The organism is Streptomyces sp. NPDC017943, from assembly GCF_044328425.1.
Taxonomy (GTDB): domain Bacteria; phylum Actinomycetota; class Actinomycetes; order Streptomycetales; family Streptomycetaceae; genus Streptomyces; species Streptomyces djakartensis_A.
The window spans coordinates 1-115,343 of sequence record NZ_JBIRHH010000006.1; the positions used below are offsets into that span (position 1 = coordinate 1).

At 72.9% G+C, this 115,343-nt stretch carries 85 protein-coding genes, 1 tRNA gene, 1 rRNA gene and 1 other RNA gene (1 of these 88 running past the window's edge); 58 read left to right on the forward strand and 30 right to left on the reverse strand.

The window, feature by feature from the left end; translation table 11 throughout:
* Positions 1-91, forward strand: a 5S ribosomal RNA gene (gene rrf / locus ACH4C6_RS20070); the annotation flags it as partial.
* 103 nt (positions 92-194) lie between these two features.
* Here rrf and ACH4C6_RS20075 read toward each other — a convergent pair.
* A complete protein-coding gene (locus ACH4C6_RS20075) occupies positions 195-1,151 on the reverse strand; it encodes a proline dehydrogenase family protein (protein ID WP_398109947.1) in 957 nt (318 codons plus the stop codon).
* A gap of 133 nt (positions 1,152-1,284) precedes the next feature.
* Between ACH4C6_RS20075 and ACH4C6_RS20080 the strand changes: the two genes are divergently transcribed.
* Positions 1,285-2,289 carry a GlxA family transcriptional regulator gene (locus tag ACH4C6_RS20080; protein WP_398109948.1) on the forward strand — a complete coding sequence of 335 codons (1,005 nt, stop codon included), beginning with the start codon at positions 1,285-1,287 and terminating at the stop codon, positions 2,287-2,289.
* Positions 2,290-2,320: 31 nt separating this feature from the next.
* Here the strand turns inward: ACH4C6_RS20080 and ACH4C6_RS20085 are convergent, their stop codons facing one another.
* Genes ACH4C6_RS20085 through ACH4C6_RS20105 form a run of 5 tightly spaced genes read right to left on the reverse strand, consistent with a single transcriptional unit; the run spans position 2,321 to position 7,985 of the window.
* Positions 2,321-3,631 carry a DUF58 domain-containing protein gene (locus ACH4C6_RS20085; protein WP_398109949.1) on the reverse strand — a complete coding sequence of 437 codons (1,311 nt, stop codon included), beginning with the start codon at positions 3,629-3,631 and terminating at the stop codon, positions 2,321-2,323.
* A complete protein-coding gene (locus ACH4C6_RS20090) occupies positions 3,631-4,620 on the reverse strand; it encodes an AAA family ATPase (protein WP_398109950.1) in 990 nt (329 codons plus the stop codon). The genes ACH4C6_RS20085 and ACH4C6_RS20090 overlap by 1 nt, the downstream gene beginning before the upstream one ends.
* Positions 4,620-5,816 carry a DUF4350 domain-containing protein gene (locus tag ACH4C6_RS20095; RefSeq protein WP_398109951.1) on the reverse strand — a complete coding sequence of 399 codons (1,197 nt, stop codon included), beginning with the start codon at positions 5,814-5,816 and terminating at the stop codon, positions 4,620-4,622. The genes ACH4C6_RS20090 and ACH4C6_RS20095 overlap by 1 nt, the downstream gene beginning before the upstream one ends.
* Positions 5,813-6,580, reverse strand: a complete 768-nt coding sequence (locus tag ACH4C6_RS20100; protein ID WP_398109952.1) for a DUF4129 domain-containing protein — start codon at positions 6,578-6,580, stop codon at positions 5,813-5,815. The genes ACH4C6_RS20095 and ACH4C6_RS20100 overlap by 4 nt, the downstream gene beginning before the upstream one ends.
* A gap of 4 nt (positions 6,581-6,584) precedes the next feature.
* Positions 6,585-7,985 carry a glycerophosphoryl diester phosphodiesterase membrane domain-containing protein gene (locus ACH4C6_RS20105; protein ID WP_398109953.1) on the reverse strand — a complete coding sequence of 467 codons (1,401 nt, stop codon included), beginning with the start codon at positions 7,983-7,985 and terminating at the stop codon, positions 6,585-6,587.
* A 140-nt stretch (positions 7,986-8,125) separates the two neighbouring features.
* Between ACH4C6_RS20105 and mtnA the strand changes: the two genes are divergently transcribed.
* The 7 genes from mtnA (at position 8,126) to ACH4C6_RS20140 (ending at position 17,653) form a co-directional block, all read left to right on the forward strand.
* Positions 8,126-9,274 (forward strand): S-methyl-5-thioribose-1-phosphate isomerase, encoded by a 1,149-nt coding sequence (gene mtnA, locus ACH4C6_RS20110; RefSeq protein WP_398109954.1) that lies wholly within the window; start codon positions 8,126-8,128, stop codon positions 9,272-9,274.
* 438 nt (positions 9,275-9,712) lie between these two features.
* Complete coding sequence (gene mtrA / locus ACH4C6_RS20115; protein ID WP_189561841.1) at positions 9,713-10,402, forward strand: two-component system response regulator MtrA; 690 nt, start codon at positions 9,713-9,715, stop codon at positions 10,400-10,402.
* A gap of 1 nt (position 10,403) precedes the next feature.
* Positions 10,404-12,578 (forward strand): MtrAB system histidine kinase MtrB, encoded by a 2,175-nt coding sequence (gene mtrB, locus ACH4C6_RS20120; protein ID WP_398109955.1) that lies wholly within the window; start codon positions 10,404-10,406, stop codon positions 12,576-12,578.
* On the forward strand, positions 12,568-14,394 hold the full coding sequence (locus ACH4C6_RS20125) for an LpqB family beta-propeller domain-containing protein (RefSeq protein ID WP_398109956.1): 1,827 nt from the start codon (positions 12,568-12,570) through the stop codon (positions 14,392-14,394). The genes mtrB and ACH4C6_RS20125 overlap by 11 nt, the downstream gene beginning before the upstream one ends.
* 375 nt (positions 14,395-14,769) lie before the next feature.
* Complete coding sequence (locus tag ACH4C6_RS20130) at positions 14,770-15,690, forward strand: ComF family protein (protein ID WP_398110423.1); 921 nt, start codon at positions 14,770-14,772, stop codon at positions 15,688-15,690.
* 313 nt (positions 15,691-16,003) lie between these two features.
* The gene (gene hpf / locus ACH4C6_RS20135) at positions 16,004-16,705 is read left to right on the forward strand and encodes a ribosome hibernation-promoting factor, HPF/YfiA family (protein WP_398109957.1); all 702 of its coding nucleotides are present in this window, start codon (positions 16,004-16,006) and stop codon (positions 16,703-16,705) included.
* Positions 16,706-16,909: 204 nt separating this feature from the next.
* The gene (locus ACH4C6_RS20140; protein ID WP_398109958.1) at positions 16,910-17,653 is read left to right on the forward strand and encodes a response regulator; all 744 of its coding nucleotides are present in this window, start codon (positions 16,910-16,912) and stop codon (positions 17,651-17,653) included.
* 69 nt (positions 17,654-17,722) lie between these two features.
* Here ACH4C6_RS20140 and ACH4C6_RS20145 read toward each other — a convergent pair whose 3' ends face one another.
* Together ACH4C6_RS20145 and ACH4C6_RS20150 are read right to left on the reverse strand one after the other, a co-directional pair.
* The gene (locus ACH4C6_RS20145) at positions 17,723-18,895 is read right to left on the reverse strand and encodes a winged helix-turn-helix domain-containing protein (RefSeq protein WP_398109959.1); all 1,173 of its coding nucleotides are present in this window, start codon (positions 18,893-18,895) and stop codon (positions 17,723-17,725) included.
* A 61-nt stretch (positions 18,896-18,956) separates the two neighbouring features.
* Positions 18,957-19,535 (reverse strand): GNAT family N-acetyltransferase, encoded by a 579-nt coding sequence (locus ACH4C6_RS20150; RefSeq protein ID WP_398109960.1) that lies wholly within the window; start codon positions 19,533-19,535, stop codon positions 18,957-18,959.
* A gap of 281 nt (positions 19,536-19,816) precedes the next feature.
* On the opposite strand from ACH4C6_RS20150, the gene secA reads away from it, so the two are divergent.
* Positions 19,817-22,663: a preprotein translocase subunit SecA gene (gene secA, locus ACH4C6_RS20155; RefSeq protein WP_398109961.1), complete on the forward strand. Its 2,847-nt coding sequence runs from the start codon at positions 19,817-19,819 to the stop codon at positions 22,661-22,663.
* A 94-nt stretch (positions 22,664-22,757) separates the two neighbouring features.
* On the opposite strand, the gene ACH4C6_RS20160 is transcribed toward secA, so the two are convergent.
* Entirely contained in the window at positions 22,758-23,606 is an 849-nt protein-coding gene (locus tag ACH4C6_RS20160; RefSeq protein ID WP_398109962.1) for an Rv3235 family protein, read from the reverse strand.
* A gap of 397 nt (positions 23,607-24,003) precedes the next feature.
* On the opposite strand from ACH4C6_RS20160, the gene ACH4C6_RS20165 reads away from it, so the two are divergent.
* The 4 genes from ACH4C6_RS20165 to ACH4C6_RS20180 all read left to right on the forward strand — a co-directional run bounded on the left by ACH4C6_RS20165 (position 24,004) and on the right by ACH4C6_RS20180 (position 32,329).
* Positions 24,004-24,519, forward strand: a complete 516-nt coding sequence (locus ACH4C6_RS20165; RefSeq protein ID WP_398109963.1) for a DUF6912 family protein — start codon at positions 24,004-24,006, stop codon at positions 24,517-24,519.
* 79 nt (positions 24,520-24,598) lie between these two features.
* The gene (locus ACH4C6_RS20170) at positions 24,599-25,264 is read left to right on the forward strand and encodes an HAD family hydrolase (RefSeq protein ID WP_398109964.1); all 666 of its coding nucleotides are present in this window, start codon (positions 24,599-24,601) and stop codon (positions 25,262-25,264) included.
* 472 nt (positions 25,265-25,736) lie between these two features.
* Positions 25,737-30,698 (forward strand): NAD-glutamate dehydrogenase, encoded by a 4,962-nt coding sequence (locus tag ACH4C6_RS20175; RefSeq protein ID WP_398109965.1) that lies wholly within the window; start codon positions 25,737-25,739, stop codon positions 30,696-30,698.
* Positions 30,699-30,817: 119 nt separating this feature from the next.
* Positions 30,818-32,329: a hypothetical protein gene (locus ACH4C6_RS20180; protein WP_398110424.1), complete on the forward strand. Its 1,512-nt coding sequence runs from the start codon at positions 30,818-30,820 to the stop codon at positions 32,327-32,329.
* 33 nt (positions 32,330-32,362) lie between these two features.
* On the opposite strand, the gene ACH4C6_RS20185 is transcribed toward ACH4C6_RS20180, so the two are convergent.
* The 4 genes from ACH4C6_RS20185 to ACH4C6_RS20200 form a co-directional block, all read right to left on the reverse strand.
* Positions 32,363-34,009, reverse strand: coding sequence for a glycosyltransferase family 2 protein (locus ACH4C6_RS20185; RefSeq protein WP_398109966.1), 1,647 nt, complete (start codon positions 34,007-34,009; stop codon positions 32,363-32,365).
* Positions 34,006-36,201, reverse strand: coding sequence for a CDP-glycerol glycerophosphotransferase family protein (locus ACH4C6_RS20190; protein WP_398109967.1), 2,196 nt, complete (start codon positions 36,199-36,201; stop codon positions 34,006-34,008). The genes ACH4C6_RS20185 and ACH4C6_RS20190 overlap by 4 nt, the downstream gene beginning before the upstream one ends.
* 80 nt (positions 36,202-36,281) lie before the next feature.
* Complete coding sequence (locus ACH4C6_RS20195; RefSeq protein ID WP_398109968.1) at positions 36,282-37,154, reverse strand: ABC transporter ATP-binding protein; 873 nt, start codon at positions 37,152-37,154, stop codon at positions 36,282-36,284.
* Positions 37,147-38,067 carry an ABC transporter permease gene (locus ACH4C6_RS20200; protein WP_398109969.1) on the reverse strand — a complete coding sequence of 307 codons (921 nt, stop codon included), beginning with the start codon at positions 38,065-38,067 and terminating at the stop codon, positions 37,147-37,149. The genes ACH4C6_RS20195 and ACH4C6_RS20200 overlap by 8 nt, the downstream gene beginning before the upstream one ends.
* A 153-nt stretch (positions 38,068-38,220) precedes the next feature.
* On the opposite strand from ACH4C6_RS20200, the gene ACH4C6_RS20205 reads away from it, so the two are divergent.
* Positions 38,221-38,847, forward strand: a complete 627-nt coding sequence (locus tag ACH4C6_RS20205; RefSeq protein ID WP_369196391.1) for a TetR/AcrR family transcriptional regulator — start codon at positions 38,221-38,223, stop codon at positions 38,845-38,847.
* A gap of 80 nt (positions 38,848-38,927) precedes the next feature.
* On the opposite strand, the gene galE is transcribed toward ACH4C6_RS20205, so the two are convergent.
* Positions 38,928-39,908 (reverse strand): UDP-glucose 4-epimerase GalE, encoded by a 981-nt coding sequence (gene galE / locus ACH4C6_RS20210; RefSeq protein ID WP_398109970.1) that lies wholly within the window; start codon positions 39,906-39,908, stop codon positions 38,928-38,930.
* 62 nt (positions 39,909-39,970) lie between these two features.
* Entirely contained in the window at positions 39,971-41,626 is a 1,656-nt protein-coding gene (locus ACH4C6_RS20215; protein ID WP_398109971.1) for a glycosyltransferase, read from the reverse strand.
* A 157-nt stretch (positions 41,627-41,783) separates the two neighbouring features.
* Here ACH4C6_RS20215 and ACH4C6_RS20220 point away from each other — a divergent pair, with 157 nt between their 5' ends.
* The gene (locus tag ACH4C6_RS20220; protein ID WP_398110425.1) at positions 41,784-43,331 is read left to right on the forward strand and encodes a hypothetical protein; all 1,548 of its coding nucleotides are present in this window, start codon (positions 41,784-41,786) and stop codon (positions 43,329-43,331) included.
* Here the strand turns inward: ACH4C6_RS20220 and ACH4C6_RS20225 are convergent.
* Positions 43,261-43,776 carry a MarR family winged helix-turn-helix transcriptional regulator gene (locus ACH4C6_RS20225; RefSeq protein ID WP_398109972.1) on the reverse strand — a complete coding sequence of 172 codons (516 nt, stop codon included), beginning with the start codon at positions 43,774-43,776 and terminating at the stop codon, positions 43,261-43,263. The genes ACH4C6_RS20220 and ACH4C6_RS20225 overlap by 71 nt on opposite strands.
* A 93-nt stretch (positions 43,777-43,869) precedes the next feature.
* Here ACH4C6_RS20225 and ACH4C6_RS20230 point away from each other — a divergent pair, with 93 nt between their 5' ends.
* Complete coding sequence (locus ACH4C6_RS20230) at positions 43,870-44,283, forward strand: organic hydroperoxide resistance protein (RefSeq protein WP_398109973.1); 414 nt, start codon at positions 43,870-43,872, stop codon at positions 44,281-44,283.
* A gap of 11 nt (positions 44,284-44,294) precedes the next feature.
* Here the strand turns inward: ACH4C6_RS20230 and ACH4C6_RS20235 are convergent, their stop codons facing one another.
* The 9 genes from ACH4C6_RS20235 to ACH4C6_RS20275 form a co-directional block, all read right to left on the reverse strand.
* Positions 44,295-45,857, reverse strand: coding sequence for a hypothetical protein (locus ACH4C6_RS20235; protein WP_398109974.1), 1,563 nt, complete (start codon positions 45,855-45,857; stop codon positions 44,295-44,297).
* 81 nt (positions 45,858-45,938) lie between these two features.
* A complete protein-coding gene (locus ACH4C6_RS20240; RefSeq protein WP_398109975.1) occupies positions 45,939-47,780 on the reverse strand; it encodes a hypothetical protein in 1,842 nt (613 codons plus the stop codon).
* Complete coding sequence (locus ACH4C6_RS20245; protein ID WP_398109976.1) at positions 47,777-50,017, reverse strand: CDP-glycerol glycerophosphotransferase family protein; 2,241 nt, start codon at positions 50,015-50,017, stop codon at positions 47,777-47,779. The genes ACH4C6_RS20240 and ACH4C6_RS20245 overlap by 4 nt, the downstream gene beginning before the upstream one ends.
* Before the next feature lie 8 nt (positions 50,018-50,025).
* Positions 50,026-52,230 carry a CDP-glycerol glycerophosphotransferase family protein gene (locus ACH4C6_RS20250; protein WP_398109977.1) on the reverse strand — a complete coding sequence of 735 codons (2,205 nt, stop codon included), beginning with the start codon at positions 52,228-52,230 and terminating at the stop codon, positions 50,026-50,028.
* A 108-nt stretch (positions 52,231-52,338) separates the two neighbouring features.
* Positions 52,339-54,600: a CDP-glycerol glycerophosphotransferase family protein gene (locus ACH4C6_RS20255; protein WP_398109978.1), complete on the reverse strand. Its 2,262-nt coding sequence runs from the start codon at positions 54,598-54,600 to the stop codon at positions 52,339-52,341.
* A 141-nt stretch (positions 54,601-54,741) separates the two neighbouring features.
* Positions 54,742-55,605 (reverse strand): carbohydrate ABC transporter permease, encoded by an 864-nt coding sequence (locus ACH4C6_RS20260; RefSeq protein ID WP_398109979.1) that lies wholly within the window; start codon positions 55,603-55,605, stop codon positions 54,742-54,744.
* Positions 55,602-56,948, reverse strand: coding sequence for a carbohydrate ABC transporter permease (locus tag ACH4C6_RS20265; RefSeq protein WP_398109980.1), 1,347 nt, complete (start codon positions 56,946-56,948; stop codon positions 55,602-55,604). The genes ACH4C6_RS20260 and ACH4C6_RS20265 overlap by 4 nt, the downstream gene beginning before the upstream one ends.
* 4 nt (positions 56,949-56,952) lie before the next feature.
* Positions 56,953-58,368, reverse strand: coding sequence for an ABC transporter substrate-binding protein (locus ACH4C6_RS20270; protein WP_398109981.1), 1,416 nt, complete (start codon positions 58,366-58,368; stop codon positions 56,953-56,955).
* A 175-nt stretch (positions 58,369-58,543) separates the two neighbouring features.
* Complete coding sequence (locus ACH4C6_RS20275; protein WP_398110426.1) at positions 58,544-62,665, reverse strand: FHA domain-containing protein; 4,122 nt, start codon at positions 62,663-62,665, stop codon at positions 58,544-58,546.
* Positions 62,666-63,026: 361 nt separating this feature from the next.
* Between ACH4C6_RS20275 and ACH4C6_RS20280 the strand changes: the two genes are divergently transcribed.
* The 4 genes from ACH4C6_RS20280 (at position 63,027) to ACH4C6_RS20295 (ending at position 68,188) form a co-directional block, all read left to right on the forward strand.
* Positions 63,027-64,727 (forward strand): serine/threonine-protein kinase, encoded by a 1,701-nt coding sequence (locus tag ACH4C6_RS20280; protein WP_398109982.1) that lies wholly within the window; start codon positions 63,027-63,029, stop codon positions 64,725-64,727.
* Positions 64,728-64,849: 122 nt separating this feature from the next.
* Positions 64,850-66,097 (forward strand): serine/threonine-protein kinase, encoded by a 1,248-nt coding sequence (locus tag ACH4C6_RS20285; RefSeq protein WP_398109983.1) that lies wholly within the window; start codon positions 64,850-64,852, stop codon positions 66,095-66,097.
* A 58-nt stretch (positions 66,098-66,155) separates the two neighbouring features.
* Entirely contained in the window at positions 66,156-67,262 is a 1,107-nt protein-coding gene (gene prfB / locus ACH4C6_RS20290; protein ID WP_398109984.1) for a peptide chain release factor 2, read from the forward strand.
* A 290-nt stretch (positions 67,263-67,552) separates the two neighbouring features.
* Complete coding sequence (locus ACH4C6_RS20295) at positions 67,553-68,188, forward strand: hypothetical protein (protein WP_398109985.1); 636 nt, start codon at positions 67,553-67,555, stop codon at positions 68,186-68,188.
* Positions 68,189-68,306: 118 nt separating this feature from the next.
* On the opposite strand, the gene ACH4C6_RS20300 is transcribed toward ACH4C6_RS20295, so the two are convergent.
* Complete coding sequence (locus tag ACH4C6_RS20300; RefSeq protein ID WP_333933659.1) at positions 68,307-68,498, reverse strand: hypothetical protein; 192 nt, start codon at positions 68,496-68,498, stop codon at positions 68,307-68,309.
* A gap of 291 nt (positions 68,499-68,789) precedes the next feature.
* Between ACH4C6_RS20300 and ftsE the strand changes: the two genes are divergently transcribed.
* The 5 genes from ftsE to ssrA all read left to right on the forward strand — a co-directional run bounded on the left by ftsE (position 68,790) and on the right by ssrA (position 72,695).
* Positions 68,790-69,479 carry a cell division ATP-binding protein FtsE gene (gene ftsE, locus ACH4C6_RS20305; RefSeq protein WP_003990615.1) on the forward strand — a complete coding sequence of 230 codons (690 nt, stop codon included), beginning with the start codon at positions 68,790-68,792 and terminating at the stop codon, positions 69,477-69,479.
* A gap of 40 nt (positions 69,480-69,519) precedes the next feature.
* The gene (gene ftsX / locus ACH4C6_RS20310; protein ID WP_369196409.1) at positions 69,520-70,437 is read left to right on the forward strand and encodes a permease-like cell division protein FtsX; all 918 of its coding nucleotides are present in this window, start codon (positions 69,520-69,522) and stop codon (positions 70,435-70,437) included.
* A 68-nt stretch (positions 70,438-70,505) separates the two neighbouring features.
* Positions 70,506-71,678, forward strand: a complete 1,173-nt coding sequence (locus tag ACH4C6_RS20315) for a S41 family peptidase (RefSeq protein WP_398109986.1) — start codon at positions 70,506-70,508, stop codon at positions 71,676-71,678.
* Between the two features lie 46 nt (positions 71,679-71,724).
* Complete coding sequence (gene smpB / locus ACH4C6_RS20320) at positions 71,725-72,207, forward strand: SsrA-binding protein SmpB (RefSeq protein ID WP_369196411.1); 483 nt, start codon at positions 71,725-71,727, stop codon at positions 72,205-72,207.
* A gap of 99 nt (positions 72,208-72,306) precedes the next feature.
* Positions 72,307-72,695, forward strand: a transfer-messenger RNA (tmRNA) gene (gene ssrA / locus ACH4C6_RS20325).
* A gap of 103 nt (positions 72,696-72,798) precedes the next feature.
* Here ssrA and ACH4C6_RS20330 read toward each other — a convergent pair.
* Positions 72,799-74,013 (reverse strand): MFS transporter, encoded by a 1,215-nt coding sequence (locus tag ACH4C6_RS20330; protein WP_398109987.1) that lies wholly within the window; start codon positions 74,011-74,013, stop codon positions 72,799-72,801.
* Between the two features lie 239 nt (positions 74,014-74,252).
* Between ACH4C6_RS20330 and ACH4C6_RS20335 the strand changes: the two genes are divergently transcribed.
* The 15 genes from ACH4C6_RS20335 (at position 74,253) to ACH4C6_RS20405 (ending at position 92,855) form a co-directional block, all read left to right on the forward strand.
* Positions 74,253-74,498: a hypothetical protein gene (locus ACH4C6_RS20335; protein ID WP_398109988.1), complete on the forward strand. Its 246-nt coding sequence runs from the start codon at positions 74,253-74,255 to the stop codon at positions 74,496-74,498.
* Between the two features lie 12 nt (positions 74,499-74,510).
* The gene (locus ACH4C6_RS20340; protein ID WP_398109989.1) at positions 74,511-75,293 is read left to right on the forward strand and encodes a hypothetical protein; all 783 of its coding nucleotides are present in this window, start codon (positions 74,511-74,513) and stop codon (positions 75,291-75,293) included.
* 33 nt (positions 75,294-75,326) lie between these two features.
* The gene (locus ACH4C6_RS20345; RefSeq protein ID WP_398109990.1) at positions 75,327-76,298 is read left to right on the forward strand and encodes a LysR family transcriptional regulator; all 972 of its coding nucleotides are present in this window, start codon (positions 75,327-75,329) and stop codon (positions 76,296-76,298) included.
* Between the two features lie 161 nt (positions 76,299-76,459).
* Positions 76,460-77,467: a hypothetical protein gene (locus tag ACH4C6_RS20350; protein WP_398109991.1), complete on the forward strand. Its 1,008-nt coding sequence runs from the start codon at positions 76,460-76,462 to the stop codon at positions 77,465-77,467.
* A 933-nt stretch (positions 77,468-78,400) separates the two neighbouring features.
* Positions 78,401-80,593 carry a bifunctional polysaccharide deacetylase/glycosyltransferase family 2 protein gene (locus ACH4C6_RS20355; RefSeq protein WP_398109992.1) on the forward strand — a complete coding sequence of 731 codons (2,193 nt, stop codon included), beginning with the start codon at positions 78,401-78,403 and terminating at the stop codon, positions 80,591-80,593.
* On the forward strand, positions 80,590-81,813 hold the full coding sequence (locus ACH4C6_RS20360) for an acyltransferase family protein (RefSeq protein ID WP_398109993.1): 1,224 nt from the start codon (positions 80,590-80,592) through the stop codon (positions 81,811-81,813). The genes ACH4C6_RS20355 and ACH4C6_RS20360 overlap by 4 nt, the downstream gene beginning before the upstream one ends.
* 93 nt (positions 81,814-81,906) lie before the next feature.
* Positions 81,907-82,818: a hypothetical protein gene (locus ACH4C6_RS20365; RefSeq protein ID WP_398109994.1), complete on the forward strand. Its 912-nt coding sequence runs from the start codon at positions 81,907-81,909 to the stop codon at positions 82,816-82,818.
* Positions 82,819-82,973: 155 nt separating this feature from the next.
* On the forward strand, positions 82,974-84,359 hold the full coding sequence (locus ACH4C6_RS20370; protein WP_398109995.1) for a nitrate/nitrite transporter: 1,386 nt from the start codon (positions 82,974-82,976) through the stop codon (positions 84,357-84,359).
* A 144-nt stretch (positions 84,360-84,503) separates the two neighbouring features.
* On the forward strand, positions 84,504-85,655 hold the full coding sequence (locus ACH4C6_RS20375; protein WP_398109996.1) for a uroporphyrinogen-III synthase: 1,152 nt from the start codon (positions 84,504-84,506) through the stop codon (positions 85,653-85,655).
* Positions 85,656-85,814: 159 nt separating this feature from the next.
* Positions 85,815-86,408 carry a CGNR zinc finger domain-containing protein gene (locus ACH4C6_RS20380; protein WP_398109997.1) on the forward strand — a complete coding sequence of 198 codons (594 nt, stop codon included), beginning with the start codon at positions 85,815-85,817 and terminating at the stop codon, positions 86,406-86,408.
* A gap of 353 nt (positions 86,409-86,761) precedes the next feature.
* Positions 86,762-87,283 carry a sigma-70 family RNA polymerase sigma factor gene (locus tag ACH4C6_RS20385; RefSeq protein ID WP_010039908.1) on the forward strand — a complete coding sequence of 174 codons (522 nt, stop codon included), beginning with the start codon at positions 86,762-86,764 and terminating at the stop codon, positions 87,281-87,283.
* A complete protein-coding gene (locus ACH4C6_RS20390; RefSeq protein ID WP_398109998.1) occupies positions 87,283-88,113 on the forward strand; it encodes an anti-sigma factor family protein in 831 nt (276 codons plus the stop codon). Before ACH4C6_RS20385 ends, ACH4C6_RS20390 begins: the two co-directional genes overlap by 1 nt.
* A gap of 60 nt (positions 88,114-88,173) precedes the next feature.
* Positions 88,174-90,459, forward strand: coding sequence for a HelD family protein (locus ACH4C6_RS20395; protein WP_398109999.1), 2,286 nt, complete (start codon positions 88,174-88,176; stop codon positions 90,457-90,459).
* A gap of 331 nt (positions 90,460-90,790) precedes the next feature.
* Entirely contained in the window at positions 90,791-92,224 is a 1,434-nt protein-coding gene (locus ACH4C6_RS20400; RefSeq protein WP_398110000.1) for an NAD-dependent malic enzyme, read from the forward strand.
* A 349-nt stretch (positions 92,225-92,573) separates the two neighbouring features.
* Positions 92,574-92,855 (forward strand): HU family DNA-binding protein, encoded by a 282-nt coding sequence (locus ACH4C6_RS20405; protein WP_003990598.1) that lies wholly within the window; start codon positions 92,574-92,576, stop codon positions 92,853-92,855.
* 166 nt (positions 92,856-93,021) lie between these two features.
* On the opposite strand, the gene murA is transcribed toward ACH4C6_RS20405, so the two are convergent.
* Positions 93,022-94,362 carry a UDP-N-acetylglucosamine 1-carboxyvinyltransferase gene (gene murA / locus ACH4C6_RS20410; protein WP_398110001.1) on the reverse strand — a complete coding sequence of 447 codons (1,341 nt, stop codon included), beginning with the start codon at positions 94,360-94,362 and terminating at the stop codon, positions 93,022-93,024.
* Positions 94,363-94,614: 252 nt separating this feature from the next.
* Here murA and ACH4C6_RS20415 point away from each other — a divergent pair, with 252 nt between their 5' ends.
* From ACH4C6_RS20415 to ACH4C6_RS20475, 13 genes are all read left to right on the forward strand, one after another.
* On the forward strand, positions 94,615-95,187 hold the full coding sequence (locus ACH4C6_RS20415; protein WP_333933620.1) for a YqgE/AlgH family protein: 573 nt from the start codon (positions 94,615-94,617) through the stop codon (positions 95,185-95,187).
* Between the two features lie 29 nt (positions 95,188-95,216).
* Positions 95,217-95,501: a DUF3039 domain-containing protein gene (locus tag ACH4C6_RS20420; protein ID WP_369196426.1), complete on the forward strand. Its 285-nt coding sequence runs from the start codon at positions 95,217-95,219 to the stop codon at positions 95,499-95,501.
* Positions 95,502-95,712: 211 nt separating this feature from the next.
* Positions 95,713-97,011 (forward strand): extracellular solute-binding protein, encoded by a 1,299-nt coding sequence (locus tag ACH4C6_RS20425; RefSeq protein WP_398110002.1) that lies wholly within the window; start codon positions 95,713-95,715, stop codon positions 97,009-97,011.
* 5 nt (positions 97,012-97,016) lie between these two features.
* On the forward strand, positions 97,017-98,120 hold the full coding sequence (locus ACH4C6_RS20430) for a carbohydrate ABC transporter permease (RefSeq protein ID WP_398110003.1): 1,104 nt from the start codon (positions 97,017-97,019) through the stop codon (positions 98,118-98,120).
* On the forward strand, positions 98,117-98,962 hold the full coding sequence (locus ACH4C6_RS20435) for a carbohydrate ABC transporter permease (RefSeq protein ID WP_398110004.1): 846 nt from the start codon (positions 98,117-98,119) through the stop codon (positions 98,960-98,962). Before ACH4C6_RS20430 ends, ACH4C6_RS20435 begins: the two co-directional genes overlap by 4 nt.
* A gap of 1 nt (position 98,963) precedes the next feature.
* The gene (locus ACH4C6_RS20440) at positions 98,964-100,592 is read left to right on the forward strand and encodes a beta-N-acetylhexosaminidase (protein ID WP_398110005.1); all 1,629 of its coding nucleotides are present in this window, start codon (positions 98,964-98,966) and stop codon (positions 100,590-100,592) included.
* Between the two features lie 259 nt (positions 100,593-100,851).
* A complete protein-coding gene (locus ACH4C6_RS20445) occupies positions 100,852-101,745 on the forward strand; it encodes an FAD binding domain-containing protein (protein ID WP_398110006.1) in 894 nt (297 codons plus the stop codon).
* Positions 101,742-104,090 carry a 2Fe-2S iron-sulfur cluster-binding protein gene (locus ACH4C6_RS20450; RefSeq protein WP_398110007.1) on the forward strand — a complete coding sequence of 783 codons (2,349 nt, stop codon included), beginning with the start codon at positions 101,742-101,744 and terminating at the stop codon, positions 104,088-104,090. The genes ACH4C6_RS20445 and ACH4C6_RS20450 overlap by 4 nt, the downstream gene beginning before the upstream one ends.
* Complete coding sequence (locus ACH4C6_RS20455) at positions 104,087-106,396, forward strand: xanthine dehydrogenase family protein molybdopterin-binding subunit (RefSeq protein ID WP_398110008.1); 2,310 nt, start codon at positions 104,087-104,089, stop codon at positions 106,394-106,396. Before ACH4C6_RS20450 ends, ACH4C6_RS20455 begins: the two co-directional genes overlap by 4 nt.
* A 310-nt stretch (positions 106,397-106,706) precedes the next feature.
* Positions 106,707-107,753, forward strand: coding sequence for an SUKH-4 family immunity protein (locus ACH4C6_RS20460; protein ID WP_398110009.1), 1,047 nt, complete (start codon positions 106,707-106,709; stop codon positions 107,751-107,753).
* A 219-nt stretch (positions 107,754-107,972) separates the two neighbouring features.
* Positions 107,973-108,470, forward strand: coding sequence for a DUF6083 domain-containing protein (locus ACH4C6_RS20465; protein ID WP_398110010.1), 498 nt, complete (start codon positions 107,973-107,975; stop codon positions 108,468-108,470).
* 415 nt (positions 108,471-108,885) lie between these two features.
* Entirely contained in the window at positions 108,886-109,116 is a 231-nt protein-coding gene (locus tag ACH4C6_RS20470) for a DUF397 domain-containing protein (protein ID WP_398110011.1), read from the forward strand.
* 101 nt (positions 109,117-109,217) lie between these two features.
* Positions 109,218-109,799, forward strand: coding sequence for a DUF6082 family protein (locus ACH4C6_RS20475; RefSeq protein ID WP_398110012.1), 582 nt, complete (start codon positions 109,218-109,220; stop codon positions 109,797-109,799).
* Between the two features lie 578 nt (positions 109,800-110,377).
* Here ACH4C6_RS20475 and ACH4C6_RS20480 read toward each other — a convergent pair.
* Both ACH4C6_RS20480 and ACH4C6_RS20485 read right to left on the reverse strand, forming a co-directional pair.
* On the reverse strand, positions 110,378-110,848 hold the full coding sequence (locus tag ACH4C6_RS20480; RefSeq protein WP_398110013.1) for a hypothetical protein: 471 nt from the start codon (positions 110,846-110,848) through the stop codon (positions 110,378-110,380).
* A gap of 1,225 nt (positions 110,849-112,073) precedes the next feature.
* Positions 112,074-112,145, reverse strand: a tRNA-Cys gene (locus ACH4C6_RS20485).
* A 305-nt stretch (positions 112,146-112,450) separates the two neighbouring features.
* Between ACH4C6_RS20485 and ACH4C6_RS20490 the strand changes: the two genes are divergently transcribed.
* From ACH4C6_RS20490 to ACH4C6_RS20505, 4 genes are all read left to right on the forward strand, one after another.
* Positions 112,451-113,944: an MFS transporter gene (locus ACH4C6_RS20490; protein WP_398110014.1), complete on the forward strand. Its 1,494-nt coding sequence runs from the start codon at positions 112,451-112,453 to the stop codon at positions 113,942-113,944.
* Positions 113,945-114,063: 119 nt separating this feature from the next.
* On the forward strand, positions 114,064-114,264 hold the full coding sequence (locus ACH4C6_RS20495; RefSeq protein WP_398110015.1) for a hypothetical protein: 201 nt from the start codon (positions 114,064-114,066) through the stop codon (positions 114,262-114,264).
* Positions 114,261-114,644, forward strand: coding sequence for a type II toxin-antitoxin system death-on-curing family toxin (locus ACH4C6_RS20500; protein ID WP_398110016.1), 384 nt, complete (start codon positions 114,261-114,263; stop codon positions 114,642-114,644). Before ACH4C6_RS20495 ends, ACH4C6_RS20500 begins: the two co-directional genes overlap by 4 nt.
* A gap of 209 nt (positions 114,645-114,853) precedes the next feature.
* Positions 114,854-115,343: the start of a DEAD/DEAH box helicase gene (locus ACH4C6_RS20505; RefSeq protein WP_398110017.1), read on the forward strand. The gene runs 1,310 nt beyond the window's last position; the window shows 490 of its 1,800 coding nt (coding positions 1-490); its start codon is at positions 114,854-114,856; its stop codon lies beyond the right edge, outside the window.

Genomic DNA, 115,343 nt, shown 5'->3' on the forward strand with positions numbered 1-115,343 from the left:
GCCCGGTTACATTCCGAACCCGGAAGCTAAGCCTTACAGCGCCGATGGTACTGCAGGGGGGACCCTGTGGGAGAGTAGGACGCCGCCGAACAATTGTTGGGGAAACCCCCGCATCGAAAGATGCGGGGGTTTTCTGCGTTTAAGGCACTGCCCTCTCGTGCCTGTCGGGTCGAGTTGGCCGGATCAGGTGGTGGTCATGCGGCCGCGTCGACGAGGGCTTGGAGCAGGCGCTGGGGGTCTTCGGCGATGCGGTTGCAGACGTAGAGCCACCATTCCGTGCCGAAGACGATGTACTCCCGGGTGGGGTGGCCGCGCTCGGCCATCGCTTGGAGGCGGTCGGGCCCGAGGCCGAGGAGAGTCTCGAACTCCCAAGGAGTGGAATCGGCACCCTTCCTTTCGAGGTGCTGGTCAATGCGGTTGATCAGATCCCAGTCGTGGGTGGCGAAGGAGCACAGATGGCCCGAGTCGGCCAACTGTTGTGCGTACGCAAGGTAGGCGGCGGTCAGGGCCGGCGCCTCGCGCCGGTGGGCGATGGCCTCAGGTTCGAGGAAGGCGCCCTTGACCAGTCGGATGCGGCCGGGGCGGGAAAGCAGTTCCGGCAGGTCGTCTGCGGTGCGATACAGGCGTGTTTGGAGGGTGATGCCCACATGGTCGAACCGCTCGCACAGCTTTCGATGCAGGGCAAGAACCTCGTCGGTCCGGTCGGACCCTTCAGCCGAGATCACCATCTCCCGCCCGGTGTCGGCGGTGGCCTGGGCGATGCGGGAGGCGTTGGCAAGGGCGAGCTCCGCATCGACGGCGAGGCCGATGTGGGACAGGTCGAGGGAGATCGAGCACCCGGGTGGCAGCAGACGGGCCGCGGAGAGGAACGTGTCGGTCTCTTCCGTGGCTCGCTGCGGGTCGCGGCAGCTCTCGCCCATGTACTCCACGTTCACGCGGTGGCCGGCGGCCAGGACCTGCTGCGCCCGTTCCAGAGCGTCGGGCAGGGTTTCACCGGCGACGTACCGCCGGGCAACTTTGCGGGTCAGAGGGCCGAGGACCGGGTCGTCTGGGACGTGCCACTTCAGCTCCTCGTCGAGCGCAAGCCCGCGCAGGACTTGGGCAACCTGTGACGAGAGGGCGGCGTTGGTGGCGGGGGTCTGCGTGGTCATGCGCTGTGCCTAGCTGTCGGCGGGATGGATGAACGCCTGCGAGCCTTCCAGGCCGATACTCCGACCTGAGAGTGGCAGAAACGTCAGGTAGGCTGAAATTCCTGCCAGCGTCGTAAGAGGAGATCGGGAGCCTGTGCTTCACGATGTCGCCGTCCTGGCCCTCCCGGGTGCCCACGCGTTCGAGCTGGGCGTGTTCTGCGAGGTCTTCGGGATCGACCGCAGCGACGACGCGCTGCCCTCGTACGACTTCGCTCTTGTCTCGGCCACCGGCGACAGCGTGCCGACCCGCCACGGCTTCGAGGTGCGGGCCCGGCACGACTTGGAGCGGCTGGCCTCGGCGGACCTCATCTGCGTTCCGGCCTATGACCTCAACGTGCGCCAGCCGGACCACCTGACCGAGGAACTGCGGGCTGCTGTGAAGCGTGGCGCTCGGGTCCTGAGCATCTGCACCGGGGCCTTCCTCCTGGGCGAGGCCGGGCTGCTCGACGAACGACGCTGTACCACGCACTGGCGCTACTCCGACGAACTCGCCCGCCGCTACCCGCGTGCCCGGGTCGAGTCGGACGTGCTTTACGTCGACGAGGACCCGGTCATCACCGGCGCCGGCACCGCCGCCGGCGTCGACACCTGCCTCCACCTCATCCGCAAGGAGCACGGCAGCGCCGTCGCCAACGCAGTCGCCCGCCGCATGGTCACGCCCCCGCACCGGGACGGCGGCCAGCACCAGTACCGCCAACGCCCCCTCCCCCGGGAGGGGACCGGGTCCCTCGCCCCGGTCCTGGCCTGGGTGGAAGCCAACCTCGACCAGGATCTGACCGTCGACGCCATGGCCTACCGTGCCCACCTCTCCCCACGGACCTTCGCCCGACGCTTTCGGCAGGAGACCGGGACCACGCCGTTGCAGTGGCTGACCGGACAGAGGGTCCTGCTCGCGCAGCACCACCTGGAGACCACGGACGACCCGGTGACCGCTATCGCCCACCGCACGGGCTTCGGTACCGTCGACAACCTCCGCCACCACTTCGCCCGGCACCTCGGCACGACCCCCCAGGCGTACCGGCGGGCGTTCAGAGCCCTGCCCACCAGCCGACGATCCGCGCCCCTCGCAGTTTCACAAGGGCCGCGCAGTACTGACTGACCGCTGTTCGGTCCACCCCTATGACTCGGTGTCAGAGGCGGCCGGCGGATTTTAGGGACAAGTAGGCGTCTGCCAGGGCGGGGGGCAGGTCTTCGGGGGTGGCGTCCACGACGGTGACGCCGTGGCGGCGGAGTTGTTCTGCTGTGCGGAGGCGTTCCGTCTGGGCCTGGGCCGCTGCTGCCGCCTCGTACACGGCGTCGATGTCTCCGCGGGACTGGGACATCGTCGAGATGTGCGGGTCCGCCACGGAGGCCAGGAGGACCGTGTGCCGCTGGGTGAGCTGGCCCAGGACCGGCAGCAGGCCCTCCTCGATCGGGGTGGCGTCCAGGGTGGTGAGGAGGACGATCAGGGACCGGCGGGGGGAGGTGCGCAGGGCGGTGGCCGCCAGGCCTCGGGCGTCCGTCTCGACCAGTTCGGGCTCGAGTGTGGACATGGCGCTGACCAGCGCCGGGAGGAGGTCGCCTGCCGTGCGGCCCTGGACGAGGGCGCGGACCTTGCGGTCGTAGGCCAGGAGGTCGACGCGGTCCCCGGCGCGGGAGGCGAGCGCGGCGAGGAGCAGGGCCGCGTCCAGGGAGGCGTCGAGGCGCGGGGCGTCGCCGACGCGGCCGGCCGAGGTGCGGCCGGTGTCCAGGACCAGGAGGATGTGGCGGTCCCGTTCGGGGCGCCAGGTGCGGACGGCGACCGTGGTCTGGCGGGCTGTGGCGCGCCAGTCGATGGAGCGGGTGTCGTCGCCGGGCACGTACTCGCGCAGGCTGTCGAACTCCGTGCCCTCGCCGCGGGTGAGGACGCTGGTGCGGCCGTCGAGCTCGCGCAGTCGGGCGAGCTTCGAGGGCAGGTGCTTGCGGCTGGTGAACGGGGGCAGGACGCGGACCGTCCAGGGGGCCTTGTGGGTGCCCTGACGCGCGAAGAGGCCGAGCGGCCCGTAGGAGCGGATGGTGACGCGGTCGGCCCGGCGGTCGCCGCGGCGGGTGGGGCGTAGGCGGGTGGTGACCCGGCGGCGTTCGCCCGGGGGGATCGTGAGCCGGTGGCGGGAGGCGTCGGTCTCGGTGCCCTGGTGCCAGCTGCTCGGGGGCCAGGCGTCGCGGAGACGGGCCCGCAGCGGGCGGCGGGACGGGTTGGTGATCGTGAGGGTGACGTCCGCGGTGTCGCCCAGGCGCACGGAGGTGTCACCGGAGCGCGTGAGGCTCAGACGGCGTACGGGGGCGGCCAGGGCGTAGTCGCAGGCGTATGCGACGGCCAGGGGTGCGTTGACCGCGAGAACGCCCGTCCAGCTGGGCTCCCAGATCCCGACGGGGAGGGAGCCCAGGGCCGCGAGGAGGGCGGCGCGTCCGGTGAGCGCCATCAGCGGGGAACGGGGACGTGGGCGAGGATCGCGGTGACGACCGAGTCGGCCGTGACGCCTTCCATCTCGGCCTCGGGGCGCAGTTGTACGCGGTGGCGGAGGGTCGGCAGGGCGAGGGCCTTCACGTCGTCGGGGATGACGTAGTCGCGGCCGGTCAGCCAGGCCCAGGCGCGGGCGGTGGCCAGGAGGGCCGTGGCACCGCGGGGGGAGACGCCGAGGGTGAGGGACGGCGACTCGCGGGTGGCACGGCAGATGTCGACGACGTAGGCGGTGATCTCCGGGGAGACCGTCGTCTTGGCGACGGCTGCGCGGGCCGCTTCCAGGTCGGCCGGGCCGGCCACGGGGCGTACGCCGGCGGCTTGGAGGTCGCGGGGGTTGAAGCCCTCGGCGTGGCGGGTGAGGACGTCGATCTCGTCCTGGCGGGAGGGCAGCGGGATGGTGAGCTTGAGCAGGAAGCGGTCCAGCTGGGCCTCGGGCAGGGGGTAGGTGCCCTCGTACTCGACCGGGTTCTGCGTCGCCGCCACCAGGAACGGCTCGGGGAGGGGGCGGGGGGTTCCGTCGACGGTGACCTGGCGTTCCTCCATGGCTTCGAGGAGGGACGACTGGGTCTTGGGGGGCGTGCGGTTGATCTCGTCGGCGAGCAGGAGGTTGGTGAAGACCGGGCCGGGCTGGAAGGAGAACTCGGCGGTGCGGGCGTCGTAGACCAGGGAGCCGGTGATGTCGCTGGGCATGAGGTCGGGGGTGAACTGGACGCGCTTGGTGTCGAGTTCGAGGGCGGAGGCGAGGGCGCGGACCAGGAGGGTCTTGGCGACGCCGGGGACGCCTTCGAGGAGGACGTGGCCGCGGCAGAGCAGGGCGACGACGAGACCGGTCACGGCGGGGTCCTGGCCGACCACGGCCTTGGCGATCTCGGCGCGCAGGGCCTCCAGGGAGGCCCGGGCGTCGCCCGGCTTCCCGCTCTGCCCGGCGTTGTCAGTGGTCGGGTCCATCATGGACGGCGTACCTCTCTTTCGAGGGCGTCGAGTCGGTCGGCGAGTGCGATGAGTGCTGCGTCGTCGCTGGGCGGTGGTCCGAAGAGGAGGGTGTGCAGGTCCTGTCCGTCGCCGTGGAGGTGGGAGGACAGGGCGGGCAGCAGGGCCTCGGGCGTCTGCGCCTGGGTGACGGGGACGCCTACGAGGGGGGCGAGGCGGGTGCGGGTGGTGGAGCGGAGAGCGTCGGCGGCGCGGTCGCGGGCGTCGGCCTTGCGGTAGAGGCGGGCGCGGCCTTCGGCGGTCTCGGAGGCGCGGATCGCGACGGGCAGTTGTTCGGGTACGAGGGGGCCGAGTCGGCGTGCCCGCCACAGGGCGGCGAGGGCCGCGGCGATGAAGAGCTGAAGGGTGCCCCAGAGCCAGCCCGAGGGGAGCAGGTCGAAGAAGCCGCGTTCGTCGTCGTCGCCGGTGGCCGACGTGTCGGAGAGCGAGGGGAGGTACCAGACCAGATGGGGGCGCGAGCCGAGGAGTTGCAGGGCGAGCGAGGCGTTGCCCTGCTCGTCGAGGCGGTCGTTGAGCAGGATGTCGGGCGCGCCGAGGACGACGGTGTCGCCGTCGCCCTGGTCGGCGGGGAGGCGCAGCAGGGTGGCCAGGCGCTCGCTGGGGTAGCAGGCGTCGGCGCCGAGGTGGGTGGTGGTGTAGCGGATGCCGCCCGTTTCGGCGGTGCCGGCGCGGCGGGCGGCCGGCAGGGCGCAGTCGGGGGAGAGCGCCGAGTCGAGGCTGGTGGCGGGGTCGGCGGTGACACCGGGGGCGAGTCGTTCGACGGAGGCGCTGCCGGGGGCGACCAGGACGGTGCGGCCGCCGGAGTCCTCGAAGGAGCCGTGCAGCCGGGTCTGCTGACTGCGGGTCAGCAGGTCGGGGACGGCGACCAGGAGGGTGGTGTCCTCGCGGGTCGCGGCGGCCGCCTCGTCCAGGGTGGTGACGACGCGGGTGTCCACGCCCCGGTCGGCGAGGAGTTCGGCGACCGCGCGGCTGCCGCCGGGGTCGGCGGAGCGCGGGTCGAGTTCGCCGTGCCGGGCGTCGGAGCGGAGCAGGGCGATGACGACGGCCCCCGCGAGGAGCAGGACGAGGGCGAGCGCGATGCCGCGCGTGCGGGTCCAGACCTGGCGTGCGGTGGGCGAGGCCGAGGTGGCGGGGAGCGTGGCCTCGGTGGTCATTCGGCGGCTCCCCGGCGTGCGTCGGGCGCGGTGCCCGCGCCGCTCGTCGCGAGGTGGGGCTTGGTGTGCTCCAGGTCGCGGTCGAGTCCGGCGACGCGGCGGTACGCCTCTTCGGTCCCGGTGCGGCCGCCGTACGTGACGTCGTCGAAGTCGCGGGCGGCCGAGCGGAGTCGGTCGGTGTGGGCGGGCAGGGCCCGGCCGGCTTCGGCGGCTGCCTCGTCGGCGGTGCGGCCGGGGCGGACGTCGAGCAGGGCGCGTTCTTCGAGGGCGCGGACGAGGGCGCGGGTGCGTTCCTGGACGGCCTGGGTCCAGTGGCCCTGGGCGGCGTGTGCCTCGGCGGCGGCGCGGTGGTCGGCGGCGCTGCGGGGGCGGTCGTCGAACAGGGCGGCCGAGGCAGCGGGGTGGCGGCGCGGGGTGCCGAGCCGCCACCACAGGGCGGCCAGCACGGCGACGACGGCCAGGACGACGACGACCAGGCCGAGCGGGCCGCCTGGGGTGGCGGACGAGGCGGTGCGGAAGAGGTCGTCGACCCACTCCCAGAAGGCGTCGAGGGCGCGCTGGAAGAGGCTCGGGTCGTTCTCGTGGTACATCCGCTTGGACAGCTCGCGCCGGGCCGCCTCCCGCGCCGGGTCGCGCGGGATGGTGACCGGTGGATCGTCGGCGGAGCGGGCCGGCGACAGCGTGGAGATGTCGCCGGCCCGTTGCAGCGTCCGTATGGTGGCGCGGGGCAGCGCCGTGGTGAGAAGTTCCCCCGCCCGGCTCACCGCATCAGCTCCGCGGGGTGGCGCCGGGGGTGGAGCCGTAGCCCTGGACGCCGGCGGCGCGGGCCAGTTCGAGGTCGAGGGCCTCGCGGCGGATGCGCTGGTCGATGTAGAGGAGCACGGTGACACCGGCCGTGATCGGGAAGGTGATCATCGAGCCGATCACCGAGCCGATGCCGCTGACGATGAGGAACGTCCAGCCGAGGCCGCCCCCGCCGGATTCGAGCCAGCCCGTGATGCCGTCCCCGCTGAGTGCGCCGGCGAGGAAGGTGAACGGGATGACGATGATCGAGGCGACGACGTTCGCGATGATCGTGGCGAGCAGCTGGATGCCGAAGATGCGCCACCAGGTGCCCTGGACCAGCTTCGCGGAGCGGGCCATGGCCTTCTTGATGCCCTGCTTCTCCAGCATCAGGGCGGGCGAGGCCAGGGAGAAGCGGATCATCAGCCACAGGGCGACGATGGTGGCGCCGATGATGCCGAGGACGGCCAGGGCGATGCCCGCGCCGGTGCTGCCGGCGACCGAGACGAGGATGCCCGGCAGGGTGCCGACGAAGACGATGCCGGCGGTGATGAGCAGCAACAGGCAGATCAGGCCGAAGAGTTTGAGGACCTGGGGGCGCGCGTCGCGCCAGGCCTCGCCGATGCTCACGGACTTGCCGAGTACGGCGCGGCTGGTGACGGTGGTGAGCAGGGCGGTGGCGACGACGGTGCCGACCAGGGAGATCACGAAGATGACCGTCGAGTCGAGCATGGCGTCGCCCATGGCGCGGCTCAGCTCGTCGAGGGTGGCGCTCGGGTCGTTCAGGGCCTCGGTGCTGGAGTCGTCGAGGACCAGTCCCCGGAACAGCACGACGATGATCTCGGTCAGGACCGCGACGGTCAGCGAGATGCCCAGGACGGTCCGCCAGTAGGTGCGCATGGTGGAGACGGCACCGTCGAGGATCTCGCCCACGCCGAGCGGGCGGAGCGGGATGACACCGGGTTTGGCGGCGGGCGGCGGGCCGCCCCAGCCGCCTCCCCAGCCGCCGGGGTGTCCGTAGCCACCGTGGCCCGGGCCTGCGGGACCGTGGCCGCCGTAACCGCCGGGAGGCTGGGGGCCCCAGCCCGGGCCGGGCGGCGGGGGCGGAGGGGCCTGGCCGGGGCCGGAGGAGCCTCCGGGCGCGGACCACTGGGCCGGTGGCGGCTGTTCCTTCGACCACTGCTGGCCGGGGCCCTGCGGGGCCTGACCCTGCTGTCCAGGCTGGTCCGCGGGCTGCGCGGGCTGCGCGGGCTGCGCGGGCTGCGCGGGCTGTGCGGGCTGTGCGGGACCGGGGCGGTCGGCGGGATCGGCAGGGCCGGACGCATCCGGCTTCTGCCCCTCGGACGGGGCGGATCCGGGCGAGGCCCAGCCCGGAGTGTCGTTCATCGTCGCTCCTTCACGGTGCCCGTCCGCGGTCGCGGCGGCAGGTTGGCAGCCATCGTGCCATGGGGTGGTCTTGGAGTGACCGGCCGCGGTAGGGGCTGCGTACCTTCAATTGTCCGCGCGAAAGGGGGCAGACTGACGGCATGGCTGATCAGTACGCGCACAGCGGCGATGACAAGCGGCCGACCGAGATCCCGGCGATCCGCTGGGAAGAGCCACCGGAAGGGCCGGTTCTGGTCCTGCTCGACCAGACCAGGTTGCCGGCCGAGGAGGTCGAACTGGTCTGCACGGATGCGTCCGCCCTGGTGGAGGCGATCCGCTCGTTGTCCGTGCGCGGGGCACCGCTGCTCGGCATCGCGGGCGCGTACGGCGTCGCGCTCGCCGCCGTGCGGGGTTTCGACGTGGACGAGGCCGCGGAGGCCCTGGCGAGTGCCCGGCCGACGGCGGTGAACCTGGCCGTCGGGGTCCGGCGGGCCCGCGCGGCGCACGAGGCGGCGCTCGCCGAGGGCGGTGACCTCCGGCAGGCGGCCGCGGCGGCCCTGGCCGCGGCGCGGCAGCTGCACCGGGAGGACGCCCAGGCCAGTGAGCGGATGGCCGAGCACGGCCTGGCGCTCCTGGACGAGCTGCTGCCCGGTGGCGGACACCGGGTGCTCACCCACTGCAACACCGGTTCGCTGGTGTCGGGCGGTGAGGGGACGGCGTTCGCGGTGGCGCTCGCCGCGCACCGCCAGGGGCGGCTGCGGAGGCTCTGGGTGGACGAGACGCGTCCGCTGCTCCAGGGGGCGCGGCTCACGGCCTACGAGGCGGCTCGCAGCGGGATGGCGTACACGCTGCTCACCGACAACGCGGCGGGGTCGCTGTTCGCCGCCGGCGAGGTGGACGCGGTGCTGATCGGGGCGGACCGCATCACGGCGGACGGCTCGGTGGCGAACAAGGTGGGGAGTTATCCGCTGGCGGTGCTGGCGCGGTACCACCACGTGCCGTTGATCGTGGTGGCTCCGGTGACGACGGTGGACCTGGACACGCCGGACGGGGCGTCGATCGAGGTCGAGCAGCGGGCCGGGCACGAGGTGACGGAGGTGGTGGCGCCGCAGGTGCCGGTGGCCGGTGTGGAGGCGGGCGGCGGTATCCCGATCGCGCCGCTGGGCACGCAGGCGTACAACCCGGCGTTCGACGTGACGCCGCCCGAGCTGGTGACGGCGATCGTGACGGAGGAGGGCGTCGTCTCGCCGGTGACCGCGGAGGCGCTCGCCGAGGTGTGCGCGCGGTCGCCCAGGGCCGCGACGGGCTGAGCGGCGGCCCACCGAGAGGGCGGGGCGGACACACCCGGGGCGGGGCGGCCTGTGTGGCGTCTCGCCCCTTCGGTGTGTTCGGGGCCCGTGCCCGTCCTTGCCCGGGGGCTGGTGGTGGTGTGGTGCCCGTCCTTTGCCCGGGACTGGTGGCGGCGTGGTGATCGTTGCGCCGGGGTGCCGGGCGCGGGGGAGTCATGGGTTCCCGGCCGAGCCCCCCGGGGCTTCCCATCGCGGTCCGTAGGGCCGTCCTACCCCGTGCCCCTCTCCACGTAGGAGTCCTGCCCCGGGGCGGCCGCCGGGCGGGGTGCCGGCCGGGGCGGCGTCCCGGCCAGGGATCATGGGCGGGCGGGCCAGGGCAGACAGTGGCGCTTGCTGCGACTATGGTCACTGGCCGGTGACCTACCTCACCACTGCCTTCGCCACTGTTATGAGAATGGGATGATGTCGTTTATGAAGGGACGAGTCCTTGTCGTCGACGACGACAGCGCACTTGCCGAGATGCTCGGCATCGTGCTGCGTGGTGAAGGTTTCGAGCCGTCGTTCGTGGCCGACGGCGACAAGGCGCTGGCCGCCTTCCGCGAGTCCAAGCCCGATCTGGTGCTGCTCGATCTGATGCTTCCCGGCCGGGACGGCATCGAGGTGTGCCGCCTGATCAGGGCGGAGTCGGGTGTGCCGATCGTGATGCTCACGGCCAAGAGCGACACGGTCGATGTCGTCGTGGGCCTGGAGTCGGGCGCGGACGACTACATCGTGAAGCCGTTCAAGCCGAAGGAGCTGGTGGCCCGGATCCGGGCGCGGCTCAGGAGGTCCGAGGAGCCGGCTCCGGAGCAGCTCGCCATCGGTGACCTGGTCATCGACGTGGCCGGGCACTCCGTGAAGCGGGACGGGCAGTCGATCGCGCTCACGCCGCTGGAGTTCGACCTGCTGGTCGCGCTGGCGCGCAAGCCGTGGCAGGTGTTCACGCGCGAGGTGCTGCTGGAGCAGGTGTGGGGCTACCGGCACGCGGCGGACACGCGGCTGGTCAACGTGCACGTGCAGCGGCTGCGCTCCAAGGTCGAGAAGGACCCGGAGAAGCCGGAGATCGTGGTGACGGTCCGTGGTGTCGGGTACAAGGCAGGACCGAGCTGACATGTCCGGTGACAGTGCCGCTTCGGCGCCCGGCCGGTCCGGGGCCCGCCCGGGGCGGCCTGTCGGGCGGAGGAAGACCCGTTCGCGCTGGGCACGCCTCCTGGACGGCGGACTGCTCCAGGGCGGGGTGCAGGGCAGCCCGGTCATCCGCCTGTTCATGCGGTGGGTGCGCAGGCCGCTGCTGCCCGTCATGCGGCTGTGGCGGCGCAACATCCAGCTCAAGGTCGTCGTCACGACGCTGCTGATGTCGCTGGGCGTGGTCCTGCTGCTCGGTTTCGTCGTCATCGGCCAGGTGCGCAACGGCCTGCTGGACGCCAAGGTGAAGGCGTCCCAGAGCCAGGCGACCGGCGGGTTCGCGGTGGCCAAGCAGCGCGCCGACGAGCCCGCGAGCAGCACCGGCGACGACGTCCCGGCCGGTGACGGCCGCTCCGCGCAGAACGTCACCCAGTGGATGAGCGACCTCGTCTCGTCGCTGTCCAGCGGTGGCCAGGGCGCCTTCGACGTGGTGACGCTCCCCGCCTCCGACGCGGCCGGTGCGGACGGCCGCGGCCAGCGCGCCTCGGGCGAGGTGAACTGGAGCGAGAGCGTGCCCGCCGCCCTGCGCGAACGGGTCGGACGCGGCACCGCCGCCGCCCAGAGCTACACCCGCATCACGTACAACAACGAGACGAAGGACTCCCAGCCCGGCCTGGCCATCGGCAAGCAGGTCAACGACCCCAACGGCGACCCGTACCAGCTGTACTACCTCTTCCCGCTCACCCAGGAGGAGAAGTCCCTGAGCCTGGTGAAGGGCACGCTGGCGACGGCCGGGCTGTTCGTGGTCGTGCTGCTCGGGGCCATCGCCTGGCTCGTCGTGCGGCAGGTCGTCACGCCGGTCCGGATGGCCGCGGGGATCGCCGAAAGGCTGTCGGCCGGGCGGCTCCAGGAGCGGATGAAGGTCACCGGCGAGGACGACATCGCGCGGCTCGGTGAGGCCTTCAACAAGATGGCGCAGAACCTCCAGCTCAAGATCAGCCAGCTGGAGGACCTGTCGCGGATGCAGCGGCGGTTCGTGTCGGACGTGTCGCACGAGCTGCGGACGCCGCTGACGACCGTGCGGATGGCCGCGGACGTCATCCACGAGGCGCGCGAGGACTTCGACCCGGTGACCGCGCGGTCGGCGGAGCTCCTGGCCGACCAGCTGGACCGGTTCGAGTCGCTGCTCGCGGACCTGCTGGAGATCAGCCGGTTCGACGCGGGAGCGGCGGCACTGGAGGCGGAGCCGATCGACCTCAGGAACGTCGTCCGGCGGGTCGTCAGCGGGGCCGAGCCGCTCGCCGAGCGCAAGGGCACCCGGATACGGGTGCTGGGCGACCAGCAGCCCGTCGTCGCCGAGGCGGACGCGCGGCGCGTGGAGCGCGTGCTGCGCAACCTCGTGGTGAACGCCGTCGAGCACGGTGAGGGCAAGGACGTCGTCGTCCGGCTCGCCGCGGCCGGCGGTGCGGTCGCCGTCGCGGTGCGGGACTACGGGGTCGGGCTGAAGCCGGGGGAGGCGACCCGGGTGTTCAGCCGCTTCTGGCGGGCCGACCCGGCACGCGCGCGTACCACGGGCGGTACCGGCCTGGGGCTGTCCATCGCCCTGGAGGACGCGCGGCTGCACGGCGGCTGGCTCCAGGCGTGGGGTGAGCCGGGTGGCGGCTCGCAGTTCCGGCTGACACTGCCCAGGACGGCGGACGAGCCGCTGCGGGGATCGCCGATACCGCTGGAGCCGAAGGACTCGCGGCGCAACCGGGGGCTCGACGATGCCGGGCTGCCCTGCGGCGGCGGGGACGGCGAGAAGCGGGCCACCGTACCGGCGCAGCCGGCGGGCGGATCCGCGACGGGCGCGACCCGCGATCCGATACCGCCGCGTGCGGCCGCGGTGCCGCCCACGGCGGACCCGACGGCCCTGCCCGGCAACGGCTCGCGCGTGGTGCCCCGACCGGCCTCGGGCACCGGGCGTCCGGCCCAGGACCGGGACCCGGGCGCCGGGGGAGCCGCCGGGGGTGACCCGACCGGGGGCTCGACGGGCGCCGACCGGGACCCGGGCGCGAACGGATCGGGGACCGCGGACAGGGACGAGGCAGCCGCAGCCTCCGGCGGGGAGACCCGGCCGGCGGATGCGCACAGGCAGGGGGAGGCATCTCGTGGGCGCTGACCGCGAGGGGCGCGGCCGGCGCAGGCACGCGCGCGTGACGGCGTTCGCCACCGGGGGTGTCCTGGTGCTGGCGGGGTGTGCCTCGATGCCGGACAGCGGCGATCTGAGGGACGTGGAGTCCACGCCGCGCCAGGAGACCCAGGTGCGGGTGTTCGCCGTGCCGCCGGGCGAGGACGCCAGGCCCCAGGACATCGTGCAGGGCTTCCTCGAGGCGCTGACCAGTGACGATCCCGACTACAAGACGGCACGGCAGTACCTCACGGGCGACGCCGCGAAGACGTGGCGTCCCGAGGTGTCCACCACCGTGCTGACGGACGGGCCCGGTGCGAAGGCCGTGGGCGCGGACGGCCGGGAGGACACCGGCGAGATGTCGTACATGCTGACCGGCACCAAGGTGGCCACCGTGGACGCGCAGCAGTCCTACGCGCCGGCGACCGGGGCGTACGGCAGGACGGTGCACCTGACGCAGGACCGCAAGCGGCAGTGGCGGATCGACGCACTGCCGCAGGGGGTCGTCATGGGGCAGTCGGACTTTCAGCGCAACTACATGTCCGCCAGCAAGTACTACTTCGCCTCGAACACCGCCGAAGCGGCCGCGGACAGCCAGCCCACGGCCGTCGCCGACCCCGTGTACGTGCGCAGGCGCGTCGAGCCCGTGAAGCAGATGGTGAACTCCCTGCTCAACGGGCCGAACCGGTGGCTCGGGCCGGTGGTCCGCTCGAGTTTCCCGACGGGCACGGCACTGGCGAAGAACGCGGGCGCGCTGACTCCCGACGACCGCAACCGGCTGACCGTCCCCCTCAATGACAAGGCCGCGGGCGTCGGCACCAACCGGTGTGAGGAGATGGCGGCCCAGCTGCTGTTCACGCTGCGGAACTTCAGCCCCACCGTGGAATCGGTCGAGCTGCGGGCCGGCGGGGCGGAGCTGTGCACCCTCGCGCGGGAGGGAGCCGACGCGGCCGCCTTCCGCACCACGGCACGCCCCCCGAACTTCCTGTACTTCCTCGACGGCAAGCACCGGCTCGTCCGGACCTCGGTCGGCAACGGCACCGACACCGACCCGGCGCCCGGGGCGCTCGGCGACGGAGAGACGGCCCTGCGGTCGGCCGCGGTCTCACGCGACGAGCACAGGGCGGCCGGCGTCGGTCTCGACGGCAAGTCGCTGTACGTGGGGTCGCTGGTGTCGGGCGGGTCGCTGGGCGAGCCCGTGCTGCGCAGCGCGGGCCCGAGCGAGACGGACCGGCTGACGACGCCGAGCTGGGACGCCGACGACGGCCTGTGGATCGCCGACCGGGATCCGGACGACCCCCGGCTGCTCCTGCTGGAGGAGGGGAAGGGCGAGCCGGTCGAGGTGCGCACCCCGGAGCTGGACGGGCGGATCCAGTCCGTCCGGGTCGCCGCGGACGGGGTGCGGATCGCGCTGGTCGTGGACAAGGGCGGCAAGAAGACGCTGCTCATCGGGCTGATCGAGCGGGACGAGAGGGCCGACGGGCAGCCCGAGGTGCGGGTCGTCGAACTCCGCTCCCCGACGCCCGAGCTGGAGAAGGTGACCACCGTGTCGTGGGCCGGCGACAGCCGGCTCGTGGTGGTCGGCCGCGAGCACGGCGGCGTGGAGCAGATGCGGTACGTGCAGGTCGACGGTTCCACACCGGACGTGCCGGCGCCCGCGGCACTGTCGGGCGTCAAGGAGGTCACGGCCTCCGAGGACGACCAGTTGCCGCTGGTGGCGAACTCGGTGGACGGCATCGTGCGGCTGCCGTCGGGGGCGCAGTGGCAGAAGGTGACGGAGGGGACGGCGCCGGTTTATCCGGGGTGAGGCGGTTCCGCCTGCCCGATTGCCCGCCTGCCGGTCCGGCGGCCTGTGACTTCCCGGGGGCGGGTCCTTGCGGGGCGGCCCGCCGCGGCTGCTCGCCGCGGTTGCTCGCCGTGGCCGCTGCTCGCCGCCGCTGCCTGCCGTGGCTGCCCGCCGCTGGGTTGCCTGTCGTGGCTGCCCGCCGTCGGCTGCGGGCCGTGAGATGCGTGCCCTGGGCCGGGGGCCGGCCCGACCCGGGCTGTGTGCCTCACTCGTGTGAGTGACGGGCTTGTCGGTCCGCCCCGGCTTGTCCACAGGCCGTTTTCCACAGGGGTGGAAGGGTCGTGGCCCGGTCGGCAGAGTGGTGGCCGTGCGGGGGTGATGGCCATGGCGATGGCGATGCGGGACTGGTGGCGGGAGCTGTCGGAGCTGGTGCTGCCGGGGGAGTGCGGGGGCTGTGGGGCGCCCCGTGCGGTGCTGTGCGGGCCGTGCCGTGCGGTGCTCGGCCGGACGGGGGCGTGCCGGGTACGGCCGGACCCGGAGCCGCCCGGGCTGCCGGAGGTGCACGCGGCGGCACCGTACGAGGACGAGGTGAGGGCCGCGCTGCTGGCCCACAAGGAGCGGGGTGCGCTGGCGCTGGCCGGACCGCTCGGTGTGGCCTTGGCCGGGGCCGTGCGGGCGGGCTTGGGCGGCCTCTCGGACGGTGCGGCAGCCCGGCCTCTGCCGACGGCGGGAAGAGGCGTGGGCAGCGGGGCTCCGGTGCTGCTCGTGCCGGTGCCGTCCGGGCGGCGGGCGGTCCGGGCCCGGGGGCATGATCCGGCCCGGCGCATCGCCCTCGCGGCGGCGGGCGAACTGCGCAGGTGCCGGGTGGCGGCCCGGGTGCTCGCGGTGCTGCGACAGCGGCGGGCCGTCGCGGACCAGTCGGTGCTCAACTCCCGGCAGCGGACGGAGAATCTCGCCGGCGCGCTGGCGGTGGTCCCTGCGGGTGCCGGGCTGCTCTCCGGCGGGCGGGTCGTCCTCGTCGACGACCTGATGACCACGGGGGCGTCCCTCGCGGAGGCCGCTCGTGCCCTGCGCGCGGCCTCGCCCGGGCCGGCGGCGGGGCCGATTCCGAACGCCACGGGCAGCTCGTCCGTGTACGGGGGGAAGACCTGGGAAGGCAGAGAAGAACAGAACGTCGGATCAAGAGGGGAGAGGACGGGTCGACGGTCCGGGCGGCAGGAAAACGCGAGCGTGAACGGCGTCTGCCGGGGCGTCGATGTGGTGTGCGCGGCAGTGGTCGCGGCGCCACCGGACTCTTTCGAAATAAACCGGAACTGACTGAGATCTTGTGTCGTTGCAGGTAATGAGAAGACCTATTCACCTGAACGGAGGTACGCCGCAGTAGAGGGTGACGACATCCGTCCGGGCGAGATATGTTCGGTTGAGAGGGAAAGCCGCAGGCCACACCTCTTCGAATCCGAATGCCGTGCTGCGGGTTCTGTGTTCATCACCCGCACCGGTGGAGTGGAGATCTCGCTCATGGGGGAGGAGGTGGAAGTCACCGAGTCCGAGGTTCCGGGACTCACCGGAACCTGGTGCAAAAGGGAGACGCTTCGCAGAGAAGCGGAGCGATCCGGGAACGGAGTTCTGCGTGGACATCGTCGTCAAGGGCCGCAAGACCGAGGTGCCCGAGCGGTTCCGGAAGCACGTGGCCGAGAAGCTGAAGCTGGAGAAGATCCAGAAGCTCGATGGCAAGGTGATCAGCCTCGACGTCGAGGTGTCCAAGGAGCCCAACCCCAGGCAGGCCGACCGCTGCGACCGGGTGGAGATCACTCTCCGCTCCCGCGGTCCGGTGATCCGGGCGGAGGCAGCGGCGAGCGATCCGTACGCGGCGCTCGACCTGGCGGCGGAAAAGCTGGAGGCCCGGCTGCGCCGGCAGCACGACAAGCGCTTCTCGCGTCGTGGCGCGCGCCGGATCCCGGCCGCCGAGGTCGCCGACCACGTCCCGGGTGTGGCGACGCTCAACGGCAACGGCCTGGCGACCTCCGCCGACCAGGAGGAATCCGAGTCGGCCGTCCCGACGAAGAAGATCGGCTCGCTGGAAGTACAGGGTGACGGCCCCATCGTGGTCCGCGAGAAGACCCACGTCGCAGCACCCATGACCCTCGACCAGGCTCTCTACGAGATGGAGCTGGTCGGGCACGACTTCTACCTGTTCGTCGACTCCGAGACCAAGGAACCGAGTGTCGTCTACCGTCGGCACGCCTACGACTACGGCGTGATCCACCTCAGGACGGACACGATGGTCACCCAGTCGCACTCTCCCGAGGCGGGCGGTGCGCTCGGCGGCTGACCACGCCGGGTGACAGCGGAGCAGGTGCCCCTGGAGCGCGTGTGCGCCCCCAGGGGCACCCCTGTGCGACCACTTCGCGCCCCGCTCCGTCACCCCGGTGCCGCCCGGGCATGGAATCATGAGGGCCACGGCCCAACCGGTGGGTCGTTGCTCTGGGTTGGCGATGGCTCAGGACCACAGGCCACAGCCTCAGGGGGAGGAACGATGGCGGACAGCTTCGGACCGATGCGTGACGGTGATGCCGGCGGCGTCGTCGGCATGGGCCCGGACACGGGGACTCCACGCAAGGAACCGATCAGAGTCCTCGTGGTGGACGACCACGCGCTGTTCCGCCGGGGTCTGGAGATCGTGCTCGCGGCCGAGGAGGACATCCAGGTCGTCGGGGAGGCGGGTGACGGCGCCGAGGCCGTCGAGAAGGCCGCCGATCTGCTGCCGGACATCGTTCTGATGGACGTGCGGATGCCCAAGCGCGGGGGGATCGAGGCCTGCACCTCCATCAAGGAAGTGGCTCCCAGCGCGAAGATCATCATGCTGACGATCAGCGACGAGGAAGCCGACCTCTACGACGCCATCAAGGCGGGCGCGACCGGTTATCTCCTCAAGGAGATCTCCACGGACGAGGTGGCCACCGCCATTCGCGCGGTGGCCGACGGGCAGTCGCAGATCAGCCCGTCCATGGCGTCGAAACTGCTCACCGAGTTCAAGTCGATGATCCAGCGCACGGACGAGCGCCGGCTGGTGCCCGCGCCGCGTCTGACGGACCGTGAACTCGAAGTCCTCAAACTCGTCGCGACGGGTATGAACAACCGGGACATCGCCAAGGAGTTGTTCATCTCCGAGAACACCGTGAAGAACCATGTGCGCAACATCCTGGAGAAGCTGCAGCTGCACTCCAGGATGGAAGCGGTGGTGTACGCGATGCGCGAGAAGATCCTCGAGATCCGCTGACGCCGGACGGGCGCGGACTGACGGCCGTCGCGCAACGGCCGTCCCGCGACGGCGACGGCGGTTCCGCGATCACGCGGTCAGTCGGGCCAGCTCCGTCACGAGGGCGGCGCGCAGGTCCGGGGCGTCGACCCGCTCCACGCGGACGTCCGTGCAGTCCACCCAGGTCGCCGCCTCGGCCAGGGCCTGGGCGACGGCGGGAACCGCCTTGGGACCGTCGAGCGTGACCTGCTTCGCCACGAGCGTGCTGCCCGCGCGGGCCGGGTCCACGCGGCCGACCAGCCGGCCGCCCGCCAGGACCGGCATCGCGAAGTAGCCGTGGATCCGCTTCTGCCGGGGCACGTAGGCCTCCAGGCGGTGGGTGAAGCCGAAGATCCGCTCCGTGCGCGCCCGTTCCCAGATGAGGGAGTCGAAGGGGGACAGCAGGGTCGTGCGGTGACGGCCGCGCGGGGGAGACGCCAGCGCCGCCGGATCGGCCCAGGCCGGCTTCGACCAGCCCTCGACCGTGACCGGGACGAGCCCGGAGTCGGCGATCACCGCGTCGACCTGCTCGCCCTTGAGGCGGTGGTAGTCGGCGATGTCCGCCCGCGTGCCCACCCCCAGGGACCGGCCCGCCAGAGCCACCAGGCGGCGCAGGCACTCCGCGTCGTCCAGCTCGTCGTGCAGCAGCGGCTCCGGGATCGCGCGCTCGGCGAGGTCGTAGACGCGCTTCCAGCCGCGGCGCTCCACGCACACCACCTCGCCGTGCATCAGGGCGCGCTCCACGGCGACCTTCGAGCCCGACCAGTCCCACCAGTCGTTCGTCTTCTTGGCGCCGCCCAACTCCGTCGCCGTCAAGGGGCCTTCGGAGCGGAGCTGCTTGATGACCTGGTCGTAGGCGCCGTCCGGCAGCTGGTGGTTCCAGTGCGGCCGGTTGCGGTAGGCGCGGCGGCGGAACGCGAAGTGCGGCCACTCCTCGATGGGCAGGATGCAGGCGGCGTGCGACCAGTACTCGAAGGCGTGCGTGTCCCGCCAGAAGGCGTCCTCGACGGTCCTGCGGCCGACCGCGCCCAGCCGGGCGTAGGGGACCAGCTCGTGGGAGCGGGCCAGGACCGAGATGGTGTCGAGCTGTATCGCGCCCAGGTGGCGCAGGACGCCGCGGACACCGGCGCGGCGGTCGGGGGCGCCGAGGAAGCCCTGGGCGCGCAACGCGATTCTGCGGGCCTCGTCCGCCGAGAGGTCTGCGAGGGGGCGCGGGGTGGTCATGCTCCGCACGATAGGGGGTGGGACTGACAGTCCGCGGTGACCTGCGGAGAAACCGGCGGCCTCACGGCTGCGTCCGTTCCGCGGGCAGGTACGGGGCCGTGGACGGCAGACCCAGGTCGCAGGGGAGCAGGGAGCCCACCCAGGTGTCGCGGCGTACTCCCTTGTTGTTCGTGGCGGCGCGCAGCGTGCCCTCGATCGTGAAACCGGCGCGTTCCGCCACCGCGCGGGAGGCCCGGTTGCCCACCTCGGCGCGCCACTCGACGCGGTCGAGCGCGAGCTCCGTGAAGGCCCAGCGGCACACCGCGAGGGTGGCCTCGGTGATGTAGCCGCGGGAGCGGTGCCGCCGCGTTCCCCAGAAGCCGATCTCGGCCGTGCCGAGGCCGCGCATCGTGAGGCCGAGCATGCCCGCCAGCTCTCCGGAGCGCAGGAAGACGCCGAAGGTGAACATGGAACCGCCCGCCCAGCCGTCCGGGGCCATCTGCTCCGTGAAGCTGACGGCGTGTTCGCGCAGGTAGGGAGAGGGGATCGTGGTCCAGCGCCGGATGTCGGGGTCCTGGCAGGCCTCGTACACCGCGTCGGCGTCGGGAGGGCCGACCGTGCGCAGCAGGAGGCGGTCCGTGGAGAGGGTGACGGGGTCCATCGGCCGATTCTGCTCGGAGTGGGTCCGTGGGGGCCATCCCTTTGCCCGTGGTGACGTGTCGATCACGCTTCGTGCAAGTCCGCGGGGGGATGCGGCACCATCCGAGGGCCCCGGGCGTTGTCCTTGATGGAACACACGTGAATCAGATTGGAAGCAGCGGACGGTAGCCGTCACGGCAGGCCCTCCCGGCGCGGCGGGGTCCTCGCATACGATGGCCGTTGCTCAGTACGTCAAGTGGTAACCAACCGTCCCAGGCCCGACCGGCAAGGAGACCAACCCCCGTGTCCGTCCTCTCGAAGATCATGCGTGCAGGCGAAGGCAAGATCCTGCGCAAGCTGCACCGCATCGCGGACCAGGTCAACTCCATCGAAGAGGACTTCGTCGACCTCTCCGACGCCGAGCTGAGGGCCCTCACCGATGAGTACAAGCAGCGGTACGCCGACGGTGAGAGCCTGGACGACCTGCTGCCCGAGGCCTTCGCCACCGTCCGCGAGGCCGCCAAGCGCGTCCTCGGCCAGCGTCACTACGACGTGCAGATGATGGGCGGCGCGGCCCTGCACATGGGGTACGTGGCCGAGATGAAGACCGGTGAGGGCAAGACCCTCGTCGGCACGCTGCCGGCGTACCTGAACGCGCTGTCCGGCGAGGGCGTCCACATCATCACGGTCAACGACTACCTGGCCGAGCGCGACTCCGAGATGATGGGCCGCGTCCACCGCTTCCTGGGTCTGAGTGTCGGCTGCATCCTCGCCAACATGACGCCGGCCCAGCGCCGCGAGCAGTACGCCTGCGACATCACCTACGGCACGAACAACGAGTTCGGCTTCGACTACCTGCGCGACAACATGGCGTGGTCCCAGGACGAGCTCGTCCAGCGCGGCCACAACTTCGCCATCGTCGACGAGGTTGACTCCATCCTCATCGACGAGGCCCGGACGCCGCTGATCATCTCCGGCCCGGCCGACCAGGCCACGAAGTGGTACGGCGACTTCGCCAAGCTGGTCAAGCGCCTCAAGCGCGGCGAGGCCGGCCAGCCCCTCAAGGGCATCGAGGAGACCGGCGACTACGACGTCGACGAGAAGAAGCGCACGGTCGCCATCCACGAGTCCGGCGTCGCCAAGGTCGAGGACTGGCTGGGCATCGACAACCTCTACGAGTCGGTGAACACCCCGCTGGTCGGCTACTTGAACAACGCCATCAAGGCGAAGGAACTGTTCAAGAAGGACAAGGACTACGTCATCATCGACGACGAGGTCATGATCGTCGACGAGCACACCGGACGTATCCTCGCCGGCCGCCGCTACAACGAGGGCATGCACCAGGCGATCGAGGCGAAGGAAGGGGTGCCGATCAAGGACGAGAACCAGACGCTCGCCACGATCACGCTCCAGAACTTCTTCCGCCTCTACAAGCGCCACGACCACAGCGGCAAGGAGCAGCCGGGTCTGTGCGGCATGACCGGTACGGCCATGACGGAGGCCGCCGAGTTCCACCAGATCTACAAGCTCGGCGTGGTGCCGATCCCGACCAACCGGCCGATGGTCCGCAAGGACCAGTCGGACCTGATCTACCGGACCGAGGTCGCCAAGTTCGAGGCGGTCGTCGACGACATCGAGGAGAAGCACCGCAAGGGCCAGCCGATCCTCGTCGGCACCACCTCCGTCGAGAAGTCCGAGTACCTCTCGCAGCAGCTCAGCAAGCGCGGCATCCAGCACGAGGTGCTCAACGCCAAGCAGCACGACCGGGAGGCGACGATCGTCGCCCAGGCCGGCCGCAAGGGCGCGGTCACGGTGGCCACGAACATGGCCGGCCGCGGTACGGACATCAAGCTCGGCGGCAACCCCGAGGACCTCGCCGAGGCCGAGCTGCGCCAGCGCGGTCTGGACCCCGAGGAGCACATCGAGGAGTGGGCGCAGGCCCTGCCCGAGGCGCTCGAGCGGGCCGAGAAGGCCGTCAAGGCCGAGAAGGACGAGGTCGAGAAGCTCGGCGGCCTCTACGTGCTCGGCACCGAGCGGCACGAGTCGCGGCGCATCGACAACCAGCTGCGCGGTCGTTCCGGCCGTCAGGGCGACCCCGGCGAGTCCCGGTTCTACCTCTCCCTCGGTGACGACCTGATGCGGCTGTTCAAGGCGCAGATGGTCGAGCGCGTGATGTCGATGGCGAACGTCCCGGACGACGTGCCGATCGAGAACAAGATGGTCACGCGCGCGATCGCCTCCGCGCAGTCGCAGGTCGAGCAGCAGAACTTCGAGACCCGCAAGAACGTCCTGAAGTACGACGAGGTCCTCAACCGTCAGCGCGAGGTCATCTACGGCGAGCGGCGCCGCGTCCTGGAGGGCGAGGATCTGCACGAGCAGGTCCAGCACTTCATGGACGACACCATCGACGCCTACGTCCAGGCCGAGACCGCCGAGGGCTTCCCGGAGGACTGGGACCTGGACCGGCTGTGGGGCGCGTTCAAGCAGCTCTACCCGTGCAGCGTCACGGTGGAGGAGCTGGAGGAGGCGGCCGGCGACCGCGCCGGGCTGACGGCCGAGTTCATCGGCGACTCCATCAAGGACGACATCCACGAGCAGTACCAGGCGCGGGAGACGCAGCTCGGCTCCGAGATCATGCGCGAGCTGGAGCGCCGGGTCGTGCTGTCGGTCCTCGACCGCAAGTGGCGCGAGCACCTCTACGAGATGGACTACCTCCAGGAGGGCATCGGCCTGCGCGCGATGGCGCAGAAGGACCCGCTGGTGGAGTACCAGCGCGAGGGCTTCGACATGTTCACCGCGATGATGGAGGGCATCAAGGAGGAGTCCATCGGCTACCTGTTCAACCTGGAGGTCCAGGTCGAGCAGCAGGTCGAGGAGGTCCCGGTCGAGGACGCCAAGCCGGTGGCCGACCTGGAGAAGCAGGACGCGGTGCCGGCGCAGGCCGGTTCGCGGCCGGAGATCCGCGCCAAGGGGCTCGACGTCCCGCAGCGGCGCAACCTCCACTTCTCCGCGCCGACGGTCGACGGCGAGGGCGGCACGATCGAGGGCGACTTCACCGAGGACGGCGAGCCGGTGCGCTCCGCCGCCGACGGTCTCACCCGTGCGGAGCGGCGCAAGCAGGCGAAGGGCCGGGGCCGCCGCAAGAAGTGACCGACACGGCAGCGCCGTGACGGTCCGACGGGCCGGACACCCCTGGGTGTCCGGCCCGTCGCCATGCCCGGGCCGGAGCGGACCCAGGGGCCCGTCAGTCCGTGGCGGTGCGGGGCGGGCGGGGGCCGCCGAGTTCGACCGCCGTGCAGCGCCAGCGCAGGTCCTGGCCGAGTTCGAGGCGGAAGGCCATCGCGCGCAGCCGGTCGCCGGCGCCGATGCGGGCGAAGGCCTCGATGGCCCCCGGGCGGGGCTCGCAGTAGCCGATGTCCCGCACGACCGGCCGGGCGCCGCGGGTGCGCAGCGGGCCGCGCTCGGCCAGCCAGGCCAGTTCGTCGTAGGCGCGGCCACGGGTGTGGCGGAGCATCGAGTGGACGGGGCGGTGGCCGCTCAGCACGGCGAGGAGCAGGTCGGCGAAGCGGTCGGTGGGAAGCGGGTGGGGGACCGGCCGACGAGGCGTCCGGGACGGCACACGGGGTGTGGCGGGCAGCGGGACCGGGGTCTGGGTGGCTCCTCCCGGGGACGCCTCCGCGAAGGGCGTGTGCGTCCCCGTCGGAACGGGCGCGGTGCCCCGCTGCGCCCCGGCGACGGCACGCGAGGGGGTGCGGCGGGTGCCGGAGGGAGTGGGCGGGCGGGTGTCGCCGGGGCGCGTGTGCGGACGCTTGCCGCGCGCGGAGGCAGGGGGCCGGCCCCCGGCAGCGGTCGTCCGGGTGGCGCCGCCGCCGGGGCTGCGGGGCGGGGCGGTGCCGGCGGAGGTGCGGGGCTGCTGGTCGGTGCGGGCAGGGGGCGTGCGGATGGTGCCGCCGCCGGGGCTGCGGGGTGGGGTGGTGGTGTCGGAGGTGCGGGTTCGGAGGCCGGCTTCCCGGTTGCCCGGAGGGGGTGTGGCGGGTCCTGCGGTGGGTGGTGTGACGGCCGGGCGCCAGGCCCTGGTCATGACCTTGTACATGGGGGTCCCCGTTCGCGGGCCCGGTGGGTACCGGGGAGTAACTTCGTGGTCGGTGATCTTGTACGGGCTGTGCGAAGCCCACGGCAAGGCGACCGGTACACGTGTCGAGGACCCCGGCGGGTTCACTTATCCGGGTGGTGTCCGAGGTGTGGAGCCCGCCGCCATGGGGCCGACGGGGGTGAATCCCGGGAGCGGGGTGGACGCCGCCGGCGTCACGGGGCGGGACTCGAAAGGGGACACCGCGCACGTATCCTGAGGGCCGTCCAGGTCTCCCCGGCACCCGCGGCGGGTACCTGGCACCGAAGCCGGCCCGCACGGCCCGTCCAGGGCCGACCCGCCCCCCCGCAGACCCCACCACCGACCGACCCTCCGACCCCCACCAGGAAAGCGGCCAGCCATGCGTGTCTACGTGCCCCTGACCCTCCCCGCCCTCGCCGAGGCGCACACGACGGGCGAGCTGGGAGGCGGGCCGTTCGTCGCCTACGCCGTGACGCCCGCACTGCGCGAGTGGTACCTCTCCGACGACATCGAGGAGCTGGAGTACGCCGCGCTGAGCCGGGCCGCCCTGGCCTCGCTGCGCCTGCTGGCCGCCGACCCGCAGGCGCCGCGGCGCCGGGTCGTGGTCGCCGTGGACGTCGCCGACCGGGCCGCGACCACCCACCCCGGCCGGGGGCTCGACCCCGCGGCACTCGGCGAGGTGCGGGTCGCGGGGGCGGTCCCGCTGGCGAAGGCGGCGGCGGTGCACGTCGACGCGGCGGACGCGGAAGCGGGCGTGGCGGCGGCGGCCGACGCCCTGCCGGCGGCGGACGGCGGGGACGACGACGCCCAGTTCGTCGTGGACGGGGCGGAGGACCACGAGCTGCTCTGGTTCGCCACCCAGGAGATCCCGAACCTGGTGGGGCGCGGGGACTGAGCCGACCGGGCTCCCGTCCGCCGGGGGCGCTTCGCGGCCCGATCTCCTGTTTGTCAGTGGGGCCGGGTACGTTTTGGGCATGGGGACGAAGACGGGCGGGCACATCGTCTGGGACTGGAACGGCACGCTGTTCCACGACATCGACGCGATCATCGGGGCGACGAACGCGGCCTTCGCCGAGCTGGGGCTGGAGCCGCTGACGCTGGAGAAGTACCGGGAGCTGTACTGCGTCCCGGTGCCGAAGTTCTACGAGCGGCTGATGGGGCGGCTGCCGACCGATGCCGAGTGGCTGGTCATGGACGACATCTTCCACCGGTACTACGCGGAGCACCGGGTGGCGTGCGAGCTGACCGTGGGGGCGGTGGAGCTGCTGGCCGGATGGCGGTCGGCCGGGCGCAGCCAGTCGATCCTGAGCATGTATGTGCACGAGGAGCTCGTGCCGCTGGTGCGCGGATTCGGCATCGAGCCGCACTTCATACGGGTGGACGGCCGCACCGGGCCGTCCGGGGGCAGCAAGGCCGAGCACATGGTGCGCCACCTGAGGTCGCTCGGCGGCGTGGACCCCGAGCGCACGGTGGTGATCGGCGACGCCGCGGACGACGCGGTGGCCGCGCTGCACGTCGGGGCGAGAGCGGTGCTGTACACGGGGGGTTCGCACAGCCGGGCGAGTCTGGAATCCGTAGGGGTGCCTGTGGTGGACACCTTGGAGGAGGCCGTCGCCGAGGCGGAGCGGCTGGCGGCCTAGCGGAAGGCCCGGCACGGGCCGGCGGCCTGCGGGAAAGCGCCCCGACTGTGCAGAACGTCAAAGTTCACGGCCTGCTTTTGTACACATACGGCTCATGACGGGGGCCCTGTGGAGAGCGATAGCCTTGGTGGCGTGATCAGCGCGATAGCTCGCGGGGACATCGTCGTCCCTGCCCTGCGCCCGGAGAGCACGGACGACATCCGTGTCCGGGCGGCGGTCGCTGGTCTTTGCGGGCGGGACGGGGCGTCGAGGACGCCCGGGACGCCGAGCACCTCCCGGGTCCGGGCGTCGCACCGAGCGGCGTCACACCGGTGGAGCAGCTCAAGAATGGCTCAGACACCCCCGCTCATCTCATCTTGCGGCATACCGTCGGATCAGACCGGATACCCCGTGTCACGACGTGAGGTCGTAAGCGCAGAGGCCGTACTTCCTTCTACGTCACGCAACGGCGCGCGACAGGAGCCAGAGGACAATGCAGACCAAGCTGGACGAAGCCAAGGCCGAGTTGCTCGAGAGGGCCACCCGGGTAGCTGAGAACAGCCCGGTCGGGGGGCACCTACCGACCGGGTCGACGGGCGAGGAGACTCCAGACGCCCCGCACGCCCCGGACCGCGAGTCCCTGCTCACGTTCCTCCAGCGTTACTACCTGCACACGGCCCCGGAGGACCTCACCGACCGCGACCCGGTCGACGTCTTCGGCGCGGCCGTGTCGCACTACCGTCTGGCGGAGAACCGCCCCCAGGGCACGGCCAACGTGCGGGTGCACACGCCCACCGTCGAGGAGAACGGGTGGACCTGCAGCCACTCGGTCGTGGAGGTCGTCACCGACGACATGCCCTTCCTCGTCGACTCCGTCACCAACGAGCTGACCCGGCAGGGACGCGGGATCCACGTCGTCATCCACCCCCAGTTCGTGGTGCGGCGCGATGTCACCGGCAAGCTGATCGAGGTCCTGCCCACGCCCGCCACCGGCGCCTTCGACCTCCCGCACGACGCGCACGTCGAGTCCTGGATCCACGTCGAGATCGACCGCGAGACCGACCGCGCCGATCTGAAGCAGATCACCGCGGACCTGCTGCGCGTGCTGTCCGACGCCCGCGAGGCCGTCGAGGACTGGGGCAAGATGCGGGACGCGGCCATCCGGCTGGCGGAGGGGCTGCCGGACGAGCCCATCCCCGGCGACCTGCCCGGCCCGCAGGTGGAGGAGGCCCGCGAGCTGCTGCGCTGGCTGGCCGACGACCACTTCACGTTCCTCGGCTACCGCGAGTACCAGCTGCGCGACGACGACTCCCTGGCCGCCGTCCCCGGCACCGGGCTCGGCATACTGCGCGCGGACCCGCAGCACGCCGCCGAGGAGAGCCACCCGGTCAGCCCGTCCTTCGAGCGGCTGCCCGCCGACGCCCGGGCCAAGGCACGCGAGCACAAGCTGCTCGTGCTGACCAAGGCGAACAGCCGCTCGACCGTGCACCGGCCGTCGTACCTGGACTACATCGGCGTCAAGAAGTTCGACGCCGAGGGCAACGTCGTCGGTGAGCGCCGGTTCCTCGGACTGTTCTCCTCCGCGGCCTACACCGAGTCCGTGCGCCGCGTGCCGGTCATCCGGCGCAAGGTCGAGGAGGTCCTCAAGCAGGCCGGGTTCTCGCCCAACAGCCACGACGGGCGCGACCTGCTGCAGATCCTGGAGACCTACCCGCGCGACGAGCTGTTCCAGACGCCGGTCGACGAGCTGCGCGCCATCGTCACCTCCGTGCTGTACCTCCAGGAGCGCCGCCGGCTGCGGCTCTACCTGCGTCAGGACGAGTACGGGCGCTACTACTCCGCCCTCGTCTACCTCCCGCGCGACCGCTACACCACGGCCGTGCGCCTGCGGATCATCGAGATCCTTAAGGAGGAGCTCGGCGGCATCAGCGTCGACTTCACGGCGTGGAACACCGAGTCGATCCTGTCCCGGCTGCACTTCGTGGTACGGGTGCCGCAGGGCACCGAACTGCCGCAGCTGTCCGACTCCGACAAGGAGCGCATCGAGGCCCGGCTGATGGAGGCCGCCCGCTCCTGGGAGGACGCCTTCGCCGAGGCGCTCAACGCCGAGCTGGGCGAGGAGCACGCGGCCGAGGCCATGCGCCGCTACGCGCACGCCTTCCCCGAGGGCTACAAGGCCGACCACAACCCGCGTGCCGCGGTCGCCGACCTGGTCCACCTGGAGCAGCTGAACACCGAGGCGGGCGAGGACTTCGCGCTCAGCCTGTACGAGCCGGTGGGCGCCGCGCCCGAGGAGCGGCGCTTCAAGATCTACCGCACGGGCGACGCGATCTCCCTGTCGGCCGTGCTGCCGGTCCTCAACCGGCTCGGCGTCGAGGTCGTCGACGAGCGGCCCTACGAGCTGCGCTGCTCGGACCGCAGCGTCGCCTGGATCTACGACTTCGGCCTGCGCATGCCCCGCGCACAGAACGGCGGCGGGGACTACCTCGGGGACGACGCCCGCGAGCGGTTCCAGGACGCCTTCGCCGCCACCTGGACCGGCAAGGCCGAGAACGACGGCTTCAACGCGCTCGTGCTGAGCGCCGGGCTGACCTGGCGCCAGGCCGTGGTGCTGCGCGCGTACGCCAAGTACCTGCGCCAGGCCGCGTCGACGTTCAGCCAGGACTACATGGAGGACACCCTCCGCAACAACGTCCACACCACCCGGCTGCTCGTCTCCCTGTTCGAGGCGCGGATGTCGCCGGACCGGCAGCGGGCGGGCCACGAGATCGTGGACGCGCTGCTGGAGGAGGTCGACGCGGCGCTCGACCAGGTCGCGAGCCTCGACGAGGACCGGATCCTCAGGTCCTTCCTCACGGTCATCAAGGCGACCCTGCGGACCAACTTCTTCCAGGAGGCCGCGGGCGGGCACCCGCACGACTACGTCTCCATGAAGTTCGACCCGCAGGCCATCCCCGACCTGCCGGCGCCGCGCCCCGCGTTCGAGATCTGGGTGTACTCGCCGCGCGTGGAGGGCGTGCACCTGCGCTTCGGCAAGGTCGCCCGCGGTGGCCTGCGCTGGTCCGACCGGCGGGAGGACTTCCGCACGGAGATCCTCGGCCTGGTCAAGGCGCAGATGGTCAAGAACACGGTCATCGTGCCGGTCGGCGCCAAGGGCGGCTTCGTCGCCAAGCAGCTGCCCGACCCGAGCGTGGACCGCGACGCGTGGATGGCCGAGGGCATCGCCAGCTACAGGACGTTCATCTCGGCCCTGCTCGACATCACCGACAACATGGTGGCCGGCGACGTCGTCCCGCCCGCCGACGTCGTCCGGCACGACGAGGACGACACCTACCTCGTCGTCGCCGCCGACAAGGGCACCGCGACCTTCTCCGACATCGCCAACGAGGTCGCCGAGAAGTACAACTTCTGGCTCGGCGACGCCTTCGCCTCCGGCGGCTCCGCCGGCTACGACCACAAGGGCATGGGCATCACCGCCCGCGGCGCCTGGGAGTCCGTCAAGCGGCACTTCCGGGAGCTGGGCGTGGACACCCAGAGCCAGGACTTCACGGTCGTCGGCATCGGCGACATGTCCGGTGACGTGTTCGGCAACGGCATGCTGCTCTCCGAGCACATCCGGCTGGTGGCCGCCTTCGACCACCGGCACATCTTCATCGACCCCAGCCCGGACGCCGCCACCTCCTACGCCGAGCGCCGCCGCCTGTTCGAGCTGCCCCGCTCCAGCTGGGAGGACTACAACACCGAGCTGCTGTCGCCCGGCGGCGGCATCTTCCCGCGCACGGCCAAGGCGATCCCGGTCAACGCGCAGATCCGCGAGGCTCTCGGCATCGAGGCCAAGGTCACCAAGCTGACCCCGGCCGACCTGATGAAGGCGATCCTCCAGGCCCCGGTCGACCTGCTGTGGAACGGCGGCATCGGCACGTACGTCAAGTCCTCGACCGAGTCCAACGCCGACGTCGGGGACAAGGCCAACGACGCCATCCGCGTCGACGGCCAGGACCTGCGCGTCAAGGTCGTCGGCGAGGGCGGCAACCTGGGCCTGACCCAGCTCGGCCGGATCGAGTTCGCGCTGCAGGGCGGCCGGATCAACACCGACGCCATCGACAACAGCGCGGGCGTGGACACCTCCGACCACGAGGTGAACATCAAGATCCTGCTCAACGGCCTGGTCCGGGACGGCGACATGACCGTCAAGCAGCGCAACAAGCTGCTCGCCGAGATGACCGACGAGGTCGGCCGCCTGGTGCTGCGCAACAACTACGCGCAGAACACCGCGATCGCCAACGCCCTCGCCCAGTCCGGCGCCATGCTCCACGCCCAGCAGCGCTTCATGAAGCACCTGGTGCGCGAGGGGCACCTCGACCGGGCGCTGGAGTTCCTGCCCACCGACCGGCAGATCCGCGAGCGGCTCGCCCAGGGCCAGGGTCTGACGGGGCCGGAGACGGCCGTGCTGATGGCGTACACGAAGATCACGGTCGCCGAGGAGCTGCTGCACACCTCGCTGCCGGACGACCCGTACCTCAGCACGCTGCTGCACGCCTACTTCCCGACGAAGCTGCGCGAGCAGTTCCCCGAGCACCTGGTCGGCCACCCGCTGCGCCGTGAGATCACCACGACGGTCCTGGTGAACGACACGGTCAACACGGGCGGCACGACCTACCTGCACCGGCTGCGCGAGGAGACGGGCGCGTCGCTGGAGGAGATCGTGCGGGCGCAGACCGCGGCGCGGGCGATCTTCCGCCAGTACCCGGTGTGGGACGCGGTCGAGTCCCTCGACAACAAGGTCGAGGCCGAGGTCCAGACCCGCATCCGGCTGCACTCGCGGCGTCTGGTGGAGCGCGGCACCCGCTGGCTGCTCAACAACCGCCCGCAGCCGCTCCAGCTGGCCGACACGGTCGACTTCTTCGCGGACCGCGTCGAGCAGGTCTGGGGGCAGCTGCCGAAGCTGCTGCGCGGCGCCGACCTGGAGTGGTACCAGAAGATCTACGACGAGCTGTCCGGCGCGGGCGTGCCGGACGAGCTGGCCACGCGCGTGGCGGGCTTCTCCTCCGCCTTCCCGACGCTGGACATCGTCTCGGTCGCGGACCGCATGGGCCGGGAGCCGATGGACGTCGCCGAGGTCTACTACGACCTGGCCGACCGGCTGCGCATCACCCAGCTCATGGACCGCATCATCGAGCTGCCCCGCGCCGACCGCTGGCAGTCCATGGCCCGCGCGGCGATCCGCGAGGACCTGTACGCGGCGCACGCGGCGCTGACCGCCGACGTCCTGGCCGTCGGCGACGGCACCTCGACGCCGGAGCAGCGCTACAAGGCGTGGGAGCAGAAGAACGCGGCGATCCTCGGACGTGCCCGCAGCACGCTGGAGGAGATCCAGAGCTCCGACGCGTTCGACCTCGCCAACCTGTCGGTGGCGATGCGCACGATGAGGACGCTGCTGCGCACGCACTCCTAGCGCACACGGCGTGACGAAGCGCCCCGGGCCGCGACCGGCCCGGGGCGCTTCGTTCTCGCTGCGCCCGGGCGGTTCGAGTGGAGGACCGGCCGGATCCGGCCGAGGCTGGGTGCGTGACCGTGAACGCGTCCCCGGGGCGGGCCTCCGCTCCCGCCACGCCGGCCCCGCGCGCCGCGTCCGGACCGGCCGTCCTCGCCGTCCGGGCCGCCGCCGCCCTGGTGGTCGTGCTGCTGGTCCTGGTGATCCTCCGGCTGCCCTGGGCGGGCGACCTCGGCATGCACGCGGCGACGGTCCAGCGCCTGCGGCACAGCCTGGTCGCCCCGGGCGATCCGCTGGTCGACGCGGACGTGCCGAGCCCGTACTACTCGCCGTGGACGGTCGTCCTCGGCTGCCTGGCCCGGGTGAGCGGCCTGTCAGTCTTCGTGGTGCTGCGGCTGGCGGCGTTCACCGCGCTCGGGCTGCTGCTGACCGGGGTGTGGCGGTACGTGCGCACGCTGAGCGGCCGTCCCGCCGCACCCGCCCTGGCCCTGCTGAGCCTGCTGCTCCTGTGGGGCACGTCGGTGTTCACCTGGAGCGGCTTCCACGGGCTCGACTCGCTGGCGCTGACGGTGTCGTACCCGAGCGTGTTCACCCTGGGGCTGGCCTTCCACCTGTGGGCGTGGCTGGGGCGGGCGGTGCGCGGTGACGCGGGGACGGGGACGTGGCTCGGGCTCGGGGCGCTGGGGGCGGTGATCCTGCTGTGCCATCAGTTCATGGGCGTGGTGGCGTCGCTGGGGGCGATCGCCACGGTGGTGGCCGCCCGGCCCGGGCGCCGGGTGTGGCCGCGGCTCGGTGCGGGAGCCGTGACCGGGCTCGGGGTGCTGCTGGTGTGGCCGTACTACGACGTCCTCGCGCTGCTCGGGTCGGGCGGCGGGCTGGAGGCGGTGCACCGGCCGCTGTACGACGACCTGCCGGGGCGCTACTGGCTGGTGCTGCTCGGGGTGGTGGCGCTCGGGGCGCGGTGGCGGCGGGACCGGTGGGACGCGCTGGTGCTGTTCTTCGTCCTGGGGACGGCCGTCGTGGCGGCGGGCGGGCTGAGTGGGCACTACTCCTGGGGGCGGGCTCTGCCGGCGGTGCTGATCCCGGCTCAGCTCGCCGCGGCGCTGGAGGTGCTGGAGGCCGGGCGGCGCGCACTGCGGGCCGGGTGGGCGTGCGTGCTGGGCGCGGCGCTGGTGCTCGGCGCGTGGACGCAGGCCGGGGCGCTCGGCCATGTCGTCGACCCGCACGACCTGCCGGCCGCCGTCGCCGAGAAGTACCGGCGGCCCTGGGCGGGCTACCACTGGCTGACGCCGTGGGTGCGCTACGGGGACGTGGTGATGGCCCACCCGGGACGCCCGGCCCGGCAGATCCCGGCGTACGGGGCGTACACGGTCGCACCCGGGTACCCCGACGTCTTCCTGCCCGACGAGGCGGCGCGGGAGCGGGCGGTACGGCGCTGGTTCGCCCCGGGGACGCCCGGCGAGGAGCGCGCGCGGATCCTGCGCATGTACGGGGTGCGGTGGGTCGTGGCGGGGGCGGGCGCGGGGCAGCCCGGGCTGAGGGAGGTGACCCGGGGGCCGGAGGGGCAGGTCCTCTACCGGGTGCTGCGGTGAGCGGCACGGCCCCGGAGCGCGCGGGGCGTGCGGCTACTTCAGCGCGCTCGCGATCAGGCGCGCCGCCCGCTTCACCCGCGGCCGGGCCACCTTGCGCACGGCCGGCCCGATCAGCCTCGCCGTGACACCCGTCGGCTCCCAGCGCACCTGCAGGCGGCCCGGGCCGTGGCCCTCCGGCTCGACGGTCAGCACGTGGGAGGGCACGCGGGTCGTCAGCGTCGGGAAGTCGAGCGGGGCGAGGAGCAGGCCGGTGTTGGCCAGGCCCTGGTGGTGCAGGCGGAGCAGGGGATGGCGCACACCCGCGAAGCCCTGGAGGGGCAGGACGGCCGCCGCCAGGTCGAGGTGGACGTGCCCCTCGAAGACGCCGGGCCTGACGGGGGACAGCCGGAAGGGGACGCTGAGGCGTCGGCCGCCCGGGGCGATGAGCAGGGTCGCGCGCTGCGGCCCGACCGGCAGGCGCAGCGCCGGGTCGTAGGTGCGGACCGCCAGGTCGATCGAGGCGCCCGGGCCCCGGGTGATCTCCGTGATCTCGTGGCGGAACTGGGCGCCGGTGAACGGCCGGGTCTCCAGCTCCAGGTCGCCGAGGTCCAGTTCGCGGCGTGCCCACTCCGTCGCCGGCACCTCCTCGCCCCAGTAGGTGCGGCCCTCGGCGTCCGTCGCGATGTGCCGGGGGGCGACACCGTGGCCCAGGCCCCGGGACGCCAGCCGGGCGTCGGCCAGCCGTCCGTCCCGGATGAGCTGGACGACCACCCGCTCGGCGCGCGGAAGGCGCGCGTACGCGCCGGGGGCGAGCGTGTCGAGGTACGTCGTGACGAGACCGGCGAAGGACGCGAGCCAGTCGTCGTCCCGGTAGGGCAGGTCACCGGCGTACATGCGGAAGTCGTGCTTGAGGAACTTGTGGTCCTTGGCCTCCCGCAGCGACTCGTGCCCGCTCTCGGCCAGGAACGCGTCGATGAGGTGCTGGACGTGGATGCGGTCGCGGACGTTGGCGAGCTTGTGCCGCTGGTTGGATATCGAGGCCGCCTCCGACGCCGCGAAGGGCGCCACGTACCAGCGGTAGACCGGCTCCGGGACGACGGTGAAGCTCTTGGCCAGGCAGTACGCCTGCGCCGAGAACAGCTGGTCCTCGTAGTGGATGCCCTCGGGGAAGCGCAGGCCGTGCCGGTCGAGGAAGGCCCGGGCGTACATCTTGCTGGTCGACAGGTGCTCGAAGAACAGGCGCGGGTCGGACTCGATGCCGTCCAGGGTGCGCCGCTCGGCGACCAGATGGGGCATCCAGGTCGAGCGGCGGCCGCTGTCCACGCGGATCCGTTCCACCGCGCCCATGGCGAAGTCGATCTCGCGTTCGCGGTGCGCCGCGAGCAGCAGGGCGACGGCGTCGGGGGGCAGTTCGTCGTCGCTGTCCAGGAACATCACGTAGGGGGCGCGCGCGATGTCCAGGGCGCGGTTGCGGGGGGCGCTGCACCCTCCGCTGTTGCGCTCCAGGCGCAGGTAGCGGACCCGGGGGTCGCGGGCCTGGAGCTGTCGTGCCACGAACGGGGTGCCGTCGGTCGAGTGGTCGTCGCTGATGACGATCTCGACGTTCGCGTGGGTCTGCCGGCGCACCGAGTCGACGGCCCGGGTGAGGCGTTCGGCGTCGTTGTAGACGATGACCGTCACGGTGACGTCGGGGGTGCTCATGCGGTCGCCTCCTGCGGGCTCGGGGCCGGGGTGCGTTCCTCGACGGGCAGGACCGGGGGCAGGTCCCGCTCGTCCTGGCCGAGGAAGACCCGGCGCACGACGCGTTCGGCGGCGCGTCCGTCGTCGTACTCGCAGAACCGGCGGCGGAAGACGGCCCGGGTCTTCGCCGCGTTCTCGTCGTGCCAGGCGTCGCCGGCCAGGACGTCCGCCAGCTCGCGCTGGGTGCGCGCCACCGGGCCGGGCGCCTCGGCCATGAGGTCGAAGTAGACGCCGCGGGTGGTGCGGTAGGTCTCCCAGTCGTCGGCGTACACGACGATCGGCCGGTCGAGGTTGGCGTAGTCGAACATGATCGACGAGTAGTCCGTGACGAGGGCGTCCGCCGCCAGGCACAGGTCCTCGACCGGGTCGTAGGAGGAGACGTCGATGATGCGGCCCGTGCGGCGCAGGTTGGTCAGCGGGGAGGCGGCGCCGCCGTAGAAGTAGTGGCCGCGCACCAGCAGGACCGTGTCCTCGCCGAGGCGGTCCGCGAGGGCGGCGAGGTCCAGCCGGGGTGTCCAGCCGGCCTCGTAGTCGCGGTGGGTGGGCGCGTAGAGCACTGCCCGGCGGCCCGGGGTGATGCCCAGGCGGTCACGGACCGCGCGGATCTCGGCGGCGCCCGCGGTGTAGTACACGTCGTTGCGCGGATAGCCGTGGTCCAGGGAGACGTAGCGCGAGGGGTAGGCGCGCTCCCACATGCGGGTGGTGTGGCTGTTGGCGGAGAGGCTGTAGTCCCACTTGTCGATGCGCTCCAGCAGCGCCTTGAAGTCCAGGCCCTGGGCGGCGGCCGGGAACGCCATCTGATCCAGGCCCATGCGCTTCAGCGGGGTGCCGTGGTGGGTCTGGAGGTGGATCGCGTCCGGGCGCTTGACCACCGCGTTGGGGAAGTTGACGTTGTTGACCAGGTATCCGGCGCTCGCCAGCACCTCCCAGTAGCGGCGGGTGCCGGGCACGACGTGGTCGGTGCCGGGCGGGAGGAGGGCCGCGTTCTCGGCGGTCACCACCCACACCGGGTGGATCTGCGGGGCGAGTTCGGCGAGCTTGGCGGCGATCGCGGCGGGGTTGCAGGCCACGCCGCGGTTCCAGTAGGCCGCGAACACCGCCAGGCCGGGATCGACGGGGCGGCCGAGCGCCCGGCGGTACTGGTGGTTGCGGAGCCGGGCGCCGACCTGGCGCTTGCGGGTGCGCACGGCGGACCGGGCCGTGCGCCGGGTGCGGTTGACGGTCTGGAAGGCCCGGTACCTGGTGTACGCGTCCTCCTCCAGCAGGGAGCGGCGCACGCCCTCCAGGCCGCCCGGGCGGCGGTGGTTCTCGGGGCGGTGGCGCACGGCGGCCAGGGACGCGCGGTGGAAGAACTCCCGGGCGACCTCCTCCGCCATGCCGCCGCGGGCGAAGGTGCGCAGGCAGTCGCGGACCATGACGTCGTACAGGACGGTGTGCGCGGCGCGGCGGCCCCGGGTGAGGCCGAGGAGGGACTCGTAGCGGGCGACGAGGCCGTAGCGCTGTTCGGGTGTGACCGGGGGGAGGCTCGCCGGACGCAGTCTGCGGTCCTCGTAGGCGACGTGCGGCAGGCAGGCGACGCGGCCGGCCAGCAGCAGGGCGGCCAGGGCGGCGTACGGCTCGTCGTCGGTGGCGAACCGCTGCTCGTGCTCCCGGTAGAACTCCGCGCGCAGCACCCGGGTGCCGAGCAGCGGGGTCAGCCGCAGCAGGGGCGCGCAGTCGTCGAGGGCCACGTCGGCGCGGCCCGCCCGGGCCAGCAGCGGGCCGTCCGGGGAGGGCAGTCCGGAGGTGTGCCAGGTGCTGCGCAGATGGTCCAGGAGCAGGACGTCGACCTCGCCGGGGAGTTCGGCGACCCGCTCGGCGACGGTGCGCGGGGTGCCGGCGGGCAGGCCGTCCTTGGCGTGCACGAAGTGCAGCCAGCGTCCCGACGCCCGGGCCGCGCCGGCCGCCCGGGCCGCCGCGTCGCCGGTGCCGGCCGGCAGCGGCACCACCTGGATGTCCGGGGCGTGCCGCTCGGCCGTCTCCCGGGCCCAGTCGCCCACCGCGGCCACGATCAGCTCGGCGTCGGGCAGGGGGTGGGCGGCCAGCGAGTCGAGCAGCTCCGTCAGATGGCCCTGCACGTTCGGTCCGTGCACGACGACGCTGAGCTCGGCCATCACCGGACCCCCTTCTCACAGACACGCCGTACTCGGTCATGGTGTCATCAATGCGACAAAATGACCGAGCGGGTTGCGCCTCACGAGGGAACGGCGGCCCCGGCCCCGGGTCCGGCTGCCGGTTCGGGCCCGGGCTTGGGCTTGGCCTTGGGCCGGGGCTTGGCGGGCTTCTCCCCGGTGAACGCCTCGTACTCCTTGAGCACGTCCTCCGTGGGTCCGTCCATGCGCAGCTCGCCGCGCTCCAGCCACAGCACGCGGTCGCAGGTGTCGCGGATGGACTTGTTGTTGTGGCTGACCAGGAACACCGTGCCCGCGTGCCGGCGCAGCTCGCGGATGCGCTGCTCGGAGCGCTTCTGGAAGGACCGGTCGCCGGTGGCCAGCGCCTCGTCGATCAGCAGCACGTCGTGGTCCTTGGCGGCGGCGATGGAGAACCGCAGCCGGGCGGCCATGCCGGAGGAGTACGTCCGCATCGGCAGCGTGATGAAGTCGCCCTTGTCGTTGATGCCGGAGAAGTCGACGATCTCCTGGTAGCGCTCCCTGATCTGCTCGCGGGACATGCCCATGGCCAGCCCGCCGAGGTGCACGTTGCGCTCGCCCGTCAGGTCGTTCATCAGGGCCGCGTTGACGCCGAGCAGGGAGGGCTGGCCGTCGGTGTGGATGCGGCCGTTCTCCACCGGCAGCAGCCCGGCGATTGCCTTCAGCAGGGTCGACTTGCCCGAGCCGTTGGTGCCGATCAGGCCGATGGCCTCGCCCCGGTACGCGACGAAGGACACGTTCCGCACGGCGTGAACGCGGCGCACGCCCGAGGCCTTCTCGGTCTGCCTGCGGCGCACGATGCGGTTGAGGGCGGCGGTCGCGCTGCCGCGTCCGGCGCCGGTGCCGTTGACGCGGTAGACGATGTCGACGCCGTCGGCGACGACGGTGGGGATCTTCTCGCTCGGGTGCTCAGCCACGGCCGTACGTCTCCTCAGCCTTCCAGAAGTAGATGAAGCCACCGACGCCCGCGACCAGCGCCCAGCCCGCGGCGATCGCCCACACGTGGGCGGGCAGCCGGTCCGCGTGGAAGCTGTCGATCAGGGCGAAGCGCATCAGGTCGATGTAGACCGCGGCCGGGTTGGCCTCCAGCAGGACGGTCACCACCCGCGGCAGGCTGTCCTTGTCCGCCAGCTGGTCGATGCTCCACATGACGCCCGAGACGTACATCCAGGTGCGCAGCACGAACGGCATCAGCTGGGCGATGTCGGGGGTCTTGGCCCCCATCCGGGCCACGACCATGGAGACGCCCGCGTTGAACGTGAACTGAAGGAACAGCGCCGGCACCGCCAGCAGCCAGGACATGCCGACCGGCACGCCGAAGCAGAGCAGGATGACCACCAGGGCGGCCATCGAGAACAGCAGCTGCTGCAACTGCTGGAGGCAGAACGACAGCGGCAGCGCAGCGCGCGGGAAGTGCAGGGCCCGCACCAGACCGAGGTTGCCGGAGATGGCGCGGGTGCCCGCCATGATCGAGCTCTGCGTGAACGTCCACACGAACACGCCCGTGACCAGGAACGGGACGTAGTCCGGCACGCCGTGCTTGGTGCCGAGCAGGACGCCGAAGATGAAGTAGTAGACCGCCGCGTTGAGCAGCGGGGTCATCACCTGCCAGACCTGGCCGAGCTTCGCCTGGCTGTACTGGGCGGTGAGCTTGGCGGTGGCGAACGCGGTGATGAAGTGCCGGCGGGCCCACAGCTGCCGGACGTACGCGGGCAGGGAGGGGCGTGCGCCGCTGACCGCGAGGCCGTGCCGCGCGGCGAGCGCGGCGAGGTCGTCGTCGGCCGGGGCGGGGGCCGGCGCCGGGGGCGGGGTGTGGAGGACCTGGCTCACATCCGCTGCCTTCGTGTGGAGGGGGAGGGGACCTTCTTACCGGTCTCTTCCCGACGTCCTACGTCGGGACGGGACCGTTTCGTCGTGACGGGAGCGTACGTCCGGCCGACGTCGGAACGCAACCGTTTCGTCGTGACGCCCTATGCTGTCCGCATGACGACGAAGCCCGACGAGCCACAGCAGCCGCCGCGCCGCCGGGCCCCCGCGGGGGCCGCCGTCCTGCGCGAGGACGTGACGGAGGCGATCCGCTCCGCCGTGCACGAGGAACTCGCGGCCGTCGGCTACGCGCGGATGTCCATCGAGGGGATCGCCCGCCGGGCGGGCGTGGGCAAGACGGCGGTGTACCGCCGCTGGCGCTCCAAGCTGCACCTGGTGCTCGACATCGTCTCGGCGCTCGCGGTGCAGGGCCTGCCCGCGCCGGACACCGGCTCCCTGGAGGGCGATCTGCGGCTGCTGTACGAGGTGACGTCCCGGGCCCTGCGCCACCCGGTCGCCTCGCAGATCATCCCCGACCTCCAGGCCGAGGCCGCCCGCAACCCGGACATCGCCGAGGCGCTGCAGAAGGCCCTGCGCGAGGGCCAGGACGGGGTCGCCACCGGCATCGTCACGGCGGCGCAGCGCCGCGGCGAGCTGAGCGAGGGCCTCGACCGCGACCTGGCCCTCGACCTGATCTCGGGCCCCCTGTACTGGCGGTCGGTGGTGATCCGCGCCCCGAAGCCCCCGAAGGGGTACCTGGAGGCCCTGACCCGGGCGACGGCGGCGGCGCTGCGGGCGCTGTAGCCCGGGACACCCCCGCCCCACCGGGCCCGAGGGGCCGGCGGGCGAGGGCTCGGGCATGCCCGCCCGGCGGGCGGTCGCGGTCAGGGCCGTGCGGCCTCCGGGTGCAGCCGCACCCAGCCCTGCCACGCCGAGGTGACCATGTCCCGGACGTCGTGCCGGGCCTTCCAGCCCAGTTCGGCGGCCGCCCGGTCGGCGGAGGCGACGACGCGGGCGGGGTCGCCCGGGCGGCGGGGCGCGACCTCGGGCGGCAGGTCGTGGCCGGTCACCGCGTGGACGACGTCGATCATCTCGCGCACCGACACCCCCTCGCCGCGGCCGATGTTCAGCGTGAGGGAACCGCCGGGGGACGCGCGCAGGGCGCGGGCCGCGGCGACGTGGGCCTCGGCCAGGTCGACGACGTGGATGTAGTCGCGCACACAGGTGCCGTCGGGGGTGGGGTAGTCGTCACCGAAGACGCGCGGCGGCGCGTGCCGCGTGAGCCTCTCGAACACCATGGGCACGAGGTTGGACACGCCGACGTCCGCGAGGCCGGGGGCCGCCGCGCCCGCCACGTTGAAGTACCGCAGGCACGCGGTCGACAGCCCGGTCGCCCGGCCCGTGGCCCGCACCAGCCACTCCCCGGCGAGCTTCGTCTCGCCGTACGGCGACAGCGGCGCGCACGGCGTCTCCTCCGTGACCAGGTCCACGTCCGGCATGCCGTACACGGCCGCCGAGGAGGAGAAGACGAACGCCCCGGCCCCGGCCTCCGTCACCGCGTCGAGCAGGACGCGCAGGCCCTCGACGTTCTCCCGGTAGTAGCGCAGCGGCTGGGCGACCGACTCGCCCACCTGCTTCTTGGCCGCGAGGTGGACCACGCCGGTCACCTCGTGGTCCGCGAGGGCGCGGGCGACGCGCTCGCCGTCCAGCGTGGAGCCCACGACCAGCGGCACGCCGTCCGGCACGCGCTCGGCGATGCCCGTGGACAGGTCGTCGTAGACCACCGCCCGTTCCCCCGCCGCGGTCATCGCCCGTACGACGTGTGCGCCGATGTAGCCGGCGCCGCCGGTGATCAACCAGGTCATTGCGGCCGTCCCCTCGTCAGTTGGCCCGTGGCGGTGCTGTGCCGGTGCGTCGTCGTGGTCTCTCAGTGAAGCAGCCGGCGCACCCTTCCGCGGACGACCGAGAGCACCCCGCGGACGCCGGGCGCCACCCGCAGCGCCAGCGCACCGGAGTGGGTGGCGTAGGGCTGTACGAGTACCACGCCGCGCCGGGCGCTGGGGACGGCGCGGCGGCGCAGGAGTCCGGCGCCCGTGAGGGCGTGCGCCGTGACGTCCCGGGTCGCGCCGTCGCGGAAGCGGATGCGCAGGCGCAGGTCCCAGGTCCCGGCGCCGAACGCGGCGAGGGCGGACAGGTCGACGGCGGTCTCGGCCGTCCAGCCGCCGTCCCGGTCCGGCCCGGAGGGCTGCGGGCCGGGCACGAGGTCCGCCGTGCCGCCCGGGACGAGCAGGTCCCCGGCGTCCCGGTGCAGCCACTCCACCTCCGCGCTCAGCGGCCCCGCCTCGGCCACCCGCCCGTACAGCTCGTGCAGGCGCAGCCGCAGCCCGGTCCCGCGCGCCCGGGGCCGCAGCGCCGCGTCGACGGCCAGCGGCAGCGCGCGCACCGGCCGGTTCAGCAGCGGTTCGAGGGAGACCTGCGGCAGGTCGGCGGACCACACGGGCGTGCCGTCGGCGGCACGGGCGTACGGCGGGCGCAGCCGGGCCGGCCGGGCCGCGAGCTCCCGCAGCCGGGGCAGGTCGCGCGGCTCCGGGCCGGCCAGGACGACCCGCCCGGCCAGTGCGCCCGGGGCGGCCGGGTTGCGGGCCCAGTCGTCGGCGTCGTACCCGGCCAGGTGCTCCCGGGTGAGGTCCCACCACGCACGCCGGTACGCGGCGTCGCGCAGCCCCAGTTCCCGCAGGTACATCCGCAGGTCGTGGTCGAGGAACTTGGCGCGTGCCGCCCGCGCGAGCTCCTTCTGCCCCGCGCCCAGCAGGATCTCGTACGCCTGCCGGCACGCCTCCGTGCGGGCCCGCCAGTTGACGATCCCGGCCCGGTCCAGGGAGATCGACAGCCGCTCGGCGGACCGGCGCACGTGCCAGACGTAGACCCGGTCCGGGATCAGGGCGATGCGGGGGGCCGCGGCCAGCACGCGCGCGGTGAACACCACGTCCTCGTACGGGAAGCGGCCCTCGGGGAAGCGGATGCCGTGCTCGCGCAGGAAGGCGGTGCGGTAGAGCTTGTTGACGCAGAGCGTGTCGTGCACCAGCCGCGGCCGCCGGGCGGGGTGCGGCACGGCGGAGTGCAGGGCGTACAGGCGCGGCTGCCAGGGCACTTCGCGGCCCGAGGGCAGTTCCCGGCGGACGCACAGGCCGCTCGCCACCTCCGCGTGCGCACCGGTGGCCGCCTCCAGCAGCGCGTCCGCCGCGCCGGGCGGCAGCACGTCGTCGCTGTCCAGGAACATCACGTACGGCGAGGTCACCGCGTCGAGCCCGGTGTTGCGGGGGGTGCCGCAGCCGCCGCTGTTGACCCGGCGGCGGATGACCCGCAGCCGGGGTTCGGAGGCGGCGAGCCGCTCCAGCAGGCCGGCGCTGCCGTCCGTCGAGCAGTCGTCGACGGCCACCACCTCGCGCACGGCCCGGCCCTGGGCGAGCGCCGAGCGCACGGCGTCGGTCACATGGGCGGCGTCGTCGTAGCCGATGACGACGACGGCGATCTCGGCGAGCGGTGCGTCGGCAGTACTGCCGGTGTCCCTGTGGGCGTTCATCACGGCGGATCGTAAGCCGGGCGAATGACATGAAAGTGGTAACACACCATTGAACGCCTGCAAAGAGGAGGTAACGCCACAGAATCGGCGGGTGACGAGCGGACAGTCGACGGGGAGCGGCCGGTTCGGCGGGGGCGCGGCGGCCGTGGCGGTGCCCATGGCCGTGATGCTCGCGATGGGCTCGTGGGGCCTGGACCGCGGCGGCATGTGGGGCGACGAGAGCGTCACCTTCCAGGTCGCGCGGCGCACGGTGCCGCAGATCTGGCGGCTGCTGCACGACGTGGACGCCGTGCACGGCCTGTACTACCTGTGCATGCACGTGGTCCTGGCCGTCCACCCGGACGAGGTCGTCCTGCGCCTGCCGTCGGTGTGCGCGGCGACCGTCACGGCCGGACTGGTCGCGGCCCTCGGCGTGCGCCTGTCCGGACCGCGGCTCGGCCTCCTGGCCGGGCTGGTGTACGCCCTTACCCCGATGACCGGCCACTACGCCCAGGAGGGCCGCTCCTACGCGCTGGTCGCGGCCGGTGTGGCGGGGGCGACCCTGCTGCTGGTGCGGGCCGCGGACGGGCCGGGTGCCCGGGCCTGGTGGCCGTACGGCGTGGTCATGGGGGCGACGTGCGTGCTGCACGAGCTGGCGGTCCTGGCGCTGTGCGCGCACGCGGCGACGCTGGCCTGGCTGCGGGTGCCGCGGGGGGTGTGGCGCGGCTGGCGGCGGGCGGCCGGCGCGGTGGCGGTGCTCCTGCTGCCGCTGGTGTGGGTGTCGCAGGGGCAGTCCGGCCAGGTGGCGTGGCTGGTCGCGCCCGGCTGGGACCGGGTGGAGCGGCTCGCCCGGAACGTCGCCCCGGGGCCGGAGGGCGTGGTGTTCTGGGCCTCGCTGCTGCTGATGGCCCTGGGCCTGCGCGAACGGCGGACCGCGGCGGTCGCGCTACCGCTGCTGCTGGTGCCGCCCGGCCTGCTGATGACGGTCTCGCAGGTGCGCCCGCTCTACCACGACCGCTACGTGCTCTACGCGCTGGCCGGGGCGTCGCTGCTGGTGGCGGCCGGGGCCGTGCGGGTGGCCGGGGCGCTGGGGCGGGTGCGGTTCGACGGGCGGCGGGTGCGGCTCGGCCGCCGTCGGGTGCGCGCCGCGGTCGGGCTCTGCGGCGCCCTCGCGCTCACCGCCGGCTTCCTCGCCCAGCTCCCCGTGCACCGTCAGGACCGCACGGCCGCGCACCGCCCGGACAACCTCGCCGTGGTCTCCGCGCTCGCCGTCCGGCGGGTGCGTCCCGGCGACCCGGTGCTGTTCGTGCCGTCGGTGGGCCGGCTCGCGGCGCTGGCCTACCCGAAGGGCTTCCGGCGGGTGCGGGACATCGCGCTGGCGGAGTCGGCGCCCCGGTCGGGAACGCTGTGGGGCAGGGAGGCGACACCCGCCCGGCTGCGGCAGCGGCTGGCCGGGGTGGACCGCGTCTGGGTGGTGACCGAGCGGGACGCACCGGCCGCGCACCGGCCCCCGGCCGACCCGGTCGAGCGCACCAAGCTGGCCGTGCTCGCCGCGGAGTTCACCGTCCGCGAGGAGCACACCGAGGCCGAGGTGGTGCTGCGCCTGCACGTCCGGCGGCGGCCCGCCGAGGTGCCCGGTGTGCCGCCGGGCGCCGCTACGAGCGCTCGTCTGCCGGCGGGGCGGCCGGCGGCTGGGCGAGGGCGGCCGCGTCGAGCGCGGTGGTGAGCTCGTCCAGGGACGCGCGCAGGGCGCGGATCCCCTCGGCGTCGAAACCGGTCGAGGTGGCGATCCGGCGCGGCACCTGAAGCGCCCGCGCGCGCAGCGCGACGCCCTCGGCGGTCAGCCGCACCACCACCGACCGCTCGTCGCGGGCGCTGCGCTCGCGGACCACGAGGCCGGCCGCCTCCAGCCGCTTGAGCAGCGGCGACAGTGTGCCGGAGTCCAGCCGCAGGTGTTCGCCGAGCTTCTTCACGGGCAGCTCGTCGTGCTCCCACAGGACCAGCATCACCAGGTACTGCGGGTAGGTGAGCCCGAGGTCCTTGAGGATCACGCGGTAGACGCCGTTGAAGGCGCGCGAGGCCGCGTGCAGGGAGAAGCAGATCTGCTGGTCCAGGCGGAGCCAGTCGTCGTCCGGCGTGTTCATGCTTCCAGGGTAGCTCGGGCCCACCATTCAATTGCGCACAACTTAATTGTGTGCTCTAATTCTGGGTGTCGGGCGGCCCGGACGGGCCACCGAACGACGACCGAGAGGGAAGGTTCTTCCATGGACGCGCTCTACACCGCTGCCGCCACCGCCACCCACGGCCGCGACGGCCGGGCCGTCAGCTCCGACGGCGTGCTCGACCTCGCCCTGGGCGTGCCCCAGTCGATGGGCGGCAACGGCCAGGGCACCAACCCCGAGCAGCTCTTCGCCGCCGGTTACGCCGCCTGCTTCGGCAGCGCCCTCGGCCTCGTCGGGCGCCAGGCCAAGGTCGACGTCAGCGACGCCGCCGTGACCGCCGAGGTCTCGATCGGCAAGCAGGGCGAGGGCTTCGGCCTCGCCGTCACCCTGCGCATCGAGCTCCCCGAGAGCGTGGACGAGGTCACCGGCCGCAAGCTGGTCGACCAGGCCCACCAGGTCTGCCCCTACTCCAACGCCACCCGCGGCAACATCGACGTCGACCTCGTCATCGAGTAGTCACCGGCGCCTCACCTCCCCCCGACCCGCGCCAGTACCTCCCCCGTCCGTCCGCTCCACGCCACCACCACCGCCTCCTCGGGCACCGGGTGCCAGCGCGTCAGCAGCAGCCAGCGCACGTGGTAGCGGCGGACGACGGCCGACCGCTCGGCGCGGGTCGAGCCGTGCGCCAGGTAGGCGCGCACATCGGTCGCCCGGCGCCGCCGCTCCCGCTCGTCCAGGGCCGGGTCCGGCCAGATCGGGGCGGCGAGGTTCGGCCCGTACCCGGCGATGGCGTGACTGGCGAAGTACCCGTCGGTGATCACCACCTCGCCGGGGCCGATGTACCGGGCCGCCCAGTCGTACGACGGCCAGCGCGTCGGCTGGGTGAACCCCACCGGGTCCACCGAGCGCGGCACGACCGCCCCGGCGTGCACGGTCAGGAACCCCGCGCACGCCCCGGCCACCGCCGCCCCGCCCAGCACCTTCCGGGCCCGCCGCCACGGCCGGGGCGCCGCCAGCTCCACCGCCAGGGCGAACTGCGGCGGCACCAGCACGGCCCACAGCACCCGGGCGTACGTGTAGTGCCCGCCGACCCAGCCGTAGGCGAGCAGCAGGCACTCCAGGGCGAACAGCACCACCAGCGGGTCACGCCGCGACCTGCGCGCCCGCGCCCACAGCGCGGGCAGCCCGATCAGCGCCAGCCAGGAGTTGGCGAACAGCCTCTCGTACAGCTGCCGGTGCATGGCGTCCATGCCGCTGTCGCCCACCAGCGACAGCACGTCGTAGTACGGCCAGGCCACGGCCACCCCCGCGCAGACCAGCCCGGTGAGCGCCCAGCGGGCCAGGACCGGCGCGCGCCGGCCCCGCTGCCGGGACAGCACGAGCGCCACCCCGCCCGTCAGCGCGGACGCCGCCGTGACGGGGTGGGTGAGCAGGATCAGCGCGTACAGGACGCCGATCCCGGCGTATCCCCACCAGCCGCCCAGCCCGCTCGGCCCGACGAACCGCACCGCCGGGGCGTCGTCCCCCGCGCGTGCCGCGGTCCAGGCCCAGGCCCAGAAGGTCAGGCCGATCGCGAGCGCGGACGGATACCCCAGGTTGGTCGTCATCGGCATCAGCCCGAGGTAGCCGCTCCACAGGATCCGGGCGGTGCCCCACAGCAGCGTCATGGACAGCAGCGCCCACACCGGCGCCCACCGCCGGGCGGTGAGGGTCCTGACGAACCGGCCGAGCCCGGTCAGCAGCACCACCAGGTGCACCGGCCCGGCCAGCTTCACGACCTCCCAGCCGGTCAGCCCCGTCAGCCGGGCGACCACGCCCTGCGCGACCGCGTACGGCCCGTAGTACGGGCTGCCCGCGCCCGGCAGGTCCGCCATGGTGTGGGCCGGGTGCAGCAGGTCGGCCTTGAGGCGCTCGACGACCGCCGCGTGCTGCCCGGCGTCGCAGCACAGCGGCACCCGCCAGTACGCCAGCGTCATCACCAGCCAGAACAGCGCGCCGTAGAACTGGTACGGGGTGAGCCGCCGCATCCGGCCGCCGCGCAGCGCACTAGCGCCGCGCACGGTCCGGCGGACGAGGACCGGGGCGCTCACCGGACGGCCGGCAGGGGCTGGGGGGTCACAGGCATGCGCCGATCGTTCCCGCCCCTACGCCTGCCCTGACCCCGGATCACTTCATCGGGTGAGGCGGCTTGGCCCACCTGCCCGCTGTCCGTCGCACAGCGCCCGCTCGGCGGCCGCCGGCCAGCGCGCGAACCGGAACCGGGTCCGCTCGAACGCCCCGGTGAGGTTGTCCCAGAACCGCTGCGCGGTCAGCGGCGCCCGCACCGACTCCCTCAGCTCGGCCAGCTCCCCGCAGCCCAGCGCGGCCCGGGCCGCCCCGACCGTCTCCCGCGAGACCCCGGCCCGCAGCAGGTCGCGCCGCGGCGGGTCGGCGAGGGCCCACTCCGCGAACACCCAGTGGTTGCGCAGGAACTTCTCGTGCCCGGGCCAGCTCCACCGCTCCAGCGCCAGATGCGCGCCGACCGGACTGGCCAGCCCCCAGGCGTCGTTGACGTACGCGTCCAGCGGCGCCGCCGCACCCGTGACACCGAGGTGCCGGCCCACCATCACCACGTGGTACGGCGCGTCCGGCCGCATCGGCGTGGCGTGCAGCCGCCGTCCGGCGTCGAAGTACAGCAGGGTCGGCCGGGGCGAGCGCACGGCCTCGGCCAGCATGCGCCGCCCCTCGGGCAGGGCGGGCCAGTTGCGCACCCAGGTGTCCGTGCGCACCGGGTTGTGGTCGCCCAGCCCCTCCACGTCGGAGCTGCGCACGTTGAACGACCCCGGGGTGCTGCGCACGTCGAACGGCGCCCGCAGCGGGCTGACCGCCGCGCACAGCCACACCACCAGCAGCGCGCTCGCCGCACCGGTGACCCGGTTCGCCGGGACGACCAGCACCGGCAGGAGCAGCAGCAGGAGCGCCGGGAGGATCATGCGGGCGTGCATGTAGTCGCCGCCGACCCGCACGACGTACCCGGCGAGCAGCGCACCCGCAGCGAGCGGCGCCAGCAGCACCACCAGCGAGGAGCGGCCCGCGACGCGGTCCCGCCGCAGCCGGCGGGTGCGGCGCGCCAGCAGCACCGCCAGCGCGCCGAGCACCGGCACCACGGGCCACAGCCAGTACGGCCCGAGCGTCTCCTGCACGTACCCGGCCCCTCGGCTCCAGTCACTGGCGCTCGCCTCCTTGGCGATGGCCGGCAGCGGCACCAGGATCCCGTAGTACCCGGCCCGGAACACCTCGTAGGCCAGCGGCAGCGCCTTCGCCGAGGCGAGCACGGCCGCGGTGCCCCGGCGCGAGGGCCGCAGGACCCACCACTGCGCGGCCAGGAAGCACACCGTGACCACCGCCAGGTCCGGCCGGACCAGCGGCCCCAGCCCGAACACGAACGCGGCCGCGTACGTCTCCCGGGGCTCCCGCCCCCGCCGCGTGCGCGTCAGCAGCCACCACGCCAGGCCGGTCCAGAAGGCACCGAGCCCGCTCTCCAGCCCGGAGGTCATGTACGACCAGAACGGCGGCACCGCCAGCAGCACGCACACCCCCGCGGGCAGCAGCAGCCCGGCCCCGCGGTGCAGCCGGCACGTGGCGAGCAGGGCGAGCGCGAAACCGGCGGTGCTCAGCAGCAGTCCGGTCCCCACCGCGAGGAACGCCGGGTCCGCTCCGGTGACCCAGGTGGCGAGGGCGAGCAGCCACTGCCACAGGGTGCCCGTCGAACTCTCCGCGCGCTCGCCCACGTTGAACACCGGTCCGTTGCCCGCCAGGATCTGCCGGACCGGCCGCAGGTAGATCAGCCCGTCGTCGCAGATCCAGCGGCGCCGGTAGCCCAGCACGAACAGGGCCGCGGTCGGCACGGCCACCAGGGCCGCGTGCCACCACCGCACCGGCCCCGGCGGCCCGGGCACCGGCGCGGGCCGGGCCGAGGGGGCGCGCTGGCCGGGCAGCGACGGAAGCGCCTCCGGGGTGGTCGGAGTCGTCATCCCTCGATCAGCGCCCCGGACCGCACGGCCACCGCGGGGGTCCTGCGGGCCGCGGGCAGCAGCGCCCCGCCCCGCTCGCCCAGCATCAGCAGGCGGACGACCCGCTCGGCGGCCCGCCCGTCCTCGAACTCGCAGTACCGGGACCGGAAGTCCGCCCGCAGCCGGGCCGCCTCCGCGTCCTGCCAGGTGCCGGAGGCGAACAGCCGCGCCAGTTCCGGGTAGGAGCGGGTGACGTGCCCGGGGGCGTCGGCCGTGACGTCGAAGTAGGCGCCCCGGCTGGCCACGAACGCGCCCCAGTCGTCGGCGTGCACCACCACCGGCCGGTCCAGCAGCACGTAGTCGAACATCAGGGCCGAGTAGTCGGTGACCAGCACGTCGGAGGCGAGCATCACGTCCTCCACGTGCGGCTCGTCCGTCGCGTCGACCACCACGCCCCGCCGGTGCAGGTCGGACAGGCCCAGCCCGCGGGCGATGCCGCCGGCCAGCGAGGGGTGCAGCCGGACGACCAGGGTGTGGCCCGGCCCGAGGTCCTCGGCGAACCGGGCCGGGTCGAACCGGTCGACGTGGCCGCCCTTGCGGTAGTCCCGGCGGGTCGGCGCGTACAGCACCACCGTGTTCCCCGCCGGGATGCCGAGCCGCTCGCGCACCGCCGCACCCCGCTCCGGCCCGGCTCCGATCAGCACGTCGTTGCGCGGGCTGCCCGTGCGCAGTGACGTGAAGTGGCACGGGTAGGCCCGCTCCCAGGCCAGCTCCGCGTGCCGCCCGGCGACCAGGCTGTAGTCCCAGCGGTCGGCCCGGCGCAGCATCTGCGGCACGTCGAAGCCGTGCCGGGCACCCGGCTTGGACAGCAGGTCCGCGCCCATGTACTTCAGCGGGGTGCCCTGGTGGGTGTGGATGTGCACGCTGCCGGGCCGTTTGGCCAGGGTGCCGGGCCAGTTGACGTCGTTCACCCAGTACGTGGCCCGGGCCATGACCTCGTGGTAGCGGCGCGAGCCCGGGGTGACGTGGTCGACCCCGGGTGGCAGCGCGTCCACGGCGTCCTCCCGCACTACCCACACGCCCCGGATGTGCGGGGCGAGTTCCCGGGCCGCGGCGTGGATCGCGGCCGGGTCGCCGCTCATCCCGCGGTGGTGGTTCGCCGCGTAGACCGCCAGGTGCGGGTCGAGGGGCCGGCGGGACTGGGCCGCGTACCAGGTGCGCAGCGCGCTCTGCGCGGCCTTCTGCGCCACCTTGCGCTGCCTGCCGCGCGCGGCCCCCCGCACCTCGCGCAGCCCGCGCACCGCCGCGTAGGACGAGTAGGGGGCCGACGCCAGCAGCCGCATCTCCAGCCCGCGCCAGCCGTCCGGCCGGCGGAATCCGCCCTCGGGCAGGTGACGGCGGTGGAAGGCACGGATCTCGCGGTAGAACGCGGCCCGGTCGGCGGGCCGTACGCGGTCCTCGCGGGCCAGCACGAACAGCATGTGGTCCAGGGCGCGCTCCAGCAGCAGCGGACGCGCCCAGTCCAGGTCCGGCCGCTCCTCCAGGAACGCGAACAGGCCCCCGTACTGCCCGAAGATCTCGAAGTGCCGGCGCCCCGGCGTCCTGGTGATGGCGCCCTGACGGCGCTGCCGGTACTCCACGCCGATCCGGTCCAGGCAGGCGATCCGCTCCGCCAGCACCATCGACCGGTAGGTCACCGGCGCGTCCTCGTACAGTCCGGGCGCGTACCGCAGGCCGTGACCCTGGAAGAAGTCCCGCCGGTAGGCCTTGTTCCAGGCGACCAGGAACAGGTTCAGGTACGCCGGTTCGTCCCGGATGCGGAAGGTGCCCAGGCCCGCCGCGGCCAGCAGGTCCGCCGCCTCGCTGCGGCCGCCCCGGCCCCACCAGTGGGTGCGCACGTGGTCGAAGACCAGGATGTCCGGGTCGCCCGCCGCCGCCAGCCGCGCGGCGACGGCGGCCAGCAGGCCCGGCGTGTAGCGGTCGTCGCTGTCGAGGAACAGCACGTAGTCGCCCGCCGCCTCGTCCAGACCGGCGTTGCGGGCGCGGCCCAGGCCGACGTTCTCGGGCAGGTGCAACACCCGCACCCGCGGGTCGCGGGCGGCGTACTCGTCGAGGATCGCGCCGCTGCCGTCGGGGGAGCGGTCGTCCACGGCGATCACCTCGAAGTCGCCGTGGGACTGGCCGAGCACCGAGTCGAGACACTCGCGCAGGAACCCCTGCACGTTGTAGACGGGCACGATGATGCTGAAGCGGGGCACTTCTTCGGTCAGCTCCTTACGAGGGCGGCGGCCGCGGGGGCCGGGACCCGCTGCGCGAGCGGGGTCACGGGCGGGATCGACTCGGGCGGCTCGCCCAGCAGCACCCGGCGCACGACGCGCTCCGCCGCGCGCCCGTCGTCGAACTGGCAGAACCGCTCCCGGAACGCGGCCCGCAGCGCCGCGGCGCCCTCGTCCGCCCAGGTGCCGTCGCGGAACACCGCGGCCAGTTCCTCGGGTGTCCGGGCGACACGGCCGGGCGGGCACTCCATCAGGTCGAAGTAGACGCCCCGGGTCTCCCGGTAGACGTCCCAGTCGTCGGCGTACACCACGATCGGGCGGTCCAGGTTGGCGTAGTCGAACATGATCGACGAGTAGTCGGTGATCAGCGCGTCGGCCGCCAGGCACACGTCCTCCGACGAGCGGTGCCCGGTGACGTCGATGATCCGGCCGCCCCCGCGGCTGCCCGGCCCCCGGTCGTAGAAGTAGTGGGCGCGCAGCAGGACCACGTACTCGTCGCCGATCGCCTCGCAGAACCGGGCCAGGTCCAGGCCCGAGGCGAAACCGGTGGCGTAGTCGCGGTGGGTGGGCGCGTACAGCAGGGCCTTCCTGCCGTCCGGGACGCCGAGTTCCTTGCGCACCCGGGCCACGTCCTGGGCGGACGCGGTGCAGTACACGTCGTTGCGCGGATAGCCGTACTCGAGGGTCTCGTGCGCCCCGGGGAAGGCCGACTCCCACATCTGCGTGGAGTGCCGGTTGGAGGTGAGGTTGTAGTCCCAGCGGTCCACCCGGGCCAGCAGTCTGCCGATGCTGCCGGTCGCGGCGGCGACCACCGGGTACGTCGACTGGTCGGCGCCCATCTTCTTCAGCGGGGTGCCGTGCTGGGTCTGCAGGTGCACGCTGCCCGGGCGCTTGACCACGGCGTCCGCGAAGTTGGCGTTGTTCACCAGGTACTTGGCGCGGGCCAGCACCCGCCAGTACTCCCGGCTGCCGATCACCGCGTACGCGACGTCCTCCGGCATGCTGCCGGCCGCGTCCGGCTCCACCAGGAACACCGCGCGCAGGTGCGGGGCGAGTTCGCGGGCCTTGGCGTGGATCGCGGCCGGGTTGCAGGCGTAGCCGCGGCCCCAGTAGGCGCAGTACACGACCAGGTTCTCGTCGATCGGCAGCCGCAGGTCCGCCGCGTAGCGCAGCCGGGTGCGCAGGCCGCGCGGGCGGGGCAGCAGCGCGGCGGCGCGGGCGGCGCGCCGGTTGGCGGCGCGCAGGGCGCGGAAGCCGGCGTACGAGCCGGACGCCAGCAGCCGGTGCTGCACACCGAGGCTGCCGCCGGGCGCCCGGTACCCGGCGGGGCGGTGCCGCCGGTACAGCAGGCTCGCCCGCCGGAAGAAGGCCCGCCGCCCGGCCGGCAGCCGCCCGGGATGCGCGGCGGTCCTCAGCACGGCGGCGAAGAGCTGCTCGAACAGCGGCCCCCGCCGCTCGGCCGGCACACCGAGTTCCGTGGCCCGCGTCAGCACCAGCTCGCACTGGGCGAGCAGTTCGCCGTGGTGCTCGCCGGGCAGGTTGAGGCGGTTGCCCTGGCGGCGCAGGTGGTGGCGGACCACGACCGAGCGCAGGACCGCCACCCGCCGCGCCCGCAGCGCGACCTGGCCGCCGAAGCCGATGTCGGTGAAGTGACCGGCGGGGAAGGTGATGCCCTCCTCGGTGAGGAAGGCCCGGCGGTACGCCGCGCTCCACGCCGGGAGCGCCACCCCGGTCAGCCGTGGGGCCCGGTCGGGGGAGAAGGCGCCGGCCGGTGTCCCGGCCAGGACGGCCGCGGCCGGGTTGGCCGGCTCGCCCTCCCACCACGGGACGCGCTCGTGCTCGAAGTGCAGGACGTCGGCCTCGCCCACCGCGTCCAGCCGGGCGGCCAGTGCCGCCAGCGCCCCCGGGGCCAGGACGTCGTCGCCGTCGAGGAACAGCACGTGTGCGCCGGCCGCCGCCCGCAGCCCGGTGTTGCGCGCCCCGGCCAGCCCGTCCGGCGCGGGGGAGTGCACCACCGTCACGCGGCGGTCCCGTTCGGCGTACCCGGCGGCGACGTCCGCCCCCGGCGCGTCGGGTGCGTCGCACACCGGGATCACCTCGAAGTCGCCGAAGGACTGGGCGAGGACCGAGTCGAGTGCCAGGGACAGCCGGCCCGCGACCCCATGGGACGGGACGACGATGCTGAAGCGGGGCATTCTGCTCTCTCTGTCGGGGTTGGCCTGTCGAGGGTGGGCGGGTGGGACGGGGCACGGGCGCCGGCCGCGACGGGCCGCACGGCATGCGGGCCGCCCGGGCGGGCGTGGTCACAGGACGTCGGTCACGACCCCGGGGCCCGCCGGCCGCGGCACCGTGGCGAGCGGCTCCCGGGGCAGTGCGGCCGCCACCGACGGCACCGGGCAGCGCTCCTCCAGCGGCACGACCGGGGGCAGTTCGGTCTCCCCGAGGACGACCCGGCGCACCACCCGCTCGGCGGCCCGGCCGTCGTCCCAGGTGCAGAACCGCCTGCGGAACGCCGAGCGCAGTTGAGCGGAGCGGGAGCCCCGCCAGTGGCCGGTGGCGAAGATGTCGATCAGTTCGTCCTCGCCGCGGGCGATGGCGCCGGGCGGGAAGGCGCGCAGGTCGAAGTAGGTGCCGCGGGCCGCCTCGTAGGCCTCCCAGTCGTCGGCGTGGATGACGATGGGCCGGTCGAGGTTGGCGTAGTCGAACATCAGCGACGAGTAGTCCGTGACCAGGGCGTCCGAGGCCAGGCAGAGCGACTCCACGCTCGGGTGCCCGGAGACGTCGACGACCCGGCCGCCGCCCTCGGTCAGCGGGGTGCCGTAGGCGTGGTGGGCGCGGGCCAGGACCATGTAGCGCGGGCCCAGGCGGCGCACGATCCGCTGCAGGTCGAGGCTGTGGCGCTGGGAGCGGCGGTAGTCGCGGTGGGTCGGCGCGTACAGGATCGCCACCGTGCCCTCGGGGATGCCCAGGGAGGAGCGCAGCCGGGTCACGTCCGCCGCCGTGGCCGTCCGGAACACGTCGTTGCGCGGGCAGCCGTACTCCAGCGTGGTGTAGCGGCCGGGGTGGACGCGCTGGTGCGTCAGAGTCGTGTGGCGGTTGGCCGACAGCACGTAGTCCCAGGCGTCGACGTCCTTCAGCAGCCGCCGGAAGTCCCGGCCGCGGGCCGCCGCCGGGCGCTCCTGGAGGTCCAGGCCGATGTGCCCGAGCGGGGTGCCCTGCCCGGTCTGGATCAGGACCTGGCCCCGGCGTTTGGCGAGGCCGTGGTCGAAGCCGGTGTTGCTGACCAGGTACCGGGAACGGGCGAGCGCCGTCCAGTAGGCGGCCGTGCCGGGCACCAGCCGGCGGGGACCCGGCGGGATCGCGTGGTGGTGCTCGGGACGGGCGGCCCACGCGGTGCGCACGTGCGGGGCGAGGCCGCGGAACGCGCTCTCCAGCGCCCCCGGGCTGCAACTGTGGCCGCGCCCGTCGTAGGCGCTGAACACGGCCCGGTCGGCGCGCAGGGGCAGGCAGCGCTGCACGCGGTAGTGGGCCCGCAGCCCGGCCGACCGCAGGCCGCGCCGCAGCCGCCGCGTGGTCCGGGCGGCGGCGCGGTGCACGGCCGACGCCAGCTGGAGGGCGCGGTAGGTGCGGTGCAGGCCGAAGCGGATCAGGGTGTGGTGGATGCGGCACCGCAGGGGGACGGGGGCGCCGGGGGTGCGGTAGCGGCGGTAGTGGGTGCGGGCCCGGCGCAGGAACCGTGCGCGGGATCCGCGGGGCAGCCGGTCCCGCCGCGCGTAGACGATCGCCAGGTGGTGGACCATGCGGCGGAACAGCACCGGCCGCCACCGGGCCAGCTCGGGACGCCCGTCGAGGAACGCGAAGACCCGGTCGTACTGGTCGAACACGTCGAAGTGCCGGTCGCTGGTGGTGCGCAGGATGCTGCCCTGCCGCCGCTGCCGGTAGTGCACGCACACCCGGTCGAGGGTCGCGAGGGAGTCCGCCGTCATCAGCACCGGGTACGTCCAGGGCGTGTCCTCGTACCAACCGGGCGGGAACGCGAACCCCTTCGCCTCGACGAACTCCCGCCGGTAGGCCTTGTTCCAGGCGACCATCAGCAGCCGCAGCAGACCGGGGCGGTCCTCCAGGCGGAACGGGGCCGGGCCCTGCTCGCTCAGGTGCAGGGCCGCCTGGTTGCGGACCGCCTCCCCGGTCCAGTAGGTGCGCGCGTAGTCGAAGACGAGGACGTCGGGCTCGCCCGTCTCCTTGAGCCGGTCGGCGATGAAGCGCAGCGAGTCCGGGGTGAGGGTGTCGTCGCTGTCCAGGAAGAGCAGGTAGTCGCCGCAGGCCTGGGCCGCCCCGGCGTTCCTGGCGGGACCCAGGCCGACGTTCTCGGGCAGGTGGACGGGGCGAACGCGCGGGTCGCGCGCGGCGAACTCGTCGATGATCGCCCCGCACGCGTCCGGCGAGGCGTCGTCGACGACGATCAGTTCCAGATCGGGACAGGACTGGGAGAGCACCGATTCGAGGCACTCGTGCAGGTACGCCTGAACCTGGTACGCGGGGACAATGACACTGAACCTGGGCAAGAGGCATCCATCGGTCGGCGCGGGCGTTCGGCCCGGGAACGGCCGGTGGGGCCGGTTGGTTACGGCGGCTACGTCATCCGGGGGAACGCCGAAGGGGCGGGCCGCTCCGGACCCGCCCCTTCAACTCGCGCCTTGCAGCGCCTACTTGACCGCTCCGGCCATGACGCCGGACACGAACTGCCGCTGGAACGCGAAGAACACGGCCAGCGGGACCACCATCGAGATGAACGCGCCGGGCGCCAGCACATCGATGTTGTTGCCGAACTGCCGTACCTGCGTCTGGAGTGCGACCGTGATCGGCTGGCTCCCGGAGTCGGAGAAGATCAGTGCGACCAGCAGGTCGTTCCACACCCACAGGAACTGGAAGATGCCGAGCGCGGCGATCGCCGGAGCCCCCAGCGGCATGACCACCCGGAAGAACAGGCGCAGTTCACCCGCGCCGTCCAGCCGGGCCGCCTCCAGCAGCTCCCGCGGGATCTCCGCGAAGAAGTTGCGCAGGAGGAACACCGCGAACGGCAGTCCGAAGCCGACGTGGAACAGCACCACGCCGAGCACCGATCCGAAGATGCCGATGGTGCCGAACAGTTCGGCGATCGGGATGAGCGCGACCTGCACGGGCACCACCAACAGCCCGACCACGCCCAGGAACCACCAGTCCCGGCCGGGGAACTCCATCCACGCGAAGGCGTAGCCGGCGAGCGAGCCGATGATCACGACCAGCACCGTCGCCGGCACGGTGATCCAGACGGTGTTCAGCAGGGAGCCGGTGATGTCCTCGTTCTGCAGCAGCTTCGCGTAGCTGTCGAAGGTGATCTGCGAGGGCTCGGTGAACACCTTCCACCAGCCGCTCGCCGCGATGTCCTCGGGCGAACGGAGGCTGGACAGCAGCAGCCCGATGGTCGGCACCAGCCAGAACAGCCCCACGACGACGAGGAACACCCGCAGCACCCCGCCGCTGACCGCCCCCGCGAGCCGCGATCCCAGTGACTGCCGCCCGGCCTTCATCGCCGCACCTCCCGCCTGAGCCGGCGTACGTTGAACCACATCACCGGGATGACCAGGAGCAGCAGGAACACCGAGATGGCACTGGCGATGCCCGGCTGGTCCTCGGAGAAGCCCTTGCGGTACAGCTCCAGGGCGAGGACGTTCGCGTCGTCCTGGGAGGAGCCCGGGGCGATGATGAAGACCAGGTCGAAGACCTTCAGCACGTTGATCATCAGGGTGACGGCGACGACCGCGAGGACCGGCGCCAGCAGCGGCACCGTGACGCGTCGGAACACCTGCCACTCACTCGCACCGTCGACCCGGGCCGCCTCCATCAGCTCCCGGGGCACACTCGCGAGCCCGGCCGCGATCAGCACCATCGCGAAGCCCGCCCACATCCAGATGTACGAGCCGATGATGGCCGGGGTGACCAGGGACGGGCCGAGCCAGTCGACGCCGTTGTACGGTTCCTTGAAGTTGCTCGCCGGGAGCCGCAGTTGCGCCCCGTCGGCCGCCGCGGGCAGCGTGAAGGTGCCGTCGCCCGCGGCCGTCGTGGAGGCCACGACCCTGCCGTCCTTCACGGCCTCGATCCACATCCCGGCGTAGCCCAGCTCGGCCGGGTCGACGCCGTTCAGCGTGCCGACGCCCTTGCCGCGCGTGAAGTCCTGCCAGGTCGTGCCGGTCACCTTGCCCGGCTCGGGCTCCGGCGCCGCGGCCGGTTCCGCGTCGTCCGGCATCAGGTCCGGCGCCACGCCGACCAGCGGCAGCGAGACGGCCTCGCCGGCGCGCACCGGCGACGTGGTGACGAACGCCCCGCCCCCGGCCGGCGCCAGCGGCGACTGCCGGCCCGGGTGGGCCTTGGGGAACGCCGAGGACTGGGCGAAGGTGTCGTGGACCCCCACCCACACCGCGTTCGCCACGCCCTTGTCCGGGTCCTGGTCGTACACCAGGCGGAAGATGATGCCCGCCGCCAGCATGGAGATCGCCATCGGCATGAAGACGACCAGCTTGAACGCCGTTCCCCAGCGCACCCGTTCGGTCAGCACCGCGAAGACCAGGCCGAGGGCCGTCGCCACCGTGGGCGCGAACACCACCCAGATGATGTTGTTCTTCAGCGCGGTGCGGATGCCCTCGTCGGTGAAGAGGGCCTTGTAGTTGTCGATGCCGGCGAAGCCGTCGCCGGACTGGTCGTAGAAGCTGCGGACCACCGAGTACCCGATCGGGTACACCACGAGCGCGCCGAGCAGGACGAGGGCGGGCAGCAGGAACAGCGCCGCGACGGTCCTGCGGGTGCCGGTCACACTCTTGCGCGACTTGGGAGCGGCAGGAGGCGTGGTGCCCCCTGCCGCCGTGGCCGACGTCATGACATCAGTTCCCGTACGCCGCGGCCGCTTCGGCCTCCAGCTTCGCCTGCGTGCCCGCCACGTCCTCGGGGTTCTTCAGGAAGTCCTGCAGGATCTTCCACTCACCCTTTCCGGGCGTGCCGCCGAAGGCCTGCGGTGCCTGGTCGGACATGTCGAAGCGGAAGTCGTCACCGGCGTCGATGAGCGCCTTGGCGATCTTCTGCTGCACCGGGTTCGGGTAGGCGGAGTTCGGCACGTTCTTGTTCGGCGAGAGGTAACCGCCGAGCTTCGCCTGGATGGTCGCCGCGTCCGGGGAGGCCAGCCAGGTGGCGAGCGCCTGCGCCCCCTTCGAGTCCTCCAGGATCACGGCCGCGTCACCGCCCGAGACGACCGGGCCGTTGTCGCCGACCGCCGGGAAGGGGAACACCTTCGCGTCCGTGCCGACCTTCATGCTCTTGGGGATGTTGACCTGGGCGAAGTCGCCCGCGGCGACCATGGCGGCCTTGGGCTGGTCCCCGCCGGTGAACACCTGTGTGACGGAGGCCGGGAAGTCGGTCTGCAACGCCCCGTTCGCCTCGCCCGCGATCCAGTCGGGCTTGCCCCAGACCTGCGCGAGGGTGGTGAGCGCGTCCTTGACGGACGGGTCCGTCCACTTGATCTCGTGCTTGGCCAGCTGGTCGTACTTCTCCGGCCCGGCCTGGGAGAGGTAGACGTTCTCGAACCAGTCGGTGAGCGTCCAGCCCTCGGAGCCGCCGACCGAGAACGGTGTGACGCCGGAGTCGAACACCGTCTGCGCGGTGTCCAGCAGCTCCGGCCAGGTCTCGGGCTCCTTCGCCCCGGCGTTCTCGAAGACCTGGTTGTTGTACCAGATCAGCGACTTGTTGGCGGCCTTGTAGTAGACCCCGTACTGCTTGCCGCCGACCTTGCCGATGTCCTGCCAGCCCTGTGAGTAGTTCTCGCCGAGTTCCTTGAGGGCCTCGGAGCCCAGCGGCTTGGCCCAGCCCTTGTCGACGGCCTGCTTGATGGCACCGGGCTGCGGCAGCATCGCGATGTCCGGCGGCTGCCCGCCGGCCACCTTGGAGCCGATGAAGTTGATGATCGGGTCCTGCGCGGGCACGAACGTCACCTTGGCGCCCGTGCGCTTCTCGAACTCCTGCAGCACCTTCTTGAAGTTCGCCTGTTCGGTGCCGCTCCACACGGCGGCGACCTCGAGGCTCGTCCCGTCCAGCTTCGGCAGGGTGACGTTGCTTGCGGTCTCGTCGGAGTCGGGCGTGCTGCCACTGCTGCTGCCGTCGTCGCTGCCTCCGCAGGCGGAGAGCGAGAGCGCGAGCGCTCCCGCGGCGACGGCCGCCGCGGCCCTGGTGGCCGTACGGCTGTGGGGGGTCGTCCCGTCCCGCTCGGGCGACCGGCGTGTCCGGATGGTCCTGCTCGTCATGCGCATGACTGCCCCGTTCTTCGTTCCTCGTCGAACGTCGAGCGCGCTCCCGTGCGATCTGGTCTACGCCCGGGTGTGTGGGGGCGGCAAGATGGCGTCCGCTGTCAACCGGTCGATCGTGACTCCCTCGTGACCAGGGGCGTGGCCGGGGCCGTCCAATGGGACCGGGGGCCGTGCCCTGTCACAGGAGCGACGGCACCCGCACCGCCGCGACCTCCCGCGCCGCCCTTTCCAGCGCGCTGGCCAACAGTGCCAGGTCGGTCGGGCCGTTTCCGAGCTCCCGCACCGGACGCCGGGCCGGAGGGTCACCCATGCGGTGCCATTCCAGGGGTACGACCGTGGGGCGCAGCGTCGCCGTCCGCGGGATCCGGCCGGTGACCCGCCCTCCCTGGAACGGGATGCCGCGCCCGTCCGCCCCGGTCAGGGTGCCGCGGCCCGGCGCGGGTTCGTCCGGGCCCGGGGCGGGTTCGTCGAGCGTGACGCGCAGGGTGGCCCGGCGGGCCGGTTCGGTCTCCGCGGTGCGCGGGCAGGGGCCGGTGGCGGCCACCAGGTGCACCCCGAGCCGCTCGCCCTCACGGGCCACGGCCTCCAGGGCGCGCATCACCGACCCGGCCGCGGGCCGCCCGGTCGAGCCGAGAGCGGGGGAGACCAGGGCGTCCAGGTCGTCGACCACCACCACGAGCCGGGGCAGCGGGGGCGCCGCCGCCTCGGTCTGCCGGCGTGCGGCTCCGGGGCGCAGCCGGATGGTCGAACTGGACGGAGAGTCCAGGTCCCCGGCCCCCTCCGCCGGGGTCTCGGCACCGCCCCGGCCGGTCGCGGTGCGCTGGGTGACCATCCGGCCCGACAGCTCCCGCCCGGTGTGCCACTCGGCGAAGCCGGATCGCCCCAGCAACTCGCTGCGCCGCTTCAGCTCGGCACTCAGCGACTGCGCGAACTCCCGCATCAGCACCGGGTCGTGGGCCGTGAGGTAGGTGGTGACGTGCGGTACGTCCGTGCACAGCCGCAGACCGTCGCCCGGTCCGCCGCCCGCGCCCGGCCCGCCCCGGCCGTCGACCAGGACGATGCCCAGCCGGTCCGGCCGCTCGGCGGCGGCCAGCGACGCGACGACCGCCCGCAGCAGCTCCGTACGGCCGCTGCCCGGTGGGCCCTCGACCAGCAGATGCGGTCCCTGCGCCGCGAGGTCCGCACACACCGGGCCGCGCGGCCCGGCGCCCAGCACCGCGCGCACCCGGCCGCCCAGGGCCTCGGTGTCGTCGGCGGCGTCCGCCCAGCGCGCCATGAGGGAGGCGGGCGTGGCCCGGGCCAGGCCCAGTTCGTCCAGCAGCCGGGCCGACTGGGGCAGCGGAGCGGAGACCCGCGGCTGCCGTTCGCCGCCCGCCTCGTCGGTGCGCAGCGGTGCGAGCGCCCGGGCGAACCGCTCCGCCCAGGCGGGGGACACGGCGTCGACCGTGGCGATCGTGCCGTGCCCGACCGGCCCGGCGGGTGCGCCGTCGCCGCCGGCCCTGGCCACCCGCACGAGCCGCAGGGCCGTCGCCACGTCCCCGCTGAGCAGGGCGACGGCACCGCACTGCCGGAACGTCGGCGCCACGGCGCAGGCCGCCTCGTAGGTATCCGTCACGGGGGAGGCCGGGGAGGCGGCGGCGGTCTCGGCCAGGCACAGGACGTGGATCCCGGCCCGGGGCCCCTCCAGCGCCAGCCGCGCCACGGCCCTGCGCAGATCCGCCCCGCCCGGGTCGCCGTCGACGACGAGCACGGTGTACGGGCCGGGGAAGGGGGTCGCCCCGCCGGTGCCGGCCTCGTCGTCCCGGGCCCACGAGGGGCGGCGGGGCGCGGGCACGGAGGGGCTGTCGCCGGGTGCGGGCACCGCGTCGGCCGACTGGTCCTCCAGCCGGCGCGTGAGCTCGTCCGTGCGGGCCGCGGCCTGCTCACGGTCGTGGGCGAGGAGCAGCCGGCAGTCCTGCCCGTGCCCCGGGCGGACGTGCGGCAGCCAGCCCAGCCAGGACCACTCGGCCGCGCGCTCCTCCAAGGGTCGCGAGCGGTCCGCGGCGATCAGGACGATCTCCAGCGTGTCGGGGGAGTGCAGCGCGGCGAGCTGTGCCAGCACCGCGCGGGCGAGCCCGGCCAGCCGCGCCCGCGGCCCGGCCAGCCCCAGCGCGCCGACCTCACGCAGCCCGACCGTCATCGGCACGGCGGGCAGCAGGCCCGAGCCGTCCGGCGCGGGCCGGTCGGCCGTGCCCAGCCGCACGGCCAGCGCCTCGGAGTGGCCCGGCCCGCGCTCCCAGAGCCGGGGCCCCGGGCCGAGGGCCGTCAGCAGCAGCGCGGCCGGGTCCGGCCAGGTCTCCCGCACGGGCGCGGCGGCGAACACCGAACGCTCCGGCGTGACCACCGCGGTCGGCTCGTCCTCGTCCACCTCGTACGGGTCCGGGGCCTGCTCCCCGCGGCCACCGGCCAGCCGCCGCGCCCACGCTCCCAGCCCGCGCCGGCGGGTCCCCGACGGCACGTCCGTGCCCCGCAGGGGAGTGCCCTTGCGCCCGCCGACGCGCTCGTCGGAGACCGCGGGACCGTCGATGCGGGCATCGGCGGCATGGATGCCACGGTCACCGGCACCCTCGTCCCGGCGGTCACCGGCACCCTCGTCCCGCCGATCGGACACCCGCCCTCCGGAACGGTGGTCGTCCCGCCGGCCTGTGGTGTCGTCCCAGTGGCCGGGATCCCCGGCTCCGGGCCGGTGGGTGCCCCGCGCTCCGGTGCTGTCGTCCCGGTGGTGGGGCTTGCCGGCTCCGGGACGGTGGGTGCCCCGCGCTCCGGCGCTGTCGTCCCAGTGGTGAGGGTCTGCGGCTCCGGGCCGGGGAGCGTCCCGTCGGCCTGCGCTGACGTCCCGGTGGTGGGGGTTTGCGGCGTCGGCGGCTCCGCCCCGGCGGGCGTCCCAGGGGCCCCCGCCGCGGCCGGGGTGGTCGGCGGCTCCGCCCCGGCGGGCGTCCCAGGGGTCCCCGCCGCGGTCGGGGTGGTCGGCGGCGCCGGGCCGGGGGGCGTCCCAGGGGTCTGCGCCGCGGTCGCGGGGGCCTGCGGCTCCGGGACGGCGGGTGCCCCGCGCCCCCGTGCTGTCGTCCCCCTGGTCGGGGGCTCCGGCTCCGGTGCGAGCCGTCGGCCGGTGGGTGTCCTGCGCGCCCACGCGGTCGTCCCGCGCGGCGCCGGTCGCCGCGCCGTCCGTGGTCCGGGGTTGCGGCACGGCGGGACGGGCTTCGGCCCGCCCGGGCGCGGCGGCGGTCCCGCCGGCGTCGGCCGCCTCGCCGAACACCCCGAAGCCGGAACGCCCCGCGTGCGTGTCCCCGTCGCCGCCCGACGGCGCACGGGACTCACCCGGACGGCGGGACGGCCCGGACCTCTCCTCCGGCGGCCGCACCGCGAAACCCGACGGCCTTACTTCGAAGGACGTGCGCGGGGCCCTGCCCGGTCCCCCTCCGTCCGCGGACTCCCGCGTCGGCGCGCCCTCGTTCTCGATCCGGGGCGCCGCCCCCTGCCCGGGCACCACCCCGGGCGCCCCGGAGCTGCCCGCTGCGCCCCAGGACCCCGGACCGTAGCCGTGGTACGTCGGACCCGAGGGACCCCCGGGCGCCGTGGAGGGCTCGCTCTCCCCGCCCGACGGGCCCGGCACGCGCACGTGCCCCTCGCCGTCGGGCGTCGTCGCCACCCGGCCCCCGGGCCCGCCCGCCGGAGCCAGCCGCAGCGCGGACTCGCCGATCCGCAGCAGCGCGCCCGGCGCGAGGCCGACGGCACGGCCGCCCACCCGGACGCCGTCGAGGGTCGTGCCGTTCGTGGAGTCCAGGTCGGCGACGGAGACACGGCCGTCCGCCCCGACCGTCACCGCGCAGTGCAGCCGGGAGACGTCCGGGTCGTCGAGGGGCACGTCGGCGTCGGCCGAGCGGCCGATGCGGATCTCGCCGCCGTGCAGGAGATGGACACCGCCGGCGTCGGGGCCCGCGACGACCTGGAGCTGCGCCGGGGCGTCCGCCAGCTCGGGGTGCGGCTCGGGCTCACCGGGCGCGCCCACGGACAGCACGGCACCGTCGGTCAGCGGGGGCTCGCCGAGCGTGCAGCGCTGGGCGTCCAGCCGCTGCTCCCCCGCGTACAGCACGGGCGTGCCCGAGCCGTCCCCGCCGGAGACCGCCTGGGCGAGGGCGGAGGCCACCGCCGCGAGCGCCGTGCCGGCCGGTGCCGTGACCAGGACGTCGCTGCGTGGGGCGCGGTCCCGCCCCGGAGCCGATGCGCCCAGCGGATCTACGACGGTCAGCCGGATCTGCATCGCCGTCAGCGGTCCCTTCTGCCCGGGCGCGGGGTCCCCCACCCCGCCCCAGCACGTCGGCCAGTACTGCACGCATCCTCGCACCTGCCACCGACAACGCGCCCGCCCCTCCGGAAAAGGTGATCTTGATTGGTCGGCTCTGCCCGCAAAAGTGCCGGAGAACGCCCCGCACGGCGACCGCTTGAGATCGGTCACGCCCGGAACCGGCAACCACGCGACCGAGGTGCGCGTCTTTCCTTCGAACGAGGGTGGGGGCGGTTACGTAAGACCCACAGAAAGACGACACTCCGGTCTCAGGCGCCCGGCACTACAGTGGGGCGGACAGGCCAGCAGGCAAGGCAAGCACCAGGGAGCGCATGACGTGCGGCCGGTAGGCAGCAAGTACCTGCTCGAGGAGCCGCTCGGACGCGGCGCCACGGGCACCGTCTGGCGAGCCCGCCAGCGCGAGACCGCGGGCGCCGAGGCGGCCGTGCCGGGGCAGCCCGGCGAGACCGTCGCGATCAAGGTCCTCAAGGAGGAGCTGGCCGGCGACCCGGACATCGTCATGCGGTTCCTGCGCGAGCGGTCCGTGCTGCTCCGGCTCACCCACCCCAACATCGTCCGGGTCCGCGACCTGGTCGTCGAGGGCGAGCTGCTGGCCCTGGTCATGGACCTCGTCGACGGTCCCGACCTGCACCGCTACCTGCGCGAGAACGGGCCCTTCACACCCGTCGCGGCGGCCCTGCTCACCGCCCAGATCGCCGACGCGCTCGCCGCCAGCCACGCCGACGGCGTCGTCCACCGCGACCTCAAGCCGGCCAACGTGCTGCTCAAGCAGTACGACGGGCAGATGCACCCGCTGCTCACCGACTTCGGCATCGCCCGCCTCGCCGACTCGCCGGGCCTGACCCGCACCCAGGAGTTCGTCGGCACGCCCGCGTACGTCGCCCCCGAGTCCGCCGAGGGCCGTCCGCAGACCTCCGCCGTCGACATCTACGGCGCCGGCATCCTGCTGTACGAGCTGGTCACCGGCCGCCCGCCGTTCTCCGGCGGCTCCGCCCTCGAGGTGCTGCACCAGCACCTGAGCGCCGAGCCGCGCCGCCCCTCCACCGTCCCGGACCCGCTGTGGACGGTCATCGAGCGGTGCCTGCGCAAGAACCCCGACGAGCGGCCCAGCGCCCTGAACCTCGCCCGGGGCCTGCGCGTCGTCGCCGAGGGCATCGGGGTGCACGCGAACTCCGCGCAGATCGCCGCCGCCGAGGGCGTCGGCGCGCTCCTGCTGCCCGACCCGGCCCCCGCGCCGGTGCCGGACACGCCGGGGGCGGCCGACCCGACCCAGGTCCTCCCGCAGGGCGCCGGCTCCTACGACCCGAACGCCGCGACCAGCGTCCTGCCGCACACCGGCGGCCCGGCCGGCGCGGCCGACCCGACCGCCGTCATGCCCCACCGTGGCGCGGCCGACCCGACCGCCGTCATGCCGCCGGTCCCGCCCGGCGCGCCCGGCCACCCCGGACAGCAGAACCAGCAGGGCGGTCCCGACGACCCGCACCCCTGGCAGAACCAGCTGCGCGCGGCCCGCGACCGCAACGAGCAGACGCAGGTCCAGTACCTCGACCCGAACGAGGACCCGCTGCGCCGCCGTCCGCAGCGCCAGGTCGCCCGGCCCCAGCAGCCCCCGCGCCGCCAGGCGCCCCCGCCGGCCCCCGGCTACGGCTACCCGCAGCAACAGCAGCAGTACGCCCCGCAGCCCCAGCAGTACGCCCCCCAGCCGCAGCGGCCGCAGCCGCCGCAGCGCTACGCCCCGCCCGCGCCCCCGGCCCAGCCGCAGCGGCCCCAGCGCGAGCCACGGCAGCCCCGGCAGCGCAGCGCCAATCCGATGCGCATCCCCGGGCTCGGCTGCCTCAAGGGCTGTCTGTTCACGCTCGTCATCCTGTTCGTCGCGGGCTGGCTGGTGTGGGAACTGAGCCCGCTCCAGGAGTGGATCGGCACCACCAAGGGCTACTGGGACCAGCTCACCGACTGGTTCTCCACGGTGACCGGCTGGCTCGAGAAGCTCGGCGGAAGCGGTTCCGGCACGAACTGACCGGAACCGGCCCGCCAGGTTGGAGATTTGTCGACACCTGGCGGGTGATTTCCGCCTCCCCGGTGAAGGTTGGCTCCCCGGACGCGTAGTTTTAACGACAACACGCGTCGGTAGGAGCAGCCTTGGCACGGAAGATCGGCAGCCGGTACACCGCCCACCAGATCCTCGGGCGGGGCAGCGCCGGCACGGTGTGGCTGGGCGAGGGTCCCGGGGGCCCCGTCGCCATCAAGCTGCTGCGCGAGGACCTCGCGTCCGACCAGGAGCTGGTGGGGCGTTTCGTCCAGGAGCGCACGGCCCTGCTCGGTCTGGAGCACCCGCACGTGGTGTCCGTGCGCGACCTGGTCGTCGACGGCAACGACCTCGCGCTCGTCATGGACCTCGTCCGCGGCACGGACCTGCGCACCCGGCTGGACCGCGACCGCCGGCTCGCGCCCGAGGCGGCCGTCGCGATCGCGGCCGACGTGGCCGACGGACTGGCCGCCGCGCACGCCGCGGGCGTGGTGCACCGGGACGTGAAGCCGGAGAACGTCCTGCTCGACATGCAGGGGCCCCTCGGCCCCGGCGGCTCGCACCGCGCACTGCTGACCGACTTCGGTGTGGCCAAGCTCATCGACACCCCGCGCCGCACCAAGGCCACGAAGATCATCGGCACTCCGGACTACCTCGCCCCGGAGATCGTCGAGGGCCTGCCCCCGCGGGCGGCCGTCGACATCTACGCACTCGCCACGGTCCTCTACGAGCTGCTCGCGGGCTTCACCCCGTTCGGCGGCGGCCACCCCGGCGCGGTCCTGCGCCGGCACGTCACGGAGACGGTCGTCCCGCTGCCCGGCATCCCGGACGAGCTGTGGCAGCTGCTCGTGCAGTGCCTCGCCAAGGCCCCCGCCTCCCGGCTGCGGGCGTCCGAGCTGGGCGCCCGGCTGCGGGAGCTGCTGCCGATGCTCGTGGGCATGCCGCCGCTGGAGGTGGACGAGCCGGACACCGACTCCGGCGAGGACACCGGCCGCCCGGAGCAGCCCGTCCCGGCGGCACCGGGCGGGGAGCGGGTCCGCCGCCGCGGGGCCGTCCCCCTGGTGCCGGGCGCGAAACCGGCCGACTCCAACCGCGACACCCACACCTCGATGCGCGTCCCGGCCCCGGACGAGCTGGCCGGCGGCGCCCACGGCACCGCCCGGGCACCCCGCGCCCCCGGCGCCCCCCGCCCCGGCTCGGCCCGCAACCGCGCGGCGGCCCGGCGCCGCCGGGTGGCCCTGGGCGCGGGCGCGGTCGCCCTGGCGGCGGCGCTGGGCGTCGGCGCCTGGCTGACCACGGCCGGTGACGACGGCGACACCCCGCCGCAGGACACCAGGAACTCGGCGCCGCAGTCGCCCTGAGCCGCCCGCGACGGCCGCCCGGCGATGGCCGCCGGGCGGAGCCGTTACGCTGGAGGGCGTGGCAGTCGTCGATGTATCCGAAGAGCTCAAGTCCCTCTCCTCGACCATGGAGTCGATCGAGGCCGTTCTGGACCTCGAGAAGCTGAGGGCAGACATCGCCGTGCTCGAGGAGCAGGCGGCCGCGCCGTCCCTGTGGGACAACCCCGACGAGGCGCAGAAGATCACCAGCAAGCTCTCCCATCTCCAGGCCGAGGTGCGCAAGGCCGAGGCCCTGCGCGGTCGCATCGACGACCTCGGTGTCCTGTTCGAGATGGCCGAGGAGGAGGACGACCCGGACACCCGCGCCGAGGCCGAGTCCGAGCTCGCCTCCGTCAAGAAGGCGCTGGACGAGATGGAGGTCCGCACCCTCCTGTCCGGCGAGTACGACTCCCGGGAGGCGCTGGTCAACATCCGCGCCGAGGCCGGCGGTGTCGACGCCGCGGACTTCGCCGAGAAGCTGCAGCGGATGTACCTGCGCTGGGCGGAGCAGAAGGGCTACAAGACGGAGCTCATCGAGACGTCGTACGCGGAGGAGGCCGGCATCAAGTCGACCACCTTCTCCGTGCAGGCGCCCTACGCCTACGGCACCCTCTCCGTCGAGCAGGGCACGCACCGGCTGGTGCGCATCTCGCCCTTCGACAACCAGGGCCGGCGCCAGACCTCCTTCGCGGGCGTCGAGGTGCTCCCCGTCGTCGAGCAGTCCGACCACGTCGACATCGACGAGTCCGAACTGCGCATCGACGTCTACCGCTCCTCGGGCCCGGGCGGCCAGGGCGTGAACACCACGGACTCCGCGGTGCGCATCACCCACCTCCCGACCGGCATCGTGGTCTCCTGCCAGAACGAGCGCTCGCAGATCCAGAACAAGGCCACGGCGATGAACGTCCTCCAGGCCAAGCTGCTGGAGCGTCGCCGCCAGGAGGAGCAGGCCAAGATGGACGCCCTCAAGGGCGACGGCGGCAACTCCTGGGGCAACCAGATGCGTTCGTACGTGCTGCACCCCTACCAGATGGTCAAGGACCTGCGCACCGAGTTCGAGGTCGGCAACCCGGAGTCCGTGTTCAACGGTGAGATCGACGGGTTCCTCGAGGCCGGGATTCGCTGGCGCAAGCAGCAGGAGAAGTAGGTTTGTCGACAAGGCAACTGCCGCCCCAGTGGCGGCAGTTGCCTTTTGCGTAGGCGGGTGGATGGGTTCTGCGTCACATCCACACATGCGGACTTCCGGCATAGCCCCCGTAGCCGGACATGGCGCCAGCAAACGGCCTTGACGTGTTCTTGAAAAGTGGGAAGGGTGAAGTGCGGCATGCGTGTCTCCGGGGCGCATGTGAACCGGGGGGCCTCTCACCGCGGCCGTCCCCGTCGAGCACAGCCCCGAGCGCTGCCTAATGACGATGAGCTACTGGGGGTAGCAACCACATGACGAAGAAGACGCGGATCCGTGTCGCGCGCATAGCGGCCGGTGCCGTCATCGCGGCCGGTGCCTCGCTGACCGCGGCGGGTGCCGCATCCGCTCTCGACCTGGGCGTGAACGTCGGTGTCGGGGTGAACGTCGGCAACGACCCGACCGAGCCCGCCCCGACCGACCCGGCCCCGACCGACATCCCGACGGACCTGCCGACGGACCCGGCCCCGACCGACCCGGGCCCCACGGACCCGGAGCCGACCGTGGACCCCGAGCCCACGGACCTGCCCACCGAGCCGACGGACGAGCCCACCGAGCCGACCGAGGACCCGACGAACCCGGGCAACGGCGGCGGCAATGGTGGCGGTAACGGCGGCGGCAACGGCAACGGCGGGGGCAACGGTGGCGGCAACGCCGCCGACCCCGACGGCGGCACCTCCCCGCAGCAGGAGGGCTCCTCCGCGCTCACCGACACCGGCTCGGACAACGCGCCGGCGCCGCAGGCCAAGGGCAACGGCGAGGAGCTCGCCGAGACCGGTGCCGCGCAGACCACCTTCCTGGTGATCGGCGCTGCCACGATGATCGCCGGCGGTGTCGGCTTCCGCCTGCTGCCGCGTCTCGCCGGCGGCCGCGGCGGCGCCGCCGCCTGACGACGGCGCCCGTAGGGCACCGTCCGCACAGCGCAACACCGAGGGCCCGGAGCGTCACGCTCCGGGCCCTCGGCCGTGTCCGGGAAGCCCCGCCGCCGCGGGCGGGCCCGTTACGACGTCACGCGGTCTGGTGCGCCAGCAGCGCCACGGCCGCGATCAGCACCGTCAGCAGGGCGATCAGCGCCATGGGGTTCAGATTCCCGAGGAAGTTCTCCTGCTGAAGGCGCTCGCGGTTCGCGCGGCACACCGGGCAGCGGCCCTCGCTCACGGGGGCCGCGCAGTTCGCGCACACCAGCCGGTCGTACGTCATGCGCTCGCCCTCCTTGCGCCGGTTCCACGTGTCCAACGTGTGGGGGGACGGGAATGTTCCCCCCTCCACTGTGCCAGGTTCCCGGGCGCGCCGCGCGGTCGCCGCCGAACGTCACCGCGGGCGCACGGCCCCGCCGCCCAGGGGCGCCACGGCCGGGCGCGCCGCTCCCCGCGCCCCCGACGGACGTACAAAACGGCACATCCGCTGCGCAACCGCGACCGGTGACTGCGGCCCCCTGCCCGGTTCGCGTAAGGTCACGCTCATCTACCCCCGGCGACCCGTGGTGCATCCGTGATCCGATTCGACAATGTCTCCAAGGTCTACCCCAAGCAGACCCGCCCCGCCCTCAGGGATGTCTCCCTGGAGGTCGAGAAGGGCGAGTTCGTCTTCCTCGTGGGGTCCTCCGGCTCCGGAAAGTCCACCTTCCTGCGGCTGATCCTCCGCGAGGAGCGGTGCAGCCACGGACAGGTGCACGTCCTGGGCAAGGACCTCGCCCGCCTGTCCAACTGGAAGGTGCCGCAGATGCGGCGCCAGCTCGGGACCGTCTTCCAGGACTTCCGCCTGCTACCGAACAAGACGGTCGGCGAGAACGTCGCCTTCGCGCAGGAGGTCATCGGCAAGTCCCGCGGCGAGATCCGCAAGTCGGTGCCGCAGGTGCTCGACCTCGTCGGCCTCGGCGGCAAGGAGGACCGGATGCCCGGCGAGCTGTCCGGTGGCGAGCAGCAGCGCGTGGCGATCGCGCGGGCGTTCGTCAACCGGCCGAAGCTGCTCATCGCCGACGAGCCCACCGGCAACCTCGACCCGCAGACCTCCGTCGGCATCATGAAGCTGCTGGACCGCATCAACCGCACAGGCACGACCGTGGTGATGGCCACCCACGACCAGAACATCGTGGACCAGATGCGCAAGCGCGTCATCGAACTGGAGAAGGGCCGCCTCGTGCGCGACCAGGCCCGCGGTGTCTACGGCTACCAGCACTGAGACCGCACCCGAGATCCACGGAAAGGCATAACCAGCCGCCATGCGCGCCCAGTTCGTCCTGTCGGAGATCGGCGTCGGTCTCCGCCGCAACCTGACGATGACCTTCGCGGTCGTCGTCTCCGTCGCCCTGTCGCTCGCCCTGTTCGGCGGGTCGCTCCTGATGAGCGACCAGGTCAACACCATGAAGGGCTACTGGTACGACAAGGTCAACGTCTCGATCTTCCTCTGCAACAAGAGCGACGCCGAGTCGGACCCCAAGTGCGCCAAGGGCGCGGTGACCGACGACCAGAAGAAGCAGATCAAGGCCGACCTCGACAGGATGAACGTCGTCCAGACGGTCACCTACGAGACGCAGGACCAGGCGTACAAGCACTACAAGGAGCAGTTCGGCGACTCCCCGCTGGCCGCCTCCCTCACGCCGGACCAGATGCAGGAGTCCTACCGCATCAAGCTGAAGGACCCGGAGAAGTACCAGGTCATCGCCACCGCCTTCAACGGCCGGGACGGCGTGCAGTCCGTGCAGGACCAGAAGGGCCTGCTGGACAACCTCTTCAAGCTGCTGAACGGCATGAACTGGGCCGCCCGCGCGGTGATGGCGCTGATGCTGGTCGTCGCGCTGATGCTGATCGTCAACACCGTGCGCGTCTCGGCGTTCAGCCGCCGGCGGGAGACCGGCATCATGCGCCTGGTCGGCGCCTCCGGCTTCTACATCCAGGCGCCGTTCATCATGGAGGCCGCGGTCGCCGGACTCATCGGCGGCACCCTCGCCTGCGGATTCCTGCTGATCGCCCGGTACTTCCTCATCGACCACGGACTGGCCCTGGCCGACCAGCTGACGCTGATCAACTTCATCGGCTGGGACGCGGTCCTGACGAAGCTGCCGCTCATCCTCGCCACCAGTCTGCTGATGCCCGCGTTGGCCGCGTTCTTCGCGCTGCGCAAGTACTTGAAGGTGTGACGCACGCCAAGAGGGGCCGTACGGTCAACCGGCCGTACGGCCCTTCCCCTTGTCCTAGACTCACCGGCATGTCAGGTCGTGACCCGTTCTGTCAGCCCCGTCGCATCCGCCGCGGGGCCGCCCTGACCTTGGTGTTCACGAGCGTGCTCGTCGCCGGTGCCGCCACCGGGGCGTTGCCCCAGGGGCAGGGGAAGTCCGCGCCGGACGAGGCCCGTTCGGCCGCCGCCCCGCTCGCGCGTCACGCCGAGGTCGCCAGGGCGGCCGAGGAGGCCATGGCCGACGGCAAGTCCCCCCTGGAGGCCGCGCGGCGGGCCGTCAGCCGCAGCGGCGACCGCTGGGCCGCCGTCTACTCCCCGGGCGAGTACGAGGAGTTCGAGGACACCCTCGACGGTCGGTACACCGGGGTCGGGTTGTGGGCCGGCAGCGAGCGGGACGGCCGGGTCGAGGTGACGAAGGTGCGCGCCGGCTCGCCCGCCGCCGACGCCGGGATCCGCCCGGGGGACCTGCTGCGCAGCGTCGACGGGGAGAGGACCGACGGCCGTCCCGTCACGGAGGTCGTCTCCTTACTCCGCGGGGACGCCACCGACGCCCCCGCCGGCACCACCGTCCGCCTGGGCCTGGAGCGCGCGGGCCGCGCCTGGACCGAGACCCTGCGCCGGACCCGGCTGTCCACCGACTCGGTCACCGTCCGCGAGCTCCCGGGCGCCCTCACCCTCATCGACGTGGACACCTTCACCAAGGGGTCCGGCCGCCAGGTGCGCGACGCCGTCCGGCGGGCCCCGCGCGGCGCCGGGGTCGTCCTGGACCTGCGCGGCAACGCGGGAGGCCTCGTCACCGAGGCCGTCACGGCCGCCTCCGCCTTCCTCGACGCCGGCCTCGTGACCACCTACGACGTCGAGGGCGAGCAGCGCGCCCTGCACGCCGAGCCCGGCGGCGACACGACCCGGCCCCTGGTCGCGCTCGTGGACGGCGGCACGATGAGCGCCGCCGAGCTGCTCACCGGCGCCCTGCAGGACCGCGGGCGGGCCCTGGTGGTGGGCTCGCGCACCTTCGGCAAGGGCTCGGTCCAGATGCCGGCCCGGCTGCCCGACGGCTCCGTGGCGGAGCTCACCGTCGGGCACTACCGCACCCCCTCCGGGCGCGCGGTGGACGGCCGGGGCATCACTCCGGACCTGGACGCCGACGAGGGTGCCCTCCAGCGGGCCGAGGCCGTGCTGAGGGGTCTGGCGAGCCCTTCGTAATCCGCTTTCCCCCGGACCCCCGCGTAGTGCGAAAATGGTCGGCACTATGGCTAAGGAAAAAGGGCGCAAGCTGATCGCGCAGAACAAGAAGGCGCGGCACGACTACCTCGTCATCGACACGTACGAGGCCGGCCTGGTCCTCACCGGTACCGAGGTGAAGTCGCTGCGCCAGGGAAGGGCGTCACTGGTCGACGGCTTCGTCCAGCTGACCGACGGCGAGGCGTGGCTGCACAACGTGCACGTGCCGGAGTACAGCCAGGGCACCTGGACCAACCACAGCGCACGGCGCAAGCGCAAGCTGCTGCTGCACCGCTCCGAGATCGACAAGCTGGAGTCGAAGTCGGGGGACACGGGCCACACCATCGTGCCCCTGGCCCTGTACTTCAAGGACGGCCGGGCCAAGGTCGAGATCGCGCTGGCGAAGGGCAAGAAGGAGTACGACAAGCGCCAGGCGCTCCGGGAGAAGCAGGACCGGCGCGAGACCGAGCGGGCGGTCTCCGCGGTGCGGCGCCGGCAGCGCGGGGCGTAGGGAATACGCTGGCACCGACCTGCGTTGGTCACGTACGATGGTGCATGCACCCCACGGCGGGTGCGGGCCCCTCTCCGGAGGGGATTGTCAACACAACATGGGGATGATCGGTTTCGACAGCGGATGTCGAGGCAGGGGAAGCGTGTCGAGGAAGCGGCAATGATCTCGTAAACCATATGTCGCAAAAAATAATCGCCAACACCAAGCGCGATTCCCAGTCCTTCGCCCTCGCTGCCTGATAAGCAGTGACTGAAGGACCCTAAATGGGTGTCAGCCCGGGGACGTTCCCGACCCGGATCCTGGCATAAGCTAGGGAACTAAACCATCGAGCCCGGTCACGGGGTTCGATGGGAAATCACACAGTGACTGGGCCCGTCGGCGACTTGTTCGCGTGATCGCCGGGGCCGAGAAAAGCGCAGCGAACTGCACACGGAGAAGCCCTGGTTCTGCACCGTTGGACGCGGGTTCGATTCCCGCCATCTCCACTCATCCCATGTGGGCGAAGGCCCCGCCACTTCCGAGTGGCGGGGCCTTCGTCATGCGCTGGCGCGGAACCGCCGACGCAGAACCGCCGACGCGGGCCCGCCCCGGTCAGGTCCGGGGGAGAGGGGCCGGCAGGGGGTGGGGGGTCCTGGCCGTGGGGAGGGACAGGACGAGGGCCGTGACGGCGGCCGTCACGGGGATCGTGTAGCCCGCGGTCGGTGTCATGTGCTCCACCGTCCAGCCGCCGATCGCGCTGCCGCAGGCGATGCCGCCCAGCAGACCGGTCACGGCCAGGGTCATGCCCTCGTTGAGCCGGCCCTCCGGCGTGCGCTGCTGGACCAGCGTCATGGTGGTCACCATGGCCGGGGCCGTCGCCATCCCGGCGACCAGCAGTGCCACGCCCAGCAGCGGCAGCGAACCGGTGACCGACGCGGCGAGCAGGGGCAGCGTCAGCAGGGCCGCCATCGCCGCCAGGCACCACGGCAGACGGGAGGAGGCCGGCCCGTCGAGCCGGACCGTCCCGTACAGCAGGCCCGCCGCGCAGGAGCCCGCCGCCTGGAGCCCCAGCACCACGCCCGCCGCCGCCTTGTGTCCCTGCGCGTCGGCGAACGCGAGCGTGACAACCTCCGTCGCGCCGAACACCGCCCCCATCGCCAGGCACACCACGAGCAGCGGGGGAATGCCGGGGGCGCGCAGGGGCGCCCGCGCCGGTACCCGCCCGGCGACCGGCGGCTCCGTCGCGCGCCGGGAGGTGAACAGCGCCATGCCCGCCAGCAGCAGCACCACCGCGGTCAGCGTGCCCGCCTCCGGGAAGAACGTCCCGCACAGGAACGCCGCGAGCACCGGCCCCAGCATGAAGCACAGTTCGTCCGCGGCCTGCTCGAAGGAGTTGGCGGTGTGCAGGGCCTTGGTGTCGCCGGCCAGCAGATGCGCCCAGCGCGCCCGGGACATGCCGCCGGTGTTCGGGGTCGTGGCGGTGGCGGCGTAGGAGGCGAACAGGGTCCAGTCCGGGGCGCCGTGGCGCACGCACAGCAGCAGGGCGACGGAGCCGAGCGCGGCGAACACCGTGGCCGGCAGAGCGACCCGGGCCTGTCCGTACCGGTCCACCAGCCGCGCGGTCCAGGGCGCGACCACCGCGGTCGCCGCCAGACCCGTCGCCGTGACGGCACCGGCGAGCGCGTAGGAGTCGCGCGCACCGGCGATCATCACGACCGCGCTGACGCTGAACATGCCCATGGGCAGCCGGGCCAGCAGATTCCCGGCGGTGAAGGAACGGGTTCCGGGCAGGCCGAACAGGTCGCGGTACGGGGTGAGTCGGGGCATGCGGCCACCGTCCCCCGGCGGTGATCGGCACGTCCAACACCTGTTCCGCCCGGACTCACGCACCCGGGTTGTGAAACGGCCGAACGGGCCGTGGCGAGAAAGAATCGCTCCTTGTTCTTCATACAGCGATATGGAGGGCCCTGATGTTTCTCGTAACGCGCGAATAAGATGCTCATTCATGCGGATCCTTCACTCTTTTGCCGCGCATCCGGCGAAGTGAGCCGACGGTTAGTCGGTACATGACCGAGGCGACCAGGAAAGACGGCTGGGCGGTAACGCTCGGGCCGTACACCTACATTCCCGCTCCAGCGCACTCGTCCGCCACCGTCAACGGCACGCTCACCAGAAGCGGTTGCCCGGTCACGTTGCAGGTGACCGAACCGGTGCTGCGCGATTTCATCCGCACCATGAGCACCCTGGAGAAGGATCTCGCCCGCCGCTGGATCAGCGCCACGGAATGGCCCGCCCTGGTTCTCGCGAATTAGCGGGGCCGCGTCATGTACGAGCATGGAATCGAAGGCACCGGCCGGCATCGCGCACCGGCCCGGGATTTCATCACACCCCTGACGCCCCCGGATCCGACCTGGGATCCGGCCGAGGAACTGGCGTTCATCCTCGAGGAGGCCCTCGGGCAGCAGACGAGAATCCCCGCCCCGCGGGACGAACCACCGCGCCCGGCCGCCGGCCCGGCACCCGACACCCACATGCAGCGGCTCCAGGACATCACCGAGGAACTGCCGCCCGTACGGGAGGTGCCCCGGCGCCACCGCAAGGTCCGTGTGCGCAGGACCCGGGGCCTGTTCCGCACCACCAGCCTGGTCGTCGCCGCGCTCGCGGCCGTCATCGCCGCCGCCGTGGGCCTGCTCGGCGGCATGGTCGCCTACGACCCCCTGCGCCTGGTCGCCGTCTCGCCCGAGACGAGGGGCCTGCGCCACTGGTGGCCGCTGCTGGTGTACGGGCCCTGGCTGGTGGCCTCCCTGTCCGTCCTGCGGGCCGCGCTGCACCAGCGCCGTGCCGCGCACTCCTGGTGCGTGGTGCTGGTCTTCTCGTGCGTCGCCGTGCTGCTCTGCGTCGTCCAGGCCCCCAGGACCGTCCTCGGCACCGCCGCGGCCGCCCTGCCCGGCATCGCCGCCCTGGCCTGCTTCCAGCAGGTCGTCCGCCAGATCACCCTGACCCGCCCCCCGCTCCGGTCGGCGCCCAGGCACCGGGGAGGCGCCTCCGCGCCTGCCGGAGCCAAGGCGGCCCCGAACCAGGTCGGGACCCCCCGCAAGGCCGGCTGAACCAGCCGGCCCGGGCCGCTGTAGGTTCGCGGCATGCCGGCCCACCTCGACCCCCGTCTCCTGCGCGCCTTCGCCACCGTCGCCGAGGAACTGCACTTCACCCGTGCCGCCGTCCGGCTGCACGTGGCCCAGCAGGCCCTCAGCCGCGACGTGCGGCGGCTGGAGCGGGAGTTGGGGGCCGAGCTGTTCGTACGGACCACCCGGCAGGTGGCGCTCACGCCCGACGGCGAGCGGCTGCTGCCCCACGCCCGGCGGGTGCTCCAGGCGCAGGACGAACTGCTCGCCGCCTTCGGCCAGGCCCGGCCCCTGCTGGTCGACCTCAACTCCCCGGGGCCGACCACCGCCCGCCGGGTGCTGCACCTGGCGCGTGAACTCGCCCCGGGCCAGGAGCTGATGGCCCGCTACGAGAGCGGCCTGACCGGAGCCGCCGGGGAACTGCTCGCGGGGCGGCTGGACGCGTCGTTCGGCCGGTTCGCCGGACTGGACCCCGCGCTGCGGACCGGTCTCGCCCACCAGCCCGTGCGCTACGAGCCGATGGCGATCGTCCTGCCCGAGGGCCACCGGCTGGCCGCCCTGGAGCAGGTGCCCGTCGCCGAACTGGCCGGCGAGACCGTCTACGCCGGTGCCGGCAACGACCGCACCCCGGAGTGGACCGGCCTGGCACGGCTGCTGTTCGAGAGGTACGGAATAGAGCTGGCACCGCCCGCGCCGCTCGCCGTCGGCGAGGAGGAGTTCCAGCGGATGATGGCCAGGACGCGCACGCCCGTCCTCGCCGTCGTCGACTTCCCGGCCCTGCCGTCCACGGTGTCCCGCCCCCTGGTCGACCCCGTGCCGCTGTCCCCCTTGTCCCTGGTCTGGCGCAGAGGGCTGACCCATCCCGCGCTGGACGCGCTGCGCCGGGCGGCGGCCCGCCTCGCCGCGGAGCAGGACTGGCTGCGGCGACCTGCCGACGGATGGGTGCCGGCCGGTGACGATGTCCTCATGCTGTCTCACGGCTGCCACTAATCGTCACGACAGCCACACGCACAGTCGCCGGGTGCGCTACATTCGACGCCTGAGCACGGTGTGGTAAGAGGGGGCGCTCGGACGGGTGGGGGCCCGGTCCGACGGCGGGTGCTCAGGTCGGAAGCGCACCTGAACCATCCCGTGGGGGGAAGTGCGTGCGCGTGACGAAATGGCGAGAAGACGCCCGACCGGAGTGGCCCGAGGCCGCGTCGGCGACGAGCGAGATCGCGGCCGACGGAAGAGTCCGGGAGCGGAGAGCGGCACAGGCCCTCGCCGACGACGACGTCCGTGCGACGGGCGGTGGATTGCCCGGCGGCGCGCAGATCCTGCCGGGCATCCCGCGGCAGAGCGACGGCGGGGCGGAGGCGCTCGGCCCGGGCCGCGGATCCCGTACGGGCGTCCGCGACCCGTGGCAGGAACCCGAGGACGCCGGCCCGGGCGAAGAGGCCTCCAGCGCCGCCGGACACGCCCACGATCCGCACGAGGTCACCGTCCAGCTGGACGGGACGCGCGTGGGCGAGGGGCGTGCCCGGGAGGCCGGGGACGGACCGGGCGCCGGTGCCGCCGGTGCGGGCGACCGGCCCGTCTTCGTCGACGAGTCCGGCCGCCGCAGCCGCCGCCTGCGCCGGGCCGGCGTGGTCGTCGCCCTGGCCTGCGGTGTGTACGCCGTGGTCATCGTCGCCACGCTGCTGTCCGGGAACGCCGACGCGCCCTGGCTCCCCGTGCCCGACAGGAACGAGGGGCAGCCCGCCGAGAAGGTCGACAGCCCGCCCCCGCCCGCGGAGGCCGCACCGACCGAGGAACCCGGTGCCACCCTTCCCGGCGGTGTGCCGGTCACCGGCCCGGCCACGGCTCCCGCACCCGGCCGCGGCCCCGGCACCGCCGCGCCCGGGACGACGCCCCGGCCCGGTCGTTCCGGGGCCCCGGCCAAGCCCTCGCCGGCCGGGACCCGGGCCACGCCCGAGCCGGGACCCGGCAGGACCGGCCCGACGCCGAGCAGGCCGGCGGACCCGCCGAGCACGCCGGCCGCCGAGCCGACTCCGACGGGCGAGACCACGCCGTCCCCGACCGCGACGCCCGGCGGCGGTGAGAGCGGCGGCGACACGGGCACGGTGGCGGACGGCCCGGCCACGGCCGAGCCCGTGACCGAGACACCCGCCGCCGCCTGACCCTGCCGGGTGCCGACCGGGCCGTGGGTCCGCACCGCGCTCTCATGGAGATCCGGCGCCCATGGGCCCCCGCCGGGGCGATGCCCCTGCTCGATCAGCGGGGGACCTGCCGGGTGCTCTGTCGGAGCGGTGGGGCCCGTCGGGTGCTTCGTCGGAGCGACGGGGGCCTGCTCGGCACTCCGCTCGATCAGTGGGGGCCTGGTCGGTGCTCCGCTGGATCAGCGGGGGCCTGCCAGGGGATCTGCTGGGTCAGCCGGGGGCTTGTCCGGTGCTTCGCTGGGTCAGCGGGAGCTGCTCGGGGCTTCGTTGGAGCGGCGGGGGGCCTACCCGGCTGGGCCGGGGTCCCTGCTCGATCAGCGGGGGACCGCGCTCAGGGTTCCCGGGGTTCCCGTTCGAGCCGTGGGAGATGCCCGGCGGCATCGCGGCCCGGCGGCGCAGCACCTGCCCCGGCCGGGCGCCCGCGCCGCGCGACGCCCCGGCGCTCACGGTCCCGGCTCCCGTCTCCGGCCGACCCGTCCGCCCTCCCCGGCGGTCGCGGCCCGCACACCGCCCACCACGGCGGTCGAAGGCCGCCGGCCCCGGCCGCGCGGCGATGGACGGCCGATCGTCCGCCCGCATGGGCGGTCGTAGGCCGACTGTCCGCCCGCGAGGCGATCGAGGGCCGATCGTCCGCCCACCACGGCGGACGCAGGCCAAATGTTCGACCCGGGTAGCGAGGGAGGGCCGATCGTCCTTCCGGCAGCGCGGTCGTGAGCCGGACCGACCGTCCGCCCCCGTCCGCCCCGTCCGGCGGCCGGGAGCCGCTCGTTCACCCGCCCTGCGTTCCGCGGCCGGGGGCCACCCGGTTCCGCCGCCCGTCGTCCGTCGCGACCCGTCCCCGTACCACTCCATCCCGTACCACTCCATCCCGCACCACCCGGAGTACCACCACCCATGGCTTCCCGTACCCGTCGATCCGCGCCCGCTCCCCGTGCCCGCGGGGGCCCCGGGCGTCGGCGTCTGCCCATGCGCCTGCTGCTGCCCCTGCTCCTCCTCGTCGCGCTGATGGCGATGCTCATGCTGCGCGGCTACGTGCACAGCGAGGTCCTCGCCGACCACCGGGTCGGGCCGCCCGCCGCCGGTGACCGGGTGCCGCGGGACATCCGCGAGGGCGGGCCCGTGATCGACACCCGCGGGGGCAAGGCCAAGAGCCTCGACCTTCCCGACCGCGAGCTGGTGCTGACCTTCGACGACGGGCCGGACCCCGTCTGGACGCCCAAGGTCCTCGACGTCCTGCGGAAGCACCACGCCCACGCCGTCTTCTTCATCACCGGCACGATGGCCTCCCGCCACCCCGAGCTGGTCCAGCGCATGGTCGACGAGGGCCACGAGATCGGGCTGCACACCTTCAACCACCCCGACCTGGCACTGCAGGACAAGAGCCGCGTCGACTGGGAGCTGTCGCAGAACCAGCTCGCGCTCGCCGGAGCCGCCGGCATCCGCACCTCGCTGTTCCGGCCGCCCTACTCCTCGTTCGCGCAGAACATGGACAACAACTCCTGGCCGGTCACCGAGTACATCGGGAGCAAGGGCTACCTCACCGTCGTCAACAACAGCGACAGCGAGGACTGGCGCCGGCCCGGGGTCGAGAAGATCATCAGCAACGCCACGCCGAAGGACGGCAAGGGAGCCATCGTGCTGATGCACGACTCCGGCGGTGACCGCTCCCAGACCGTGGCCGCGCTCGGCCCGTACATCTCCGGGTTGCAGGACCGGGGTTACCGCTTCCACACCCTCACCGCCGCCCTCGACGCCCCGAGCGCGCACACCCCCGTCACCGGGCTGGACGCGCTCAAGGGGGAGGCCTGGGTGTTCCTGGTGCAGGCCTCCGAGCACACGACCGATGCCCTCGTCGCCGGGCTGGCCGTGGTCGGTGTCCTGGTCTTCGCCCGCCTCGGGCTGATGCTGATCCTGTCCGTCGCGCACGCGCGCCGGGTCCGTCGGCGCGGCTTCCGCTGGGGCGAGACCGTCACCGAACCGGTCTCCGTGCTCGTGCCCGCCTACAACGAGGCCAAGTGCATCGAGCAGACCGTCCGCTCCCTGGTGGCCAGTGATCACCCCATCGAGGTCCTGGTCGTCGACGACGGCTCCGGCGACGGCACCGCCCGCATCGTCGAGGACCTGGACCTGCCCGGCGTACGGGTGGTCCGGCAGCTCAACGCGGGCAAGCCCGCCGCCCTGAACCGGGGCATCGCCAACGCCACGCACGACCTGATCGTCATGATGGACGGCGACACCGTCTTCGAACCGGCCACCGTCCGCGAACTCGTGCAGCCCTTCGGCGATCCGCGCGTCGGCGCCGTCGCCGGCAACGCCAAGGTCGGCAACCGGGACTCGCTCATCGGCGCCTGGCAGCACATCGAGTACGTCATGGGCTTCAACCTCGACCGGCGCATGTACGACGTGCTGCGCTGCATGCCCACCATCCCCGGCGCGGTCGGCGCGTTCCGCCGCAGCGCGCTGGAGCGTGTCGGCGGCATGAGCGACGACACGCTCGCCGAGGACACCGACATCACCATGGCGCTGCACCGCGACGGATGGCACGTCGTCTACGCGGAGAAGGCCGTCGCCTGGACCGAGGCGCCCGAATCGGTCCAGCAGCTGTGGTCGCAGCGCTACCGCTGGTCGTACGGCACGATGCAGGCGATCTGGAAGCATCGCGGGGCCCTGTTCGACCGCGGTCACTCGGGCCGCTTCGGGCGGGTCGGCCTGCCGCTGGTGTCGCTGTTCATGGTCGTGGCGCCCCTGCTGGCCCCGCTGATCGACGTGTTCCTGCTGTACGGGCTGGTGTTCGGCCCGACCGAGAAGACCATCGGCGCCTGGCTCGGCGTCCTCGCCGTGCAAGGGGTGTGCGCGGCCTACGCGTTCCACCTGGACAAGGAACGCATGATCCACCTCATCTCCCTGCCGCTCCAGCAGCTCCTCTACCGCCAGCTCATGTACGTCGTCCTGCTCCAGTCCTGGATCACCGCCCTGACCGGCGGCCGGCTGCGCTGGCAGAAACTGCGCCGCACCGGAGCCGTCGGCCTGCCCGGGCCCGGCACCGGCACACCGCAGCCGACGAGGGACAGGAGGCCGGTCGCATGACCACGCACACCACCCCCGCGCCCGGCGTCGCGCCCACCGCGCCACCGCCCGCCCGCACGCCCGTGCGCGACCGCTACTTCGACCTGCTGCGCGCCCTGGCGCTGTTCCGGGTCGTGCTGTACCACCTGACCGGCTGGGCCTGGCTGCCGCTGGTGTTCCCGTCCATGGGCGTGATGTTCGCGCTGGCCGGCAGCCTCATGGCCCGCTCGCTCAAGCGCCCGGCCGGGCAGGTGATCCGGGGCCGGATGCGCCGGCTGCTGCCCCCGCTGTGGCTGCTGGGCGTCGTCGGGGTCACCGGCATGGTCGTGCAGGGCTGGGGGCCGGGCGACGAGGGGCACCCCGGCTGGTGGTGGCTGCACCTCACCTTCTGGATCGTCCCGCTCAGCGACCCGCCCTTCGCCGAGGGCCTGCCCGGCGTGCACGGCCTCATCGGCGAGAACTGGGCGGCGGAGCTGGCCGGCCCGCTGTGGTACATCCGCGCCTACCTCTGGTACGTCCTGCTGTCCCCGCTGCTGCTGAAGGCCCTGCGCGCCCTCCCCGTCGTCACGATCCTCATGCCGATCGCCCTGGCGGTGGCCTTCGAGCTGAGCTGGCTCGCGCTGCCGGGCGAGCGGTTCCCCTCGGCCCTCACCGACTTCTCCACCTTCGGCGCCTGCTGGATCCTCGGCATGGCCCACCAGGAGGGCATCCTGAGACGGCTGCCGCGCTACGTCGTCCCGTCCGTGGCGCCCGTCGTGGCCCTGACCGGCCTCTGGTACGCCCTGCACCACGACTTCGGCACCGGCAACGACCTGGACAGCATGCCCCTGGCCCAGGCCCTGTGGTCGTTCGGCACGGTGCTGGTGCTGCTGCACGTCAGCCCGTCCTGGTCGCAGTGGCCGCGCCGGCTGCGCCCCTTCGCCGGCACGATCGCCGTCCTCAACTCCCGGGCCGTCACGATCTACCTGTGGCACAACACCTGCATCCTCGTCGCCGCGACGCTCTGGGACCGGCTGTGGGGCTTCCCGGTGCTGGAGCGACACGTGCCGGGGCTGCTGGAGAGCGTCTGGCCGGTGCTGGCCCTGGCGTGGGTGCTGATCGGCTGCTGCGTCCTGGCCTTCGGCTGGGCGGAGGACCTGGCCGCGAAGCAGCGCCCCCGGCTGTGGCCCACCGGTGAGCCGCGGCACGGCGGCCGCGGGCGCGGGCGGCCGGGCCGCAGGCGGGTGGCGGCGGGCGGCTGAGGCGGCGGGCGGCTGAGGCGGCCCGCCGTCACCGGGGTGTGGAACACTGCCCGGGTTGCACAAGGGGAGGAACCGGCCCGGGGGAGCGGTGGGATGAGCAGGCGGCAGACACAGAAGATGCTGCGGTTGCTGGCGAGCGGGGAACCGGTCCAGCTCACCAGCCCCCTGGCCTCCGTGAAGAAGCTCGCCCGACTGGCCTTCGTGGCCCAGCAGTTCGGCTACGAGTACGCCGACGTCCGGCAGGGCAGCGGCCGCAACGGCGCCCTCACCATGCTGCTCCTGCCCGACCACGCCCCGCAGGCCCGGGCCCGGGCCGGGCAGAACTGGGCGCAGTTCCCGAACGCCGCGGACGGCGTCTCCCTGCCGCCGCTCGTGCCGGACGCGGTCGAACTCCTCAAGGCACGAATCAACTTCGACCTCACCGGCAAGCACGCCGAGAAGCGCATGGGCTACGGCGCCCTGGGCGCCACCCTCGGCTGCGCGATCCTCGGCTTCCGGTTCGGCGGCGAGTCCGCCGACTTCGTCCTGGCCGGTGCCATCTGGCTGCTGCTCATGGTGGTCTTCGGCGTCGGCCTGGTGGTGACGCGCAAGCGCAACGCCAGGTTCGCGGCCCGGCTGCGGGCGGCCGGCTTCGTGCCGGTGCACGACGAGACCGGACGGCTGCGGTACCTGCCGCCGGGTGCGCAACCGCCCGGCCAGGGCAACCCGTTCGCGGCCGGCCCGCATCCGCGGCACGCCCCGGGGCCGTTCCCCCAGCAGTCCGCCCCCGGGCCGTACGGGCAGCAGGCCCCCTCCGCGTACGCCCAGCCCGCCCCGGGTCTCTACGCCGGTCAGCCCGCCCCCGGACCGTACGCCGGTCAGTCCGCCCCGGGCCCGTACGCCCAGCCCGCCCCGGGACCGTACGCCGCCCAGCCGTACCAGCAGCCCTCGCAGCAGCCCCCGCAGCAGGTCCCGCCTCAGCCTCCCCTCCAGCAGAACCCGTACTGGCAGCCGCCGCAGCAGTGAGCCGGGACGCGGGGCACCTCTCATCCCGCCCCCGCGCGGGGTGAGAGCAACGTTCCCTGCCGGTCACCGGGTGCCACAGACAGGAAACGCGTCCTCCCTACCTTCGGGACCAGTCACTCGAGCACGAGCGAGCCCCGGAGCACAGTGGAGGCGTCATGACAGGCCCTGGCACGGCACCCGCACCCCCGAACAGGGGCGGCCGCTGGATCCGGCACTGGGATCCGGAGAACGAGACGTTCTGGAAGGAGACGGGGGAGAAGGTCGCCCGCCGCAACCTCCTCCTCTCGGTGCTCTCCGAGCACATCGGCTTCTCGGTCTGGACCCTGTGGTCCGTGCTGGTGCTGTTCATGGGCCCGGAGTACGGCCTGACCCCCGCGGACAAGTTCCTGCTGACCTCGATGGTCACCCTGGTCGGCGCCGTCGTCCGCGTCCCCTACACCTTCGCCGTCGCCCTCTTCGGCGGACGGAACTGGACGATCGTCTCCGCGGCCCTGCTGCTGATCCCGACCGTCGCCGCGTTCACGGTGATGGAACCGGGCACGTCCTTCACCACGTTCCTGCTCGTCGGTCTGCTCGCGGGGATCGGCGGCGGCAACTTCGCGTCCTCCATGACCAACATCAACGCCTTCTTCCCGCTGCGGAAGAAGGGCTGGGCGCTCGGGCTGAACGCGGGCGGCGGCAACATCGGCGTACCGGTGGCACAGCTGGTCGCGCTGGGCATCATCGGCGCCGGCGGCGGCCCGCGGGTGCTGCTCGGCATCTACATCCCGCTGATCGTCCTGGCCGCCGTCCTGGCCGCGCTGTTCATGGACAACCTGGAGCACGTCAGGAACGACACCGGCGCCGCCCGGGACGCCGCCCGGGACGGCCACACCTGGATCATGTCCGTCCTGTACATCGGCACGTTCGGCTCCTTCATCGGCTACAGCTTCGCCTTCGGGCAGGTCCTGACCAACCAGTTCGGCCGCACTCCGTTGCAGGCCGCCTACGTCACCTTCCTCGGACCGCTGCTCGGGTCCCTGATCCGGCCCGTGGGCGGGCGGCTCGCGGACCGGTTCGGCGGGGCCCGGATCAGCCTGTGCAACTACGTCGCGATGGCCGCCGCCACGGCGGTCCTCGTCGGGGCCTCCATGGCGAAGTCGCTCGCGCTGTTCACCGGGGCGTTCGTGGTGCTGTTCGTGCTCAGCGGGCTCGGCAACGGCTCGACGTTCAAGATGATCCCGGGCATCTTCCAGAACAAGGCGCTGGCCCAGGGGCTGACCGGCGAGGAGGCGGCGGCGTACGGGCGGCGGCTGTCCGGGGCGTCGATGGGGCTGATCGGCGCGGTCGGCGCACTCGGCGGCGTCGGCATCAACCTCGCCTTCCGCCAGTCCTTCCTCTCCTACGGCTCCGGCACCGGCGCGTTCGTCGCCTTCCTTGCCTTCTACGCCGTCTGCTTCCTGATCACCTGGGCCGTATACCTTCGCCGCCCGGCTCCCCGGGTACCCGTCACCGCGGCCTCCCCGGAGGCGAAGCCGCAGCTCAGCTACGCGGACGTGTGAGGCGCCGACCCGGACGACGACGGGATCGGTAACACTGACGACATCACGCCGAACCGGGCCTGTCACGAGCCGTTGACAGGCTCGGCCGGCACGCAGGTACGCCGTACCGACGCAAGTCGACGACTCGAGTGCGGGACGAGAGCCATGTACGAGGAAGAACAGCGACCGGACCACGGGCCCCTGGCGGGATTCACCGTCGGCGTGACGGCCGCGCGCCGGGCCGACGAGCTCGGGACGCTGCTGCGGCGTCGCGGTGCCGCCGTCGTGCACGCCCCCGCCCTGCGGATCGTGCCCCTCGCCGACGACAGCGAACTGCTGGACGCGACCAAGGACATCGTCCGGCAGCCGCCCGACATCGCCGTCGCCACGACCGCGATCGGCTTCCGCGGCTGGGTGGAGGCGGCGGACGGCTGGGGTCTGGGCGAGGACCTGCTCGCCCGGCTGGGCGGCGTGCGGATCCTGGCGCGCGGGCCGAAGGTCAAGGGCGCGGTGCGGGCGGCCGGGCTGACCGAGGAGTGGTCACCCGCGTCGGAGTCCATGGCCGAGGTGCTGGACCGGCTGCTGGAGGAGGGCGTCGACGGCCTGCGCATCGCCGTCCAGCTGCACGGCGAGCCGCTGCCCGGGTTCGTGGAGGCGCTGCGGGAGGGCGGGGCCGAGGTCGTCGGCGTGCCGGTCTACCGCTGGATGCCGCCGGAGGACATCGCTCCGGTGGACCGCCTCCTGGACGCGGCCGTGACCCGGGCCCTGGACGCCGTGACGTTCACCAGCGCCCCGGCCGCGGCCTCCCTGCTGTCGCGGGCGGAGGAACGCGGACTGCTCACCGAGGTCCTCGCGGCCCTGGGCCACGACGTCCTGCCCGCCTGCGTCGGACCGGTCACGGCCCTGCCGTTGCAGGCCCGCGGCATCGACACGGTCCAGCCCGAGCGGTTCCGGCTCGGTCCGCTGGTGCAGCTGCTGTGCCAGGAACTCCCCGGGCGGGCGCGCTCGTTGCCCGTCGCCGGGCAGCGGGTGGAGATCCGCGGGCACGCCGTCGTGGTCGACGGCGACCTCCGGCCCGTACCGCCCGCCGGCATGTCCCTGCTGCGCGCCCTGGCCCGCCGTCCCGGCTGGGTCGTGTCCCGCTCCGACCTGCTGCGCGCACTGCCCGGCTCCGGCCGCGACGAACACGCGGTGGAGACGGCCATGGCCCGCCTGCGCACCGCCCTCGGCACGCCGAAGCTGATCCAGACGGTGGTCAAGCGCGGCTATCGCCTGGCCCTGGACCCGGCGGCGGACACGAAGTACGCGGACGGGTGAGGGCCCGGGCTCCCCGTGCGTGCGGGCAGCCCCGGCCACGGGCCGGACGCCGCCCGAGCCGGAGGTCTTTCCGGCGCGGTCCGGGGCAGGCACTGTAGGAGGGACCGGTTCCCCGGCCCTCTCACTGGCGTCTCACCGACCCTAGGCGGTGACAGGCACATGGCACTGGGTACGGCCGCGGCCCCCTACGAGCTGCGCTTCGACGCCGGGCGGATCTGCCTCGATCTGCTCGCCACCACACACCCGGACGAACGGCTGCACTCCGTGGACGTCCTGCGCGCCTGGGTCACCGGCTCCGGCCTCGTCCCGGCCGGGACGCCGCTGGACCACGCGGACTCCACCTGGCCCCCGGCCTTCCGTGAACTGCGCGACCAGATCGACCGGCTGGTCCGCGGCCGCCCCGGCTCGGGCGTCAGCACGTACGACTTCGCGCTCGCCCGCGTCAACGACCTGGCCCGCACCGCGCCCCCGGCCCCGCGTGCGGTGCGCGACCCGGAGGACGGGCTCGTCCGGCGGCTGGAGGCACCGCCCGGCTGCGCCGCCCTGCTCGCGGTGGTGGCCCGGGACGCCGTCGACCTGCTGACCGATCCGGCCGCCCGCGCGGCGCTGCGCCAGTGCGAGGGGGACAACTGCCCCATCGTGTACCTCGACACGTCACGGGGGCGGCGCAGGCGGTGGTGCTCCAGCGAGATCTGCGGCAACCGCGAGCGCGTCGCCCGGCACCGCCGGCGCGCGGCACTGGCCCGCCCCTGAAACGGAATTGAGTGGTCCGTGCACTCAATTCCCGCGCCCCAAATGCCACTTCTGCGCATGCGGAGCCGAAGTGATTCGGGACACATACCGTTTACCTACGCTTCCGTAGGGATAAGCGGACCCGATCTTGTCCGTGTGGTGGAAATGTAAAGAACGAGGGGTGGGAATGTGCGCCCATGTCCCCCTCCGTCACGACACCCGGAAGAAAACTGTCACCTCTCTTTGAACACCCAACGCCTCCTCTGCGTACGGCTTGTCGAGCGACCGACTGGGGGAACCCCCGGACATCGGAGGTGGGCGTGCGCAAGGATTCCGTCGTGGCCAATGAACGAGCACCGAGGGCCCGACATCGCATGTCCCAGCCCTCGGAACCCGACGAGGAGCTGATGCGTGCGCTCTACCGCGAACACGCCGGACCCCTGCTGGCCTACGTCCTGCGCCTGGTCGCCGGAGACCGGCAGCGCGCCGAGGACGTGGTGCAGGAGACGCTCATCCGTGCCTGGAAGAACGCCGGTCAGCTCAATCGGGCGACCGGTTCGGTACGCCCCTGGCTGGTGACGGTCGCCCGGCGCATCGTCATCGACGGCCACCGCAGCCGGCAGGCCCGGCCGCAGGAGGTCGACCCGTCGCCGCTGGAGGTCATCCCCGCGGAGGACGAGATCGACAAGGCGCTGTGGCTGATGACTCTGTCGGACGCACTCGACGACCTGACCCCCGCCCACCGGGAGGTGCTCGTCGAGACGTACTTCAAGGGGCGTACCGTCAACGAGGCGGCCGAGACCCTGGGCATACCCAGCGGCACGGTCCGCTCCAGGGTGTTCTACGCCCTGCGTTCGATGAAGCTGGCACTGGAGGAGCGGGGGGTGACGGCGTGATGAGTGTTTACGGGGGTAACCAAGGGTTCGGTACGGGAGGCATGGGTATGTCTGGCCCCATGCAGGAATCTCCGGTGCCGAACGAGCACGAGACCGTGGGCGCGTACGCCCTCGGCATCCTCGACGACGCCGAAGCAACCGCTTTCGAGGCTCATCTCGCCACCTGCGAGTGGTGCGCCCAGCAGCTCGACGAGCTGGCCGGCATGGAGCCGATGCTCGCCGCCCTCGCCGACCTGCCCGGCTCCGGGAGCACCCCCGCGATCGGCGACTCGCTGTCCGCCAAGCCCCGCCCGCGCGTGGTGGAGAAGCTGGTCGACGAGGTCGCCGACCGCCGCGCCCGCAAGCGCCGGCGCAGCTTCTACATGGTGGCCGCGGCCGGTGCGCTGATCGTCGGCGGTCCCTTCGTCGCGGTCGCGACCAGCGGCGGTGACGGCGGAGGCGGCGCGGAGAACCGCCCGCTCGCGGCGAGCCCCGCCAAGGCGGCCTTCGACGGCATCTCCGACAAGATCACGGCCACCGACCCGACCACCAAGGTCACCGCGACGGTCGCCCTCCAGAAGAAGGACTGGGGCACCGGGACGGTCACGGAGCTGAAGAACGTCAAGGGCCCGCTCAAGTGCGCCCTGGTCGCCGTCGGCAAGAACGGCGAGCGGGAGACGCTGGCGTCCTGGTCCGTGCCGGAGTGGGGCTACGGCCTGCCCGACGCCTCGACCGAGAAGGCCAAGCAGCCCCTGTACGTCCAGGGCGGTGCCGCCTTCCAGCCGAACGACATCGACCACTTCGAGGTCGTGACCTTCGACGGCAAGCGCCTCGTCGAGGTGGACGCGTAGCATTGCCGGGTCCCCCTGGCGTACGGTGGACGGCTGCCCAGCACGTCAGAAGGGGACCCGGTGGCCGCTCAGGCTCAGCAGGAATCCGCGCTCGACTCCCTCAGAGACAGGGAGATCGACGTCGAACAGCAACACCTGGACCGGGTGTACCGGCGCCTCGAGGAGAAGATCCACGAGGCGGAGTTCCTCATGCACGACGCCGCCCGGCGCGGCCAGGTCGGCACACCCGGCGCCCTGGCCGAGCGGGACGCACAGGTCTTCCGCGCCGGCATCCATCTCAACCGGCTCAACAACGAGTTCGAGGACTTCCTCTTCGGCCGCATCGACCTGCTGCGCGGCAAGGACGGCAAGAAGGGCCCCGACGGCGCCTACACCGCCGTCGAGCCCGCCGACGGAGCGGTCCGCGAGGACGGCACCGCCGACATCGCCGAGACCCTGCACATCGGCCGCATCGGCGTCCTCGACGCCGACTACGCCCCGCTGGTCATCGACTGGCGCGCCCCGGCCGCCGCCCCCTTCTACCGCTCGACGCCCGTGGACCCGGGCCGGGTCGTGCGCCGCCGGGTCATCCGCTCCAAGGGCCGCAGGGTCCTCGGCGTCGAGGACGACCTCATGCGCCCCGAGCTGACGGCGCGCCTGGACGGCGAGGAGCTGTCCGTCATCGGCGACGGCGCCCTGATGGCCGCGCTCGGCCAGGCCCGCAGCCACACCATGCGCGACATCGTCGCCTCCATCCAGGCCGAGCAGGACCTGGTCATCCGCGCCCCCGCCGCCTCCGTGACCTACGTCGAGGGCGGCCCCGGCACCGGCAAGACCGCCGTCGCGCTGCACCGCGCGGCCTACCTCCTCTACCAGGACCGGCGCCGCTACGCGGGCGGCATCCTCATCGTCTCGCCCACCCCGCTGCTCGTCGCCTACACCGAGGGCGTGCTGCCCTCCCTCGGCGAGGAGGGCCAGGTCGCCATCCGGGCCATCGGCTCCCTGGTCGAGGGCGCCGAGGCGACGCTCTACGACTCCCCGGCCGTGGCCCGCGCCAAGGGCTCCTCGCGCATGCTCAAGGTCCTGCGCAAGGCCGCCCGCGGCGCCCTGGAGCTCGGCGACTGCCCGGACCGGCTGCGCGTGGTCGCCTTCGGCCGCCGCCTGGAACTGGAGGCCGGGGAGCTCGCGGACATCCGCCGGGCCGCCCTGGGCGGCACCGCCCCCGTGAACCTGCTGCGTCCCCGCGCCCGCAAGCTGCTGCTCGACGCGCTGTGGGAGCGCTCCGGCGCGGCCGGCCGGCACACCGACCCCGAGCTCGCCGCCGAGCTGCGCTCCTCCTTCGACGAGGACATCACCTCAGAGGACGCCTTCCTCGCCTTCCTCGACGCCTGGTGGCCGGAGCTGACCCCGGTGGCCGTGCTGGACGCCATGGCCGACGAGCGGCGCCTCGGCCGCTGGGCCCGGCGGATCCTCAACCCCGGCGAGGTCCGCAAGGTCGCCCGCTCCCTCAGGCGCGAGGGCCGGTCCGTGCACGACATCGCCCTGCTCGACGAGCTCCAGGCGATCCTCGGCGCCCCCGCCCGCCCCCGCAGGCGACGCGAACTGGACTCGCTGGACCAGCTCACCGGCCTGGAGGAGCTGATGCCGGTGCGTGAGGAGTCGCAGCGCGAGCGCGCCGAGCGCCTCGCGCAGGAGCGCACCGAGTACGCCCACGTCATCGTCGACGAGGCGCAGGACCTCACGCCGATGCAGTGGCGCATGGTGGGCCGCCGCGGCCGGCACGCCACCTGGACGGTCGTCGGCGACCCGGCCCAGTCCTCCTGGTCCGACCCCGACGAGGCCGCCGAGGCCCGCGACGAGGCGCTCGGCAGCCGCCCGCGCCGCCGTTTCGAGCTCACCGTCAACTACCGCAACCCGGCCGAGATCGCCGAGCTGGCCGCGAAGGTCCTGGCCCTCGCCATGCCCGGCTCCGTCTCCCCGAGGGCGGTGCGCTCCACCGGCGTCGAACCGCGCTTCGCGCTCGCCGGCCCCGCCCTCGGCGACACGGTCCGCGCCGAGGCCGCGCGCCTGCTGGAGCGGGTCGACGGCACGGTCGGCGTGGTCGTGGCGATGAACCGCCGCGAGGAGGCCCGCCGCTGGCTGGCCGGACTCGGCGACCGGGTGGTGGCGCTCGGCAGCCTGGAGGCCAAGGGCCTGGAGTACGACGCGACGGTCGTGGTCTCCCCGGCGGAGATCGCCGACGAGTCCCCGGCCGGCCTGCGCGTGCTGTACGTCGCACTGACCCGTGCCACCCAGCAGCTCACGGTCGTCTCGGCCGAACGGGACGAGCCCGACGCGGCCGGAACCCCGGATCTGCTCCGGGACTGAGCGGGGTTACCCATGTGTCCGCGAAATGAACTCCCGAGACGGAATGGCCTTACGGGATCTGTTTGTTAGCCTGGACGTGGCACCGGCTCGATCCAAGCCCCCGGGCCCAACCTTCGTCGCTACGAGCGACCACTTGCCGCGAGGCGAGCATGGCGGGTCGGTGCCACTGACGAGAGAAAGAGACCCACGTCCACGTGACGTGGGTCTCTTTCTGCCTGCCGATTCCGCGAACAAAACGTTCGCAATACGGCCCGGCTACCCGCTACTCAGCGGTAGGTGCGACGATCGGACGGCACAAAACAGCGTCAGGTGAAAGCAGAGGAAGTCGGCCATGGCAACGGCGCCCAGCGTCTCCTACTCGATGACGGTCCGGCTGGAGGTGCCCGCGAGCGGAACGGCCGTCTCGCAGCTCACCACCGCCGTGGAGTCCTCCGGAGGCTCGGTGACCGGCCTCGACGTCACCGCTTCCGGCCACGAGAAGCTCCGGATCGACGTCACCATCGCGGCGTCCTCCACGTCCCACGCGGACGAGATCGTGGAGGAGTTGCGCGGCATCGAGGGCGTCACGCTCGGCAAGGTCTCCGACCGGACCTTCCTCATGCACCTCGGCGGCAAGATCGAGATGGCGTCCAAGCACCCCATCCGCAACCGCGACGACCTGTCCATGGTCTACACCCCCGGTGTGGCCCGCGTCTGCATGGCGATCGCCGAGAACCCCGAGGACGCCCGCCGCCTCACCATCAAGCGCAACTCCGTTGCGGTCGTGACGGACGGCTCGGCCGTGCTGGGCCTGGGCAACATCGGCCCCAAGGCCGCACTGCCCGTCATGGAGGGCAAGGCCGCCCTCTTCAAGCGGTTCGCCGGCATCGACGCCTGGCCGATCTGCCTCGACACGCAGGACACCGACGCCATCGTCGAGATCGTCAAGGCCATCGCCCCGGGCTTCGCGGGCATCAACCTGGAGGACATCTCGGCGCCCCGCTGCTTCGAGATCGAGGCCCGGCTGCGCGAGGCCCTCGACATCCCCGTCTTCCACGACGACCAGCACGGCACCGCGATCGTCGTCCTCGCCGCGCTGACCAACGCCCTGCGTGTCACCGGCAAGGCGATCGAGAACATCCGCGTCGTCATGTCCGGCGCGGGCGCCGCCGGTACGGCCATCCTGAAGCTGCTGCTCGCCGCGGGCGTCAAGAACGCCGTCGTGGCGGACATCCACGGCGTGGTGCACGCGGGCCGCGAGGACCTGGTGGACGCCGCCCCGGACTCGGCGCTGCGCTGGATCGCCGACAACACCAACCCCGAGGGCCTCACGGGCACGCTCAAGGAGGCCGTGCGCGGCGCGGACGTCTTCATCGGCGTCTCCGCCCCGAACGTCCTGGACGGCGCCGACGTGGCCGCCATGGCCGAAGGGGCCATCGTGTTCGCGCTCGCGAACCCGGACCCGGAGGTCGACCCGGCGATCGCCCGCCAGACGGCCGCCGTCGTCGCGACGGGGCGCTCCGACTTCCCGAACCAGATCAACAACGTGCTGGTCTTCCCGGGCGTCTTCCGCGGCCTGCTGGACGCGCAGTCCCGCACCGTCAACACGGAGATGATGCTCGCCGCCGCGAAGGCCCTGGCCGACGTGGTGACCGAGGACGAGCTGAACCCGAACTACATCATTCCGAGCGTCTTCAACGACAAGGTCGCCGGCGCGGTCGCCGGGGCCGTGCGCGAGGCCGCCAAGGCCGTGGGCGCGACGGCGGGCAGCACGTCCGGCGTTTGACGGAGCACCGCCGGGGTACTCCTCGGTGCGCTGTCGCGGTCCGGGGGCGGGGCGCCCCCGGACTGTGAGTAACCCCACGGCCGCCGGGAGCGCGGCGCGTCGCACGATCCCCGTCAGCGGCGGAGTTATCGTGGCGCCAGGCTCAGGCCCTCTTTTCGTGTGACTCCCAAGGGTGTTCCCACGACTCCTGCGGGTGCCGGATTGGCTTTCCCGCCGCAGGTAGAGGCAGGATGCGTCTCTGGGCGCGAGGGTCTGACGACGGACCCGGGTCCGGGGACTCATGGAGGACCCTGGCAGCATCGGCTTCGATCTGACGCCTCAACGGCAAGATGAACACGGGAGTAACAACATGAACCGCAGTGAGCTGGTGGCCGCGCTGGCCGACCGCGCCGAGGTGACCCGCAAGGACGCCGACGCCGTGCTGGCCGCGTTCGCCGACGTCGTCGGCGACATCGTCTCCAAGGGCGACGAGAAGGTCACCATCCCCGGCTTCCTGACCTTCGAGCGCACCCACCGTGCCGCTCGCACCGCCCGCAACCCGCAGACCGGCGAGCCCATCCAGATCCCCGCCGGCTACAGCGTGAAGGTCTCCGCGGGCTCGAAGCTCAAGGAAGCGGCCAAGGGCAAGTAGGCGTTCCGTCGCGAGCGCCGTGGGCGACTGCGGGCCGGCCGTGGCCGGTCGCGCAGTTCCCGCGCCCCCTGAGGGCACGGGCCCACCGAGAGCCGCATGACAACGCCGAGGGGCGGTCACCTGGACTCCAGGTGACCGCCCCTCGGCGTTGCGGCGGTCGTGGGACCTAGCCGAGCGCCTTGCCCGGCAGCTCGACCTTGGCGCCGAGCTCGACGAGCTTCTCCATGAAGTTCTCGTAGCCGCGGTTGATCAGGCCGATGCCGTGGACCCGGGAGGTGCCCTGGGCCGCGAGGGCCGCGATGAGGTACGAGAAACCGCCGCGCAGGTCGGGGATGACCAGGTCGGCGCCCTGCAGCCTGGTCGGGCCGGAGACGACCGCCGAGTGCAGGAAGTTGCGCTGGCCGAAGCGGCAGTCCGAGCCGCCCAGGCACTCGCGGTAGAGCTGGATGTGCGCGCCCATCTGGTTCAGCGCGGACGTGAAGCCGAGGCGGGACTCGTAGACCGTCTCGTGGATGATGGACAGGCCCGTGGCCTGGGTCAGCGCGACCACCAGCGGCTGCTGCCAGTCGGTCTGGAAGCCCGGGTGGACGTCCGTCTCCAGCGCGATGGACTTGAGCTGCCCGCCGGGGTGCCAGAAGCGGATGCCCTCGTCGTCGATCTCGAAGGCACCCCCCACCTTCCGGTAGGTGTTCAGGAACGTCATCATCGAGCGCTGCTGCGCGCCGCGGACGTAGATGTTGCCCTCGGTCGCCAGGGCCGCCGACGCCCAGGACGCGGCCTCCAGGCGGTCCGGCAGGGCGCGGTGGTTGTAGCCGCCGAGCTGGTCCACACCGGTGATGCGGATCGTCCGGTCGGTGTCCATCGCGATGATGGCGCCCATCTTCTGCAGGACGCAGATGAGGTCCTCGATCTCCGGCTCTACGGCCGCGTTCGAGAGCTCGGTGACGCCCTCGGCGAGGACGGCCGTCAGCAGCACCTGCTCGGTCGCGCCGACGGACGGGTAGGGCAGCTGGATCTTGGTGCCGCGCAGCCGCCGCGGAGCCTCCAGGTACTGGCCGTCCGCCCGCTTCTCGATCTTCGCGCCGAACTGCCGCAGCACCTCGAAGTGGAAGTCGATGGGCCGGCCGCCGATGTCGCAGCCGCCGAGGCCCGGGATGAAGGCGTGGCCGAGGCGGTGCAGCAGCGGACCGCAGAACAGGATCGGGATACGGCTCGAACCGGCGTGGGCATCGATGTCGGCGACGTTGGCGCTCTCCACGCGCGTCGGGTCCATCACCAGTTCGCCGGGCTCCTCACCCGGACGGACCGTCACACCGTGCAGCTGCAGCAGACCCCGAACCACCCGCACGTCGCGGATGTCCGGGACATTGCGCAGCCGGCTCGGAGCGCTGCCCAGCAGCGCTGCGACCATGGCCTTCGGTACGAGATTCTTCGCACCGCGGACACGGATCTCGCCCTCCAGCGGGGTTCCGCCGTGGACAAGCAGGACATCGTCGTTGACGGTCATGAATCTCGCGTTCCATGGAGTCGGGCAGGGGCCAGGAGGGAAAGGGTAATCGCCCTTGACCCCCCTTCTGTAAGCCCGAGGAGGACCCAGCCGCGTCATAGGTCTGTCACAACACGAACCGTTCCGTGCCGACCACACCTGGTCACGATCACATCCGTGCGCGCGGGGTGCACCGGTGCGCCCTGAGCTGCGCTGCCTCCCGGTGCCGCATTGCCTCCCCACGGAAAGGCAAGATGCGGGATCATGTCTGGCATGACCGAGGTGTCCTCGCTCACAGGGCGGTTGCTCGTGGCCACCCCCGCCCTGGCGGACCCGAACTTCGACCGTGCGGTGGTGCTGCTCCTCGACCACGACGAGGAGGGCTCCCTCGGCGTCGTCCTCAACCGCCCCACCCCGGTGGACGTGGGCGACATCCTGGACGGCTGGGGGGACCTCGCGGTCGAGCCCGGGGTCGTCTTCCAGGGCGGCCCGGTGTCCCTGGACTCGGCCCTCGGGGTCGCCGTCGTCCCGGGCGGCGCCTCCGGCGAGGCCGCCCCGCTCGGGTGGCGCCGGGTGCACGGTGCGATCGGGCTGGTCGACCTGGAGGCGCCGCCCGAACTGCTGGCCTCGGCGCTCGGCTCCCTGCGGATCTTCGCCGGGTACGCGGGCTGGGGCCCGGGCCAGCTGGAGGACGAGCTGGTCGAGGGGGCCTGGTACGTGGTCGAGTCGGAGCCCGGCGACGTCTCCAGCCCGTCTCCCGAGCGGCTGTGGCGCGAGGTGCTGCGGCGCCAGCGCAGCGACCTGGCGATGGTGGCCACGTACCCGGACGACCCTTCGCTCAACTGATGCGTGTGACCTTCAGTACCCTTGGGCCTATGAGCACTCTCGAGCCCGAGCGCGGGACTGGTACGGGGACCCTCGTAGAGCCGACGCCGCAGACCTCCTCCGGTGACGGTGACCACGAGCGCTTCGCCCACTACGTCCAGAAGGACAAGATCATGGCGAGCGCGCTCGACGGCACCCCCGTCGTGGCGCTGTGCGGCAAGGTCTGGGTGCCGGGCCGCGATCCGAAGAAGTACCCGGTGTGCCCCATGTGCAAGGAGATCTACGAGTCCATGGGCTCCGGCGGTGGCGACGACAAGGGCAAGGGCGACAAGTAGTCCCGCTCTTCCCGGCCTCAGGCCCTCAGGGTGCGTTTTGCGCGCCCTGGGGGCCTTTGTGCTGACCGGGCGTTGCACGGGGTGCGTCCGCCGGTCACAGAGTGGTTGAGACCTCTTGTGGGCGTGTTCATGAAGTCCCTAGCCTCCGTGGTGTTGTGCACAGCGAAACCATCATTGCGCATGTTGCAACACTCCCGCGGAGGAGCACTCCATGAAGCTGTCCGTCCGTATCGCCGGTCTCACCGCGCTCGTCGCCCTCGCGGCCGCTGCCTGCGCGCCCCAAACCTCAGACAACGCCTCCTCCGACAAGGACGAGAAGAGCGGCACGCTGCGTGTGTGGCTCTTCCAGGAGGTCGGCAACGCCCCCAAGGAGAAGGTCGTCGACGCGCTCGTCGCCGACTTCGAGAAGAAGCACGAGGGCACGCGGGTCGACGTGGAGTACATCCCCGTCGAGACCCGCGCCCAGCGCGTCAAGGCCGCCTTCAACGACCCGTCCTCCGCGCCCGACGTGATGGAGTTCGGCAACACCGACACGGCCGGCTATGTGAAGGACGGCGGACTCCTCGACGTCACCGGGGAGTTCGGCGCGTGGGCCGAGACCAAGGACACCGACCCCACCGCGAAGCAGTCCGTCACGGTGGACGGCAAGGTCTACGGCGCCCCCCTCTACGTCGGCGTACGCGCCCTGTACTACCGCACGGACGTCTTCGGCGAACTCGGCCTGGAGCCGCCGACGTCGATGGCCGAACTGGCCACCACCGCCCGCGAGATCCGCGCCGCGAAACCCGGGCTGTACGGTCTGGCCGTCGGCGGGGCCTACACCTACGGCGCGATGCCCTTCGTCTGGGCCCACGGCGGTGAACTCGCCACCGGCAAGGCCGGTTCGTACGCCTCCGGCATCGACAGCGCCGCGGCGCGCAAGGGCATCAAGGCGTACACGTCCCTGTTCGGCGACGACAACTGCCCGGCGGCCAAGTGCGCGGGCATGGGCGGCAACGACACGGTCACCGCGTTCGCCGCGGGCAAGGCGGGCATGGCCATCGGCGGCGACTTCAGCCACGCCGCCGTCGAGGCGGGCAAGGTCAAGGGCAAGTACGCCGTCGTCCCGCTGCCCGGGGTGAAGCCGGGCTCGATCGCCCCGGCCTTCGCGGGCGGCAACAACATCGGTGTCCTGAAGAGCACCTCCCACCGCACGCTCGCCGTCGACCTGATGAAGCGGCTCGCCGGCAAGAAGACCCAGACCGAACTCTTCGACGCGATGGGCTTCCTGCCCACCTTCACGGACGTCCGCCGGCGGGCCGCCGCCGAGGAGCCCTTCGTCAAGCCGTTCGTGCGGACCCTCTCGGCCGGCACCAGGTTCGTGCCCGCCTCGCCCGCCTGGGCGCAGATCGACTCCTCGCTCGTCCTGCCGACGATGTTCCAGGAGGTCGTCAGCGGCAGGAAGGGCGTGGCCAAGGCCTCCGCCGACGCCGCGAAGAAGATGAACACCGCGTTCGGCTCCGCGGGGTGAGCCGCATGGACGACCGCACGGAAACGGCGGAGCCCGGCAGCACGAACCCGCCGAGCGGGCCCGCAGGTGCGGTGGGCGGGGTCGCCGGGGTGCGGCGGCAGCCCGGCGTGGCGCGACCCGGGGCCGCCCTCGGCTCCGGGCAGGCGCCCCCGGGCGTGCCCGCCGCCCGCAAGGCCGGCGGCCCGCCCGGACGGCCCGGCGCGCACCGCGGCGGGGCCGGTGGCACCGGGCGGGTCTCCGGCGGCTGGACCCCGTGGCTCTACCTCGCGCCCGCGCTCGTCGTACTGGGCGGGCTGCTGGTCTACCCGATCTACCAACTCGGCCTGATCTCCGTCTTCGAGTACACCCAGGCACAGGTCAGCGGCGGGGAGCCGGCCACCTTCCAGGGCCTCGGGAACTATGCCGAGCTGTTCGGCGACCCGCAGTTCTGGCAGGTGCTGCTCGCCACCGTGCTGTTCGCGGCGGCCTGCGTCGTCTCCACCCTCGCCGTCGGCTGCGCCCTCGCCGTGCTCCTCACCCGGGTGCGGGCCGTGCCCCGGCTCGCGCTGATGCTGGCCGCCATGGGCGCCTGGGCGACCCCGGCCGTGACCGGCTCCACGGTCTGGCTGTTCCTGTTCGACCCGGACTTCGGCCCGGTGAACCGGCTGCTGGGCCTCGGCGACCACTCCTGGACCTACGGCCGCCTCAGCGCCTTCTTCCTGGTGCTGCTCGAAGTGGTGTGGTGCTCCTTCCCGTTCGTGATGGTGACCGTCTACGCGGGCATCCGCGCGGTGCCCGGCGAGGTGCTGGAGGCCGCCTCCCTGGACGGGGCCTCGCAGTGGCGCATCTGGCGGTCCGTGCTCGCCCCGATGCTGCGCCCGATCCTGGTCGTCGTCACCATCCAGTCGGTCATCTGGGACTTCAAGGTCTTCACCCAGATCTACGTCATGACGGGCGGGGGAGGCATCGCCGGCCAGAACCTCGTCCTCAACGTCTACGCCTACCAGCAGGCGTTCGCGTCCTCGCAGTACGGCCTCGGCTCCGCGATCGGCGTCGTGATGCTGCTGATCCTGCTCGCCGTCACGCTCGTGTACCTGCGGCTGCTGCGCCGGCAGGGGGAGGAACTGTGAACCGTGCACGCGCCCTGGTGCGCCGGCCCGGACGCCTGGCCGCCGAGGCCTCGGCCCTGCTGATCGCCGTCGTCGTCGCGTTCCCGCTGTACTGGATGGTGCTCAGCGCCTTCAAACCGGCCGGGGAGATCGAGTCGAGCGAGCCCCGGCCCTGGACCCTCGCGCCCTCCGCGGACTCCTTCCGCAGGGTCTTCGGGCAGCAGGAATTCGGCCGCTACTTCCTCAACAGCCTGCTCGTCGCGGGCTGCGTGGTGCTGGCCTCCGCGCTCATCGCCTTCCTCGCCGCGACCGCCGTGACGCGCTTCCGGTTCCGGATGCGCACCACGTTGCTGATCATGTTCCTGGTGGCGCAGATGGTGCCCGTGGAGGCCCTCACCATCCCCCTGTTCTTCCTCATGCGGGACGCCGGCCAGCTCAACACCCTCGGGGCGCTGATCCTGCCGCACATCGCCTTCTCGCTGCCCTTCGCGATCTGGATGCTGCGCGGGTTCGTGAAGGCCGTCCCCGACGCGCTGGAGGAGGCCGCGTACCTCGACGGCGCGAGCCGGGCGCGGTTCCTCTGGCAGATCCTCTTCCCGCTCGTCCTGCCCGGCCTCGTGGCCACCAGCGTGTTCTCGTTCATCTCCGCGTGGAACGACTTCCTCTTCGCCAAGTCGTTCATCATCAGCGACACGTCGCAGTCGACCCTGCCGATGGCCCTGCTGGTGTTCTACAAGCCCGACGATCCCGACTGGGGCGGTGTCATGGCCGCCTCCACGGTGATGACGATCCCCGTGCTGGTCTTCTTCGTACTCGTACAGCGGCGCCTGGTCTCCGGACTGGGCGGCGCGGTGAAGGACTGACATGAGCGACCTGATCCCGGCCCCCCGCGCCCTCACCCCGGGTGGCGGCGAGGTGCGGCTGACGCCGGACTCCCGCCTGCACGCCGAAGCGCCCGTCGAGGGCGTCGCACGCCTGCTGGGCGGCGCCCTCCGGCAGGCCACCGGCCTGCCGCTGCGCGAGGGCGACGGCACCGCGGCGACCGGCGACGACATCCGGCTGCGGCTGCGGCTGCGGCCCGGGCTCGGCCCCGAGGAGTACCGCCTCGTCAGCGACGGCGACGGCGTCCTCGTCGAGGGCGGCGGCCCGGCCGGTGTCCTCTGGGGCGCCCAGACGCTGCGTCAGCTCCTCGGCCCCGACGCCTACCGCCGGGCCCCCGTCGACCGCGACCGCGTCTGGGCCGTCCCGCACGTGACGGTCGAGGACGCGCCGCGCTTCGCCTGGCGCGGCCTGATGCTCGACGTCGCCCGGCACTTCCTGCCCAAGGAAGGCGTCCTGCGCTACCTCGACCTGATGGCGGCGCACAAACTCAACGTCTTCCACTTCCATCTGACGGACGACCAGGGCTGGCGCGTCGAGATCCGGCGCCACCCGCGGCTCACCGAGGTCGGCTCCTGGCGGGCGCGCACCAAAACCGGCCACCGGGCCTCGCCGCTGTGGGAGGACAAGCCGCACGGCGGCTACTACACCCAGGACGACATCCGCGAGATCGTCGCCTACGCCGCCGAGCGGCACATCACTGTCGTCCCCGAGATCGACGTGCCCGGACACTCCCAGGCCGCCATCGCCGCCTATCCGGAGCTGGGCAACACCGACGTCGTCGACACCACCGCCCTCTCCGTCTGGGACACCTGGGGGGTCAACCCGAACGTACTCGCCCCCACCGACACCACCCTGCGCTTCTACGAGGGCGTCCTCGAGGAGGTGCTGGAGCTGTTCCCCTCGCGGTTCGTCCACATCGGCGGCGACGAGTGCCCCAAGGAGCAGTGGCGGCGCTCGGCCACCGCCCAGGCGCGCATCAGGGACCTCGGGCTCGCGGACGAGGACGCGCTCCAGTCCTGGTTCGTCGGGCACTTCGACGCGTGGCTCACCGCGCGTGGGCGGCGGCTGATCGGCTGGGACGAGATCCTGGAGGGCGGCCTGGCGAAGGGCGCGGCCGTGTCCTCCTGGCGGGGCTACGCCGGGGGCATCGCCGCCGCCCGCGCGGGCCACGACGTCGTCATGTGCCCCGAGCAGCAGGTGTATCTGGACCACCGTCAGGACCCGGGCCCCGAGGAGCCGGTACCGATCGGGTGGGTGCGCACCCTGGAGGACGTCTACCGGTTCGAGCCCGTTCCCCCGGAGCTGACGCCCGAGGAGGCCCGGCACGTGCTGGGCACCCAGGCCAACCTGTGGACGGAGGTGATGGAGGACCAGGGACGCGTCGACTACCAGGCGTTCCCCCGGCTCGCGGCCTTCGCCGAGGTCGCCTGGAGTGACCTGCCGGCCCCGGCGGAACGGGACTTCGCCGCCTTCGACCGCCGGATGGCCGCCCACTACCGGCGGCTGGACGCCCTGGGCGTCGCCTACCGGCCGCCCTCCGGTCCGCTGCCCTGGCAGCGGCGCCCCGGGGTGCTCGGCCGTCCGGCCGACGGCCCTCCGCCGAACCGGTAACAGCCCGTCACGGCGACCGAACAGGTCGAACAGGCCCCGGAAAAAGCGCACAAGGGTCACCGAAAGTGCCAATCGTCACGCACTGGCGAACCTGTGCGAAAACGGACCATGTCGCCGGTGAGGTGGGCGAATGCCTCCTACGGGACCCGTGTCTTCGGCGCTCGCCAAGATGTGCCAGAGTTGCCACGTCCGCCCTGTCAGCACGTACCGTACGGCAGCACAGGTGGGACCAGTGGGGCAGCGGGAAGGGGCAGCCGGTTTGACCACGCACGCACCGCAGGCGGCGCAGGCCGTCACGCTGCCCACGACGCTGGACGAGGCCGTGGCGGCGCTCACCGCCGTGCCCGCAGCCGTGCCCGTGGCCGGCGGCACCGACCTGATGGCCGCCGTCAACTCCGGGCAGCTCAGGCCCGCCGCGCTCGTGGGCCTCGGCCGGATCAGCGAGATCCGCGGCTGGCAGTACCTGGACGGCCACGCGCTGCTCGGCGCGGGCCTCACGCACGCGCGCATGGGCCGCCCCGACTTCGCGGCGCTCATCCCGGCGCTCGCCGCCGCCGCGCGCGCCGCCGGACCGCCGCACATCCGCAACGCGGGCACCCTCGGCGGCAACATCGCCTCGGCCGCCCCCACGGGCGACGCCCTGCCGGTGCTGGCCGCCCTGGAGGCGACCCTGATCATCGCGGGCCCGGCCGGCGCCCGCCGGGAGATCCCCGTCTCCCACCTGCTCGCCGGGGTGGACATGCTGCGCGCCGGTGAACTCATCGGCTACGTGCGCGTGCCGCTGCTGCACGCCCCCCAGGTCTTCCTGAAGGCCACCGGCCGCACCGGCCCGGGCCGCGCGGTCGCGTCGGTGGCCGTGGTCCTGGACCCCGCGCGCCGGGGCGTGCGCTGCGCGGTGGGTGCCATAGCGCCGATGCCGCTGCGGCCCCTGGAGGCCGAGCAGTGGGTCGGCTCCCTCATCGACTGGGACAACAACCGCGCACTCGTCCCGGAGGCCCTGAACGCCTTCGGGGAGTACGTCGCCGCGGCCTGCATCCCCGACGCGGCCCCGGGCGAGGACGGTTCCGTACCGCAGCTCCCGCCCGCCGTACTGCACCTGCGGCGCACCGTCGCCGCGCTGGCCCGACGAGCACTGGGGAGGGCGCTGTCGTGAGCGACGACCGGCACGGAGAGGGCACGCCCCGCGGCGGAGGCCGCTGGGACCCACTGCCCCAGGGCGAGTACGACGACGGCGCCACCGCCTTCGTCGAGCTCCCCGAGGGGGGCGTCGACGCCCTGCTGGCCGCCGACAGCCCGCTCGCCGCGCCCGGCCACGGGTACGTACCGCCGCAGATAACGGTCAGCCCCGCGACGACGGCCGGCACCGACCCGGCGGCCACCGGCAGCTGGCCGGTGCCGGGCGGGCCCGCCGACGGGGCGCAGTGGCACGAGCCCCACGCGGCCCCCGGGCAGCAGGGCCACGACGTACCGGAGCCGCCCTACGGCCCCGACCCGTCCTACGGCACGCAGACGCCCTACGGGTCCCCGGCGCCGTACGCCTCCGCGGCGCCCTACGACCCCGGCGCGGGACAGCACGGCACCGGGCAGCACGGCGACGACCGGTTCACGTACGAGCCGGGCAGCACCGGTCAGTGGGCCTACGAGGAGCCCGGCACGGACGGGCCGGCACCCGGCCACGACGTGACCGGGCAGTGGTCCATCCCCGTCGCCCAGGGCGACCTGCCGGACGAATCGGGCGAGTTCACGACCTCCTCGCTGGTCGAGCAGTGGGGAGCCGAACCGCCGGCGACCCTGCCGGGCGGCGCGCCCGCCCCCTGGGCGACCCAGGCCGCGGGACAGCCGTGGGGACAGCAGGCCCTGGCCGGACCGGGACAGCCGGGAGCGGACCACGGCACCGCGCCGGAGCACGGCGTCGCGCCGGACCACACCCCGGAAGAGCGGCCCGACGCGAACCTGCCGGGACCGGCGGGGCATCGCGGGGACGACGGCGACCACGCGAACCACTCCGGTGGCACCCACGGCGGTCACGCGGGCGCGCGCGGAGGCCACGCGCGGCTGCCGCAGGACCTTGCCGCGCCGCACGGGACGCACACCGCCCCGGACGAGGACCTCACCGGCTCCCCGGACCCGCACGCGGCCTTCCACGGAGGTCGCACGGCTCCCGTGGAGCACCGGGAGAGCGGCGCCGCCGCGCCCCACGGGACGCAGACCGCCGAGGACGGGCACGGGCACCCCGGCGACCCGCACGGCCCCTCCGGGTACGCGCCGCGGACCCGGGACGCCGGGCCCGCCGACGGCACCGGCCACGCGCCGGACGAGCCGGGCGCCGAAGCCCCGGGCCCCGGGCACGGGACCGCAGGGCAGCCGTCCCGTCCCGAAGGCCACGGTGCGGACGCGGCGGCCCACGGGCCGTTCGGACCGCACACCCACGCGCCGGACGACGCCGCACGCGGGACATTTCCCGATGCCGATGCCGATGCCGATGCCGAGACCGGGACGCCCGGGCAGGATCGGCCCGGTCACGCTCCCGAGGCGTCGGACGGCCCCGGCCCGGCCCCGGACCCGGAGAGCCCGCAGGACGCCGAGGGGCCCCAGGGCGCCCAGGAGGCCGCGGAGCACGCTCCCGGCACCGCGGAGCCCCCCGCCCGCGCCGAGGACGCCTCGGAGGCCCCCGAGAGCGCCGACGGCGCCGCGGAGCCGACCGCCGGCACCTCTCCCGCGCAGGACGGCGCACCCGACCCCGCCGGGGACGGCGCCCCGGACGGCCCGGCCCCCGAAGAGGCCGGCCCCACGGGAGCGCACGAGACCGGTGCGCCGGGCGAGTCCGCCACCGCCCCGCAGGAGGAACACCCCCTCGCCTCGTTCGTCCTGCGCGTCAACGGCGCCGACCGCCCCGTCACCGAGGCCTGGATCGGCGAGTCCCTGCTGTACGTGCTGCGCGAGCGGCTCGGACTCGCGGGCGCCAAGGACGGCTGCTCGCAGGGCGAGTGCGGGGCGTGCAACGTCCAGGTGGACGGGCGTCTCGTCGCCTCCTGCCTGGTCCCCGCCGTGACCGCCGCCGGCAGCGAGGTCCGTACCGTCGAGGGGCTGGCCGAGGACGGGCAGCCGTCGGACGTGCAGCGGGCGCTCGCGCGCTGCGGCGCCGTGCAGTGCGGCTTCTGCATCCCCGGCATGGCGATGACCGTGCACGACCTGCTGGAGGGCAACCCGGCCCCCACCGAGCTGGAGACCCGCCAGGCGCTGTGCGGCAACCTGTGCCGCTGCTCCGGCTACCGGGGCGTGGTGGAGGCCGTCAAGGAGGTCGTCGCCGAACGCGAGGCGCTCGCCGCGCCCGCCGAGGCGGACGGCGACCAGGCCCGCATCCCGCACCAGGCCGGCCCCGGCGCCGGTGGCGTGAACGCCTCCGCCTTCGGAGCGCCCCCGCAACCGCACGCGCCCGGACCGCACCCCTCGGAACCGCACGACCAGCCCTACGGTCAGGACGGAGGCCCCGCGTGAGCAACGAAGCAGGCACCGCGCAGGCCGCGGAGGCGCCCCCCGCCCCCGAGCCCCTGCCGCACGGCCTGGGCGCCTCCCTCCCGGCCGCCGACGCCCGCGCCAAGACCGAGGGCACCTTCCCGTACGCCGCCGACCTGTGGGCCGAGGGCCTGCTGTGGGCGGCCGTGCTGCGCTCACCGCACCCGCACGCGCGCATCGTGTCCGTCGACACCACCCACGCGCGCGAGATGCCCGGTGTGCGCGCCGTCGTCACCCACGAGGACGTCCCCGGCAGGCCGCTGCACGGCCGCGGCACGGCCGACCGCCCGGTCTTCGCCTCCGAGGTGGTGCGCCACCACGGCGAGCCCATCGCCGCCGTCGCCGCCGACCACCCGGACACCGCGCGCATGGCGGCCTCCGCCGTCATCGTCGAGTACGAGGTGCTCGACCCGGTCACCGACCCGGAACAGGCCTTCGAGGCCGAGCCGCTGCACCCCGACGGCAACCTGATCCGGCACATCCCGCTGCACCACGGCGACCCCGAGGCGGCCGGCGAGGTCGTCGTCGAGGGCCTGTACCGCATCGGCCGCCAGGACCCGGCCCCCATCGGCGCCGAGGCGGGCCTGGCCGTACCGCGCCCGGACGGCGGTGTGGAGCTGTACCTGGTCTCCACCGACCCGCACGCCGACCGCGACGCGGCCGCCGCCGCGTTCGGCCTGGAACCCGAGCGCGTCAAGGTCGTCGTCACCGGCGTCCCCGGCGCCACGGCCGACCGCGAGGACCGGGGCTTCCAGCTCCCGCTCGGCCTGCTCGCGCTGCGCACCGGCTGCCCGGTGAAGCTCACCGCCACGCGCGAGGAGTCCTTCCTCGGGCACACCCACCGCCACCCCACGCTCCTGCGCTACCGCCACCACGCCGACGGCGAGGGCCGGCTCGTCAAGGTCGAGGCGCAGATCCTCCTCGACGCGGGCGCCTACGCCGACACCTCCGCCGACGCCCTGGCCGCCGCGGTCGCCTTCGCCTGCGGCCCGTACGTCGTGCCGAACGCCTTCATCGAGGGCTGGGCCGTCCGCACGAACAACCCCCCGTCCGGGCATGTGCGCGGCGAGGGCGCCATGCAGGTCTGCGCCGCCTACGAGGCGCAGATGGACAAGATCGCCAAGAAGCTGGGCCTCGACCCGGCCGAGGTGCGCCTGCGCAACGCCCTGGCCACCGGCGACGTCCTGCCGACGGGCCAGACGGTCACCTGCCCGGCCCCGGTCGCCGAACTCCTCCAGGCCGTGCGGGACTTCCCGCTGCCGGCGCTGCCCAAGGACACCCCCGAGGACGAGTGGCTGCTGCCCGGCGGCCCCGAGGGCGCGGGCGAACCGGGCGCCGTGCGCCGGGGCGTCGGCTACGGCGTGGGCATGGTGCACATGCTCGGCGCGGAGGGCGCGGACGAGGTCTCCACGGCGACCGTGAAGGTCCACGATGGCGTGGCGACGGTGCTGTGCGCCGCCGTCGAGACGGGGCAGGGCTTCACCACCCTGGCCCGGCAGATCGTCCAGGAGACCCTCGGCGTCGACGAGGTGCACGTGGCGCCCGTCGACACCGACCAGCCCCCGGCGGGCGCGGGCTGCCGCGGCCGGCACACCTGGGTGTCGGGCGGGGCGGTGGAGCGCGCGGCCAAGATGGTCCGCACCCAGCTCCTCCAGCCGCTCGCCCACAAGTTCGGCATGTCGACGGAGCTGCTCCAGATCACCGACGGCAAGATCACCTCGTACGACGGTGTGCTGTCCACGACCGTCACCGAGGCGCTGGACGGCAAGGAACTGTGGGCCACCGCCCAGTGCCGCCCGCACCCCACCGAGCCGCTGAACGAGGCCGGGCAGGGCGACGCGTTCGTCGGCATGGCCTTCTGCGCGATCCGCGCGGTGGTCGACGTCGACATCGAGATCGGCTCCGTACGGGTCGTCGAACTGGCCGTCGCCCAGGACGTGGGCCGGGTCCTCAACCCCGCGCAGCTGGCCGCCCGGATCGAGGCGGGCGTCACCCAGGGCGTGGGCATCGCGCTCACCGAGAACCTGCGCACCCCCCGCGGCCTGATCCGCCACCCCGACCTGACCGGGTACGCCCTGCCCACGGCACTGGACGCGCCCGACATCCGCATCGTCCGGCTGGTCGAGGAGCGGGACGTGGTGGCGCCGTTCGGCGCGAAGGCGGTCAGTGCGGTGCCGGTGGTGGCGTCCCCGGCCGCCGTCGCCTCCGCCGTGCGCGCCGCGACCGGCCGCCCGGTCAACCGCCTGCCGATCCGCCCGCAGGCCGCGGTGGTCACGGACCGCACCTGAGTCCGCCGGCCCCCCGGCCGTCACCCCGGGCATTCCCCGCCCCCCGGGGGGGACCGGTGCACCGGCCGTGCCGGCAGCCGCCGCCCGGTGATCGTGGCGGGGAGGCAACGTGCGCGGGTGTTTCGTGCGTCCTGAGAGGTGACGGGTCGTACGTGCCGCGCGCCCGGCTCGCGGGCGCGTCGCTGTTCCGGGGCGTTGTCAGTGGTGACGCGTAGTGTTCCGGTCAGTGGGGGGCGGCTGCGGGACCGGGCCGGGGCGGTTCGCCGTGCCTCCTGTGGGGGACGGCGGGCGAGCGCATGCGGGGGACATCATGAGGACGACGGACGCCGGTTCCGTGACGATCACGCTCACCGGGGCCGGGCTGGATCCGTGGGTGGCGCACCCACCGGCGCGGCACTGGCTCGGCCTGGTCGCCGACCCGGCGGAGGACCTCGGCGGACTCCTGCCGCCCGGGCCGCGCGAGCACGTGCCGACAGGACGACTGCCGGTCCCCGGTGGTCCGGTGACGGAGTCCGTGCTCCCGGCCGGAGCGACGGGCGGGGCCTCCGCGCACTTCCTGCACGACCACCCCGCCCTGCCGGACAGCCGCCCCCTGGCCCCGTCGCTGCGGACGCTGGTGCGCTTCGCCGAGGCCACGGACGAACTGGCGGGTCTGCGCGCCCAGTTCGCCTCCTGCGTCGGCCGCCACGGCCCGGCGGCGGTGGCCGAGGCGTCCCGGCTCCTGCTGTCCGCCTTCCGCGACGGGGACGACGGCGCGCCTGGTCCCTTCCAGGCGATGGCGCCGCTGATCCGCCCCCTGTCCCTGACCGCCGGCCGGGACGGCCGTTCGGGGCTGTCCCTGGACCTCCCGCACCGCCTGCTGGACCAGGCGTTCGGCCCCCGTCGCGTGGTCCGCTTCGAGGACGTCGACTTCCCCGCGGCCCTCACCCACGAGCCGACCCGCCGCTTCCTGCGCGAGGTCGGCCTGCCGGAGGAGGCGCACGCCTTCTCCCTCGACACCGGCACCCCGCCGGCGACACCGGCCGAGTACCACGCCGACTGCCCGGCCCCGGCCTGCCCGCCCGCCGGGGCCGCCCGCCTGATACGGCTCGGTCACCTGCCCGGCGGCCACAGCCTGCTCGTCGACGGAGGGACGGGCGCGGTCCTGCACGCGGACGGGACGCAGTCCGCGCTGCGCCCGCTGAGCACGGACGTCTCCACGCTCGCGTTCACCCTGTGGCTCCTGCACCGCGAGCGGACCCCGGACGGCCGCGCGCGGCCCGAGCCGGACACCGGCGTCCAGGACCAGCTGGCCATGACGATGCTCCAGGTCCTGGCCGCGGCCGACCCCGCGAACGGCACGGCCGGTGTGCTGTGAGGACGCCGTAGCGACCGCCCGCCCGCGCCGGGGCGCTCGCCGGGCCGGGGCGTAGACGCACGCGCCGCACGGCCGAGGGAGGCGGGCGGTGCGAGCGCGGTCGTGCGGGCCGTGTGCCTCCCGCCGCCGCGAACGGCGTGCCGCTCCCTCCTGGTTGCGCCCGCTGCGCCCCGAATGCGCCCTGGTATGTCCCCGGACACCGGCCGCACGCTCGAACCCATGGGGGATACACGCGAGTCGAGCATCATCCCGTTGCCCGGACCCGACAGTCAGCGGCAGGCACCCTGGGGCGTGCCACGGCCGTGGGAGAGAACCGACCGGGCCCAGGCGGTGCTGGAGGGCGCCACCGGCCCGGAGCCGCCCGCACCGCCCGTCTGCCCCGCCTGCGGCCTGGTGGGCGACCGCTGCGTCACGTACTACGGCCGCCACGTCCTGCTCGAACCCGACCTGCCGGTACCCGCGCACATGGTGCCGGCCTGGCACCGCTGGTACGTCGACTCCGACGGCACGGCGTGGAACAGCCGCGAGAGCGAACCGGAACCGGGCGCGGTGTGCCGCATCCCGCACCGCATCACCTGCCCGGCCCTGCGGCTGGAGGAGGCCGGCCTGTGGCGCTGGCTGGACGCGGTGCGGGCGGAGAACGCGCGCGCAGCCCTGCGCCGGGCCGCCGTCGGCCCCGCCCCGGAACCCCCGGGAGCCCTCCCGAACGCCGGCTGACCACGCGGGCGTCCGGCAGCGAAAGAGGCCGTGGCGGGATTCGAACCCACGTAACTCGCTTTGCAGGTTTGTCCGGGCTTGTTTGGCCTTGATCCGGAAGGGTTCATCGACGTTCATTCCCGTACGAGTGCTTCATCGGCTGGGACGGAATGAACAGCTCCGGACGATCGTGTATGACGATGAACGAGACGAAAACTGAGACGGGAGTGAGCGTCTTCCTGGCTACCGCGACGGCCGTCTGTTCCGGGAAGGGTGCTTCGGTTATATCGTCGCCAAAGCCGCAATTTGGACCCCATGTTGGCCTCGGTGCATCGGCTCGCAGCCGTCCCGCGCCTCGGGATGTGCGTGGTACGCGGCTCCTGCCTGCGCCGGAGGACAGTTCCTCTAGTAGACGCTTGCGTCTGGCTTCGCGACTATGGGTGCTGACGACCGCCGAGGAGGCCGAGTGACTGAGCGAGTCTGGCGCAAGAGCACGCGATCTACGGGAGGCGGGAACTGCGTTGAGGTGGCATTCACCCTCGGCGGTGTGTGCATACGCGATTCAAAAATGGAGCTAAGCCCGAAACTGACCTTCAAGGTCACGACCTGGGACCGCTTCCTCTATCACGTTGATCATCGTCGGTCTCATCCAATTGAGAGCATCTAACTGGAATTTTCCTGTTAGTAATTATCGGATCGGGGGCGCCGATGCCGTACCGCGAACTGTGGAAACGACGGGTTCTCTGGACATTCGCTAGTGTCGGCGTCGTGTCTCTCGTCGCCTGGTCTCCTTTCATTCTGCGCGCAATAGCACCAGCCGGAATGGATTGGAATAGATTGAGTGAAGTCGGTCAGGCGTACGGGGCTGTTGCCGTACTGTTTTCGGCAGCGGCTTTCCTGGGTGCAGTAGTCTCAATTTGGCACCAGGGGAAGCAGACTCGTATTATGAATGAAGAGATCCGATCCTCCATGCACAAAGAACTGATAATCCGCGCTTTGGATGATGAGTCGCTAATGCATTGCTGGGATCCGCCACCCGCACCCTCTACGTTCCAAGAGATGCGGCAACACGTATTTTGCAATTTGATATATCGCCTCTGGCTTACGGACTATCTGGTTGGTCGCGTGACCCTTGAAGCATGCGAAATTACGCTGAATCTGCACTTTAGGGGTGAGGTTGCACGTCGACATTGGCGAATTTACGGCCAATTGTGGAATGACTGGGCAAAGGCTAACGGGAATAAGCGCGAGCGAAATTTCGTGCTGCTCACCCAGAATGCATTTGAGAAGGCTGTCGGTGCGGGGCCGGAAACTCTGTCGACCTCCTACTTTAGGCCACCTCAAGCTTGAGGATATATTGCGGAATGAAAATTATGTGCGTCCTACCGGCAGGCGCACAGCGAAGGAAGGGTTCTGACGCATTACCTGGGTACTTCGCGCCGTTCCATCACCTCGTTTTGCAGGTTTGTCCTCACTCCTCAAAGCTTGATCCAGTCCCGTTCACCGCTGTCCAGATCCGTACGGATGTTGGGCTCAGGAGAGCACGGTAAACAGCCCCGGACGGCAACGTACGGCGATGAACGAGACGGGAACTGAGCCGCCCGGAGCGCCCCTGCGACACCGTCCTCGTCGGCGTGACGCTCACTGGCGGCCAGCCGGCCCAACCTTCGCTGAGACGAAGCATGCCGCGGTCGGCGAACGGTAAGGGCCTTTCATCCGCTGCCCAACACCCTTTCCAACTGTCCGCGTGGCTGTACGCGGAGGTCAACGAGGCAGGTCAGACGGGCTGCGCGTACGGTGGTGAACGGCGGCGTCTGTCGGTGCGCTGGACAAAGATCAGGACAATGAAGCGGCTTGTTGGCAATGCTGGCCAGCGGACCGGGGGCTGGCATACAGCGATCACGGTTGGGTCAATGGGCGATGCCCATTCATGCGCGACTCCACTGGATTCGGTCAGAGGACTTCTGTTCGGACCCAATCGGTTGGAGGGCAAGTTCGTCGATACCTGCAAAGCTGACCTCCGCTGTCACGCCGTACCCAGCGTTTGCGAGCTTTCCGAATGCTATTTCTGAGGCGCCGATCGCAGCCGTGCGCACCAAGAAAGCCACCGGATTGACGGGCCCGCCCACCCCGAAGTAAACGACGTCAATGGCGCGTTTTAGAGGGCTTTTTATCCTCTGCACTTGCAGAGTGAGCACGGGTGGGATCTGGTCATTGGTGAGTAGCCATCGACCTTTAAAGCCTGACATGAACACCTTGCCAAACTCAGGTGCCTGCTGCCATGAGAACTCAAACTTGCCGTCTTCTTTCAGAGTCCAAGCGCCTATGGCGTTGGGCCCCATGTCCTGAAGCCATGTTCCGGCAAGCTTACTTCGTGTCGCATCGTTCTCTGCTGTCAAGACCCCCCCATTCTTCTAGGGCGACACCATGTGTCATCGCTCAGATGACTTGCCGACGGGTGCAGCCCGCATGAGGCGAAAACTTAGACCCAAACGAAGTCGGCTGTCTATAGAGGGGACGGTAGAACACTCTGCCGACATGGCCTGGTGTAAGAGTGACTGTAGAGGTGAGTGAAACGTTTATGCGCTCCGCATGATAAGCACGCGGATAAGGTGCACATCGTTGACCTATTCCACTGGTAGTGGCCTTCCGTCACGTCGCCTAAGTGATTCTCCATGTCCTGCTGCAGGCCCTCCCCGTTGGGAGCCATGTGGCTGGCTGAGGCATCTGAGACACCACTCGGAACTTGCCGGTGGCGGCTGGCTGGCGATTCATGAGAAGCCAAGCGCTGGCCAGCGGGCGGCGGACGACGAGGGTGGCGGCGTGAGTGAGGTGTTCATCGCCCCGCGGATCATGTCGACAGCCCGACCGACCACGTGTTTGCGAACATCCCGGTGAGTGCTGGCGCGCGCCAAGTCAAAGGGCAGCCCACAGACTGTCGGAGATCCGATGGCTCCTCGGACCCCAAGGGGATATAGGGGGCAAAGGGGATTGGCGGCGCATGTGACGCGGAGGGACTGCATCGCAAACGCCCTGGCCCGGGAGCGGAGGTGCGACAGGGAGGGCACTTGTTGTTCAAGTTGAACCACAAGATGTAGTGCTTAAGAGGCGTGTAGCTACAACATGTTGTGGTCACTGTTGCCCCTTGGGGCTGGTGATCGCGGTATGCTCAGCGGAACCTCACGACCACTCAGGTCGGTACGGAGGCATCCTCAGCCACGCCGGCAAGCAATCGACTGAGGCTGCCCCCGTCATGAGGTCAGGCACCACATCAGTGAGAAGAGGTAACGCATGACTTCTGTTCCCGACCGTACCCGAAACCTGTTTCCGGGCGGTAGCGCTCTGCCGGTCGGGCTCCCCGGTGGGGGCGCGATCGTGATCATTGTTCTGTGGCTGGCGGCTGTGGCGAACCGCTGGGACGTCGTCGCAGCCCTGACCGCTCTGGCCGGCGGCGGCTCGGTCGTCTGCTGCCGGCGGGTCTAGTTCGCCATGGAGGGGCAGGGCGACGTCCCTCTGTTTCCCCTTCTCCTCAGCTCTACTGAGACGGGAACTGAGACGGACAAGCAAGAGGGCGGCACCCCTTCGGGGGTGCCGCCCTTTCCTTTTGCCTGGTCAAGGCGAAAGAGGCCGTGGCGGGATTCGAACCCACGTAACTCGCTTTGCAGGCGAGCCCCTGAACCACTCGGGCACACGGCCGACACCGGGTGACGTCACGATCCGACGTGCCGAGGGATGCGGGCCCACGTGACTCCCCGCGAGCGGAGCTCGCTGATGGATGCAGCGCAGGCGAGCCCCTGAACCACTCGGGCACACGGCCGTGTTCGTACCTGGTGCAGTGAACGTAGGGGGCGGGGAGCGGGGGGTTCAAGGGGCGTGGGCGGGGTGCAACGGGACTGCCATACGCCGTTCACGAAACGGCGCGGGACGTACGACCGAGGTCGCAGGACGAGGGCGACTTGCGACAGGGGTCAAACGCGGGCACGGGCCTTACGCTGGCGGGCATGAGTGTCCCGAAGCCGCGTGACGCGGAAGTCGTAGGTGCCGGCGGTCCGCTCCCCGTCGCCGAGGCGGAGGAGACCGTTCTGGGGCGGAGCCACCGTGCCCTGAGCTTCGGCATCGTCTCCGTCGTCCTGCTCATCGCCTTCGAGGCCACGGCCGTCGGGACCGCGATGCCCGTCGCCGCGCGGGAGCTCGACGGGGTGTCGCTGTACGCGTTCGCGTTCTCCGGGTACTTCACGACCAGCCTGTTCGGGATGGTGCTCTCGGGCCAGTGGTCCGACCGGCGCGGCCCCCTCGGGCCGCTCACCACCGGTATCGCCGCGTTCGGGGCCGGGCTGCTGCTGTCGGGCACGGCCGGGACGATGTGGGTGTTCATCCTGGGCCGGGCCGTGCAGGGACTCGGCGGCGGACTGGTGATCGTCGCCCTGTACGTCGTCGTCGGGCGGGCCTACCCCGAGCGGCTGCGGCCCGCCATCATGGCCGCGTTCGCCGCGAGCTGGGTGCTGCCCTCCATCGTCGGCCCCCTCGCCGCCGGCACGGTGACCGAGCAGCTGGGCTGGCGGTGGGTGTTCACCGGCATCCCCGTGCTGGTCGTCCTCCCGCTGGCGCTCGCCCTGCCGCAGATACGGCGCCGGGCGTCCGGGCCGGTGGAGGAGCCCGCCCCGGCGGATCCGTCCGCCCCCGCCGGGCCGTCCGGCGCCTCCTTCGACCTGCGCCGCATCCGCCTCGCCCTCGCCATCTCCCTCGGCGCCGGTCTGCTCCAGTACGCCGCGCAGGACCTGCGGCCCCTGTCGCTGCTGCCCGCGGCCGCCGGGGTGGCGCTGCTCGTGCCCGCCGTGCTCGGGCTGCTGCCGCGCGGCACCTACCGGGCCGCCCGCGGGCTGCCGTCCGTCGTGCTGCTGCGCGGTGTCGCGGCGGGGTCGTTCATCGCCGCCGAGTCGTTCGTGCCGCTGATGCTGGTCACCCAGCGCGGGCTCAGCCCGACCCTGGCCGGGTTCTCGCTCGCCGCGGGCGGCGGGACGTGGGCGCTGGGCTCCTGGGTGCAGTCGCGGCCCCGGGTGGAGCCGCACCGGGAGCGGCTCGTCACGGTCGGGATGCTGCTCGTGGCCGCGGCCGTCGCCACCGCGCCGAGCGTGCTGATCGACTCGGTGCCGGTGTGGACCGTGGCCGTCGCCTGGGCCTTCGGGTGCTTCGGCATGGGCCTGGTCATCTCGTCCACGAGCGTGCTCCTGCTGAAGCTCTCCGCGCCGGAGGAGGCCGGCAGCAACTCCGCCGCCCTGCAGATCTCCGACGGCCTGTCCAACGTCGTCCTGCTGTCCGCCGGCGGGGCCGCGTTCGCCGCCCTGGGCGGAGGCGCGGTGTCCCACACGGCCGGCCAGGCCACCGGCTCCCACCCCGCGGCCTTCGCCGCGGTGTTCCTGCCGATGGCCGTGGTGGCCCTGGCCGGGGCGTGGGTGTCGACCCGGCTGCGCGAACCCGGGCCCGGGTCCGGCTGAGCCGCCGCGGGGCCCGCACGCCGGGTCCGCACGCGGGGCCCGCACGCCGGGTCCGCAGGCCGGGCCCGCACGCCGGAAAAGCCCTCGCTGCGCCCCGGAGCCAGCCGTAGCCTCGGTGCATGTCCGAACTCCGCCTGCCCCTCGACCCCGGTCTGCGCCGGGCCCTCGACGACCTCGCCGACGCCCAGGGCCGCACGCCCGAAGAGGTCGCGCTCGACGCCGTACGCGCACACCTGCGGCAGGAGGAGGCGCACGTGCGCGGCGTCGCGGAGGGGCTGGCCCGCGACCACGCCGACCTGCTGCGGAGGCTCGGCGAATGACACGGCGCACCCGCTTCATGACCGTCGCCGAGGTCACCGGCATCGCCGCGATCGCCTTCGGCGGGCGCCCGCCCGAGGCACGGGCCCCCGGACTGCTGGCCTCCGCCGTGCACCGGCCCCGCGCCCGCATGTTCGGCACGCCCGCCTACCCGGACCTGCACGAGCAGGCCGCCGCGCTCCTGCACGCGCTCGCCGCCAACCACCCGCTCGTCGACGGGAACAAGCGCACGGCCTGGCTGGCCACCGCCGTCTTCCTCGCCCTCAACGGCGTCGACCTGGCGAAGGCGGACCAGGACGTGGCGTACGTGCTGGTCGTCGATGTGGCGTCGGGGGCGGAGACGGACGTCGGGCGGATCGCGCAGCGCCTGCGGGCGCTGTGACGGCAGGGCCGCACCGGCCGTGACGCGGCCCGCGGCACAGGGGGCCGGGGTGCAGCGGACCGGGTGCTGTGACGTGAGTCCCACCCGTCCGCGGCGCGGCCCGGTCCGGGCGTGGCGCGGCTCGGGGCGCCGGTAGGGTGGCCCGGTTGTCATACGTAGCCGAGCCGTCAGGCTCCCTCGCACGAGCCGCCCGACCCCCAACGGAGACCGTGACTACCACCGCCGGCACCAGCACTGCCTCGCACCACCTCTCCCCGGCGTTCCCCGGCCGCGCCCCCTGGGGCACCGCCGGCAAACTGCGCGCCTGGCAGCAGGGTGCGATGGAGAAGTACATCCAGCAGCAGCCGCGGGACTTCCTGGCGGTCGCCACCCCCGGCGCCGGCAAGACGACCTTCGCACTGACGCTGGCGTCCTGGCTGCTGCACCACCACGTCGTGCAGCAGGTCACCGTGGTGGCCCCGACCGAGCACCTGAAGAAGCAGTGGGCGGAGGCCGCCGCCCGCATAGGGATCAAGCTCGACCCGGAGTACAGCGCCGGGCCCCTCGGCCGGGAGTACCACGGCGTGGCCGTCACGTACGCCGGTGTCGGCGTGCGGCCCATGCTGCACCGCAACCGCGTCGAGCAGCGCAAGACCCTCGTCATCCTCGACGAGATCCACCACGCCGGTGACAGCAAGTCCTGGGGCGAGGCCTGCCTGG

What these genes read in the sequence shown, in the direction of transcription:
- ACH4C6_RS20250 (WP_398109977.1), bottom strand. Translation starts at nt 52,230, where the DNA reads ATGCCCCGCTTCAGCATCGTCGTCCCGTCCCATGGGGTCGCGGGCCGG.
- ACH4C6_RS20330 (WP_398109987.1), bottom strand. Translation starts at nt 74,013, where the DNA reads ATGCCCCGACTCACCCCGTACCGCGACCTGTTCGGCCTGCCCGGAACC.
- ACH4C6_RS20165 (WP_398109963.1), top strand. Translation starts at nt 24,004, where the DNA reads ATGCGTGTCTACGTGCCCCTGACCCTCCCCGCCCTCGCCGAGGCGCAC.
- ACH4C6_RS20145 (WP_398109959.1), bottom strand. Translation starts at nt 18,895, where the DNA reads ATGACCACCCCGCGCCCCCTCGCAGACCTCTCGGCGGACGAGGCCCGC.
- ACH4C6_RS20420 (WP_369196426.1), top strand. Translation starts at nt 95,217, where the DNA reads ATGAGCACTCTCGAGCCCGAGCGCGGGACTGGTACGGGGACCCTCGTA.
- ACH4C6_RS20300 (WP_333933659.1), bottom strand. Translation starts at nt 68,498, where the DNA reads ATGACGTACGACCGGCTGGTGTGCGCGAACTGCGCGGCCCCCGTGAGC.
- ACH4C6_RS20225 (WP_398109972.1), bottom strand. Translation starts at nt 43,776, where the DNA reads ATGGTGGGCCCGAGCTACCCTGGAAGCATGAACACGCCGGACGACGAC.
- ACH4C6_RS20440 (WP_398110005.1), top strand. Translation starts at nt 98,964, where the DNA reads ATGAGCGACCTGATCCCGGCCCCCCGCGCCCTCACCCCGGGTGGCGGC.
- mtrB (WP_398109955.1), top strand. Translation starts at nt 10,404, where the DNA reads ATGTCCGGTGACAGTGCCGCTTCGGCGCCCGGCCGGTCCGGGGCCCGC.
- ACH4C6_RS20230 (WP_398109973.1), top strand. Translation starts at nt 43,870, where the DNA reads ATGGACGCGCTCTACACCGCTGCCGCCACCGCCACCCACGGCCGCGAC.
- ACH4C6_RS20270 (WP_398109981.1), bottom strand. Translation starts at nt 58,368, where the DNA reads ATGCGCATGACGAGCAGGACCATCCGGACACGCCGGTCGCCCGAGCGG.
- ACH4C6_RS20385 (WP_010039908.1), top strand. Translation starts at nt 86,762, where the DNA reads ATGTCCCAGCCCTCGGAACCCGACGAGGAGCTGATGCGTGCGCTCTAC.
- ACH4C6_RS20130 (WP_398110423.1), top strand. Translation starts at nt 14,770, where the DNA reads ATGCGGGACTGGTGGCGGGAGCTGTCGGAGCTGGTGCTGCCGGGGGAG.
- ACH4C6_RS20190 (WP_398109967.1), bottom strand. Translation starts at nt 36,201, where the DNA reads ATGGCCGAGCTCAGCGTCGTCGTGCACGGACCGAACGTGCAGGGCCAT.
- ACH4C6_RS20170 (WP_398109964.1), top strand. Translation starts at nt 24,599, where the DNA reads ATGGGGACGAAGACGGGCGGGCACATCGTCTGGGACTGGAACGGCACG.
- ACH4C6_RS20260 (WP_398109979.1), bottom strand. Translation starts at nt 55,605, where the DNA reads ATGAAGGCCGGGCGGCAGTCACTGGGATCGCGGCTCGCGGGGGCGGTC.
- ACH4C6_RS20140 (WP_398109958.1), top strand. Translation starts at nt 16,910, where the DNA reads ATGGCGGACAGCTTCGGACCGATGCGTGACGGTGATGCCGGCGGCGTC.
- ACH4C6_RS20220 (WP_398110425.1), top strand. Translation starts at nt 41,784, where the DNA reads ATGGCCGTGATGCTCGCGATGGGCTCGTGGGGCCTGGACCGCGGCGGC.
- ACH4C6_RS20315 (WP_398109986.1), top strand. Translation starts at nt 70,506, where the DNA reads ATGTCAGGTCGTGACCCGTTCTGTCAGCCCCGTCGCATCCGCCGCGGG.
- ACH4C6_RS20355 (WP_398109992.1), top strand. Translation starts at nt 78,401, where the DNA reads ATGGCTTCCCGTACCCGTCGATCCGCGCCCGCTCCCCGTGCCCGCGGG.
- ACH4C6_RS20380 (WP_398109997.1), top strand. Translation starts at nt 85,815, where the DNA reads ATGGCACTGGGTACGGCCGCGGCCCCCTACGAGCTGCGCTTCGACGCC.
- murA (WP_398110001.1), bottom strand. Translation starts at nt 94,362, where the DNA reads ATGACCGTCAACGACGATGTCCTGCTTGTCCACGGCGGAACCCCGCTG.
- ACH4C6_RS20240 (WP_398109975.1), bottom strand. Translation starts at nt 47,780, where the DNA reads ATGACGACTCCGACCACCCCGGAGGCGCTTCCGTCGCTGCCCGGCCAG.
- ACH4C6_RS20205 (WP_369196391.1), top strand. Translation starts at nt 38,221, where the DNA reads ATGACGACGAAGCCCGACGAGCCACAGCAGCCGCCGCGCCGCCGGGCC.
- ACH4C6_RS20490 (WP_398110014.1), top strand. Translation starts at nt 112,451, where the DNA reads ATGAGTGTCCCGAAGCCGCGTGACGCGGAAGTCGTAGGTGCCGGCGGT.
- ACH4C6_RS20265 (WP_398109980.1), bottom strand. Translation starts at nt 56,948, where the DNA reads ATGACGTCGGCCACGGCGGCAGGGGGCACCACGCCTCCTGCCGCTCCC.
- ACH4C6_RS20500 (WP_398110016.1), top strand. Translation starts at nt 114,261, where the DNA reads ATGACACGGCGCACCCGCTTCATGACCGTCGCCGAGGTCACCGGCATC.
- ACH4C6_RS20400 (WP_398110000.1), top strand. Translation starts at nt 90,791, where the DNA reads ATGGCAACGGCGCCCAGCGTCTCCTACTCGATGACGGTCCGGCTGGAG.
- ACH4C6_RS20375 (WP_398109996.1), top strand. Translation starts at nt 84,504, where the DNA reads ATGTACGAGGAAGAACAGCGACCGGACCACGGGCCCCTGGCGGGATTC.
- ACH4C6_RS20160 (WP_398109962.1), bottom strand. Translation starts at nt 23,606, where the DNA reads ATGTACAAGGTCATGACCAGGGCCTGGCGCCCGGCCGTCACACCACCC.
- ACH4C6_RS20345 (WP_398109990.1), top strand. Translation starts at nt 75,327, where the DNA reads ATGCCGGCCCACCTCGACCCCCGTCTCCTGCGCGCCTTCGCCACCGTC.
- ACH4C6_RS20090 (WP_398109950.1), bottom strand. Translation starts at nt 4,620, where the DNA reads ATGGACCCGACCACTGACAACGCCGGGCAGAGCGGGAAGCCGGGCGAC.
- ACH4C6_RS20335 (WP_398109988.1), top strand. Translation starts at nt 74,253, where the DNA reads ATGACCGAGGCGACCAGGAAAGACGGCTGGGCGGTAACGCTCGGGCCG.
- ACH4C6_RS20215 (WP_398109971.1), bottom strand. Translation starts at nt 41,626, where the DNA reads ATGAACGCCCACAGGGACACCGGCAGTACTGCCGACGCACCGCTCGCC.
- ACH4C6_RS20075 (WP_398109947.1), bottom strand. Translation starts at nt 1,151, where the DNA reads ATGACCACGCAGACCCCCGCCACCAACGCCGCCCTCTCGTCACAGGTT.
- mtnA (WP_398109954.1), top strand. Translation starts at nt 8,126, where the DNA reads ATGGCTGATCAGTACGCGCACAGCGGCGATGACAAGCGGCCGACCGAG.
- ACH4C6_RS20360 (WP_398109993.1), top strand. Translation starts at nt 80,590, where the DNA reads ATGACCACGCACACCACCCCCGCGCCCGGCGTCGCGCCCACCGCGCCA.
- ACH4C6_RS20340 (WP_398109989.1), top strand. Translation starts at nt 74,511, where the DNA reads ATGTACGAGCATGGAATCGAAGGCACCGGCCGGCATCGCGCACCGGCC.
- ACH4C6_RS20405 (WP_003990598.1), top strand. Translation starts at nt 92,574, where the DNA reads ATGAACCGCAGTGAGCTGGTGGCCGCGCTGGCCGACCGCGCCGAGGTG.
- galE (WP_398109970.1), bottom strand. Translation starts at nt 39,908, where the DNA reads ATGACCTGGTTGATCACCGGCGGCGCCGGCTACATCGGCGCACACGTC.
- ACH4C6_RS20275 (WP_398110426.1), bottom strand. Translation starts at nt 62,665, where the DNA reads ATGCAGATCCGGCTGACCGTCGTAGATCCGCTGGGCGCATCGGCTCCG.
- ACH4C6_RS20370 (WP_398109995.1), top strand. Translation starts at nt 82,974, where the DNA reads ATGACAGGCCCTGGCACGGCACCCGCACCCCCGAACAGGGGCGGCCGC.
- ACH4C6_RS20085 (WP_398109949.1), bottom strand. Translation starts at nt 3,631, where the DNA reads ATGGCGCTCACCGGACGCGCCGCCCTCCTCGCGGCCCTGGGCTCCCTC.
- ACH4C6_RS20095 (WP_398109951.1), bottom strand. Translation starts at nt 5,816, where the DNA reads ATGACCACCGAGGCCACGCTCCCCGCCACCTCGGCCTCGCCCACCGCA.
- ACH4C6_RS20465 (WP_398110010.1), top strand. Translation starts at nt 107,973, where the DNA reads ATGGGGGATACACGCGAGTCGAGCATCATCCCGTTGCCCGGACCCGAC.
- ACH4C6_RS20295 (WP_398109985.1), top strand. Translation starts at nt 67,553, where the DNA reads ATGACGAAGAAGACGCGGATCCGTGTCGCGCGCATAGCGGCCGGTGCC.
- ACH4C6_RS20425 (WP_398110002.1), top strand. Translation starts at nt 95,713, where the DNA reads ATGAAGCTGTCCGTCCGTATCGCCGGTCTCACCGCGCTCGTCGCCCTC.
- smpB (WP_369196411.1), top strand. Translation starts at nt 71,725, where the DNA reads ATGGCTAAGGAAAAAGGGCGCAAGCTGATCGCGCAGAACAAGAAGGCG.
- ACH4C6_RS20495 (WP_398110015.1), top strand. Translation starts at nt 114,064, where the DNA reads ATGTCCGAACTCCGCCTGCCCCTCGACCCCGGTCTGCGCCGGGCCCTC.
- ftsX (WP_369196409.1), top strand. Translation starts at nt 69,520, where the DNA reads ATGCGCGCCCAGTTCGTCCTGTCGGAGATCGGCGTCGGTCTCCGCCGC.
- ACH4C6_RS20430 (WP_398110003.1), top strand. Translation starts at nt 97,017, where the DNA reads ATGGACGACCGCACGGAAACGGCGGAGCCCGGCAGCACGAACCCGCCG.
- ACH4C6_RS20460 (WP_398110009.1), top strand. Translation starts at nt 106,707, where the DNA reads ATGAGGACGACGGACGCCGGTTCCGTGACGATCACGCTCACCGGGGCC.
- ACH4C6_RS20150 (WP_398109960.1), bottom strand. Translation starts at nt 19,535, where the DNA reads ATGGACCCCGTCACCCTCTCCACGGACCGCCTCCTGCTGCGCACGGTC.
- ACH4C6_RS20185 (WP_398109966.1), bottom strand. Translation starts at nt 34,009, where the DNA reads ATGAGCACCCCCGACGTCACCGTGACGGTCATCGTCTACAACGACGCC.
- ACH4C6_RS20105 (WP_398109953.1), bottom strand. Translation starts at nt 7,985, where the DNA reads ATGAACGACACTCCGGGCTGGGCCTCGCCCGGATCCGCCCCGTCCGAG.
- ACH4C6_RS20365 (WP_398109994.1), top strand. Translation starts at nt 81,907, where the DNA reads ATGAGCAGGCGGCAGACACAGAAGATGCTGCGGTTGCTGGCGAGCGGG.
- ACH4C6_RS20415 (WP_333933620.1), top strand. Translation starts at nt 94,615, where the DNA reads ATGACCGAGGTGTCCTCGCTCACAGGGCGGTTGCTCGTGGCCACCCCC.
- ACH4C6_RS20175 (WP_398109965.1), top strand. Translation starts at nt 25,737, where the DNA reads ATGCAGACCAAGCTGGACGAAGCCAAGGCCGAGTTGCTCGAGAGGGCC.
- mtrA (WP_189561841.1), top strand. Translation starts at nt 9,713, where the DNA reads ATGATGTCGTTTATGAAGGGACGAGTCCTTGTCGTCGACGACGACAGC.
- ACH4C6_RS20470 (WP_398110011.1), top strand. Translation starts at nt 108,886, where the DNA reads ATGGGTGCTGACGACCGCCGAGGAGGCCGAGTGACTGAGCGAGTCTGG.
- ACH4C6_RS20390 (WP_398109998.1), top strand. Translation starts at nt 87,283, where the DNA reads ATGAGTGTTTACGGGGGTAACCAAGGGTTCGGTACGGGAGGCATGGGT.